We start from the raw sequence: 111,746 nt of genomic DNA on the forward strand, positions 1-111,746 counted from the left end.
ATCGGCCTCCAGTACGGCAAGCACATCGTCGCGGCCGGCGCGATCATCAAGATCCTGTTGCTGGTGGTGTTCGTGGTGACCGTGGCCGTCTACGCGGTCAAGAACGGCGTGCACGGGTACGCGGCCGGGGCGTTCTCGCCGACGCTCGGCGGGTTCCTCGCGGTGACCCCGGTGATCCTGTTCGCGGTCGTCGGCTTCGAGGCGCCGAACGGTGCGGCCGAGGAGATGCGCAACCCGCAGCGGGACGTCCCGCGGGCGATCACGTCCTCCGGCATCATCTCGATCCTGTGCTACCTCGTGCCGATCTTCGCCATCCTGGCCGTGCTCCCCGCGAACAAGGTCCAGGGCGCCAGCGGCCTGCTCGACGCGTTCAAGGAGGTCTTCTCGGTCTACGGCATCGCGACCGGCCCGGTGATGTTCGTCGCCGCGCTGCTGTTCGTGTTCGTGGTGCTGACGCAGGCGAGCGCGTGGATGATCGCCTCCGACCGGGTGCAGGCCGCCGCGGGCGCGGACGGCGCGTTCTTCCGCTTCTTCGGCGTCTTCTCGAAGCGCTTCGGCACCCCGGTGCGGATGAACCTGCTCTCCGGGATCGTGGCCACGGTCTTCTGCGTCGCGGCGACGCTGCTGCTCAAGGGCAGCACCGCCGCGGTGTTCACGGTGGTGCTGACGGTCGCGATCTCGACCCTGCTGCTGTCGTACCTGGTGATCTTCCCGTCGATCGTGCGGCTGCGCCGGAGATACCCGGACGTCGAGCGCCCGTTCCGGGTCCCGGGAGGCCGCGGCGGGCTGTGGACCGCGGTGGTGATCATCTACGCGTGGGTGCTGCTCGGCTCCTGGGTCGCGGTGTTCCCGGGCACGCTGGAGGGGCTGCTCGGCCTGAAATACGACTTCGTCGACACCTGGGGCGTCGACCGCCCGACGTTCGAGGGCTTCACGGTCGGGACGCTGATCGTGATCACGGTGCTGGCGCTGGCCGGCTATTTCTGGCAGCGCGCCCGCGACCGCCGCGTCGACCCCGGGCCCGAGGTGCTGCTGGAGCCCGTGCGCGACTGACCCCTCGCCCAAGCCCGCCGCCAACGGAGGAGATCCCGGCCCCCCAAGCCGGGATCTCCTCCGTTAACTGCCATCCCGGGACCGCAACCGGTGGATGTCCTCCGTTAGCGACGCCGCGGGTAACGGAGGAGAACGGATGCGGCAGAGCCCGTGAAAGCAGGTAACGGAGGAATCTGCGGCCGGGTGGGGCGGGAACTCCTCCGTTCACTGCCATCCCGGGAGCCCAACCGATGGATGTCCTCCGTTAGCGACGCCGCGGGTAACGGAGGAGAACGGGTGCGGCGGGTGCCGTGAACGCAGGTAACGGAGGAGTTCGCGGCCGGGTGCGGTGAGAACTCCTCCGTTGGCGACGAGGGCGGTTACGCGGGGACGGTGGCCGCCAGCAGGTCGACGGCGCGCTCGGCCACCATCATCACCGTGATGACCGGGTTCACCGACGTCAGCGTCGGGAACACCGACGCGTCCGCGATCCGCAGCCCGTCGATCCCGCGCACCCGCAGCTCCGGGTCGACCACAGCGAGCGAATCGTCCACCGCGCCTATCCGGCACGTGCCGCTCACGTGGTACACGGTCTGGTGGATGTCGCGCTGGACAGCCGATAGCTCCTCGTCCGTCTGGACGTCGGGCCCGGGGAAGACCTCCCGCACCAGGTGGCTGCGCATGGGCTCGGCCTCCGCGATCCGGCGTGCCAGCCGTACCCCGGCGACCAGCATCCGCTCGTCGTGCCCCGAGGGGTCCGTGAAGTAGCGGTAGTCGATCACCGGCGGCGCGTCCGGGTCGGCGGAGGCGATGGTGACGCGGCCGCGGCTGTGCGGCTTCGCGACGTTCGGCGCGATCGCGACGATGGCGGGTGGGAAGTCGACGCCGCGGCCACGCGGGTGGTCGACCACCGGCTCCACTGGGAAGTGCATCAGCACGTCCGCACGCGCCGGGTCGCCGTCCACACCGACCATCGCGCCCGCGTCCCATCCGGAGGCCGAGACCGCGGGCGGCGCCGACACGGCCTCCCACACGACCAGGCCCTCGACGTGGTCCTGGAGGTTCTCCCCCACTCCCGGCAGCTCGTGCACCAGCGGCACACCGGCCGCGGCGAGCACCGGCGCCGGGCCGATCCCGGACAGCAGCAGGAGCCGCGGGGTGTCGATCGCGCCGCAGGCGAGCACGATCTCGCGCCGCGCCCTTACCACCCGAAGCGCGCCCGACGCGTCGCGGTAGTGCACGGCGACGGCCCGGCCGCCCTCCAGCACGATCCGCGACGCCCGCGCACCCGTGATCACGTCCAGCGAATCCCGCTCGTCCATCACGTCGTGCAGGTAGTGGATCGAACTCGACCCGCGCACGTTCGTCGCCGGGTCGTAGCCCACCTCGAAGAAGCCGGCGCCGCGCGCCAGGGAGTCGGTGCGGCCGTCGTTCCAGCGCTCCTGCAGCGGGAGGCCAAGGGCCGAGACAGCGGAGGCGACCACGTCCGCGACGAACGGGTTCCGGTCCGCCGCACCGACCGGATGCACCGGGATGTCGAGCCGGTCGAAGTACGGCTGGAAGCTCGCGGCGTCCCAGCCGGCCGCACCCGACTCCACCCACTCGGCGAGGTCGGACGCCGGCGGTCGCCACGCGATCATCGTGTTCGCGGTCGAGCAGCCGCCGAGGATGCGCATCCGGGTCTGCCGGATGGACGAGTTGCCGCGCTCCTGCGGCACGCTGCGGTAGTCGAGGTCGTACTCGCTCCCGATCATCTCCTCCCACCTGCGCAGCTCGCGGGCGCGGCCCTCGTCGCGGTCGCTCGGCCCCCACTCCAGGAGGGCGACCGTCACGTCCGGGTTCTCGGAGAGACGCGCGGCGACGATGCCGCCCGCGGTGCCGCCGCCGACCACGACGTAGTCGTACTCGGCGGCGGGCTGTGCTGCTGGCTCGGGGGTCATTCTGCTCCTGCGACGGGGGTGGGGAGGGAGGTGGAGGCCGCCGGCGCGACAGCCTTGGACGGCGCCCACTTCATCAGCGCGTAGTACAGCGGGCAGATCACGGCGAGGCCCACGATCCACGAGATGTCGACGCCGCCGAGCGCGGTCGCGATCGGCCCGGTGTAGAAGGCGGTGTTGATGAACGGGAGCTGGATGAGGACGCCCAGCACGTAGCAGATCACGGCGTTGCGGTTGATCCGCCCGTAGATTCCGCCGTCCTGCCGGAACAGCGACGCGATGTCGTACTTGCCGTGCTTCACCGCGTAGTAGTCGACCAGGTTGACGGCCGTCCAGGGGATGAGCACGCACAGCAGCAGGATCATCAGGTTCGACAGGTTGACCAGGAAGTTGGCCGAGAAGGCGAAGCCGAGCACGAGCGCGACCAGGAACAGGATGACCGCGATGGCGCCGCGCGTGACGGCCCGCGGGATCCACTTCGGGAACAGCGTCTGCCCGATGGTGATGATCGCGAGGCTGCCGCAATAGAGGTTCATCCCGTTGCTCACGCTGATGCCGACGCCGAACACGAGCATCGCCAGCCCGGCGATCCCGGGGATGAGGGCGCTGAGGCCGGTCGCGACGTCGTCCTTCGGGAAGGCCGCGCCGACGATCGAGCCGAGCACCATCGGGATGACCGAACCGGCCACGCAGCCGGCGAACGTCGCCCAGAAGGCAGCGCGCACGCCGGTGTCCTTCGGCATGTAGCGCGTGTAGTCCGACACGTACGGCGCGTACGCGATCTGCCAGAGCGCGGCGACCGAGATCGTCCCCATGATGCCGGCGGCGGCGACCGAGCCGTAGTCGATGGCGCTCGCGGGCAGGGTCCCCGCGGCGAAGATGTAGACGAAGACGATCGCGATGGTCAGTCCGGCGACGACGCTCATCACCGTGCCGAAGACGTGGAGCAGGCGGTAGCCGAAGACCGCTCCGAAGACGCTGATCAGCCCGACGATCACCGTGGACCAGAACGCGCCGAGGTGGGTGAGCGAGTCGAGCGCCTGACCGCCCAGGATCACGTTCGACGCGAAGAACGCCACGTACATCCCGACCACGATGACCACGACCAGGAGGCTGCCGTACGACCCGAACTGCGCGCGGGTCTGCAGCATCTGCGGGACGCCCATCTGCGGTCCCTGCGCCGCGTGCAGCGCCATCACGACGCCGCCGATCAGGTTGCCGACCACGAGCGCCACGATCGCCGCCCAGATCGGGAGGCCGTACACCGCGGTCGCGAGCAGGCCCGTCGCGATCGACAGCATCATGATGTTGCCGCCGAACCAGATTGTGAACAGGTTGCGCGCCTTGCCGTGCCGCTCGTCCTCGGGGATGTAGTCGATGGTGCGGGTCTCGACGCCGAGGGCGTCGCTGCGGACCTCTGTGGTCATGGGTGTGCTCCTCGTGGTGGCCAGGGTGCTTGGCATAGAAGCCTCTGCCTTCCTGGCGCATCAATCAACTAAGGTTGCCTGAAGCACTGCATCACTTGGGGAGATACCACGCCGGAGGTAACAGTGCCGAAACCTGGTCGTAATGGAGGCCTCCCATGAGCAAGAAGCCGGACGTCACCCTCGCGCAGCTCCGCTACTTCATCGAGGCCGCCACGCACCTCTCGATGACCCGCGCCGCCGAGGAGCTGTTCGTCGCGCAGTCCGCCGTCTCGTCGGCCATCGCGCAACTCGAGCAGCAGGTCGGCGCGCAGCTCTTCATCCGGCAACGCTCCCGCGGGCTGACGCTCACTCCCGCCGGGCAGCAGTTCCTCGGCGACGCCCGGGCGCTCCTGCTCAACCTGGAGGAGGCGCTCGACACCGCACGCGGCATCGACAACCAGGTGCGCGGCACCATCCGGATCGGCTGCTTCGTCACGCTCGCACCGTTCATCCTCCCCGCGATCGTCAGCCGAGTGCGCGCCGAGCACCCGTACCTCGACATCGAGGTGGACGAGCTGGACACCGACGGCGCCAGGGCCGCCCTGCGCAGCGGCCGGGTGGAGCTGCTGATCGGCTACGACTTCGGCTTCGGCAACGACATCCGCACGGCGGTGCTGTCGGACGCTCCCCCGCACGTCATCCTGCCCGCCGACCATCCGCTCGCCGCGTCGCCGCAGGTGTTCCTGCGCGAGCTGTCGCGCGAGCCGATGATCCTGCTCGACCTGCCGCACAGCCGGGAGTACTTCCTCGGCATCCTCGCCGGCGCGGGTCTCCAGCCGGAGATCCGGCACCGGTCGCTCAACTACGAGACGGTGCGCGCCTTCGTGGCGCACGGGCACGGCTTCTCGATCCTCAACCAGCGGCCCAGGCACGACTTCAGCTACGACGGCGAGCGGGTGGCCGCACTGCCGATCGCAGACAGCGTCCCCGCCCTCCCCGTGGTGCTGGCGGCGATGCGGTCGGTGCGGGCGACGGCCCGGGCGCGCGCGGTGAGCGACATCGCGGCGCAGGTGGTCGCGGAGGCGCTCAATCCCGACCCGCTGCGCGCGTGAGATGACGGGGAGGTTTCGAGCGGATCACACATCTGAATGGATGATGAACTGCTCCGGTCGAAACTATTTGCGTGATCCAACACCCTCCCCGAGACTGGTCGGGAGCGCGAAAGGGACGCCGATGACGAGTCTGCACTTCACGAACGCCCGCCTGTACCTCGGCGACGGCGTCTGGCAGGACGGCGGCGTCCTCGTCCGCGACGGCCGGATCGCGGCGGTCGGGCCGGACGACGAGCTCACGGCGCTGCGGGAGGCCGGCACGGTCGTCCGCGACGCAGCAGGCGCCTCCCTCCTCCCCGGCTTCCACGACACGCACGTGCACCCGCCGATGGCCGGCAGCTCGCTGCTCGGCATCGACCTCATGCCCGTGCACGACGCCGACGCGTACCGGCGGATCATCGCCGCGTACGCCGCCGCGCACCCCGAGCTCGACACGATCGTCGGCGTCGGCTGGTACGGCGACGTCTTCCCCGGCGGCCTCCCCACCCGCGAGTTGCTCGACGGGGTGGAGGCCGACCGCCCCGTCATCCTCACCAGCCACGACGGCCACGGCGTCTGGGTCAACTCCCGCGCGCTGGAGGCCGCCGGGATCGCCCCCGACGCCGCAGACCCGCTGGGCGGACGGTTCGTGCGCGACGACCGCGGCGTGCTCACCGGCGTGCTGCTCGACACCGCCATGCAGGCGCTGGACCCGATCCTCCCCGAGCCCGGCCCGGGCGCCGTGGAGGAGGCCATCCTGGCCGCCCAGAGCCGCCTCCACTCGGTCGGCGTGACCACCTGGCACGACGCCGCCGTGGGCAAGAGCGAACTCGGGCCGGACTCGCTCGACGCCTACCTGAACCTGGCGCGGCAGGGCGCCCTCACCGCCCGCGTGGTGCTCTGCCAGTGGTGGGACCGCGACCGCGGCCTGGAGCAGCTCGCCGACCTGGAGGCCCGGCGGGAGCGCGTCGCGCAGGCCGGGCGGGTGGGTCCCGGCCGGATCGAGGCCGGCACCGTCAAGATCATGCAGGACGGCATGATCGAGAACCGCACCGCCGCCCTCCTCGACGACTACAGCGACGCACCGGGAGTCCGCGGCGACTCGTTCATCCCGGCCGAGGAGCTCGCGACGATCGTCGCGGCGCTGGACGCGCGCGGCTTCGACGTGCACCTGCACGCCGTGGGCGACCGCGCGGTGCGCGAGTGCCTGGACGCCGTGGCGCACGCGCGGACCGCCAACGGGCCGGCGGGAGGCTGCCACCAGCTTGCGCACCTCGACGTGGTCGACACCGCCGACGTCGACCGGTTCGCCGCGCTCGACGTGACTGTGAACGCGCAGCTGCTGTGGGCGCGCACGGACACCGAGATCGTGGAGCGCAAGCTCCCGATGATGGGCGACGACCGCGCGAGCCGGCACTTCCCCTTCGAGTCGCTGCGGCGGCACGGGGCCCGCATCGTCGGCGGCAGCGACTGGCCGGTGTCCGACCCGAATCCGCTGTGGGCGATGCACACCGGCACGACCCGGCTGGCGCCCTCCACGGACCCGCACGCCACCGGGCAGGCGCTCACGGAGCCGCTGCTCGCCTCGGAGGCGCTCCCGTTCGCGACCGTGCTGGACGCGTACACCGGCACCGCGGCGTGGGTCGGGCGGCTGGAGGACACCACCGGCCGGCTCTCCCCCGGCCTCGCGGCCGACCTCGTGCTCCTGGACCGCGACATCTCGGACGGCCGCGGGCTCGACGCGGCGAGCGTCGTGGAGACGTTCATCGGCGGCCGCAGCGTGTACCGCGCCTGACGCACACCCCGATCCAGGCCGACGAGACGTGACTAATCGCGGGAATCCGAGGCCGGATTCCCGCGATTACTCACGTCTCGGCGGGTCAGGCGAAGGCGTGGAGGCCTTCGGGGGCGATGGCGAAGCGGACCGGCTGGCCGGGGGTGAGGGCGTCGGCCGCCTGGGAGAGCATGGTGACCGGGATGCGGAGGTCGCCGGCGACGATCTCCGCCCGCGCGAAGGGCCCGAAGAAGTCGACCGCGCGCAGCACGCCCGCGGCCGACCCCGCGGTGTTCGCCGCGTCGTCGGCGAGGATGCGCACGCGCTCGGCCATGACCAGCACGTCGACGCGGTCGCCCTCGCGGAGGTCGTCCTGCGCGGTGGTCAGCGACAGCCCGCCGATCGCCACCCGCGCGGCCCGGCCGGAGCCGTGGACGATGCCGGTGCCGAGGGACTGGCCGCCGAGGAACTGCGCCACGAACCGGTTGCCCGGCGTCCGGTACAGCGACTCGGGGGTGTCGTTCTGCTGCACGACCCCGCGGTCGAGCATCATCACCTGGTCGCCGAGGTCCATCGCCTCCTCCTGGTCGTGGGTGACCATGATCGTGGTCAGGCCGGTCTCCCGGTGGATGCGCTTGAGCTCGCGCTGCATCTCGCCGCGGATCTTCTTGTCCAGGGCGGACAGCGGCTCGTCCAGCAGCAGCAGGTCCGGGGAGGTCACCAGGGCGCGCGCCAGGGCGACCCGCTGCTGCTGCCCGCCGGAGAGCTGGGAGGGTGAGCGTCCGCCGAAGTCGCCGAGGCCGACCAGGCCGAGCATCTCCTCCGCCTTCTTCTTCGCCGCCGACCGCGGGGTGCGGCGGGCGCGCAGCCCGTACATCACGTTCGCCAGCACAGACAGGTGCGGGAACAGCGCGTAGTTCTGGAAGACGAACCCGATGTTGCGCTTCTCCACCGACAGCCGGGTCACCTCCCGCGATCCGACCCGGATGGCGCCGCCGTCCGGTTCCTCCAGACCGGCGACGATGCGCAGCAGGGTGGACTTGCCGGACCCGGAGGAGCCCAGCATGCAGCAGAAGGCGCCATCGCCGACGCTCAGGTCCAGCGGTTCGAGGACGCGGGTGCCGTTGAAGGTCTTGGACACGCCGGTCACAGTGAGCTCGGCCATCAGTTTCCTTTGTTCGTAGAGGTCGTGAAGAGCTTGGCGGCGTTGCCGGACAGCCAGTTGAGGATGACCACCAGCAGCACCGTGGAGAGGATGATGATCGTCGCCAGCGCGTCCACATCCGGCGTCACGCCCAGGCGGACCATCGAGTAGATCTGCACCGGCAGCGTCGAAACCCCGATCGGGGCGAGGATGAGCTGGATCGCGAAGTTGTTGAACGTGATCACGAACGCCAGCAGGCCTCCCGCGATGATCGACGGCCCGATCAGCGGGATCGTGATCGTCAGGAACGTCCGCAGCGGACCGGCACCCAGCGAGTGCGCTGCCTCCGCGTAGTGCGGGTTCAGGTCGCGCAGCCGGCCGGAGACGATCAACACCACGAACGGCAGCGAGGTCACGATCGAGGCCAGGATCAGCCCCAGCGTGCTCGAGCCCAAGCCGAGCCAGCCGAACACCACCACGAAGCCGGCGGCCAGGATCAGCGCGGGCACCGTGAGCAGGGCGAGCAGGAGGCTGTTGATCGGAGCCGTGATGTAGATGCGGCTGCGCGCCATCCCCAGCGAGAGCAGCGTGCCGACGATCACGGCGAAGATCGTCGCCTGCGTCGCCAGGTTGAGGCTGGTGAGCAGCGCGTCCACCAGCGCCTGGTCGTGCGAGAGGTTCGCGTACCAGTCGAAGGTGAAGTGGAACGGGAACGTGCCGTACCGGGACTGGTTGAGACTGAGGGCGGTCATGGCCAGCAGCGGCAAGGCCAGGATGACCAGCACGACGTAGAGCCAGATCTTCATCAGCCGGGGCAGGACGGCGGTCTTCATCGGAGGACTCCTTCCGTGGTCAGCGCATCCTCGGCGATGAGGGTCTGCGCGGTGACGCTCTCCACGCGTGGCCGTCCCGCCTTCGAGACGCCCGACAGCGCGGAGCGCGACCACGACAGCAGCCCGGTCACGCCTCCGACGATCGCCAGCGACGTCACCAGCAGCACCAGCGACATCGCCACAGCGAACTGCTGGTGGACGCCCGCCGAGAGCTGCGCGGAGATGGTGTTGCCGAGCATCTGCCCGTTCGGTCCGCCCAGGATCGCGGGCTCGGCGAACGCGCCGACGGTCTGCACGAACGTGAGCGCGAAGTTCACGCCGATCATCGCCGAGCTGAGCGGCCAGATCACCCGGGTGAACACGAAGCCCTTCGACGCGCCCAGGGTCCGGGAGGCCTCCAGCACCGAGCCGCTGATCTGTTCCGAGGCCGAGTACATCACCAGGATGGCCGTGGGGATGGACTCCTGGATCAGCATCAGGATGTTCGCCGCCGGGGTGTACATGATCGACGCCTGCGGGCCGGCGAGCCCGATCGAGGACAGGAACGACATCACCGGGCCGCCCGCCTGGATGAGGCTGACGAAACCGTAGATCAGCAGCAGCTGCGACGTGATGTACGGGATGATGACGAACCCGAGGATCAGCGGCTTCGCCTTCGGGCTCGTGTAGCGGGCCAGCGCCCACGCCGCCGGCCAGGCCAGCGCGATGCTGACCACGGTCACGCAGAACGCGATCAGCAGCGTCCGGCCGAGCAGCGACATGTAGACGGCGCTGGAGAACATCTCCGTGAAGTTCTCGACCGTGAAGCCGCCGGAGCCGTTCGTGAAGCCGATGATCAGCAGCGCGACCAGCGGGAGCAGGGCGAACAGGACGAGCAGGAGGCCGCCGGGCGTGAGCAGGAAGCCCGTGCCCAGGGTCCCCCTGGCCCGCCGCCGGGGACGGCGGGCCAGGGACAGCGGGGCGGTGGTCATCAGGAGCCGGCTTTCACCTGCGTCCAGGCGTCGACCCACGACTGGAGCCGGTCCGCGGGCTGCGGGAGCTGCAGCGCGAGGCTCGAGATCTTGTCGGGGTTCGCCTGGAGGCGGTCCAGCGTGGCCGGTTCGAGCGAGGCGACGACCGACTTGTTCGCCGGGGCGGGCGAGGAGTCGGCGGGGGTGTTCGCCCACTTGGTGAGGAAGTCCTTGCCCGTCATGTAGTTGAGCCACTTGTAGGCGAGGTCGAGGTGCTGCGTCTTGGCCGCGATCGCCCAGTTGTCGATCCAGCCGACCGCGCCCTCCTTGGTGATCTCGTACTTGAAGTTCGACGTCCCTGGGGCGTTGCCGGCGATCAGGCCGCCGATGCCGTCGGAGTTGGCGATGCCCGCGACGATCGAGCCGCTGGCGATGCCCTTCGCAAGGTCGTCGGTGGACGAGTACAGCAGCTTGGCGTTGTCCTTCAGCTTCTGCAGCGCCGGCGTGACCTTCGCCATGTCCGGGTTCTGCGGGTCCTCACCGAGGTAGAGGGCGGTGATCGGGACGAGCACGGTCGCGTCGTCGATGAGCGCGATCTGACCCTTGTACTTCGGGTCCCACAGCACGCTGAGCGAGTCGGGCGTCGGCGTCACCTTGCTGCCGTCGAAGAACAGGCCGGTGCTCCCCCAGGTCCACGGAACGCCGTAGAGCTTGCCGTCCTTGCGGATCTCCTTGCGGCCCGAGAAGTCCGAGTAGAAGTCGTTGTAGTTCGTCAGCTTGGAGGTGTCCAGCTCGTGGAAGATCCCCTGGTCGATGCCCTGGCCGATGTACTGGATGTTCGGGAGCGCGACGTCGATGCCGCCGTTGGCCTTGTTCACCAGCTGGAGCTCGTTCGACTCGGAGTCGATGTACTGGAACTTGAGCGTGGCCCCGGTCTCCTTCTTGAAGTCCGTGGCGACCCAGGGCAGGTCGGCGCCGTAGCCCTTCCAGATGGCGACGGTCAGGGTGTTGCTGCCGCTGCCCGAGGCGCTCGGCGACAGCGAGCACGAGGTCAGGGCGACAGCGGCCGCGACGGCTGCTCCGACGGCGATGGTGGTCCGTCGTGCGATGGAGCGGCGCCGTTGCCCTTTGGTGCTGCGTGAGTCTTTCACGTCATTCTCTCCTTGTTGTTGTGGTGCGTCTGTCCACTCTTGGCGGTGGGGGTGGGTCAGAGGATGCCGGCGGTGGCGTCCTCCAGGAACGTGCGGGCCGCGATGAGCTGCCCGACCGGGTCGGAGGCGGCGTCGAGCTCAAGCAGGATGCCGCCCTCGTACCCGATAGCGGCGAGCGTGGCCGCGAAGGCGGGCCAGTCGACGACGCCCTGGCCGGCGGCGCGGAAGTACGGGCGGTGCCGCTCCCAGATGCCCCCGTCCACGAGCGCGTGCTCGCGGAAGGCGCCGGCGGCGTCCTTCCAGTGCGCGATGACGACCCGCTCGCGGTGGCGCGAGACGAGCTGGACCGGGTCTCCCCCGCCGAGCACGATGTGGCCGGTGTCCGGGCAGAACGCGACGAGGAACGGGTCGGTCAGCAGCAGGAACAGGTCGACGTCGCGCGGCGTCCAGAACACCGAGTGGCTCTCGGTGTGCAGGGCGAGGGTCACGCCGTGGCGCTTCGTGATCGCGCCGACCTCGTTGGCGATGTCGGCGATCGGCGCCGCGGTCGCGAGGTCGACCGGCGCGAGGCCGTCGCCCTCCGCGTTGTTGCGGCGCATCGGGAGCCCGGCGACCAGGAAGGAGGCGCCGATGCCGGCGAGGAAGGCCGCCTCGGTCTCCGCGGCGGCGAGGATGGCGGCGCGCGTGGCCGGGTCGGTCACGTCCTCCGCGTGCTCGATGTCGGCGAAGTAGGCGCTGACCACCGAGAGCCCGCGGCGCTCCAGCTCGGCGGCGAAGGCCTCCGCCGACCCGTAGGCGGCGATCGCGGTGAGGCGGTCGGCGGGCGGGAAGGTCATCTCGAACTCGGCGACGCCGGCCTCCTGCAGGGCGTCGAGGATGGTGTCCCAGACCCGGCGCGGCTCGGCGGCCGCGAGGGCCCCCAGCTCCTCACTTCCGTTGAGCCCCCAGAAGCCCGGGTCGAAGAAGGTGATCAGGTCGACGCCGAAGGCGCGGGTGGTGGTAGGTGCGGTGGCGGTCATGCGATCGCGGTCTCCTCGAGGGATGCCGAGCGCCAGGTCTCCGTGGAGAGGGCGGGGCGCTCGCAGGTGGTGGTCAGGGTGTGGACGCCGTCGGTGCCGTTCGCGATCGCGTCGAGCACCTCCAGCACGTGCAGGGCGAAGTCGGCGCTGGTGCGGTGCGGCTCGCCCGTCAGCGCGGCGGCGAGGTCGGCGACGCCGGGGCCGCGCAGTGGGAGCAGCTCCTCCGGGAGGCCGTCCGTGAAGCCCTCGATGACGGCGGGCAGCTCGCGCCACTCGTCCTCACCGTGCAGGCGCACACGCACCGCGTCGTCGTAGTCGTTGGGGTCGGGGACGCTGAGCGTGCCCTTCGAGCCGTACAGCTCGATGAACGGGAGGTTGTGGTCCCAGACGTCGAAGCTCGCCAGCACCGTGCCGACCGCGCCGGAGGCGAAGTCGAGCGTCGCCGAGGCGTGCGTCGGGATGGTGACGTCGATGGACTCCACTCGCCGGCCCGGGGTGGAGACCGGACGGACGGTGCTGCCGATCCGGGCGCTGGCGTACACGCTCGCGACCGGGCCGAGAAGGTTGACCAGTGCGGCGATGTAGTACGGGCCCATGTCGAGCGCGGGGCCGCCGCCGGGGATGAAGAGGAACGTGGGGTCCGGGTGCCAGAGCTCGGCCTTGCTGTGAGTGACGAACGCGCTCGCGCCGATCACCTCGCCGATCAGGCCGGCGTCCACCGCGGCACGCGCGGTCTGTCCCGCCGAGCCGAGGAAGGTGTCGGGCGCCGAGCCGAACAGCACGCCGCGCTCACGGGCCTCGGCTACCAGCGGCGCCGCCGTGGCGAAGGAGGCCGTGAGCGGCTTCTCCGTGAAGACGTGCTTCCCCGTCGCGAGGAGGGAGCGGGTCACGCTCTCGTGAGCCAGCGGCGGGGTGAGGTTGACGAGGATGTCCACGCCCTCCGCCGCGGCCAGCTCCTCCACGTTGGCGAACACCGGGACGCCGTAGCGCTCCCCGGCCGCGTGGGCGAGCTCCTGGCTCAGGTCGGTGCAGCCGACGATGTGGAGGCCGTCGAAGCGCTCCAGCCCGCGGAAGTACGCGCCCGAGATGTTGCCGCAGCCGACGATGCCGACTCCGATCCGGTCTTTCTGAACAGTCACGCTGGCCCTTCTTCGTCGAAGCTCTCGGCGAGGAAGCACGTTTGCTTTTCGCCGTTGAACGGGAACGTTAGCAATTATGCGCGGTAATAGCAAAACTATTTTTTCTCGCGTAAGATCAGGCACTGGCACGAAGGGGTAGACCACACATGGATCATTCGGAGATGCGGCAGCGCAACGCCGCCAGCACGCTCGGCATCCTGTACCGCACCGGTCCGGCGAAGATGACGGAGCTGCAGCAGGAGTCCGGGCTGTCGCGGCGGACGATCGAGCTGATCCTCGACGACCTCATGGACTCCGGCTGGGTCGTGGAGCTGGCCGCGGCCTCCCCCGACGCCCGGCCGGTCGGCCGTCCCGCGCGGTCCTTCGCGTTCCGCTACGACGCCGCGTGCGTGGTCGCCCTGCAGCTGGAGGCCGGCCAGATCCACGCGACCGTCGCCGACCTGGCGACCACGATCCTCGGCGACCTGCGGGTGCCGCTGCCGATCAAGACCTCCCGGGCCGAGCGCCTCAGCCTCCTGGACGACTGCGTCACCCGGCTGCTCGCCGAGGCGGCCGTCGACCGGTCGGCCGTCGTCGCGGTCACGGTCTCCACCCCCGGCATCGTGCGCGACGACGGGATGGTCGACCTCCCGATGACCATGCCCGAGTGGACCGGCTTCTCACTGCGCGACGCGGTGGGCGAGCTGTTCGACTGCCCGGTGCGCGTCGAGAACGACGCGAAGGTCGCCGCGCTCGGCGAGAAGTGGTCGCGCGACGGCGAGGTGCAGGACTTCGCCTACATCTTCTCGGACAGCGAGCGCATCGGCATCGGTCTCGTGCTGCGCAACGAGCTGTACCGCGGCCGCGACGGCGCCGCTGGTGAGGTGAGCTGGGCACGCGACCTCGGCCTGCACGACCTGGTCAGCCCGCTGCTGGTCGACCTGGACGACGAGCTCGCCCCGGGCCACGCGGCGACCTGGGACCTCGTGACCGCCGCCCGCGCCGGCGAGGCGCACGCGCTGGCGGAGGTCGACCGCCTCGCGAGCGCGCTCAGCACCGGCGTCACGCTGATCGCCTGGCTGCTCGCGCCGGAGGAGATCATCCTCGGCGGCTCGCTCGGCACGCTGGCGGACCTCCTGATCCCCGCCCTCGAACGCAAGCTGGCCACCAACGACCGCCCCATCGAGACGCGGCTGCGCGGCTCCCAGTACGGCGACGCCAGCGTCCTGACCGGCTGCCTCCGCATGTGCATCGAGTCCCTCGGCGACCAGCTGTTCACGCCGGCCGGCGTGGCCACCATCGGCCAAGCCCGAATACCCCTCCCCGCCCCCGAAGAAGCCGCCAGCTAACCCCGACGCACCTTCACGGTGCCAGGAGATTCGCGCCCGACACGCACCGAATCTCCTTCAGAACCCCGTTCGGAAGGAGATCCAGTCGTGTCCTCCTTCTCAGGAGGTCACGTACTCCAACCCGACCGCCGTCTCCAGCGTCGCGCTGGCCGCGTGCAGCGACACGCTCCACGTCTGATCCCCCACCACGCCGTCGACCGCGATGCCGCCCCAGCCCTGGAAGGCCTCCACCGACGCCCGGGTGTGCGGCCCGAAGATCCCATCGACGCCGCCCGGCGTGACGCCTCCCCACTGGTCGGCCCCGTTGGTGAGGACGGTCTGGAGGCTGGAGACGACCGCCCCGGTCGAGCCCTCGCTCAGCACCGGCATCGGCCCGCCGTCCGGGAGGGCGGCCCACGTGAGCGGCCCCACGATCCCGTCGGGCACGAGCCCCGCACCGCTCTGGAAGTCGATGATCGCGGCCTTCGTCGCAGGCCCGAAGATCCCGTCGACGACGACGCCGAGGTTCGGTGTGCGCCGCACCGCGCGCTGGGCCCGCCTGACCGCGTCGCCGGTGTCGCCCTCCTGCACCGTCGGCTGTCCTGGATTCGGCATGATGACTCCTCTCGTCCGAGCGCCGCCAGTGTGGCAGACCGCCCGGTCTACGGCAAGCCGCCGATCCTGGGCGTTCGTGGCCTCCCCGCGTGGCCGCGCGTGTCCCGCGAATGGGGGGCCTACCGTGGGCGCATGGCGATCAGAATCGAACTGCGGACGGCGGACTGCCCCGTCTGCGGAAAGCGCATGGACGGCACCGTGAAGATGCTCGGCAACCCGGGCCAGGTGGGCTTCCGCACGGCCCCGCAGGACGTGCACTGCGTGTCCGGCTGCGAGCGCGCGCTCGGCGACAACCGGGAGCGGATGCTGGGGGTGTTCCAGGAGTAGGGTCAGCCGCCGCCGCCCTGCGCCTCCAGGAACGCACCCAGCTGCCGGTAGTAGACGAGCAGCTGGATTCCGGCGACCGCGAACAGTACGAGGGAGACGACGCACAGGATGAGCGGGATCAGCAGCGTCGTCCCGATGGCGAACCCGAGGACCATGAGCGAGAGGCCTGCGTACAGCGGCGCGATCCCCAGGGTCGCGCGACGGAGCTGCCGGCCGGCGGCGACGATCGTGTCCGCGTGCTCCGGGTCGAGGGTCCGCTTGCCCCTGAGCTGCTTCATCACCGCCTTGCGCTCGCGCCGCGTCAGGGGGCTGGTCACGGCCCGCCAGCGAGTCACATAGTGGTGGGTCCGCACACCCCAGACGAAGCCCACGAGCGCCACCAGGAAACCGACCGCGGACAACGCCAGCCCCGCGACCGCCCGGACGCTCACGCCCTCACCGGACGCGTGATGGGCGGGGCGAGGGAGGGCGAAGGCGAGCACGATCCCGAGCAGCCACGACGCGACGAGGAGTCCGAGGATCCACGCCGGCACGCGGCGACGCCGGCGCCCGAGGCCGTCGTCCGCGACTCCCTGCGCGAGTTCGTCGGCCGCGTGCCAGCGGGCGGCGGCTGGGTCCTCCACTGTGGTCACAGCCGTGGCCCCGCGAGCGTCATGGCCGGGCGGCGCGGCCCGACCGGAAGTACTCGCTCGCCGGCGGGATGAACACCAGGATCGTGGCGACGACGCCGAGGACCAGGCGGAGTGCACCCACGCCGAAGAGGCCGAGAGCCCCGGTCAAGGACAGAGCGGTGACGATCAGCAGGACGATGCGCGCCCAGTTCGCACCGCGCCGCATGAACACGGCGAACAGCACGTACGCGACGATGTAGAGGACGCCGACGACCACACTCGTGGTGACCAGCACCCCGACCGCCGCGCTCGTGTCGCCGGCGGAGAGCTTCCCGCTCTGCTGCACCTGCGACACCGCGGCCCCGGCTGTTGCGATGGCGACGATCATCATCACGAGACTGACCGCCGCACAGGCGATGTAGAGCCAGAACGCGGTGTTGACCCGCGACGGCACCGCCGCAGCTCCTCCGCCAGCCCGTGCTGCTGCTCCCGCTGATGTGTTGGGCGTCTCCGCTTGTGGCGCGCGCTCGCTCATCCCTGATCTCCTTCGTTCGGGAAGTCAAACCGGTCGTCCGACCGGCGACGCACACGGTAGGCCTCACGTTGCGTTTGAGCAATGGTCACTTTTGCGACGGCGCACCGTTCTGCGGGATTCTTAGCCGCGTCTTAGACCCCGTAGGTGAAGATTCATCAGCGACGTCGGCGGCCGCCCTCCCCCAAGGCAGTTCGCCGCCGGCGCCGCTTTCCGACTCACTCCTTGCGCCGCATCCACTGCTCGCGCATGAACATCCGGCCCCACCACGCGCTGAGCCCGTTGCCCTCGAACTCCTCAGGATCGGCGTCGAGGACCTCGGTGCCCTGAGGCTTCGGCAGCGCGGCCGCGTCATCGCTGGTGAGGCTGGTCTGCACGGCGCCCGTCGTGATACGGCCGACGAGGTCCGCATCGACGAAGCGAAGCCCTGCGGACGTCTTCACCGCGATCCCGTCGAACAGGTCGATGGTGCTGTCCTGGAGGACATACTCGACCGTGCCGATCTCGGCGCCGTCGGCGGTGAGGACGCGGGTGCCCTTCGGGAGGGCGGTGTAGGCGATGGGGGTGTCGTCGTTGGTCACGGGGAGACTGTACGCCCGCACCCGCTTGTCGACTCCGAGTGCCGTCGCGCCGCGCCGACGGGTCGCCCGCTTCGGTCGACCCTCCGGTAGCGTGGGCGCCACTCCGAACGACACGAGTGGAAACCGAGGAGCGCCGACATGACCGACACGAACGAGCCCGGCGGACTCTCGGTCGTGGAGCGGACCGCGATCAAGGCCCGCGCCGCGGAGCTGAGGGCGGAGGCCAAGCGCGCGAAAGCCGCCGACAAGGCTGCGGCCGACGCGGCGGACGTACTGGCGAAGATCGCCGAGATGCCGGACGGTGACCGTGAACTCGCACAGCGGTTGCATGCGATCGTCGCAGAGGTCGCGCCGGGGCTCTCCCCCAAGCTGTACTACGGCCAGCCCGGGTACGCGCGGGGCGGGAAGGTTGTGGTGTTCTTCCGGAGCGGGCAGGTCGACAGGGTGCGCTACTCCACGCTCGGGGTGAGTTCGGAGGCGATCCTCGACGATGCGAGCGGGATGTGGGCGACGTCGTATGCGCTCAGCGAGCCGACGGAGGCGGCGTGGGAGCGGGTTGTGGAGGTTGTGCGGCGGGTTGGTGGGGACCATTAGCCATGCAAGCCATGAACTCCAGGCCGCAGTCTCCTAACCACTCGCTGCACCGCCACGCCCGCGCAGAGACCGACGTGCGCGAACACTTTCCCCTTCATGGCCTTGTAGCAAGCTGCTACAGTTGTTGTATGGGATCGATGCCTACCCGTGTTGACGGCGAATTGTTCCAAGCGGCACAGATGGCCGCTCGGACGCAGAGCCGCAGCGCGGCCCAACAGATCGACCACTGGGCACGCATCGGTCGCGAACTCGAGGCCTCTCCGAGGGTGACTAACCAGGCCGTTCAACTGGTGCTCTCCGGGCAGGGCTCCTATGACGCGCTCTCTGAAGAGTCACAGGCAGTCGTTCGAGCGGACTGGGAAGAGCGGATCGCCGCGAACCTGGCCGCGCTCGACCTTGCTGCGGAGTTGCGCGCGGAAGGTGATCCGTGGACTGAGGCGACCGCCGACGGCACGTCCGTTGTGCGCACCCCACGTCCCGACTCGGCATGAGCACGCCGCTCCTACACCTGCTTGCCGGTCCGAACGGTGCAGGCAAGACCACGTTCGTGGACCGCATCCTCATCCCAGCAACCCACCTGCCGTTCATCAATGCCGATCGCATCGCAGCCAGCCTGTGGCCCGGCGAAGAGGAAGCCCACGCATACCAAGCTTCTCAGATTGCCGCGCGTGAGAGGGCCGATTCAATGCGGGAGCTGCGCTCGTTCATTACCGAGACGGTGTTCAGCCACCCCAGCAAGGCGGATCTCGTCCAGCAGGCCGTCGACTATGGCTACTTGGTGACCCTGCACGTTCTCCTCGTTCCCGAGGACGTAGCCGTCGGCCGCGTCAGCTACCGCGTCAACCACGGCGGCCATACCGTGCCTGAGACGAAGATTCGGGAACGCTATCACCGCCTCTGTGCACTCATCGCCGAGTCGCGACACTGTGCAACCAGGGCGGTGTTCTACGACAACAGCGTCGCAATGCCGGCGTTCCGCACCGTTGCCGTCTTCGATCACGGCGCTCTTGTCGGCAAGGCGGACTGGCCGAGCTGGACCCCTGAAGAGATCCGTACCTAGAGAGGACGTCTCACAGGGGGCACCTATGAGCGCAAGGTTTGTCCACGCGTTCTCCACGCCCGTCGCCAGGCTGCGCCCCACCCGCTACCCCAAACGCCGTCTCACGCTGCGCGTTCGTCGGCGCCCGGGGCCCCTCGCGGGCGGGGACCCCATTAGTCAGTGCGAGTTCTGAAAAAGCCGGAGGGGCACTGGTCGCTTTGCGACCACGTGCCCCTCCGGCTTTTTCAGAACGTCGGGCTGACAGGATTTGAACCTGCGACCCCTTGACCCCCAGTCAAGTGCGCTACCAAGCTGCGCCACAGCCCGTTGCTGTCCCGCCCAGGCCGTGAGAGCGCCAAGCAGGACAACTCGTCTATCTTAGCGTGTCGGCGGGGCCGGTCGTGACCAACCCGAAAGCCACAGGCCCCGCCGACACAGCGCCGCGCGGCCTTCCTCCCGACGAGGGAGGCGCGACGCGACGCCCGGACCTCCCGCCCCGCAGCGGTGCGTCCAGGGGGGTCGGCGGCGGGATGCGCGCAGCGGCAGCATCCCGCCGTCGAGTCACTTCTGGGTGGTACCACCGCCCAGGATCGTGTCGATCTCGTCCTGGGTGAGCGGGGCCCAGGGGGACGAGTCGGGGTTCGCGCTGGCGGCCTCCGGGCTGTCGCCCTTCGTCCACCACTTCGCCTCGAACGGCACGCCGTCGAACAGGATCCGGGCGCCCTTGTCGTAGGCCGTCTCGCCGCTCCAGTTCGGGTAGGTGCCGGGCGGGAGGGTCGGCTGCGGGATCGGCGACTCGCCGGGCAGCACCGGTCCGACCAGGTCCCACGGGGTCTCCCACGCGTTCAGCACCGGGTTGTCCGGGATGTCGCCCTTAGTCCACCACTTCGCCTGGTACACGTTGTGGTGCCAGGTGACCTTCGTGCCCTTCAGGTACGAGTTGCTGCCGGACCAGATCGGGTACGGCGAGTGGGCCGGATCGTCGGTCGCGGCGGCGGAGGTCGGCTCGGCCGTGGTGACCGCGCCCTCCCCCAGCGCGATGCGGCCGTCGAAGCCCTTCGAGAGGAGGCCGGCGAAGGTCTGCTTGCCCTGGTTCACCCCGCTGCACGCGTCCGACACCACACTCGTGTCGACGTAGTTGGAGCCGCAGGTCTTGTCGCGGTTCGCCGACCACATCGACATCCGGCCGATGCCCGTGGAGACCGCCCACGCGTTCAGCGTCCGGGCGTCGGCGAGGCCGAAGACCTGGCCCTGGTCGTCGTTCTGGCCGATCATCGGGGTCGCGCCGATCTTCGACCACAGGCTCGGGTCGGACTGGTGCGTGCCGGCCCGGTCGTAGAGGACGCCGAGCTGGCGCTGGGCGGCGGTCAGCGCGGCCTCGGAGGTCGCGGCCATCGACTTCCCCGCCTCCTTCGCGGTGCCGAAGTCCATGGTCATCAGGTTGACGCCGGACAGGTCCACCTTGGCCTTCAGCATCGCGGACACCGCGTTGGTGCCGTCCACCGTCAGCCCGGTCGGCGACACCGGGAGGGTCAGCCAGACGGCGAGGCTCTTGCCGGCGGCGCGGCGCTCCTGCTGGAGGTCGTGGATGGCGGTGGCCCGGCGTCCGGCGGCCTCCGTGTTGACGAGGCCGTCGCCCTCCAGGTCGAGGTCGACGGTGCCCACCTTGTAGCGGTCGACGACCGACGCGTACGCCTCCTTCAGGGCCGTCGGGTCGGTGCAGCCGACCGCGAGCTCCTCGTTCCGCTGGCCGCCGAACGACACCGCGACGGTGCCGCCCTGCTGCTGCAGGCGGGCGATCCGGCGGTCCAGGTCGAGCGAGCCGCGCGCCTCCGCCATCGTGTATGCGCCGCCCCAGGAGGGCGTGCACGGGTTCGTCAGGTCGGACACGATGAACGAGAGCACGGCGTCCTTGGTGGAGGTCGCGCCCAGGTTCTCGAACGCGTACTTCGGGGTTGCTGTCACGTCCACGAAGGAGGCGAACCACGGCTTCACGTCCACCGACGCCCGCGCGCTCCACCACTGGAAGCCGACCACGCCGGCCGAGACCACGACCACCGCGACGAGGGCGGCGCCGATCACGCGCAGAGGCGAGAGGCGGCGGCCGGAGTCGGACTCGGGAGCCTGCAGCCGGTCGGTCGCGGAGGCCTCCGCGGCGGCCTTCCTTTCTTTGCGCGACATCAGGCGGCCTGCCGTTCGCCGTCAACCGACGGGGCGTCGAGCGGCGCGTCATCCCGCACCGCCGTGCGCTCCACGTGCGGCACGTCGCCGCCGGCATGGCCGTGGTAGAGCACCGACCGCCAGTCGATCGACTCGGGCGCGGGCGCGGTCGCCGGGGCGGAGCGCTTGCGCTTCTTCTCGACGTACAGCGGCTTGGTCAGGCCGAGCCAGATGTCCACGATCGTGTTGCCGATGCCGATGTAGGCGACGAGCGCCCAGATCGCCAGCGAGGCGTTGAAGGCGGCGAACGCGGCGTTGCCCCAGTTGTGCGCGTTCCAGTCCCGCCACAGCGTGAACAGCGAGAACGCGATGATCGCCAGCGGCGCGATGACGTACAGCAGCGGCGACGCGGTGCGGTTCTTCACCTTCGGGGTGCGGGCGAACGGGATCTTCTTGCCGGTCAGCGACTGCTGGATCGACTTGAGCACGCCCGCCAGGTTCACCGGCAGCAGGATCAGGTTGAAGCCGTAGATCCGGAAGATGTCCGTGGCCTTGTAGCCGGCGTAGCGGAGGTCGCTGGCCTGGCTGATGAAGTACGGCAGCGCGGCCAGCAGCACCATCGGGCTGAGCAGCCGGCCGTCGTACGGGTACGCCAGCAGGAACACCAGGCCGAAGCTCGCCCAGCAGATGGAGGCCATGTAGTTGACCCGCAGCAGCAGCTCGATGCGCGAGACGCTCTCGCCGCGGCGCTTGCGCTCCCTGACCTGTTTCCACAGCTTCGGTAGGATGAGGAGGCCGCCGTTCGCCCAGCGGCGGCGCTGCACGATCAGCGAGCCGAAGTCCGGCGGGGTGGCCGAGTAGCTGAGCCGCTCCGGGTAGTTCACGAGCGTCCACCCGTGGGTGCCGAGGTCGATGCTCGACTCGGTGTCCTCGATGACGGTGCGGTCCTGGATGTACCGGCGCACCTCGAAGCCGCCGACCCACTCGGTCTCGACGATGTCCTCCAGCGCGCGCTTGCGGATCACCGCGTTCGCGCCCACCCAGAACGTCGCGCCGTAGAAGCTCTTGCCCTGGTGGAGGATGTGCTGGATGTCGGTCGTCGCCCCGGCGAGGCGCTCGATGCGGGTGCCGGCGCCGCGGAACGACGAGTACGGGGTCTGCGTCACGGCGACGCGGGCGTTGTCCGGCTGCTGCAGGAAGTACGTCAGCCGCAGGCAGTACTCGCGCAGCAGGATGGAGTCGGCGTCCAGGGTGAGCAGGAAGTCGCTGTCCGGGATCTCGATGTCGCCGGGCCGGCGGGAGCCCGCGGGCACCGGGTTCAGGATCGGGCCGTCCGGCGTCTCCTCGACGCGGTACGTGCCGCCCATCAGGCCGATGTAGGCGTTGAGGTTCATCGCCTTGTTGGCCTCGTGGGAGAGGGACGCCCACTTCTTGCGCTCGAAGATCATCAGCTCGGCGTCGAAGGTCCACGCCAGGCGGCGGTAGAGCTGGGCCACGCGCTCGGTGGTGAGCGCGGCGCCCTCGCTCACGGCGGCCGTCACGGCCTCCGCCGTCAGCGCCAGCTCGTCGCCGAGCGCGCGGAGCACCTGGTCGGCGAAGAAGACGTCGACGTGGTCGTCGATCCCGTGCGCGTCGGCCTGGGCGTAAAGCCACTCGGCGGCCCAGCGGTAGTGACCGGCCAGTTCAAGGGCGGCCTCGTCGTCGGCGAAGGCGCGCTCGTCGCTCAGCTCGAAGCGCAGCAGCGCGTCAGAGAAGCGGAAGCGCGGCTCCGCGAGCTGGCCCGTGATGCTGTCGGCGAGGGCGCGGGTAGCGTGCAGCCGCTCGGCCACGGCCGGGTCGGTGGGGTTCGGGTTGTCGTCCACCAGCAGCACGACGCGCATGGAGGGGAACTCCTGCAGCGCGGCCGAGAGCAGCGTCATCCGCACGACCTCCGGCTCCTCCGCGTAGGAGGGCACGAGCACCGTGATGGAGGGCTGGTGCTGGGCGAAGTGCCGGTCGAGCTCGGCGCGGGGAACGCGCACGTGCTTCTGGAAGCGCTGCAGCGCACCCTGCCGGGCGACCAAATACATCAGCGCGGAGAAGGTGAGGAAGGTGACGACGACCGTGTAGCCGATCGCCTCCATCGTGAAGCGGAAGTCCTGCGTGCCCAGCACGAGGAACTGGCGGATGATCGTGGTGACGACGTAGATCGCCCAGAAGATGATCGTCGCCACGATGGCGACGCGACTCCAGGTGACTTTCCGGTCCGAGGGCTTCGGGTGGACCGTGGGCAGTGGTTCGGTGCGGCGCTCGGCGCCCCATTGCCGTTTTCGGGCGTGCGTGTATGAACTTGTAGAACTCATTTTCGGGTATGCGTCCTTGATAGGAGAGCCTGCGCCTTCGGGTAGCGCAGTCGGGTAGCTCTCTCAGTTGTCCACACTAGTGAGGACAGACCGGGGTACAAAGACCCCCAAGCGAGGCACGCGCCCGAAGGCTACCTCTTGCGCTTCTCGCGGACGCGCATGTTGAGGACGATGGGGCTGCCCTCGAAGCCGTAGACCTCGCGGAGGCGGCGGATGATGTAGCGGCGGTAGCCCGGGTCGAGGAAGCCGGTGGTGAACGCCACGAATGTCGGCGGGCGGCTGGTCGCCTGCGTGCCGAACAGGATGCGCGGCTGCTTCCCGCCGCGGACCGGGTGCGGGTGCGCAGCGGTGAGCTCGGCCAGGAAGGCGTTGAACTTGCCGGTCGGGATGCGGGTGTCCCACGACTCCAGCGCCAGCTCCAGGGCCGGCACCAGCTTCTCCAGGTGGCGGCCGGTGCGGGCGGAGATGTTCACGCGCGGCGCCCACGAGACGTGTGCGAGGTCCTGCTCGATCTCCCGCTCCAGGTAGCGGCGGCGGTCGTCGTCCAGCAGGTCCCACTTGTTGAAGGCCAGCACGAGCGCGCGGCCGGACTCCAGCACGAGGTCGATGATGCGGACGTCCTGCTCGCTGATCGGCTCGGACACGTCGAGCACGACGACGGCGACCTCCGCCTTCTCCAGCGCGGTGGAGGTGCGCAGCGACGCGTAGAAGTCGGCGCCCTGCTGCAGGTGCACGCGGCGCCGGATGCCGGCGGTGTCCACGAAGCGCCACACCTTGCCGCCCAGCTCGACCTGCTCGTCCACGGGGTCGCGGGTGGTGCCGGCGAGCTCGTTGACGACGACGCGCTCCTCCCCCGCCGCCTTGTTGAGCAGGGAGGACTTGCCGACGTTCGGGCGGCCGACGATCGCGACGCGGCGCGGGCCGCCGACCTCGCGCTTGGCGACCTTGGAGACCTCGGGCAGCGCCTTCAGGATCTCGTCCAGCAGGTCCGCGACGCCGCGGCCGTGCAGGGCCGAGACCGGCCACGGCTCGCCCAGGCCGAGCGACCACAGCTCGGTCGCATAGGGCTCCTGGCGGGCGTCGTCCACCTTGTTCGCGCCGAGGAACACCGGCTTCCTGGTCTTGCGGAGTAGCCGGACCACGTGCTCGTCCGTGGCGGTCGCGCCCACGGTCGCGTCCACGACGAAGAGCACGGCGTCGGCGAGGTCGATCGCGACCTCCGCCTGCGCGGCCACCGAGGCGTCGATGCCGCGGGCGTCGGGCTCCCAGCCGCCGGTGTCCACGATCGTGAACCGGCGGCCGTTCCACTCCGCCTGGTACGAGACGCGGTCGCGCGTCACGCCGGGGGTGTCCTCCACGACGGCCTCACGGCGGCCGAGGATGCGGTTGACGAGCGCCGACTTGCCGACGTTCGGGCGGCCGACGATGGCCAGCACCGGCAGCGCGGGCAGGTAGGTGATCGCGTCCGGGTCCTCGGTGACGGCGCCGAGGAGGTCGAGGTCGGTGTCGTCGAGCTCGTACTCCTCCAGCCCGGTGCGGAGGGCGGCGGCGCGCTGCACCGCGAGGGTCTCGTCCAGGCCGGCGAGGCGCTCGACGAGGTCGTCGGCGCCCGTGGGCTCGTTGTCGATGTCAGTCATGGGTCTCTTTCTGTACGACCGCGATGACCGCGTCGACGGTCTGGTCGAAGTCGAGGTCGGTGGAGTCGACGGTGGTCACACCGTCTGCGGCGTTCATGAAGTCCACCACGCGGGAGTCGGCTGCGTCGCGGCGGCGGAGGGCCTCGCCGACGTGAGAGGCGGAATGATCGGCCAGCTCAGCGGAACGCCTGGCAATTCTAACCTCTTCGTCGGCGGTCAGCAGGATCCGCACCTGGGCGTCCGGGCAGACGACCGTGGTGATGTCGCGTCCCTCCACCACGATGCCGCGCTTCTCGGCGCGGGAGATGAGCGAGCGGAACAGGGCGGTGAGGAAGTCCCGCACCTCCTGGACGCGCGCGATCGCGCTGACCGCGGCCGTGACCTCCGGCTCGCGGATGGCCTCCGTGACGTCGTGGTCGCCGACGAACACATGGTAGGTGTCGGGGTCCGTGCCGATGCGGTAGTCGAAGTCCGGGAGGGCGTCGATCACCGCCGCGGAGTCGGTGAGGTCGATCCGGCGCTGCACGACGAACCAGCTCAGCGCGCGGTACGCGGCTCCGGTGTCGAGGTACGACCAGCCGAGCTTGCGGGCGGTCGCCTTGGAGACGGACGACTTGCCGCTGCCGGCCGGGCCGTCGACGGCGACGACGATGGGGTTGGTGTCGGTCATCCGGCGATCCTCCAGCCGCGGTCGGTCAGGTCGGTCACGGTGCGCTGCCACACCTCGGGAAGCACGGCGATCTCCGCCAGGCCGAAGGCGGCGCCCGGCGAGTGCTCCAGGCGCAGGTCCTCCAGGTTCACGTCGAGCTCGCCCAGCTCGGCGAGGAGGCGCGCGAGCTCGCCTGGCCGGTCGTCCACCATGACGACCAGGCTGGAGAACCGCTTGTCCTGGCCGTGCTTGCCGGGCAGCCGGGAGACGCCGAGGTTGCCTCCGGCGATCTCCTCCGCGATGGTGCGGCGGGAGCCGGTGGCGTCCACGTCCTCCAGCGCCGCCAGCACGCGGTCGAGGTCGTCGCGGTAGTCGCGCAGGATCGACACGATCGCGGGCGCGTTGGCGCCGAGGATCTGCACCCATAGCTCCGGCTCGCTGCCGGCGATGCGCGTCACGTCGCGCACGCCCTGGCCGGCGAGGCCGAGCGCGGCGTCGGTGGAGGCCGCGAGCCGCTTCGCCATCAGCGAGGAGACGATCTGCGGCGTGTGCGAGACGAGCGCGACGGCGGCGTCGTGGTCGGCCGCCGCCATCTCTACCGGCGTCGCGCCGAGGTCGAGGATGAGCGCCTCCACGAGGTTGACCGAGGCGCGTGCGTTCTCGGGCCGGGCGGCGACCACCCACGGGCGGCCGATGAACAGGTCGGCGCGGGCGGCGCTGGGGCCGCCGCGCTCGCGCCCGGCGAGGGGATGCGACCCCACGTAGCGGGAGAGGTCGATGCCGGTCGCTGCCAGCTCGGCGAGCGGCTGGCCTTTCACGCTGGCGACGTCGGTGACGACCGCCCCGGGATGGGCGGCGAGCTCCTCGGCGACGACGCGCGAGACAAGGTCGGGCGGCACGGCCACCACGATCAGGGCGGGCTCCGCCGTCCCGTCGTCCGGGCGGCCCGCGCCGTAGTCGGCGGCGAGGCGCAGGTGGGCGGGAGAGGCGTCGGCGAGGAGGACGTCCACGCCGCGGGTGCGCAGGCCGAGGCCGACGGACGCGCCGAGCAGTCCCGCGCCGACCACGCGGACGGGTCCGGCGAGGCGGGAGGCGGAATCAGTCACGAACCAACCTTAGCCGGGCCGCCGACGCGTCCACGGCCGCAGGAGATTCGCGCTGACTCGCCCGAAGAACTCCTTCCGAACGCGCATGGGAAGGAGATTCGGGCGGTGTCTCCTGCCGAAGCTATTGCCGCGAAATCGTGAGTAGCGCGCCCAGCTCCTCCTTCGTCAGGTCGCGCATCGCGCCGACCTTCAGCGTGCCGAGGTGCAGCGGCCCGAACTGGCGGCGCACGAGCTCGATCACCGGGTGGCCGACCTCCGCCATCATCCGGCGGACGATACGGTTGCGGCCCGAGTGCAGGGTGATCTCCACGAGGCTGTCACCGCCGCCCGAGCGCGACTGCAGCAGGCGCGCCTTGTCGGCGGCGATCGGGCCGTCCTCCAGCTCGACGCCCTTGGTCAGGCGCGCGATCGTCTGGGGTGTGACCGTGCCGCGCACGCGCGCGATGTACGTCTTGGTCACGCCGAAACTGGGATGCGCGAGCACGTGCGCGAGCTCCCCGTCGTTGGTGAGGATGAGGAGACCGGAGGTCTCGGCGTCCAGCCGGCCGACGTTGAACAGCCGCTCCGGGTAGTCCGCCGTGAACCGCGACAGGTCGGGCCGGCCCTGCTCGTCGCGCATCGAGCTCACCACGCCGACCGGCTTGTTGAGCATCACGTAGCGCCGCGACGTGTCGAGCTGCACCGCCGTGCCGTCGACCGCGACGCGGTCCGTCGCCGGGTCGACGCGGCGACCCAGCTCGGTGACCACCTGGCCGTTCACGGTGACCCGGCCGGCGACGATCATGTCCTCCGACACCCGGCGGGAGGCCACTCCGGCTGCGGCCATGACCTTCTGCAGGCGCTCGCCCTGCGCGGCCTCAGCGGACATCGTCGAACCCTTCCGCGCCGTCGGCCAGCAGCGGCGAGATCTTCGGCAGTTCCTCGATGGAGTTGATGCCGAGCTGGGTGAGCAGCAGATCGGTGGTGCCGTAGTTGATCGCGCCGGTCTCGCTGTCGGTGAAGAGCTCAGTGATGAGCCCGCGGCCGGCGAGGGTACGCACCACCGAGTCCACGTTGACGGCGCGGATGGACGCGATGGCGCCGCGGCTGATGGGCTGCTTGTAGGCGATCACCGCGAGCGTCTCCAGCGCCGCCTGCGACAGCCGGGTGGGGTTCTGCTGGAGGACGTAGCCGGACACGACGGCGTCGAACTCCGGCCGCACGTACACGCGCCAGCCGCCGCCGACCTCCCGCAGCTCGAAACCGCGGCGCACGCCGGGTGTGCCGTCGGGTCCGGTCTCGCCGTCGAAGTCGGCCACCAGCGCGTCGACCGCCGCGCGCACGCGCTTGACGGGGGCGCCCACCGCAGTGGCGAGCGTCACCAGGCTCATCGGTTCGTCGGCGACCATGAGGATGGCCTCCAGCGCGCGCTCGATCTGCGCGTCCTCGACGCCGGCCGGCTCCGTCTCCAGCTCGGTTCCGTCAACCGTCATAGTCCGCTCCCAAGTTCGACAGGTTCTCCTCCGACCAGTGCTCCGCTGTCCAGCGCAGTGTCAGTTCGCCCAGCGGCTCGACCTGCTCGAACGCGATCGCCGCGTGCCGGTAGAGCTCCAGCACGGCCAGAAACCGCGCGATCACGACACCCTTCTGCTCCGCCCCGGCGACGAGCTGCCGGAACGACAGCGGTTCGCCCGCCCGCAGCATCCCGACCACCACGGCGGCCTGCTCGCGGATGCTGACCAGCGGCGCGTGCAGGTGGTCGAGGCCGACGACGGGGATCTCGCGCGGCGTCATCGCCAGCGTGGCGAGGGCCGCGAAGTCATCCGCGGTCAGTGTCCAGACCAGCTCGGGCGTGCGCTGGCGGTACTTGTCCTCCAGCCGCACCGTGCGCGCGTGCCGCGAGCTCTCGGCGTCGAGGTGGGCGGCGAACCACGTCGACGCCTCCTTGAACGCGCGGTACTGCAGCAGCCGCGCGAACAGGAGGTCGCGCGCCTCCAGCAGCGCGACGTCCTCCGCGTCGACCAGCTCGCCCTGCGGCAGCAGCCCGGCGATCTTGAGGTCCAGCAGCGTGGCCGCGACGAGCAGGAACTCGCTCGCCTCGTCCAGGCTCTCGTCCGCGTCGAGGCGGCGCAGATAGGCGATGAACTCGTCCGTGACGCGGCTCAGCGAGATCTCGGTGATGTCCAGCTCGTGCTTGGAGATCAGCGACAGCAGGAGGTCGAACGGCCCCTCGAACGCCCCCACAGCAACCCGAAACCCGCTCTCCGAGTCGCCGAGGGGCACGTTGTTGTCGCTTTCGGCGCCCGGAAGTGACAACGACGTGCCCTTCGGCGTCACTGCACTCGCGGAGTCCTCAGGCGACGGCGCCACGGAAGATCAGTTCCCTCGCGAGCTGGCGGTAGGCCTCCGCCGCCTGGTGCTCGGGCGCGAACTGCGTGATCGGCGTCGCCGCGACCGAGGCGTCCGGGAACTTCACCGTGCGCGAGATCACCGTCTCGAGCACGCGGTCGCCGAACGCGTCGACCACGCGCTCCAGCACCTCGCGCGAGTGCAGCGTGCGGGAGTCGTACATGGTCGCGAGGATGCCGTCGAGCTCGATCGCCGGGTTCAGCCGCTCGCGCACCTTGTCGATGGTCTCGATGAGCAGGGCGACGCCGCGCAGCGCGAAGTACTCGCACTCCAGCGGGATGAGCACGCCGTGGCTCGCGGTCAGCGCGTTGACGGTGAGGATGCCGAGCGACGGCTGGCAGTCGATCAGGATCACGTCGTAGTCGGCCGACACCTTGCGCAGCACGCCGGCGAGGATCTGCTCGCGCGCCACCTCGTTGACCAGGTGCACCTCGGCGGCCGAGAGGTCGATGTTCGCCGGGATGATGTCGAGCCCGGGCACGCCGGTGGTCTGGATGGCCTCCCGCACGTCCGCGTTGCGGTTCAGCAGCAGGTCGTAGATGGTCGTGACGTCGTGGGTCTGCGCGCCGAGGCCGGCGGAGAGCGCGCCCTGCGGGTCGAAGTCGATCGCGAGAACCCGGCGGCCGTACTCGGCCAGCGACGCGCCCAGGTTGATGGAGGTCGTGGTCTTGCCGACCCCGCCCTTCTGGTTGCACAGCGCCACGATCTTGGCGGGCCCGTGCTGGGAGAGTTCGGCGGGTGCGGGGAATGCGCGCAGCGGTCGCCCGGTGGGTCCGAGCGGCGCGGCGAGGGATGGGGTGTCCATGCCGGGAAGCTCCGTCCTGACCTCGTCGTTGCGCGTCACCTGGCTGATCCTCGTCCCTTTCGATCGACGGCCGTTCACGGCCTGTTCACGGGTTCCATCCTATCCGCGCCCACCCCTCTCCGCGGGCCGTGACCGCGGCGGGTCCGCAGGGCGTACGCTGTGCGGATGCCGACGATGCCAGCCGAGCTCTCCACCGAGCGCCTGCGCCTCCGGCTGCGCGACGGCCGCGACGCCGAGTGGAACCTGCGGCTGATCGCGGAGACCCCGGAACGCGAACCGCTGCCGCTCGACCAGGAGCGCGCGAGGCTCGACGCGCAGCGCCGGGCCGCGGACGACGCCGGCTTCGGTCTCTACGCCGTCGAGCTGGCCGGGTCGGGCGAGCCGATCGGCTACTGCGGGCTCATCGTCGGCCGCGCCAGCGCCGCCCAGCCCGAGCTCGCCTACGAGCTGCTGCGCGGCCACGTGGGCAGTGGGTACGCGACCGAGGCGGCGGCCGCGGTCGCCGACGCCGCGTTCGAGGCCGGCTTCCCCGCGCTGTGGGCGACGGTCCAGCGCTGGAACGCGCCGTCGTTCCGCGTCCTCGAAAAACTCGGGTTCGCTCCGCGACGGGTCACGGGTGAGGACGGCGCCGTGCTGGTCTGGATGCTCCGCCGCGCGCCGCGAGGGCGTCACCGCGCCCGCGGGTGAGCCGTCACGTACACATCCCGCAGCGCGTCCGCCGTCACGAGCGTGTAGATCTGCGTCGTCGCCACCGACGAGTGGCCGAGCAGCTCCTGCACCACGCGCACGTCCGCGCCGCCCGCCAGCAGGTGGGTGGCGAACGAGTGCCGGAGGGTGTGCGGCGAGACCTCGACGCCGAGCTGGGCGCGCTCGGCGGCGGCCCGGATGATCAGCCAGACGTTCTGCCGTGACAGCCGCGCGCCGCGCATCCCGAGGAACAGCGCCGGCGTCGCCCTCCCCCGCGCCGACAGCACCGGGCGCGCCCGCACCAGGTAGGCGGCGACCGCGGTCTGCGCGAAGCTGCCGAGCGGCACGATCCGCTGCTTGGCGCCCTTGCCGGTGAGGCGCACCACGTCGGTGTCGATCACGTCGTCCACGTTGAGGCCGACCGCCTCGCTGACCCGCGCGCCGGTCGCGTACATCAGCTCCAGCAGCGCCTTGTCGCGGAGGTGGTCCAGCTCGTCGCCGTCGGTCGCCGCGAGCAGGGCGGCGACCTGGTCGACGGTGATCGCCTTCGGGAGGGTGCTCGGCTGCTTGGGCGGACGGATGTCGCGGGCGGCGTCCACCTCCACGCGGCCCTCCTCCAGCAGAAACCGGTGGAAGCCGCGCACGGTCGACAGCATCCGGGCGAGGGAGGTCGCGGTCAGTGGCGACTCTGCTCGCGAGCCCAGGTGGGCCAGGTAGCTCGAGACGGTCACCGGCTGGACCTCGCGGACGTCGGCGACGCCCTCGCCCTCCAGCCAGACCGTGTAGACCGTGAGGTCGCGCCGGTACGCAGCGACGGTGTTCGCCGAGAGGCCGCGCTCGATGGCGACGTGCCTCAGGAAGGCGTCCGCGTCCGCCGCGACGGTCATCCCGCGGCGCTCTGCCCGGCGGTCTCGGCCTCGGCCGCGGCCAGCTTGGGGTGGCTCGGCCAGGGCGCGTCGGCGGCGCCGAGGCTCGCCCAGCCCTTCTCGCGGGCGACCCGCGCGGCGAGCACCGCGATGATCAGCACCGCGTTGTGGACGCGCCGCTCCAGGACCGCGTCGACCGCGTCCTCCAGCGGCACCCACGCCACCTCGATGTCGGCCTCCTCCGCCTCGCGCTCGAACGCCTCGGCGGTGGCCCGCACCCCGCGCGCCAGGTACACCCGGATGGCCTCGTCGTTGCCGCCGGGGCTCGTGAAGACGTCCGTCAGCACGTTCCAGCGCTCGGCCTGCAGGTCGGCCTCCTCCGCCAGCTCGCGCTGCGCCGCGATCAGCGGGTCCTCACCGAGGATGTCGAGGAGCCCGGCCGGGACCTCCCAGTCGCGGTACCGCACGGGATGCCGGTACTGCTTGATCAGCAACACACGGTCCTGGTCGTCCAGCGCGAGCACAGCGACGGCGCCCGTGTGGTCGACGTACTCGCGCGTGATCTCCTCGCCGTTGTAGCGGAAGGTGTCGCGCCGCACGTCCCAGATCTTCCCGTCGAAGGTGACCTCCGACGAGACGATCTCCGGACGGAACGGCTCGTCGCGGAACGCGCCGCCGTCCCCCATCAGGCGTCCGCGCCGACTTCGACCGCACCGACCCCTGCGCCGACCTCGTCTTCGCCGCCGACCTCGAACAGGAGGCTGGCCTTCTGCCGGTCGAGCGCGGCGCCGACGAGCCCGGCGAACAGCGGGTGGGCGTGGTTGGGGCGCGACCGCAGCTCCGGGTGGGCCTGGGTGCCGATGTAGAACGGGTGCACGTCGCGCGGCAGCTCCACGTACTCGACCAGGTGGCCGTCCGGCGAGGTGCCGGAGAACCAGAGGCCGGCGTCGGCGATCTGCTCGCGGTAGTTGTTGTTGACCTCGTAGCGGTGGCGGTGGCGCTCGCTGGCCTCCGGGGCGCCGTACAGGTCGGCCGCGAGGGAGCCCTCGGCGAGGAGCGCCGGGTACAGGCCGAGGCGCATGGTGCCGCCCAGGTCGCCGCCGGCGATGATCTCGACCTGCTCGGCCATCGTGGCGATCACCGGGAACTCGGTCTCCGGGTCGAACTCCGACGACGACGCGCCGGCGAGGCCCGCCTCGTGCCGCGCGTACTCGATGACCATGCACTGCAGGCCCAGGCACAGGCCGAGCGCCGGGATGCCGTTCTCGCGGGCGAACCGCAGCGCGCCCACCTTGCCCTCGATGCCGCGCACGCCGAAGCCGCCCGGCACGCAGATGGCGTCCACGTCGCCGAGCTGCGCGGCGGCGCCCTCCGGCGTCTGGCACTCGTCGGACGGGATCCACTTGAGCTTGACCTTGGTGCGGTGGGCGAAGCCGCCCGCGCGCAGCGCCTCGGTGACCGACAGGTAGGCGTCCGGGAGGTCGATGTACTTGCCGACCAGGCCGATCGTGACCTCGTGCTTGGGGTCGTGCACGGCCTCCAGGAGGCGCGCCCAGCCGTTCCAGTCGACCTCGTTGGCCTTGTCGAGGCCGAGCTGGTCGATGATGTAGGCGTCAAGGCCCTGCTCGTGCAGCATGGTCGGGATGTCGTAGATGCTCGGGACGTCGACGGCGTTGACCACGGCCTGCTCGTCCACGTCGCACATCAGCGCGATCTTGCGCTTGTTCGACTCGGACACCGGCCGGTCGCTGCGCAGCACGAGCGCGTCCGGCTGGATGCCGATGGAGCGCAGCGCGGCGACGGAGTGCTGGGTGGGCTTGGTCTTCTGCTCGCCGGAAGCGTTCATGAACGGCACGAGCGAGACGTGCACGAAGAAGCAGTTCTTGCGGCCGAGCTCGTGGCGCACCTGGCGGGCGGACTCGATGAACGGCTGCGACTCGATGTCGCCGACGGTCCCGCCGATCTCGGTGATGATGACGTCCGGCGCGGGCTCGCCGTCCGGTCCGGGCTGGGCCTGGAGGCGCATCCGGCGCTTGATCTCGTCGGTGATGTGCGGGATGACCTGGACGGTGTCGCCCAGGTACTCGCCGCGGCGCTCCTTGGCGATCACGTTCGAGTAGATCTGGCCGGTGGTGACGTTCGCCGACTGGGAGAGGTTGATGTCGAGGAAGCGCTCGTAGTGGCCGATGTCGAGGTCGGTCTCCGCCCCGTCGTCCGTGACGAAGACCTCGCCGTGCTGGAACGGGTTCATCGTCCCCGGGTCCACGTTGAGGTAGGGGTCGAGCTTCTGCATGACGACGCGGAGTCCGCGCGCTGTCAGGAGGTTTCCGAGGGAGGCGGCCGTGAGGCCCTTCCCCAACGAAGAAACGACACCACCGGTCACGAAGATGTGCTTGGTAGTGCCGTTTTTGCTGTTGGTCTGAGCCGCGTCTGAATAATCCACCACGGGCTCTCAGCTTATCACCTACGGCGGGGAGTCCCGCGCGTGTCGCGGCTCAGCGTGCGGACGCGGCCATGTCCACGAGCTCGCGCGCGTGCGTGAGCCCGCTCTCGGAGTCGGGCAGACCGGACAGCAGCCGCGCCATCTCGGCGATCCGCTCGTCCCCGTCGAGCCGGCGGACGCTGGAGGCCGTAACCGCCCCGTCGTTGCCCTTGACGACCGTGAGGTGGTTGTTCGCGAACGCCGCCACCTGAGCGAGGTGGGTCACGACGATCACCTGCGCGCTCTGGGCGAGCCGTGCGAGCCTGCGGCCGATCTCGATGGCGGAGGCGCCGCCGACGCCGGCGTCCACCTCGTCGAAGATGAAGGTCGGCACCGGGTCGGTCGCCGCGATGACGACCTCGATGGCGAGCATGACGCGCGAGAGCTCGCCGCCGGACGCGCCCTTGCCGAGCGGCCGCGGCTCGGCGCCGGGGTGCGGGCGCAGCAGGATCGCGACCTGGTCGCGGCCGCTGGCGGTGTAGCTCTGCGGGTCGGCCTCGTCGCGCTGGGTGACCTCCACGACCACCCGGGCGTCCGGCATGGCGAGGGCGGCGAGCTCGTCGGAGACCGCGACGGCGAGGCGCTCGGCGGCGACCCTGCGCCGCTCGCTCAGGTCGGCGGCGAGCTCCACCACGAGCGCCCGGTCGGCCGCCACCTCGTCCGTGAGCTCCTGGATGCGGTCGGCGTCGCCGTCGAGCTCCAGCAGGCGCAGGCTCCCGGTCTCCAGGGTGCTTATCACGTCGTCCAGGGTCGGACCGTACTTGCGGACGAGCGTGGACAGCTCCGCCCGGCGCTCCTGGACGGCCTCCAGCTCGCGGGAGCCGTCGGTGTCGAGCGTGGCGAGGTAGGTGGAGAGCTGGGCGGCGATGTCGGAGGCCAGGTAGCTGAGGTTGGCGACGGCCTCCACCGTCGGGGCGAGCTCGGGGTCGTGCGGCGCGACCCGCTCGACCTGGCGGCGCGCGGCCTCCAGGAGGCCGACCACGTCGGGCTCCTCGGACTCCTCGGCCGAGAGCAGCTCGCGGGCGCCGGAGGCGGCGAGCCGCAGGTCTTCGAGGTTGGTCAGCCGCTCGGCGCGCTCGCCGAGCTCGTCGTCCTCGCCCGGCTGCGGCGCCACGGCCTCGATCTCGGCCATCGCGATCCGGAGGTCGTCGGCCTCCCGCGCGCGCCGGTCCCGGTCGGAGAGGAGCTCGTCCAGCTCGGTCGCGTTGTCGCGCCAGCGGTGGAACACCTGCACGTACCCCTCGAGCGCGCTCGCGAGGTCCGGCCCGGCGAACCGGTCGAGCGCCTCGCGCTGGGCCACGGCCGACCGCAGCCGGAGCTGGTCGGACTGGCCGTGCACGACGACGAGCTGCTCCCCGAGCTCTGTCAGCACACTCACCGGCGCGCTCCGGCCGCCGACCACCGCGCGCGACCGGCCCTCGGCGGACACCGAGCGGCTCAGCACGAGCTCCGCCGCGCCGTCGCCGAGCGGGTCGACGTCGCCGCCGGCGTCGCGGACGCGCTCCACGACCTCCCCCGGCTCCTCGACACGCCAGCGGCCCTCGACCCAGGCCTGGGCGCTGCCGAGCCGGACCGCGCCGGTGTCGGCGCGCTCGCCCAGCAGGAGGCCGAGCGCCGAGACGACCATCGTCTTGCCCGCGCCGGTCTCGCCGGTGATCGCGGTGAACCCGGGACCGAGCGGCAGCGCGGCCTCGGCGATGACGCCGAGGTCGCGGATGGAGATCTCGTCGATGCCGCCGCGCGGTGCGGTCTTCTGCGTGCGTCCCGCAGCGGCGCGGGTGGTTGAGCGCTCAGTCACGTCCGGCCGGCCCCCGCCATCCCGTCACCGGGAGATCGAACTTGTGCACGAGCCGGTCGGTGAACGGCCCAGGGTGCAGGCGCGCGAGCCGCACCGGGATGGGCGAACGCCGCACGACGACGCGCGAGCCGCGCGGCAGGTCGAACGCACGGCGGCCGTCGCACCAGAGGATGCCCTCCCCGCCCGCGCGGTCGAGCAGCTCGATGGCGAGCGACGAGTCGGCGTCGACCACGAGCGGCCGCGAGAACAGGGCGTGCGCGCTGAGCGGCACGAGCAGGAGGGCGGCGACACCGGGCCAGACCACCGGTCCGCCGGCGGAGAAGGAGTAGGCGGTGGACCCGGTGGGCGTCGACATCACGACGCCGTCGCAGCCGAAACTCGACATCGGCCGCCCGTCGACCTCGATGACGACCTCCAGCATCCGCTCCCGGCTGGCCTTCTCGACGGTCGCCTCGTTGAGCGCCCAGCTCTCGTAGACGACCTCCTTGCCGACCTTCACGCGGGCGGAGAGCGTCATGCGCTCCTCCACCTCGTAGTCCTTCGCGAGCCCGCGCGCGACGGCGATCTCCAGGTCGTCGCGCTCGCTCTCGGCGAGGAAGCCCACGTGCCCGAGGTTGACGCCGAGCAGCGGCGCCGTGCAGCCCCGGACCAGTTCGGCCGCGCGGAGGATGGTGCCGTCGCCGCCGAGCACGATCACCAGCTCCAGGTCGCTCGCCTGCACCTCGTCGCCGAGCACGGCGACCGCGTCGAGATCCGGCTCCGCGGCGAGCAGATCGCGCCGCTCGTCCTCGCTGAGCACGGGAACGACACCCGCGCTGATGAGCTGCCTGCACACCTGCACGCCGGCGTCGAGGGAGTCCTGACGGCCGGTGTGCGCGACGACGAGAATGTATCGCTGCGCGTCACCCGATGCCGCCACGAAAGCCTCCCTCTGCGTCCGCCCGGTTTCGGGCCGTCCCACCATTCTGTCTGTTTTCGGGCGGGGATGTGCTGGGGATGCCGGAGATTGTGGAGAACGTTCATTCAGGACGCGGGTGTGGAGGAGCGCCGAGAAAGGGCGCGCCGGTACACGCCGTCATAATCCGCGGCCATCCGGGCCACGGAGAAGTCTCGACGTCCCCCTGACTCGCTCGCGTCTGTCCGGTCACGAGGCTCACTCAGCCGCGACAGGAGCAGTCCGGCCAGTGCCACGTCGTCCTCACTGGGGAAGAGGTCCCCCAGGAGGCCATGCTGCAGAGCTTCGGGAATGCCCTCCGAGTCGCTTCCGATCACGGGGATTCCGGCGTGCAGGGCTTCCAAGATCGCCAAGCCCAGCGCTTCCCGGCGCGATGCCTGGACGAAGACATCGGCGGCGAGCAGGTACCCCGTGGGGTCAGGATGGAATCCTTCGAGGTGGACGCGACCGAACCACTGCTCCGACCGGAAGGGACGCAGCAGCTCCTCCTCATCGACGTTCCCGACGAAATAGAGGTGCGCGTCCGGCAACTCCGCCGCCACCTTCGCGAACGCCCGCAACAGGACATCGGTCCCCTTGATGCGCTTCAGGGAGCCGACGGCGACGACGGATCGCCCTTGGAGCTTCGGTGTGACGACCGGGCCGGAACGCCGCGGTGTGCCGACGACGCCGCTGTAGACCACGGTGGTCTTGCCGCGGCAGAGCGCGCTTTCCGCCATCGACCGCTCCACGGCGCCACTGACGCACACCACGACATCGCAGACGCCGAGCAGCCGCGATTCGCGCTGATGCCCGGAGTGAACGGTGCCGACCGTCAGAGCACCGCGAGTCCTCAGCGTGGACACCAGCAACGCCGGAGTCATCGTGTGCGAGTGGATGACCTCCGGCCGGAACTCCTCGATGAGCCTTCGCAGCCTCCTGCGTGCGCGCCAGAGCCCGCGCGGCCCCCGATCGGTGAAGTCGACGCGCGCGGTCCGCACCCCTCGCTCGCGGAGAAGCGGTTCGTAATCACCGCCCGTGGACGCGACGACGACATCGTCGCCGGCGGCCGCTTGGGCGGTCGAGAGGTCCACGACGACATTGACGACGCCGTCGGCGAGATTGCTCATCTTGTTGGTGAGATGAATGACGCGCATGATTCCCTTCGCGATTTCGTGCGACTCCCGTCGGCTAGAGCGAGACCTGCTTGGACGCGAGCGTGGAGCGCGACGCCTCGCGCATCCTCAAGGTCCTCAGGCCGCGGAAGACCGCCACTGCTTGGAAGGACGCCACAGCGAGTTCCGCAGCGAGCTGACCGGCCAGAGCACCGGTGCCCCCGCCGAGAACCGCGCCACCGTAGATGAGAGGGACGCCGACCACGGCGCCCACGATCGCCGAACGTGCGACCGCCGCGATCCGGTTCAACGTCACGAGCATGATCCCGCCCATCGCCATGCTGAGCGTGATGATCCAGAGCGACACGCCCGAGATGATGGCGGCGGCGGGTGGAATCGTGACGGTGCCCGAGAAGAGCAGGTCTGCCGCGAAGGGCGCGAGCACAGCGAACACGATGCCGCCGAGTGCGCCGACGACGGCCGCCGCGACGACCGCGGTGCGCGCACGCGCGACCCGCAACGCCGGTTCCACGGCGCGCCCCACCCAGCCTTTGAAGAGAGTGTGCACGGCCTTCAGGACCTGCTGGGCCATCTGCTGCAGCCGATCCACCGATCCGTAGAGGACGGTCGCGTGCGGCGATCCCAGAGTCGCGACCGTGACGCCCAACGAGATGTAGACGCTGGAGAAGATCCCGGTCGTCAGCGCGTGGAGCTGGCACCGGATGACGATCAGGCAACGACGGGGACTCACGGCGAGGAAATCACGAGCACGAACACCGAGGACGAGACAGCCCAATGCTGGACCCACCAGCGACGCGCCCAGAAGCGCTATCGGGTAGAGCAGGAGTGGCGCACCGAGGTGAAGGCCCACGGCCGCCAGGGAGATGATTACCGCCCGAGGAATCGCCTCCGCCATCAGGAAAGTGCGGGGCCGCATCATCCCCAGGTAGATCCAGCCCGCCGAGAGAGTCCCCAGCGAGGTCGCGACGGCGACGAGCGCCGCCACCTCGGCGTGCTCGCGGGCGAGAAGGAACGCCACGATTCCGGCGATCGTCGTGAAAGGAACCGCCGCCATCAGTTTTGTCACCAGTGAGAGCGCCAAGGAGCGTGCGCGGTTGCGCGGCGACTGGCGTGCGACCCGCTGCGTACCCGAGAGGCTCCAGCCGAGCTCGACCACCACGCCCGCGGTGGCGCCCAGTGATTGACCGATCGCGACTGCGGCGAAAGCACCCTCGCCGTAGGCCGCGGTGATCGCCGGGATCGCGAGCAGCGGCGAGACCGCGTTGAGCAATGGGATGGCCAAGTAGCCGACCAGGAGGAACACCAGCACGCGCCCTCTGCGGAGCACGGCGTGGAGACGGTGCGCGCTGGCAGGCATGGGGCCTTTCGCTCGGGAGAGGGGCGTACGGAGGGGTGCCCTCGCTCGATGAGCTGAAGGCTTCAGGCTCCACACTTTACACGCGGTATTCTTATGGCATGCTTCCAGCAGTCACTGTGATCAGCGCCCTCTACAACGCCGAGACGGAAGTTCCGGAGCTCGCGACGAAGCTCGAGGCCCTCGACCACCCGCGCCTTCAGATCGTCCTCATCGACGACGCCTCGACCGACGCGACGTGGGCGGCGATCGAGGAGTTCGCGGCGCGCGACAGCCGAGTCGTGGCGCTGCGGAACCCGGCGAACCTCGGGGTGGGTGGGGCACGGAACCGTGCGCTGAAGGCGGCCACATCCGAATACATCTGGTTCGTCGATCACGATGACGACTGGTTCCCCGACGCAGCCACTCTCCTCGCGCGCGCAGCCGGCTCCTCCGGCGCAGACATCGTCTCGGCGCGCGCCGAGTATCGGCACCGTCCTGACCTTCCCGGACGAATCATCGACGGGGTCGACGAGCGACGCACCCTGACGCGGGACGAGTACCTACGGATGATGCTCGCCGGGAACGTGCACGGGTTCCTCTGGTCGAAGCTCATCCGACGGGCGGCTCTGGGCGATGCTCCGTTCCCGTCGCTCACCTCGCAGTCGGACTTCGTCGGGCTGCTGCGCGCGCTCTCGTCGGCCACGACCGTCGTCGTCATCCCGGACGTCGTCTACCGCTACCTGCGACGCCAGGGATCGCTGACCCGCGTGCGCACACCTCGGCTGAGCAATCTCGAAGCGGCGCGGGACGCGATGCACGAGGCGATCGCAGCCACGAAGGCACCGGTCGAGAAGAGCCTCGTCGACTATTTCGACGCCTGGTTCTATGCCGGCGCCGCCGCGTTCACACCGATCCGATGGAATGCGCCGCACGAGGTGCGTCGAGACGGCATCCGGCGCGCCCGCGCAGCGAGCGCGCAGCTGTCGATCGGATCGCTCCTGCGTCGGAGCCGCGGGACGGCTGCGACGATCGCCCTCGTCCGATACGCCCCCGGCCTGTATCGCCTCGGTCTTCCCTTCGCACTCCGAGTGAAGGACCGACTTCGCGATGCGCGTGCGACCGACCGCGGAAGCGTGCACCATGTCGCCTATGTGGGCATCCACGATCCGGACTATCCCCGCAACCTGCGCATCCGCTCCGCGCTGAACAGCGGCGGGTTACGCGTCGTCCCGGCCGCCAAATCGAGCTCGCGCGGCGCACGCGGCGTGGTCGCCGATCTCGCTGCGGTCTGGCGTGCCTCACGCGGCGCCCGCGCGATCGTCGTCTCCGAGTTCGGGCTCAAGCTGGCTCCCGCCGCCTGGGCCGTCTCCCGATTGCGTCGTGTACCGCTGATCGTCGACGGCTTCGTCGGGCTCGCGGAGACCCACATCGACGACTGGGGCACAGCGAAGCGGCACTCGCCACGAGGCATCGCCTTTCGGTCGGTGGACGCCCTCGCAGCCACTCTGGCCGACGCCTATCTGGTCGACACCGACCTCCGCGCTGATGCCATCGTCCGCCGCTACCGCCGCCGCTCAGCGGCGAACACCTTCTCGATCCCGGTCGGCGCCCCGGCATGGGCTGCTTCCACACCGCTTCCGGTGGCCGACGAGACACTGCGGGTGCTCTACTACGGCAACTACATCCCCTTGCACGGTCTCCCGCTCGTCGTGAGAGCCATCGACGAGGCCCGGCGACACCGGCCATTGAGCTTCACTCTGATCGGAGGCGGCCAGGGCAGGGCAGGGATCGAACGCGCCGTCTCGGAGGCCGGCCTCGGGGCGATCACCACCTTCGAGGATCCCGTACCCGAGGCCGAGCTCCGCGACCGGATCGCCGCCCACGACGTTGTGCTCGGTGTGTTCGGATCGTCAGGCAAAGCGCGAAGCGTTCTGGCGAACAAGCTGTGGCAGGGCCTGGCCTGCGGTCGCGTCGTGATCACCCAGAGCAGTCCAGCACTCAGCGAATTGCGCCCCATTGTGGGCGACCAACTCGTCGGGACAGTGCCGGGAGACGCCGGATCACTGGCGGACGCGCTCACTGCGGTGGATCCTTCGCGCCGATTCGAGGATCGCGCCGCGCTGCTGGAGGAGTACGTCGACCGGCGCTGCACCCGGCTGGTCGACTGGGTCGTTCACGCCAGTTCCTGAGCCGCCGAGAGCCACTCCGTGGGGTTCGTGCCGCGCTCGGAGAGATGGACGAGGAACTCACGGTTCCCGCGCGAGCCGGCGATCGGCGAGGGGATCAGACCCGCGGTGCCGAGACCGACGTCGTGGCCGGCCCAGAGCACGCCGGTCACCGCGTCGGCGCGTCGGTCCGTTTCGCGGACGATACCCTCACGCACGCCAGAACGGCCGACCTCGAACTGTGGTTTGACCAGGAGAACGAAATCCGCGTCAGGCGTGGCGATCCCGCGAAGTGCCGGGATCACCTGCGGAAGCGAGATGAACGAGAGGTCGGCCACCACGAGTCCGGGCCGCACCGGTTCGCCGACGAGCTCGGTCAGCCGTTCCGGCGTCAGGAAGCGTACGTTCACGCCCTCGAACGAGCGGAGCCGAGCGTTACCCGCGACCTCGGCCGCCATCTGTCCGTGCCCGACATCCACCGCGATCACGAATCGCGCGCCGCGCTCAAGCAGCACCTGGCTGAAGCCGCCGGTCGAAGCGCCCGCGTCGAGCGCGGCGCGTCCCTCGACCGGGACGCCGAACGCATCCAGGGCCGCGATGAGCTTGTGCGCGCCCCGGCTCACGTAATGGTCCGCGCCGGCGACGGCGAGCTCCTGATCGTCGCCCACCTTGGCGGAGGCCCGCACGACGGGCTCGCCGTCGACGGTCACCAGGCCGCCCGCGATCAGCGTGGCGGCGTGCGTCCGCGACCGGGCCAGCCCGCGCGCGGCGAGCGCGACGTCCAGCCGCTCAGCCATGCCGCGGTGCGTCGGCGCCTTCGAGCCGGGCGGACAGCTCCGCGTGCAGGGCGAGGTACGACTCGGCTCGCGTGTGCAGCGGCTGCTCCTCGATCACCTCCAGGGGCGTCAGGAGCCCGTCCGCCGTCGCCTCGGCGCCGTCCGGCGCGCCGCTGTCGGCCGATCCCGTCTCGGTCTGCATGTCCGTCACCCTACCGCCGCTCCCGCACTACTCGACGAACACGCCGCTGAGCGTCTTCTTCCCCCGCCGCAGCACGACCATCCCGCCCGGCAGCAGGTGGTCCCCCACCGCCGACTCCGCGTCCTCCACCTTCGTGTTGTTCACGTACACCCCGCCCTGCGCGACCGCGCGCCTGGCCTCGCCGAGGCTCTTGGTGAGCTCGGTGTCGACCAGGGCCTGGGCGATCGTGGTGGAGGAGGCCGTCGTCGTGTTGGGGAGCTCGCGGAGGGCCGACTCCAGCGTGCCGCGGTCCTGGCCGGCCAGGTCGCCCTGGCCGAAGAGGGCCTCGGACGCCGCGATCACGGCCTCCGTCGCCTCCGCGCCGTGGATGAGCGCCGTCACCTCGTAGGCCAGGGTGCGCTGGGCCTCGCGGCGGAAGGGCTCCTCGGCGACAGCGCGCTCCAGGCGCTCGATCTCGGCGCGGTGCAGGAAGGTGAAGACCTTGAGGCGGTCGATCACGTCGGCGTCGTCGGCGTTGAGCCAGAACTGGTAGATCGCGTAGGGGCTCGTGAAGCTCGCGTCCAGCCAGATCGCGTTGCCCTCGCTCTTGCCGAACTTCGTGCCGTCGCTGTTCGTGATCAGCGGGGTGCCGATGGCGTGGCCGTGGACGCCCTCCACCTTGCGGATCAGGTCGGTGCCGCTGGTCAGGTTGCCCCACTGGTCGCTGCCGCCGGTCTGAAGCACGCAGCCGTACTGACGGTAGAGCTCCAGGAAGTCCATGCCCTGCAGGATCTGGTAGCTGAACTCCGTGTACGAGATGCCCTCGTCGGAGTTGAGGCGGGCGGCGACGGCGTCCTTCTTGAGCATCGTGCCGACACGGAAGTGCTTGCCGATCTCGCGCAGGAAGTCGATCGCCGAGAGCGGGGCCGTCCAGTCCAGGTTGTTGACCAGGCGGACGGCGTTCTCGCCCTCCGACGACAGGAAGCGCGTGACCTGCTGCTGGAGGTAGCCGACCCACTCGGAAACGGTCTCCTTGGTGTTCAGCGTGCGCTCGGCGGTGGGCCGCGGGTCGCCGATGAGGCCCGTCGAGCCGCCGACGAGACCGAGCGGCCGGTGGCCGGCGAGCTGGAGGCGGCGCATGGTCAGGAGCTGCACGAGGTTGCCGAGGTGGAGGCTCGGCGCGGTCGGGTCGAAGCCGCAGTAGTACGTGATCGGGTCACCGGCCAGGAGCTCCTTGAGCGCGGCCTCGTCGGTGGAGACGTGGACGAGTCCGCGCCACTTCAGCTCGTCCCAGACGTCGTCGAACGTGGGGTCGTTGGTCTGCGCTGCGAGCCTCTGCTCTGCGCTGCTCCGGTCTGCTGCTGCGGCGGTTTCTGGCACTCCCACAGAGTAGCAGCGGCGGCCCTCTCAGCCCGTCCGGCGATCAGGTCTGCAGGCCTGATGAGGGTTGAATCAGGTTTCAGGACCTGATAGAGTGCGGATCAGGTCCACAGTCCTGATATTTGCGCCCCGCCTCACCCGTTCCGAAGCGCAGCCCGAGGAGGTCCCCGTGTTCGTCGTCACCGCCGACCAGGTCGGCAGCCGCAGCCGGCCCGACATCGTCGCGCCGGCGCTCACCGCGCTGAACGAGCGCCACGCCGAACGGCTCGCGCTCCCCGCCGACCGGAACGCCGGCGACGAGCTCCAGGCGCTCACCGCCGACGCCGCCACCGCCCTCGATATCATCCTGACGCTCGCGCGCGGCGACGCCTGGAGCGTCGGCCTCGGCATCGGCGACGTGCGCTCGCCCCTCCCCGGCGCCACGCGCGAGGCCAGCGGCGACGCGTTCGTGGCCGCCCGGACCGCGGTCACCCGAGCCAAGCGCACGCCGCTGCGCTTCGCCGCGGACGGAGTCGCCGCGCCGGAGGCCGCCGCCGACGTCGAGGCGCTCGTCGGCCTCCTCCTGACGCTGCGGGCGGGCCGCAGCGAGGCCGGCTGGGAGCTCTACGACCTCGTCGCCGCCGGGCTGACCCAGGCGGAGGCCGGCGCGCGGCTCGGCATCACCCCGCAGTCGGCGAACGACCGCGCCCGCGCCGCCGGCCTGCGCGCCGACCTCGCGGCCCAGCCGGCCCTGGTTAGGCTGTTGGGGACCGCCGACGCAGCCCAGCAGTCGGCCGAACGACCGGAGGATGGATGACGTCCCTGCCCGTGCCGCAGCTCCTCGCCACCGTCCTGCCGGTCATCCTGTGGGCGCTCGCGCTGATCAGCGCCATCGCCGCGGTGTGCTGCATGATCGCCACGCTCCGCACGCCGCGCCGGCCGCTGGTCTACACCGCCGTCGGCCTGCTCGGGCTCGCGTTCCTCCTGGCCGCGCTCCCCCAGCACGGCGCTCCCCTGGTCTTCCGGGTGCTCATCGGCCTCGTCGCGCTCGCGCTCAGCGTCGTCGGCGGCGGACCGGCGGCGCAGCTCGCCCTGGCGCTCGCGACGCGGAGCACGTCGGTGCCCGGCCTCCACGGCGGCATCGTCGTGCACGACCGCGTCAGCGGGCTGGAGGAGACGCGCGAGGTGCTGCGCGGAGGGACGACGATCGGCTACCTGGAGCGCTTCGCGACGACCGGCTCGATCATGGCGGGCTTCCCCGAGGCGCTCGGCGTGATCATCGCGATCAAGGGCGTCGGCCGCTTCACCGAGCTGGAGGCCCCGGAGGCGCGCGAGCGGTTCATCATCGGCACCCTCGTCAGCCTGATCTGGGCCTGCGTCTGCGCCGGCCTCTTCCGCTTCGCCGTCGCCTGACCCCTCTCCCGCTCTCGCCGAGGGGCACGTAAACGCCCCTAAATCCGCGTTTTAAGGGCGTTTACGTGCCCCTCGGCGGTGGAGCGGTGGCTCAGGCGTGGGATTTGGGGTGGCGCTTGTACGGGGAGACCGTGGGGTCGCCGGGCAGCCAGTAGCGCCAGGGGAACGTGACGCTGCCCCCGGCGCCGGAGACGCCCGTGCGCGGACCGGTCTCGTAGGCCGGCTGCTCGCTCGGCAACTGGAGGTCGAACGGCGGCGCGAGCACATCGGACCCGTTCTCGGACAGCAGGATGCCCGCCGCCACGACGAACCGCGCCGGGCCGCGCGCCAGGTCGCGCGCCGGGACGCTCCGACCGGTCGGACCGCCGCGCCGGTGCGCCGCGAGGTCGGCGCCCTCCACGACCTCCCCCGCCCGCAGCAGCACCGCCGAGGACACCCCTTCGGGCGAGCACACCACGTTCGCGCACACGTGCATCCCGTACGTGAAGTACGTGTACACGTGCCCGGGCGGCCCGTACATCACCGCGTTGCGCTTGGTGCGGCCGCGGAAGGAGTGCGAACCGGGGTCGACGCCGTCGCCGACGTAGGCCTCCACCTCGGTGATGCGGATCGCGACGACGCCCTCCTCCGTCTCGTGGCGGAGCACCGCGCCGAGCAGCATCGGGGCGACCTCCAGCGCCGACGCGGAGAACACGTCGCGTCCGGGCCGGTGGAGCGTCACGTCCGCCGGCTCAGAAGATCCGGCCGCCGGCGACGTCCGTCACGATGAGGCCGATCACGATCACCGCGACGGCCACGACGACGATCAGCGGGATGAGCCACCCCGGCCGCTTCGCCATCAGCCGAGGTCCCGTCGTGTCGCGACCAGCGCGCGGGTCAGTGCCCTGACGCGCTCGGTGAGGGCGGCGAGCTGGTCGGCCACCCGGTCGGGAGCGGTCCCGCCGGCCCCGGTGCGGCTCGCGACCGAGCCGTCGACGGTCAGCACCGAGCGCACCTCGGCCGTCAGCAGCGGCGAGACGGCCGCGAGCTGCTCGTCGGTCAGGTCGCTCAGCTCCAGGCCGTTGTCCTCCGCGAACTTCACCAGGCTGCCGGTGATCTCGTGGGCGTTCCGGAACGGCACGTGCTGCTTGACCAGCCACTCGGCGACGTCCGTCGCGAGCGAGAAGCCCTGCGGCGCGAGCTCCGCCATCCGGTCGGTGTGGAAGCGGAGCGTCGCGACCATCCCGGCGAACGCGGGCAGGACGACCTCCAGCGTCTGCACCGAGTCGAAGACCGGCTCCTTGTCCTCCTGGAGGTCGCGGTTGTACGCCAGCGGGAGGCCCTTGAGGGTGGTGAGCAGGCCGGTCAGGTTGCCGATGAGGCGCCCGGCCTTGCCGCGGGCGAGCTCGGCGATGTCCGGGTTCTTCTTCTGCGGCATGATCGAGGAGCCGGTGGAGTAGGAGTCATCCAGGGTCACGAAGCCGAACTCGCGCGTGTTCCAGAGGATGATCTCCTCGGCGAAGCGCGACACGTCGACACCGATCTGCGCCGCGACGAAGGCGAACTCGGCCACCACGTCGCGCGCGGCGGTGCCGTCGATCGAGTTCTCCGAGCTGGCGGCGAAGCCGAGCTCCCTGGCGACCAGCAGCGGGTCGAGCCCGAGCGTGGAGCCGGCGAGCGCGCCGGAGCCGTACGGCGAGACGTTCGCGCGCCGGTCCCAGTCGGCCAGCCGCTCCAGGTCGCGCACCAGCGGCCAGCAGTGCGCGAGCAGGTGGTGGGCGAGCAGGACGGGCTGCGCGTGCTGGAGATGGGTGCGGCCGGGCATGATCGCGGTGGGATGCGCGTCCGCCTGGGCGGCGATCGCGTCGATGAGCGCGATCAGGCGCTCGGCGATGATGCCCGCGTGGTCGCGCAGGTAGAGCCGGACGAGCGTCGCGATCTGGTCGTTGCGGCTCCGGCCGGCGCGCAGCTTGCCGCCGAGCTCGGCGCCCGCCCGCTCGATCAGGCCGCGCTCCAGGGCGCCGTGCACGTCCTCGTCGCTCTCGGCGGCGGCGAACGATCCGGAGACCACGTCGGCCTCCAGGACGTCGAGGGCGCCGAGCATCCCGGCGAGCTCGACGTCGTCCAGGTAGCCCGCCGCCGCGAGCGCGCGGGCGTGGGCGCGGGAGCCCGCGATGTCGTAGGAGGCGAGCGCCCAGTCGAAGTGGGTGGACTTGCTCAGCGCGGCCAGCTCGGGCGAGGGTCCGCCCGCGAAGCGCGCGCCCCAGAGCTTGCCCTCGTCGGTCTTGCCGACGCCGTCTGCTGTGTCCGCGGTCATGCCGCCCCCTCCTCGTTCTTCGCCAGCAGCCAGGCCAGCAGTGCCTTCTGGGCGTGGAGGCGGTTCTCGGCCTCGTCCCAGACCGCCGACTGCGGCCCGTCGATCACGTCGGCCGTCACCTCCAGGCCGCGGTAGGCGGGCAGGCAGTGCAGGAACACCGCGTCGTCCGCAGCGAGCCCCATCAGCTCGGCGTTCACCGTGTAGTCGCCGAAGACGGCGACGCGCTCGGCCTTCTCGTCCTCCTTGCCCATCGACACCCACGTGTCGGTGATGACGACGTCGGCGCCGGCCGCGGCCTCCCGCGCGTCGGTGAGGACGGCGACCGACCCGCCGGTGCGCTCGGCGATGGCGGCCGCGTCGGCCACCACGGCGGCGTCCGGCGCGTAGGCCGCGGGAGCCGCGACGCGGACGTGCATGCCGGCGGTCGCGCCGCCGAGCAGGTACGAGTGGGACATGTTGCTGGCGCCGTCGCCGAAGAACGCGAGGGTCAGCCCTGCAGTGCGGCCCTTGTGCTCACGGACCGTCTGCAGGTCGGCGAGGATCTGGCACGGGTGGAACTCGTCCGACAGCGCGTTGACGACGGGGACGGTCGTGCCCTCCGCCAGCTCCTCCAGCCCGGCCTGCGCGAACGTGCGCCAGACGATCGCGGCGACCATCCGCTCCAGCACGCGCGCGGTGTCGGCCAGCGACTCCTTGCTCCCGAGCTGGCTCTCGCCGCTCTGGATGATCAGCGGGCTGCCGCCGAGGTCCGCGATGCCGGCGGCGAACGAGACGCGCGTGCGGGTCGAGGTCTTGTCGAAGATGACGGCGACGGTCTGCGGGCCGGCGAGCGGCTTCGCGGAGAAGCGGTCGGCCTTCAGGCGCTCGGCCAGGTCGAGCACCTCGGCCTGCTCGGCCGGGCTCAGGTCGTCGTCGCGGAGGAAATGACGTGTCATCGGGAGTCCTTGCTGTGCGTCAGGAGGTCGGAAGGTCAGGAGGCGTGCACGTCGGCGAGAGCGCGGCCGAACTTCTCGCGGAACTCCGCGAGCTCGGCGTCGCCCACGATCAGCGGCGGCGCGAGGCGGATGCTCGACTCGTTCGGCGCGTTGATGATGAGGCCGTTGGCGAGCGCCGCGTCGGAGAGCCGGTGGCCCTCGCCGTCGGTCAGGCCGACGCCGATCAGGAGGCCGGCGCCGCGCACGTCGCCGATCAGCGGCGAGTCGTACGAGCGCAGGATGGCGCGCAGCTCCTCCCCGCGCCGGGCGGCGTTGCCGACCAGGTCGACGCGCTCGATCTCGGCGATCACCGCGTTGCCGGCCGCGGTCGCGAGCGGGTTGCCGCCGAAGGTGGAGCCGTGCTGGCCCTGGCTGAACAGCTCGGACGCCCGGCCGAAGGTGATGAGGGCGCCGATCGGCACTCCCCCGGCGATGCCCTTCGCGACCGTGATCGCGTCCGGGAGGATGTCGGCGTGCTGGTAGGCGAACCAGCGACCGGTCCGGCCGATCCCGGTCTGGATCTCGTCGATGATCAGCAGCGCGCCGTGCTGCTCGGTGAGCTCGCGGGCGCGCTGGAGGAAGCCCTCCGGGAGGTCGAGCACGCCGGCCTCCCCCTTGATCGGCTCCACGAACAGCGCGGCCACGCGGTCGTCGATCGCGGCCTCCAGCGCGTGGATGGTCGAGTCGATGTGCTCGACGCCGCCGGGCAGCGGCTCGAACGCCTCGCGCATCGGCGGCTTGCCGGTGAGCGCGAGCGAGCCCATGGTGCGGCCGTGGAAGGCGTTGTGGAGGGCGAGCACGCGCGTGCGCCTGCCGTGCGGCCCCTTGTTGAGCCGCGCCAGCTTGAAGGCGGCCTCGTTGGCCTCCGCGCCCGAGTTGCCGAAAAGGATGCGGCCGTGCTCGCCCGCTCCGGTGATCGCGCGCAGGCGCTCGGCGAGCTCCAGCTGCGGCGGCGTGGAGAAGTAGTTGGAGACGTGCGCGAGCGTCGCCACCTGGCTGCTCACGGCCTCCACCAGCGCCGGATGCGCGTGGCCCAGCGAGTTGACCGCGATGCCGGCGAGGAAGTCGAGGTACTCGTTGCCGTCGACGTCCCAGACCCGGCAGCCCTCGCCGCGGGCCAGCATGAGCTTGGGCGTCGCGAGCGTGCGCATCATGGCGTCGCCGAAGCGGGGCTTCCACCGCCCCCGGGTGTTCGCGTCCGTGCTGTGTGCGAGCTGCGCGGTCATGCCGGCACCACCTCCGTTCCTATTCCGGACTGCGTGAACACTTCGAGCAGGATCGAGTGCGCCACGCGTCCGTCGATGATCGCGGCCTTGGGGACGCCGCCGTCGACCGCGTCCAGGCAGGCCGACATCTTGGGGATCATGCCCGACTCCAGCGACGGGAGCAGCTCGCGCAGCTCCGGCGCGGCGATCTTGGACAGCAACGAGTCGCGGTTCGGCCAGTCGCTGTAGAGCCCGGCGACGTCGGTGAGGATGACCAGCTTGGCCGCGCCGAGGGCGACGGCGAGCGCGGCCGCCGCGGCGTCGGCGTTGACGTTCAGCGCCTGACCCGGGTCGTCGATGTCGGGCGCGATCGAGGAGACCACCGGGATGCGGCCGGCGTCGAGCTGGGCGAGCACGCCCTCCGGGTTCACGCCGATGACGTCGCCGACCAGGCCGAGGTCCACCTCGTCGCCCTCGATCACGGCTCCGCGCTTGCGGCCCTGGAAGAGCCCGGCGTCCTCCCCGGAGAGGCCGGCGGCGAGCGGTCCGTGCTTGTTGATGTTGCTCACGATGTCGCGGTTGATCTGGCCGGTCAGCACCATCCGCACGACGTCCATCGCCTCCGGCGTCGTCACGCGGTAGCCGCCGCGGAACTCGCTCTCGATGCCGAGCCGGTCGAGCATCGCCGAGATCTGCGGTCCGCCGCCGTGCACGACCACCGGGCGCAGGCCCGCGTAGCGCAGGTAGACGATGTCCTCGGCGAACGTGCGCTGGAGGTCCTCGTTCACCATCGCGTTGCCGCCGAACTTGATCACGATGATGCGGTCGTGGAAGGTCTTCAGCCAGGGCAGCGACTCGATGAGGGTCGCGGCCTTGTCCGCGGCCGCGGCGCGCTCGGCGGCCTCCGCGGTGTCGTTGTCGTCGGTGTCTGTCGTCATCTCAGCTGGAGTAGGCACTGTTCTCGTGGACGTAGTCGTGGGTCAGGTCGTTGGTGAGGATGGCCGCCGTCTCGTCGCCCGCGTGGAGGTCGATGAGCACGTGCACGGCGCGCGGCGTCAGGTCGACGAGGTCGCGCGGCTGGTCCGGCTCCCCCGCCGTGCACACCTGCACGCCGTTGATCGCGACGTCGATCCCGTACGGGTCGAACTCGGCGTCGGTGGTGCCGACCGCGGCGAGCACCCGGCCCCAGTTGGGGTCGTTGCCGAAGATGGCCGCCTTGAACAGGTTGGACCGCGACACCGCGCGGCCGACCGTCACGGCGTCGTCCTCGGTGCGGGCGTTCACGACCTCGATCGTCACGTCGTGGGAGGCCCCCTCGGCGTCCTCCTGGAGCTGCTTCGCCAGGCTGCGGCACACCTCCGTGAGCGCGAGCGTGAACTCGGCCGGGTCGGGCGCGACGCCGCTCGCGCCGGAACCCAGCAGCGCCACGGTGTCGTTGGTCGACATGCAGCCGTCCGAGTCGAGGCGGTCGAAGGTGACCCGGGTCGCGGCGCGGAGGGCGGTGTCGAGCTGCGTGGAGTCGAGCACCGCGTCCGTGGTGATGACGACGAGCATGGTCGCGAGGCCCGGCGCCAGCATCCCGGCGCCCTTGGCCATCCCGCCGACCGACCAGCCGCCCGGGGAGACCCGCTCGGCCTGCTTCGGCCGGGTGTCGGTGGTCATGATCGCCTCGGCGGCGCCCAGCCCGGAGTCTCCTGCGAGCGCTGTCGCCGCCTGGGCGACGCCCGCAGTGAGCTTGTCCACGTTGAGCTGGTCGCCGATCAGGCCGGTGGAGCAGACCAGCACGTCGCCCGCGGAGACGCCGAGCGCGGCGCCCACGGCCTCCGCCGTCGCGTGCGTGGTCTGGAAACCCTGTGAGCCGGTGTAGCAGTTGGCGCCGCCGGAGTTGAGGACGATGGCCGAGACCACGCCGTCGGCGATGACCTGCTCGCTCCAGAGGACCGGGTTCGCCTTGCAGCGGTTGGTGGTGAAGACCGCGGCGGCCGCCGTGAGCGGTCCGCGGTTCTGGACCAGCGCGAGGTCGCGCTTGCCGCTCGACTTGAGGCCGGCGACGACCCCGGCGGCCGAGAAGCCCTTGGCAGTGGTGACGCTCATGGCGCGACTCCGTTCACACTCAGGCCGGCGGTCTCGGGGAGCCCGAGAGCGAGGTTCGCGGACTGGATCGCCGCGCCGGCCGTTCCCTTGTACAGATTGTCGATGGCGAGCACGGTGACGACCCGACCCGCCGCCTCATCGAGGGCGACCCCGATCAGCACGGTGTTCGAGCCCAGGACGTCCGCGGTGCGCGGCACGGTCCCGGCGGGGAGGACGTGCACGAAGGGCTCGTCCGCGTAGGCGGCCTCCCACACGTGCTGCACGTCGGCAGCGGTCACCCCCGGCTTCACCCGAGCGGTGGAGGTCGCCAGGATACCCCGCGACATCGGCACGAGCACCGGGGTGAACGAGAGGGTCGGGCTGGTCGCGCCCGCCTTGCGGAGGTTCTGCTGGATCTCCGGGATGTGCCGGTGCGTGCCGCCGACCGCGTACGGGTTGGCCGAGCCCAGGATCTCGCTGGCCAGGTACGTCGTCTTGAGCGACTTCCCGGCGCCGGACGGCCCGACGGCGAGGACGCTGACGAGGTCCTCCTCCTCGATCACGCCGGCGTGGATGCCGGGCGCGAGGGCGAGCGAGACGGCGCTCGCGTTGCAGCCGGGGGCTGCGATACGGGTCGCGCCGGCGAGGTGCGCGCGCTGCTTGGCGCCGTCCGCGCCGACGATGAGCTCGGGGACGCCGTACGCCCAGGAGCCGTAGTACTCGCCGCCGTAGAACGCCGCCCAGTCGGCCGGGTCGTCCAGCCGGTGGTCGGCGCCCGCGTCCACCACGAGGGTGTCGTCCGGGAGGTCGGCGGCCACCTCCCCGGAGCGGCCGTGCGGCAGCGCGAGGAACACGACGTCGTGACCGGCGAGGTTCTCCGTGGTGTTCTCGGTGAGGGTGAGGTGGGCGAGGGAGCGCAGGTGCGGCTGGTGCGCGGCGAGCGGGTGACCGGCGTTGTTGTGCGCGGTCACGGTGCGGATCTCGAAGTCGGGATGGTCGGCGAGGATGCGCAGCAACTCGCCACCCGCGTACCCGGAGGCACCGGCGACGGCAACCGAGAAAGTCATGCTTGTTCCTTGATGAGGTGGACGACAGGGGGCCGAGGATCCGGCGACGCCCCTGTCCGACCGCGAAGGGTCGCCCGAGCGCCGCCTAGATTCGGCGGTCGCGCAGGCGTCGGCGCATCGAGGGGGCACCGACAGTAAGCATGCTGCAACCCTACCGCCCTGGCCCCATCGGTCGCCAAATCGCCGCCGTCACACGGCGACCATTCGTGCCAAATGGCGCGAAAGCCGCCGTCGTAACCACCATTTGCGCCAAATGTGCGAGGCGCTACTCCCTGATGTGGGCCCCGAAGAGCTCGTCGGCGCGGGCGGCGCCGGCGAGCTTCGCCTCGCTGGCCTCGGCGGCGGTGAGGGTGCGGTCGTCGGCGCGGAAGCGCAGTGCGAACGTCAGGCTCTTGTGGGCGGCCGGGAGGCCGGCGCCGCGGTAGTCGTCCACCAGCCGGATGTCCTCCAGGAGCGCGCCCGCGCCCTCCCGGACAGCGGTCAGCAGCTCGCCCGCCGACACCTCGTCGCGCACGACGAGCGACAGGTCCTGCGTCGCAGCGGGGAACCCGGCGATCACGCCCGCGACGATGTCCGCCGGAGCCACGGCGATGAGCGCATCCAGGTCGAGCTCGTAGACGGCGACGACGCGCGGGAGGTCGAGGTCCTCCGCGAGCGCGGGCAGCAGCTCTCCGGCGTAGCCGACGACGACGCGGGAGCCGTCCGCGGCATGCGCGACGAGCTGGGCCGTGCGCCCGGGGTGCAGGGCCTGGTGACGGCTCTGCACCGGCTCGACGCGGACGCCCACCGCGGTCGCGGCCTGCTGGACGGCGGTGAGCGCGTCGGCGAGACCGGCGGCGACCGGCGTCTGGCCCGGCTGCTTCTCGACGGGGTTGCCGACGATCAGGCCGGCCAGGTGGCGCGGCTGGGCGGGGATGCCGGCGTTCAGGCCGGCCAGCACGTCGTCTCCCGGGAGGGCCGCGCCGAGCGGCAGCTCCTCGCTGCCGAGCACGCCTCCGCCGGGCAGGAACACGGTGCCGAGCTCGTAGACGCGCAGGTCGACCAGGCCGCGCGCGAGGTTGCGCTTGGCCACGTCGATCAGGCCGGGCAGGAGCGACGTGCGCAGGTACGGGGCGGTCCCGTCGAGCGCGTTCGCCAGGCGGACCGCGGGGACCGGGCCGGCCTCGGGCGAGCCGAACAGGTCGTTCTGCGCCTCCGAGACGAACGGGAACGCGAGCACCTCGGTCGCGCCGTTGTCGGCGAGCATCTGGGCGACGGCGCGCCGCAGCTTCTGGGCGCGCGACAGGCCGCGGCCGGGAGGCGCGACGGGCAGCACGGAAGGGATGCGGTCGAACCCGACGATGCGGGCGACCTCCTCGGCCAGGTCGGACTTGTCGCGCAGGTCGGGGCGCCAGCTCGGCGGCACGACCAGCAGGCCATCTGCGTCGCCGGACACGGTGCCGCCGATCTCCGCGAGCGCGCCGCGCACCTCGTCGTCGGTGAACTCCACGCCGATCAGGTTCGGGATGTAGTCGTTCGGCAGGCGGATCGCCTCGGCCTCCCCCGCCGTGTCGAGCAGCGAGCCGAGCTCGTCCGCGTGGCCGCCGGCGAGCTGCTCCAGGAGCTGCACGACGCGCGCCGCAGCGGCGACCGCGACGCGCGGGTCGACGCCGCGCTCGAAGCGCTTGGACGCCTCGCTCGGCAGCTTGTGCCGGCGCGCGGTGCGCGCGATCGACACCGGGTCGAAGTTGGCGGCCTCCACCAGCACGTTGCTCGTGCCCGCGCCGATCTCGGTGGACGCGCCGCCCATCACACCGGCCAGGCCGATCGCGCCGGACTCGTCGGTGATCAGGAGGTCCTCAGGGTCGAGCACGCGGGTCTGGTCGTCCAGGGTCACGAGCGTCTCGCCCGGGTGGGCACGGCGCACGACGATGCCGCCGGTGAGCTTGTCCAGGTCGTAGCCGTGGATGGGCTGGCCGAGCTCCAGCATCACGTAGTTGGTGATGTCCACGATGAGCGAGATGGAGCGGATGCCGGCGAGCTTGAGCCGGGCCACCATCCACGGCGGCGTCGGGCGGCTGCCGTCCACGTCGCGGACCACGCGCGTCACGAACACCGTCGCGCCGACGCGCCCGCGGATGGGCGCGCGGTCGTCGATCGTCACGCTGAACCCGTGCGCGTGCGCGCCGGTCGAGTGCACGCGCACCGCGTCGGCCGGGTCGCGGAAGGCCGCGCCGGTCGCGTGCGAGTACTCGCGGGCAATGCCGCGGATCGAGAACGCGTAGCCGCGGTCGGGGGTGACGTTGACCTCCACGGCGGTGTCGTCCAGGCCGAGCAGCGAGATGGCGTCCGTGCCGACCTCCGGGTCGAGGCCCAGGGTCGACAGGCGGAGGATGCCCTCGTGGTCGTCGCCGAGGCCGAGCTCGCGCGCGGAGGCGATCATGCCGTCCGAGACGTGGCCGTAGGTCTTGCGCGCGGCGATCGGGAACGGTCCGGGCAGGGTCGAGCCAGGAAGGGTCACCACGACCTTGTCGCCGACGAAGAAGTTGCGGGCGCCGCAGACGATCCCGTGCACGGCCTCGCCGCCGTCGGCCGCCTTCTGGCCATCCGGCGCGACCCGGACCTGGCACCAGCGGATGGTCTTGCCGTTGCTCTGCGGCTCCTCCACGAAGTCCAGCACCTGGCCGACGACCACGGGGCCGCTGATCTCGAAGGTGTGGACGTCCTCCTCCTCCAGCCCGACGGACACGAGGGCGGCGTGGACCTCCTCGGCCGTGGTGCCCGGCTCGAGGTCGACGTACTCGCCGAGCCAACTCAGGGGGACGCGCATCAGACCACCATTCCGAACTGCTGGGAGAACCGGACATCGCCCTCGGCCATGTCACGCATGTCTTTGACGTCGTTGCGGAACATCAGCGCCCGCTCGACGCCCATCCCGAACGCGAAGCCGGAGTAGACCTCCGGGTCGATGCCCGCCGAACGGAGCACGTTCGGGTTCACCATGCCGCAGCCGCCCCACTCGATCCAGCGGGCGCCGCCCTTGAAGGTCGGGTGCCAGAGGTCGAGCTCGGCGCTCGGCTCGGTGAACGGGAAGTAGTTGGGCCGCAGCCGCACACGCGCGCCCTCGCCGAACAGCGTCTTGGCGAAGTGGTCGAGCGTGCCGCGCAGGTGCCCCATCGTCAGGCCCTTGTCGACGGCGATGCCCTCGGTCTGGGTGAAAACCGGCAGGTGCGTCGCGTCGAACTCGTCGGTGCGGAACACCCGGCCCGGCGCGATGCGGTAGACCGGCAGCTCGTTGCCGAGGAGGGCGCGCAGCTGCACCGGGGAGGTGTGCGTGCGCAGCACGAGGTGCGCGCTGGTGGGCTCGACGAAGAAGGTGTCCTGCATCGCGCGCGCCGGGTGGTCGGCGTCGAAGTTGAGCGCGTCGAAGTTGTACCACTCGCTCTCCAGCTCCGGGCCCTCCGCGACCTCCCAGCCCATGCCGACGAAGATGTCGGCGATGCGCTCCTGGAGGAGGCTCAGCGGGTGCCGGGCGCCGGGCGTCCAGCGGGTCGGGAGGGCGGTGACGTCCACGGCCTCGGCGGCGAGCCGGGCGGCGTCCTCCTCGGCCGCGATCACGGCCTCCTTCGCGGCGAACGCCTGGCTCACGCGGGCGCGGGCGCCGCCGACCAGCTTGCCGGCCGCGGCCTTCTGGTCGCCCGGGAGCGAGCGGATGGCGGCGTTCAGCCGGGCGAGCGGGGAGCCCTCGGCGGTGTGGTCGTGGCGGACGGCCTTCAGCGCGTCCGAGGTGCCGGCGGCGTCGATCGCGCTGAGCGCTGCGGCGACGGCCGCGTCGACGGACTCCTCGGTGATTTCTGTGGTTTCGGACACGGTTCCCCAGTCTAGTCGGCGGAGATGAGGCGTTACTCCGCCGAGTAGACCAGGTACGCGGCCTCCCACAGCCGGTCGGGAGCCGGGACGGTCAGCCCGGCGAGCACGAGTGTCAGCTGGTCGATCAGCTGGTGCCAGCCCGCCGCGAAGTCGGGCGCCGAGCGCAGCCGCCCGGCGCCGAAGATGTCCTTCACTCCGTCTTGCTCCAGCGACAGCAGCGTGCCGTCGGCCGTCTCCGCCAGGCGAATGCTCACCGCGGCGTCGCCCCAGCTGAAGCGCAGGTGAGCGCGCTCCTGGAGGTCGAGCACCTCCAGCTCCTGGATGGCGCCCTCGATGTTCTCGTCGCCGAGCCGCATCACGTCGCCGACGCGCAGCCGGCGCTCGCGGACCGGGTCGTCCGGCCACTCCACGACCGGCCACAGCCAGCGGCCCACGCGGTCGGGCAACGTCAGGGCGTCCCACACCTCGTCCACGGGCGCGTCGAGGAGCCGCTGCAACCAGACGGCGGACCGGTCGCCCTCGCGGGTCATCGTCGCCCGCACGAGCGCCGCCTCCTCGCTGCGGTACTCGTCCAGCGCGGCGTCGAACGCGGCCGGGTCGGCGGCCTCGCCGAGGTAGCCGTCGTGCTCCTGCGGCGACGCTTCCGCGCCGAGCTCGCGGGCCAGGTGGGTGAGGACGTCCTGCCAGCCCGCCCCGTACACGGAGGCGGTGACCGCCTGCACGCGCCGGTGGGTCAGGGTGAGGAGGACGCGGCCCTCCCCCGCGGGCCGGATGACGGCCTCCAGCTCGGTCGGCGCCTCCACCTGGCCGGCGCCGCTGAAGCGCCAGGTGATGAGGAGGCGCCGCTCCGGATCGCAGGCGAGCACGCGGCCGTCGACCACGGCGTCCGCGTCTGGGCCGCCCATCGCGAGCCGGAAGCCGTCGGCGGTCTCCTCGTAGCGCCCGATCCAGCGGGCCAGCCGCTCGGGCTCGGTGAGCGCCGCCCAGAGTTCGGCGGCGGTTGCGGGGTACTCGCGTTCGACCGTCACCGAGCGGCGCGGGCCGTCGAGGGCGAGCTCTCCCCAGAGTGTCATGAGGCGGCCTTTCCTGTGCGGTGGTGAGTGTGGCTGGTTCTGCGTCCGCGTACGAGCTCGGTGCCGAGCGCGTCCAGGCGCTGCTCCCAGAACGCAGCGAGCCCCTCGAACCACGCCGCGGCCGCCTCCAGCCCGGTCGGCTCCAGTGCGTAGACGCGCCGCTGGCCGTCCACCCGGGAGGCCACCACGCCCGACTCCCGCAGCACCCGCAGGTGCCGGGAGGCCGCCGGCTGCGTGATCCCGAACTCCTCGGCGGCGAGCGTCGCGAGCTCGCCGGCCGTGCGCTCACCGCGCGCGAGCAGCTCCACGAAGCGCCGCCGCACGGGGTCGCCCACCGCCTCCAGACCGTCCATGCGGATAATCTATCAAGTCTGCGTTATATAACGCAAGGCTTATTAATCACTCGGAGCGCTGCGCGAAGGCCGATTCGTACAGGCAGACCGACGCCGCCGTCGCGAGGTTCATCGACTCGGCGCGGCCGTAGATCGGCACCGTCACCGCGCGGTCCACCAGCCCCAGCAGGTCGTCGGCGAGCCCGTGGGCCTCGTTGCCGAACACCCACGCGGTCGGCCGCGCGAGCTGGCCCTCCTGGCGGGCGGCGAGGAGGTCCTCCCCCTTGATGTCCGCGGCGAGGACCTGGAGTCCGGCGCTGTGCGCGCGCCCGACGACGTCCGCAAGGTCGGCGCCGACCGCGACGGGGACGTGGAACAGCGACCCGGTCGTGGAGCGGACCACCTTGGGGTTGTAGAGGTCGACGGTGCGGCCGGTCAGCACGATGGCGTCGGCGCCCGCGGAGTCGGCGGCGCGGATGATCGTGCCCGCGTTGCCGGGGTCGCGCACCTCCTCCAGGATCGCCACGAGCCGCGGCTCGTCGGCGAAGATGTCGCGGACGGAGGTCGGGAACTGGCGGCAGACGGCGACGAAGCCCTGCGGCGTGACCGTGTCGGCCATCGTGTCGAGCACGTGCTCGGTGACGAACTCGACATCGACGCCGGCCTCCACGGCTGTCTGTGCGATGTCCTGGTAACGCTCCAGGGCGGTCGGCGTCGCGTACAGCTCGACCACCAGCTCGGGACGGTAGGTGAGCGCCTCCGAGACGGCCTGGGGGCCCTCGAGGAGGAACAGCCCGGTCTCGGCGCGGGCGGGACGCTTCGCCAGCTTCGCAACGGCGCGGACGCGCGGGGAGCGCGGGTTGTCAAGCATGCGCACAGCCTATCGGCGTGGAACGCCGAACGGCCCGGTCGACGCGAGGTCGGCCGGGCCGTTCGTACGGGGGTGCGCTGCTTACGCGGCGGCCTTCGGGGCCGAGGTGTCGGCCGGGAGGGCCTTCTTCGCGGTCTCGACGAGCGCGGCGAAGGTCGCGGGCTCGTTCACGGCCAGCTCGGCGAGGATGCGACGGTCGACCTCGACGCCCGCCAGGCCCAGGCCCTGGATGAGGCGGTTGTAGGTGAGGCCGTTTGCGCGGCTCGCAGCGTTGATCCGCTGGATCCAGAGGCGGCGGAAGTCGCCCTTCTTCTGGCGGCGGTCACGGTACGCGTAGACGAGCGAGTGGGTGACCTGCTCCTTCGCCTTGCGGTAGAGGCGCGACCGCTGACCGCGGTAGCCCTCGGCGCGCTCGAGGATGACCCGACGCTTCTTGTGGGCGTTGACAGCCCTCTTCACTCTTGCCATTAGTCGATTTTCCTTACGTGCGTGTCGGGGAGGAGCTCTACTTGCCGATCATCCGGCGGATGACCTTGGCATCCACCTCGGGGACGACCTGGTCCTGGTTCAGCCGGCGGGTGCGGCGGCTGGACTTGAGCTCCAGGTTGTGGCGCATACCGGCCTGCTGCTTCATGACCTTGCCGGTGCCGGTGATCTTGAAGCGCTTCTTGGCGCCGGAGTGGGACTTCTGCTTGGGCATTACTTCTCCTCGTTCGTCGCCTGGGCGGGCGAACTCTCTTCGGACTGAGCAGCGTCGGCTGTCTCAGCAACCGCGTCCTGGTCGCGCCCCTGGGCGCGCGCCTTGGAAGCGGCACGTTGTGCGTTGGCCTCGGCCTTGGCCTCGGACTTGTTCTTGAGCGGGCTGATGATCATCACCATGTTGCGGCCGTCGATGGTCGGGTTGGACTCGACCTGGCCGAACTCGGCGACGTCCTCGGCGAAGCGCTGCAGGAGGCGGACGCCCTGCTCGGGACGCGACTGCTCGCGGCCGCGGAACAGGATCATGGCCTTGACCTTGTCGCCGGCCTTCAGGAAGCCCTCGGCGCGCTTGCGCTTGGTCTCGTAGTCGTGCTTGTCGATCTTGAGGCGGAACCGCACCTCTTTGAGGATGGTGTTCGCCTGGTTGCGCCGGGCCTCCTTGGCCTTCTGCGCAGCCTCGTACTTGAACTTGCCGTAGTCCATGATCTTCGCGACCGGCGGCTTGGAATTGGGCGCGACCTCGACCAGGTCGAGATCCGCCTCCTGCGCGAGTCGGATGGCGACCTCGATCTTGACGACGCCGACCTGCTCTCCGCTGGGGCCGACGAGTCGAACTTCGGGGACGCGGATACGGTCATTCGTACGGGGTTCGCTGATGTCAGTCTCCTCTGATGAGCGATGCTTCGAGTGCTCGGGCCGTCTTTCGACGGTTCGGAGAAAGTGAGGATTCCACGCACCAGCGCAGCCCCGCCCGATTCTCCCGAAGGATCGTCTCGCGGGGCTGGTGCAGCACCCTGGCTACCTCCGTGCTGACGCACGTCGGCGGAGTGCAACGACCCGGTAACCTGTAAAGCGGTCAAGCGCGGGTGGGAGGAATCTCCACTTTCGTCCCGAGGCAGATGCCCCGGAGCCCGAACGATTCTAACAGAGGAATGCAGTGAGCGACACATCCCCCATCCAAGACGGTCACACGCACGAGGACGAGGCCATTGCCGGCGCCACGCGCGACATCGCCGAGGTGCCCGCGGTCGAGGTCATCACCACCACCGCCGTGCACCTGATGAGCGCCGCCGCGGTGAAGGTCGGGCTGGCGGACGACCCAGAGCACCAGACAGACCTGGACGAGGCCCGCAAGCTGATCGACGCCCTCGCCGGGCTGGTGACGGCGAGCGCCGCGCACCTCGGCGACCAGCACGCGCGCAGCCTGCGCGACGGCCTCCGCTCGCTGCAGCTCGCGTTCCGTGAGGCGTCGCCGTTCCCGGACGAGATCGGCAAGGGGCCGGGCGAGAAGTACACCGGCCCGGTGAACTGAGCCCGATGGACACCTCCGCCGTGCACGCGCTGGCCCTCGGCCTCCCGGAGGTCGAGGAGTACGAGCACGGCGGCCTCCCGGCGTTCCGCGTGCGGGGTGCGCGCTTCGCCACGATGCTCGACCCGGAGACCCTGACGGTCAACCTGATGCTCGGCGAGGCCGGCATCCGGGAGGCCGCGGCGGCGTGGCCGGAGCATTGCTCGGAGCAGTGGTACGCGGGCCGGCTGTCGTCGGCGCACGTCGACTTCAGCGACATCGAGCCGGGGCTGCTGCGCGAGCTGGTCACCGACGCCTGGCGCAACCGGGCGCCGGCGGCGCTGCGGCGGCTGCTGGACTGAGCCGCCGGGCGTCGCCAACGGAGGAGATCCACCTCCCGAAGGCCGCCGATGTCGGCTAACGGAGGACATCCCAGCCCCGGAGCCCCGGATCTCCTCCGTTACCGACGCGCGCGCGTGTTGCGAACGGAGGAGATGCGGGGCTGAGGCGGGCCGGAGTCCTCCGGTGGCCGACATGGTGCGGCGTGGCGGGCCGGGAGTCCTCCGGTGGCTGCGGGTCAGGCTGCGGTGTCGGCGGCGCTGCGGGCGCGGTGGCCAGTGTGGCCGAGGGAGGCGACCGCGATCGTGATCGCGGCCGAGACCAGGACTCCCAGCGACACGTGCACGAGCAGCGCGAGCGCGCCGGCCGCCGCGCCTGCGGTGATCAGCAGCACGGCGAGCGCGCGGCGCACCCAGAACGAGCCGTTCCCGCCGGCGAGGCGGCTGTCGGCGGCGAGGCCGGTCAGCGTGGAGGTCACGACCACGGTGGTGACGTCGGCGACCTTGACGCGGCGGGCGAGCGCGGCCTGCATCCCCATCGCGAAGCCCAGCGCCGAGGTGGCGATGGTCCCCACCAGCTCCGGGTCGAGGTGCAGGGCGAACGCCAGCAGCACGGCGATCGCGGTCAGCAGGCCGGCGATCACCCAGAGCGTCGCTGTCACGCGGCCCGACCAGCCGTCGTCGCGGCGGACGAGCCTGCTGCCGACCACGGCGCCAGCGAGGAACGCCCCGAGCGCGAGCAGCGGGCGGAGGATCGGGAGGTTCGTGGTCCCGGTCAGCGCCATCCCGAGCAGCACGACGTTGCCGGTCATGTTGCCGGTGAAGACCCGGTCGAGGCCGAGGTAGCCAGTGGCGTCGACGACGCCGGTCGAGAACGTGAGGGCGAGCATGAGGGCCAGGTGCAGCCGATCGGCGTCGGCGCGGCCCAGGCGGTGAGTGACGGACACGGAGGTCCACCCTATTCGAGACGGTCCGCGCCCGGTGCCGGACGGCAGCGGTGCAGGATGGAGTCCATGACGTTCACGCCTCCCCCCGCCGTCACCTCCCGCCCGACCCTGACCGGCACGTTCGGCATGACCGCCTCCACGCACTGGCTGGCGACGGCGAGCGCGCAGGCCGTCCTGGAGCGCGGCGGCAACGCGTTCGACGCCGCGGTCGCCGGCGCGTTCGTGCTGCACGTGGTGGAGCCGCACCTCAACGGGCCGGGCGGGGACCTGGTGGCGCTGTTCGCCACGGCGGAGGACCCGACCCCCGTCGTGCTCGCCGGGCAGGGTCCGGCGCCGGCGGGCGCGACGCGCGAGCACTACCTGGCCGAGGGACTGGAGCTCGTCCCCGGCGCCGGCGCCCTCGCCGCGGCGGTGCCCGGCGCGGTCGACGCCTGGCTGCTGCTGCTGAAGGACCACGGCACCTGGGAGCTGGCCGACGTCCTCGCGTTCGCGATCGGCTACGCCGAGGACGGGCATCCCGTGCTGGAGCGGGTGTGCACGACGATCCGGACCGTCTCCGGGCTGTTCGCCGAGCACTGGCCGAGCTCGGCCGAGCTGTGGATGCCGGGCGGGCGCGTCCCGGAGGCCGGCGAGCTGATCCGCAACCCGGCGTACGCGCGCGTCCTGCGCGGGCTGATCGCGGCGGGCGACACCGGGTCCAGCCGCGAGGAGCGGGTGGAGGCCGCCCGCACCGAGTGGGCGACCGGCCTGGTCGCGCGGGAGGCGTCCGCGTTCGCGCGCATCCCGCACCGGCACTCCCCCGGCACCGACCACGCGGGCGTGATCGCGGAGTCCGACTTCGCCGCGTTCCGCGCCGGGTACGAGCCGGCGACGACGCTGGAGTTCCGCGGGCACACGATCGCGAAGACCGGCGCCTGGGGCCAGGGCCCCGCACTGCTGGAGACGCTGGCCATCCTGGACGGCTTCGAGGACGAGCGCCTCGATCCGTCAACGGAGCTGGGCGCGCACACGATCCTGGAGGCGCAGAAGCTCGCGTACGCCGACCGCGACGCCTACTTCGGCGACGCGCGTGTGCCAGTGGCGGAGCTGCTGGCGCCGGGCTACATCGCCGCGCGTCGCGCCCTGATCGGCGATCGTGCCTCCGCCGAGTTCCGCCCCGGACGTGTGGCCGGCGCCGAGCCGTTCCTCCCGCCGCTGCGCACCGCGTACGAGCCGCCGCTCGCGGAGGCCATCGCCGGCGTCGGCGAGCCGACCGTCGCGCGCGACGGGACCACCCGCGGCGACACCTGCCACATCGACGTCGTGGACCGCTGGGGCAACGTCGTCTCGGCGACACCGTCCGGCGGCTGGCTGCAGTCGTCGCCGACCATCCCGGCGCTCGGCTTCTGCCTCGGCACCCGCCTGCAGATGACCTGGCTGGAGGAGGGCTCGGCCTCGACCCTCCAGCCAGGGAAGCGACCGCGGACGACGCTCACGCCCACGCTCGTGCTGCGCGACGGGGTGCCGGTGACCGCGCTCGGCTCGCCCGGCGGCGACCAGCAGGACCAGTGGCAGCTGCTCTACCTGCTGCGCACGCTGGTCGGCGGCTACACGCCCCAGCAGGCGATCGACGCGCCCGCGCTGCACACCACGTCGCTGGCGGAGTCGTTCTGGCCGCGCACCTGGGTCCCGGCCGGCGCCGTCGTGGAGTCGCGGCTCGGCGAGGAGGTCATCGCCGGGCTGGAGGCGCGCGGGCACGTCGTGACGCGCGCCGGCGCGTGGACGCTCGGGCGGCTGTCGTCGGTGGGGAGGGAGCCGGCGACGGGCGTGCTGAGCGCGGCGGCGAATCCGCGCGGGATGCAGGGGTACGCGGCGGGGCGGTAAGCAGCCCTACGCGCTCGCCACCGCCTGCCGCACCGCGTCCAGCGTGCGCCCGACCTCCACCCGGTCCGTAAGCCAGTTGCTGACCGAGAACCGCAGCACAGCCCTCCCGTGCCACTCGGACGGCGACGCCAGCGCGACCCCGCCCAGCCGCAGCGCTTCCCCCACCCTCCGCGTGCGCTCGTCGTCGCCGAACGTGGCGCAGACCTGCGTGTAGACGACGTCGTTGAGCACGCGCGCCCCGGGGACGGTCGCGAGGCCCTCCGCGATCGTCGTGGCCGCGTCGGCGAGGCCCTGGACGAGGTCGGCGACGCCCTCCCGGCCGAGCTGGGCCAGCGTCGCGTACACCGGCACCCCGCGCGCGCGGCGGCTGAGCTCCGGGACCCGGTCCTCGGGATCGGATGCGCCGGACATCGCCGCGAGGTAGGCCGCGTGCTGCGCCATCGAGGCGTGCAGCACCTCCGGGTGCGCGACGATCGCGACGCCGCTGTCGTACGGGACGTTGAGCGTCTTGTGCGCGTCGGTCGCCCAGGAGTCGGCGGCCGCCATCCCGTCGGTGAGGTGCCGGAGGCCGGGCGCCGCCGCGGCCCACAGCCCGAACGCGCCGTCCACGTGCACCCATGCGCCCGCCTCGTGCGCGACCTCGATCGCGTCCGCCAGCGGGTCGAACGCGCCGGAGTGGACGTTGCCGGCCTGGAGGCAGACGACCGCGGGGCCGTCCCCCTCGGCGAGCGCCTCCCGGAGCGCGTCCACGCGGATGCGGCCCTGGTCGTCGGCGGCGACGGGGCGTCCGGCGCCGAGTCCGGCGAGCATCGCGGCGCTGTCGACCGAGCCGTGGCGCTCGGCTCCGACCAACAGGCGCACCCGCGGGCCTCCGGCCAGGCCGTCCGCCCGCGCGTCCCAGCCGGCGCGCCGCAGCGTCTCGTCGCGGCCGCAGATCAGGCCGACGAGGTTCGCAACGGTCGCGCCGGTGACGTAGCCGACCTCCGCTTCGGCGGGCAGGCCGAGGAGGTCGAGCATCCACTCGGCGGCGAGCTCCTCGGCCGCGATCACGCCGGGGGTGACGGCGCGGAGGGCGGTGTTCTGGTCCCAGGCGGCGACCAGCCAGTCGGCGCCGAGGGCGACGGGCTGCGCGCCGCCGATGACCCAGCCGTGGAAGCGCGGCGAGTGCATCCGCATCAGTCCCGGCTCGACGGCGGCCGCGAGCTGGCGCAGCACCTCCGTGGCCGCCGGGCCGCGCTCGGGCAGCCGCCGGCCCAGCGCATCCTTCACCGCCTCGACGTCGGCGGCCGGCGGGATGGCCCCGTCGCGCACGCCGTCCAGCCATCGCCCCGCGAGCACGGCGGCCTCGCCGAGCACCGGGCGGAACGCATCGTCCACACGGGCAGGGTAGCCCTCCCGAACCGGCGTCGACAACGGAGGAGAACGGGTGCGACGCGCCGCTGCGGAGCAGTCAGCGGAGGAGATCGGGGCTGCGGTGGGGCCGATCTCCTCCGTTGGCCGCGTGTGGGGCGGGCGTCACCAGAGGGGTGGGTGGCGGGTCTCCCAGTGGAGGCGGCGTTCGAGCTGGGCGGCGAGGGAGAGGAGGGTGCGCTCCCCGCCGGGGCGGCCGATGAGCTGCACGCCCATCGGGAGGCCGTCCTCCGTCTGCGCGACGGGCAGGACGATCGCGGGGAGGCCCGTGACGTTGAGCATCGAGGTGAACGGGGTGTAGAGCACCTGCTGCTCGAAGTTGCGTTCGCCATCCTCCTGGTCGTACCAGCCGACCGGGCGCGGTGTGAGCGCGAGCGCCGGCGTCAGCACCGCGTCGAACGACGCGAGCTGCCGGATGAACGAGCGCTCGTACGCGGTCAGCGCAGTCAGCGCCTCGCTCAGCTCGCGGGCGAGGATGCTCCGGCCGCGCTGCACGAGCCACGCCGTCAGCGGCTCCAGCAGAGCGAGCGCCTCCCCTTCGGCGGGGATGCGCGCGGCGCCCGCCTGCCAGATCGTCCGGAACGCCGGCGCGTAGGTCGGGTCGGGCTGGAGCGCGGTCTCCTCGACGCCGTGACCCATCGCCGCGAACGCCTCGATCGCCCCGCCGAGCGCCGACCTGGCCTCCGGCGAGACCACGATGTCGTAGGCGTCGTCCCACGCGGAGGTCGTCATCACGCCGAGCTGGAACCGCCCCTCCCCGCGGATCGCCGTGCCGAGGAAGGGTCCGTCGTCGTCGTAGGGCGCGCGCAGCGTGTAGTGGTGGTCGATCCGGCCGCCGACCTTGGCGATCATCCCGTCGAGCAGCAGCGCCGCGTCCGCCGTGGTGCGCGCCAGCGGGCCGGCCACGACCAGGCCGGCCAAGGACTCGATGCCGCTGCCGGCCGGCACCAGCCCGCGCGACGGCTTGAGCCCGACCAGCCCGCAGGCGGCGGCCGGGATGCGCACCGACCCTCCGCCGTCGGAGCCGGGCGCGAACGGCAGCATCCCGCTCGCCACCGCGACGGCCGCCCCTCCGCTCGACCCGCCGGCGCCGAGGTCGGGATTCCACGGGTTGCGGGCGGGCGGCGCCGCGAGCGACTCCGTGTAGGCCGGGAGGCCGAACTCGGGCGCGTTGGTCTTGCCGAGGCTCACGGCGCCCGCCGCGTCCAGGGTCTCCACGATCTCGTCGGAGGTGTCGGGGACGAAGCCCGCCATCACCCGCGAGCCGAAGCCCGCGGGTACGCCCGCGCGCAGCCAGAGGTCCTTGTCCCCCGACGGCAGGCCCCACAGGGGCGCCGTCTTCGGCACGCGCTTGGAGACCTCGTCGGCCCGCTCCAGCGCGCGCTCACGGGTGACCGTCACGAACGCGCCGAGCTGCGGGTTCAGCCGCTCGATGCGGTCGAGGTAGTGGGAGGCCAGCTCCCGCGGCGACACCCGTCCCGCCTGCAGTTCCTGCCACAACGCCAGCGCCGTCATCTCATGGAGTTCCACGGGTCCACGCTATGCCCTCGACAAAATGCATGCATTTTGCGACGCCGTGCAGCGGACGAGCGCCGGACATGGACGTGGCCGGGAGCCCCGCTCCCGGCCACGATTTGTGCCATCGGCCTCACTCGGCCGACCCGCCACGCGGGCCGTCCGACGATGTCGTCGACGTCAGCCTAGGTCGGCGCCGAACCCGGCGACCCGATCCGCAGCAGACTCATAGCCGACTCAGGACAGGTTCGCGATGACCTCCCGCGCGAGCTGTTCGAGCACGGCGGGCGACGCGCCGGAGAGCTGCAGCCAACTGTTCTTCACCTTCACGTCCAGGTACGGGACGGGGTCGCCCGGCCCGCCCGGCATGGCGAGCCGGAACGTCGCGAAGGAGGCGTCGTCGCCGAGCCCGGGGACGGCCTGCACATCGCTCGTGCCCGGCACGGGCGTGCGCTTCATGTCGTCGTAGTAGCTCGCACCCCCGGGTAGCACGGAGATGGCGACGCCGGCCTTGCCGCTCTCGTCGCTGAAGTCCGACCAGTAGGCGCCGCTGAGCTGGGCGGAGGCGAGCCGGGTGGTCGTGTACTCGCCGCCCTCAGACTTCGGCGAGGTCACCGAGGAGACACCGAGAACGGCGGCGATGCGTTCCAGCGGGAGGAAGCCATCCGACGAGGTGACGCCGCGCAGGCTCCCGCCCGCCGGCTGCCACAGCGGCGCGGGCGCGCCCAGGCGGCCGACGACCGCGGTCGCATCGTCGAAGACCTTGCGGACGGCGTCCTGGTCGAGCGTGGTGCGATCGGGGAGCATCACGGAGCCGATCACCTGGTAGTCGCCCACGATGGCGCCGAACGCGCAACTCGTAGGGGTCGAGCCGGCATAGAGCGGGCAGCCGAAGTAGTGGTCGCCGTCGACGGTCACCCCCGCGATGTTCGCGAAGACGCCGAAGTGGTCGTTCGCACCGAGAGTCGGCAGCACTCCGACGAACACGTCAGGGGCGAGCCAGGTCGAACCGGCCGCAAGCTCCCCGCGGTACTCGCAGGCGAGCGCCCCTGCTCGCAGGTCCGCGTACAGCACCGGGTTACGGGTGTCGGGCGCCCACTCCCGAAGTTGCACTCCTGCGCCGGCCGCTGCTTTCGCCGACGCGGCCGGAAGCAGGGCGTCGCACGTCGTCGCCACCCGAAGGCTGGGCACCGACGCGACGGTCGCCGTCGGCGTGGGCGTGCTGGATGGGGCGGGCGGGGTCGGCCCGGCCGGGCTGGGCGCGGCGCACGAGGTGAGCAGCGTGACCGCCAGCAGTGCCGCCCCTGATGCACGAAGCGCAGTGGAGGCGCGCAGAACCACCTTCATCGAATCCCCCGACTCGTCCATCGGCGCACCGTCTGGCCGGGCGCCCGTGTGATCGAATCCTAGGGCCGTACGAGACACCGCATCGCCGCGTATGCCCGAATCGTTATACGCCGTCCTCGCCGAGCTCCTGGAACACCGTCACCTGGAGATCGGCGGGCGTGGCGAGGCGCGAGTTCAGCGAGTTCCACGGCGTCACGGTCGGCGGCGCGATCAGCTCGGCGCCGCCCTCCACCAGCCGCGCCGTGACGGTGCGCCCGTCGTCGACCTCGAAGGCCAACCGGATGCGCGGCGCCACCGGGCGGCCGACCTCCACGTCGTCGATCATCGCCTTCTGCGCGGGGTTCGCCAGCTCCAGCGTCGCCCGTCCCGCGTCGAGGATGGCGACCTGCGCGCCGCCGTCGCCGGAGTAGCTCGCCTCCTCGGGGAGCCCGAGGACGTCGCGGAAGAACGCCAGCGCCTCGTCGTAGTCCTCGGCCTCCACCACGATGCGGAGCTGCCGCACCGGTGCCGCGTCCGCCATCAGCCGACGAACGCCGCGAGTGCGTCGTCGATGGTGCGAGCGGGCGACACCCACGGGAAGATCGCGCCCGGCCCGTCCGGGAGGTAGCCGCCGTCCGCGGTGCGCGTGACGGTGCCGAGCGGCCTCCCGCGGCCGGGCTCTGCGTCCTCGTCCTCGTAGGAGTGGTCGTAGACGGTGAACGTCTCGCCGTCCTCGTAGACGGACAGGTCTTCCAGCAGCGGCATCTCAGAACCTCCTGGTGAACGGCATCGGCTTGCGCATCCGGATGAGCAGCAGCAACGGCACCAGCACGTACGGCCCGTTGTACAGCAGGAAGACGACCGGGTTCGGCGTGCGCTCCCCCACCGGCCCGAAGAACTCCACGCCGAAGATCGGGATGGCGGTGAGGCTGATGATCATGGTCGCGTAGATCACGCAGAAGAGCTGGATCCAGTTGAAGCCTTTGACCAGGCACACGATCAGCAGGATGTAGAACGGCAGGTACACGAACGCGCTCGTGCCCGTGATGAACCGCAACCACAGCGCCTCGTGCTGGTACAGCGGGTCGTACTGGGACGAGTAGGTGTAGTTCCACTGCGCGAGGATGTTGGTCGTCGTCGCCGTCTGCGGGATCCCGAGCGTCGGGATGGCGTCGCTGATGACGCAGGTCAGACTGAACAGCGAGAACATCACGACGAAGAAGATGTCGAACGGGCGTCTGCGCAGCGGGAGGTTCGCGGGCGTCGCCGGGGCGGCGGAGGCGACCTCGCCGGGGTGCGGGGTGGCGGTGGTCACGAACGACACCCTAGTGGCGAGAGACGCCTACTTGAGCGATTTCTGCATCAGCACCGTCCCCAGCCAGCGCTCGAACTTGTACCCGACGCGCCCCATCCGCCCGATCTCCGTGAAGCCGAAGTTCTCGTGCATCTTGATCGAGGCCTCCGCGCCCTTGTCGGCGATGACCGCGATCATCTCCTTCAGGCCCGCAGCCTTCGAGCGGTCGATCAGCTCCTGCATCAGGATGGGGCCGAGGCCCTTGCCGGTGGAGGCCGCGCCCAGGTAGATCGAGTTCTCGACCGTGAAGCGGTAGGCGCGCTTCTGCTTCCACGGCGAGACGAGCGCGTAGCCGAGGATCTGTCCGCTCGGCGACTCGGCGACGATGAACGGCATCCCGAGCTTCTTCAGATACGCGTACTTGCTCTTCCACTCCTTCAGCGTCATGGCGTCCTCGTCGAACGTCACGGTGCTGTTGGCGACGTAGTGGTTGTAGATCTCGCGCACGTCGGGCATGTCCTCGGGGCGGGCCTCGCGGATCGCGTAGTCGAACGGCGCCTCCGTCGGCTCCGGCTTGCGCAGGTGTCGTGGCAGCACGCGGCGCGTCTCGTATTCCTCTTCCAGCACCGTTCCAGGGTACGTCGTCGCGCGTTTCGCCGGGGTTACGGTTCCAGCGACCAGTCCACCGGCTTCTCCCCCGCCTTCTCCAGGAGCGCGTTCGCCCGCGAGAACGGCCGGGAGCCGAAGAAGCCGCGGGAGGCGGAGAGCGGGCTGGGATGCGGCGACTCGATCACCGGGTTGCCGCCGAGCATCGGCTTCAGCGTGGACGCGTCCCTGCCCCACAGGATGCTGACGAACGGCCGGCCGCGCGCGACGAGGGCGCGGATCGCGTGCTCGGTGACGGCCTCCCATCCCTTGCCGCGGTGGGAGGCCGGCTCCCCCGGGCGCACCGTGAGCACCCTGTTGAGCAGCATCACGCCGTTCCCCGCCCACGCGCTCAGGTCGCCGTGCGGCGGCGGCACGACGCCGAGGTCGTCGCGCAGCTCGCGGTAGATGTTCTGGAGGCTGCGCGGGATCGGCCTGACGTGCCGCTCCACCGCGAAGGACAGGCCGATCGGGTGGCCCGGTGTCGGGTAGGGGTCCTGGCCGACGATCAGCACGCGTACGTCGGCGTAGGGCGCCCGGAACGCCCGCAGCACGTTCTCGCCGGCGGGCAGGTAGGGCCTCCCCGCCGCGACCTCGGCGCGCAGGAAGTCGCCCATCCCCGCGATGCGGTCGGCGACCGGGGCGAGCGCCTGCGCCCAGCCGGGGTCCATCGAGCCGTCGGCGGCGAGCTCTGGCAGTGCCTTGGCCACGATGCTCAGTGCGTGGAGGCCGTCACCGGCGGCAGCGCGGACCACGGGAAGGTGATCCACCGGTCCGTGCGGCGCCAGACGAAGTCGGGGTCCAGCACCGTGCGCGGCTTCGAGTACAGGCACACCGTGCGTACGTCGGCGCCCGACGCCGCGATCAGGTCGACGACCAGCGCGAGGGTGCGACCGGAGTCGGAGACGTCGTCCACGAGCAGCACGCGCTTGGACTCCAGGGCCGACGAGTCGAGCATCGGCGGCAGGACGACGGGCTCGGGCAGCCGGGTGTCGACGCCGGTGTAGAACTCGACGTTGAGGGCGCCGCAGGCCTTGATGCCGAGGGCGTACGAGATGGCGCCGGCGAGCAGGAGGCCGCCGCGCGCGATGGCCACGACCAGGTCGGGCTCGAAGCCGGACTCGACCACCTCGCCGGCCAGGTGACGGGCGGCGTCGCCGAACTCGAGCCAGCCCAGGACCTCCCGCTCCGTCTCTTCGAGGACGTCTGCACCTGAATCGTCGAGTTCGCTGGCCACGCCTCTACCGTACAAGGGCACGGCGGGTGTTAGCATCCGCGCATGACTTCGGAGAAGACGGTCGCCCAGCGTCGGGCGACCACCGCGATCGGCGCGACCGCCGCGCTGATCGGCTGGCTCGCACTGGTCGAGCTCACCAGCGGCATCCTGCAGGGCTACTACGTGCCGCTGATCTCCGACATCGTCAAGCATCTGGGCATCCACGACGCCGACTACAACTGGTTCGAGGCCGCCCAGCTCCTGCTCTCCGCGCTCGTCGTGCCGGTGCTCGCCAAGCTCGGCGACATGTTCGGGCACAAGCGGATCCTGCTGGTCGCGACCGTGCTCACCGCGCTGTCGAGCTGGGCGCTGGCGTTCTCGCACGACTTCACGACCTACCTCATCGCCTTCGCGCTGCAGGGCTTCTACGTGGTCTGGCTGCCGCTGGAGATCGCGCTCATCTTCGACCGCGGCCGGCGCACGAACACCGCCGCGTCGCGCACCCGGCGGGCGGCCGGCCTGCTCGTGGTGGCGCTGGAGCTCGGCGCCATCGTCGGCGCGATCGGCGCCGGGCTGCTGTTCGACGCGTTCGGCCAGGACGTGACGACCACGCTGATGGTCCCCGCCGTCGCGGTCACGCTCGTGTTCTTCGCCATCCTGTTCGGCGTCCCCGAGTCGGAGCCGGTGCGCGGCCGGACGCTGGACGGGGTCGGCTTCGTGCTGCTCACGCTCGCGCTGCTGCTCATCACCTCCGGGCTGACCTTCCTGCGGATCAACGGCGTCGGCACCTGGTGGGTCTGGGCGCTGATCGTCCTCGGCGTGCTCGCGTTCATCCCGTTCGGGCGCTGGGAGCTCAAGCAGAAGGACCCGGCCATCGACCTGCGCGTGCTGCGGCAGCCCACCATGTGGCCGGTGCAGCTCACCGCCGGCCTGATCGGGATCAGCCTCCTCGGCGCGCAGGCCCCGCTCAGCACGTACGCCGGCACCGACCCGGTCAACGGCTACGGCCTCGGACTCAGCGCCGGCCAGCGCAGCATCCTGATCGGCGCGTACCTCATCTCGATGATCGTCGGCGCTGTGCTCTTCCCTGTGGTGTCGTCGTGGCTGAGCCCGCGCGTGACGCTGATCGGCGCCTCCTTCCTGGTGGCCGTCGGCTACCTGCTGTTCCTGCCGTTCCACCTGGAGACCTGGCAGGTGTTCACCAACATGGCCATCGCGGGCATCGGCTCCGGGGCGCTGGTCGGCGCGCTCCCCGCCGCCGCGGCCGCCGCCGCCCCGCGCGGCCAGACCGGCGTCGCCACCGCGATGACGAACACGACCAAGACGCTCGGCGGCTCGTTCGCGTCCGCCGTCTTCGGCGTCGTGCTGCTCACGGGAGCGGCGACCGTCACGGCGACGGCCGCGAGCCTGTTCGGCTACATGCTGGTCTGGACGATCTGCGGCCTCGGCGCGCTGGTGGCGGCCGTGCTGCTGTTCTTCGTGCCGCGCCTGGCGTTTGCGGATACGGAGGCGGCGACCATCGCCGCGGAGGCAACGATCGGGTAGGTTCGCGAACGAGGGGGATCATGGACACTCAACTACCGCCGCAGGTCGGCGAGGCACTCACCGTGTTCCTGCTCGAACAGCGCCGCCTGGCGCCGGCCCTGGTCAGCCGCGCGGTCGTGACCGGCTCCGCGGCGACCGGCGACTGGTTCGACGGCATGAGCGACATCGACGTGGTGTTCGTCGTCACGCGCGACCCGGTCGACGACCTCCCGGTGCTGGCACCTCTGCACGCGGCGTCGTCGCCGCACATCGACGGCGTCTACCTCACCGAGTCGGAGATCGCCCGCGGCCCCGACCAGGTGGAGACGGCGCCGCAGGTGGTGGAGGGCGTGCTCGTCAGCGCCCTCGCCGGCGGCCAGCTGAACTGGGCGACCTGGCTGGAGCTGGAGGACGGCGTGCAGGGCGTCGTGGACGGCGGCGACGTGATCTGGACGCCGACCGCCGACCGCCACCCGGACACGGCCTCACGGGTGGGGGCCCGCTCGCGCAGCGACCTCATCGACTTCTGGGGGCCGGTCGGCGACAGCGCCGAGGCCGAGCTCGCCGACCGCGAACCGGGCGACCCGGTGCGGTCGGAGACCGTCCGCTGGCTCGCCCTCGGCCCGATCCGGCTGGTGGAGACCATGGAGTCCGGGCGCATCGTGTCGAAGACCGACGCCGCCCGCAGCGCCGCCGCGCGCTGGCCCGAGCACGCGGACCTGCTGGACCGCGCCATCCGCGACCGCGCCGGCGACCGGCAGGCCTTCGTCACCGCCGACGCGCGGGAGGCCATCGCCCTCCTGCGCCAGTGCGTCACCCTCGCCCGCGCCTGAGCACACGACCGAGGGGCACGTCGTTGTCGCTTTTTCGGGCGGAAAGCGACAACGACGTGCCCCTCGGCGGTGGGGGTTCCCGGGGTTAGACGCGGGCGGCGTCGGCCACGGCGCGGGCGGCGGCGAGGCCGGCCGACAGGTCGGCCTTCAGGTCGTCGATGTTCTCCAGGCCGACCGAGAGGCGCACGAGGCCCGGGGTCACGCCCGCGGTGAGCTGCTGCTCCGGGGTGAGCTGGGAGTGCGTGGTCGAGGCCGGGTGGATGACCAGGCTGCGCACGTCGCCGATGTTGGCGAGGTGGCTGAACAGCTTCAGGCTGTCGACGAGGGCCGCGCCCGCGTCCACGCCGCCTTTGAGCTCGAACGACAGCACCGCGCCCACGCCCTTCGGGGCGTACTTGTTGGCCGCGGCGTACCACGGGCTGGTCGGGAGGCCGGAGTAGTTGACCGAGGCGACGTCGGGGTGGGCCTCCAGGAACTCCGCGATCTCCTGCGCGTTCTGGGTGTGCCGCTCGACGCGCAGCGAGAGCGTCTCGATGCCCTGGATGAGCTGCCACGCGCTCGCGGGCGCGATCGCCGAGCCGAGGTCGCGGAGGAGCTGGACGCGGGCCTTGATGATGTAGGCCAGGCCGTCGCCGACCGCTGCCGTGTAGACGGCGCCGTGGTACGACGGGTCCGGCTGGGTCAGGCCGGGGAACTTCTCGGCGTTCTTCGACCACTCGAAGCTGCCGCCGTCCACGACCACGCCGCCGATGACCGTGCCGTGGCCGCCGAGGAACTTGGTGGCCGAGTGCACGATGATGTCGGCACCGTGCTCGAACGGGCGGATCAGGTACGGGGTCGCGATCGTGTTGTCCACGATCAGCGGGACGCCGGACTCGTGCGCCACCTCGGCGACGAGCTCGATGTCGAGGATGTTGATCTTCGGGTTGCCGATGGTCTCCGCGAAGAACAGCTTGGTGTTCGGGCGGACAGCGCGGCGCCACTCCTCGGCGTCGTCCTGGTTCTCCACGAACGTCGTCTCGATGCCGAGCTTGGCGAGCGTGTACTTGAACAGGTTGTAGGTGCCGCCGTAGATCGAGGAGGACGACACGATGTGGTCGCCGGCCTGCGCGATGTTCAGCACCGCGAAGGTCTCCGCCGCCTGGCCCGACGCGACGAGGAGGGCGCCGGTGCCCCCTTCGAGCGCGGCGACGCGCTCCTCGACGACCGCCTGGGTCGGGTTCTGGATGCGGGTGTAGATGTTTCCGAACTCCGCGAGCGCGAACAGGTTCTTGGCGTGCTGCGCGTTGTTGAAGACGTAGGAGGTCGTCTGGTAGATCGGGGTCGCGCGCGCGTTGGTCACGGGGTCCGGCGCGGCGCCGCTGTGGATCTGCTTGGTCTCGAACTGCCAGTCGGCGGCGTCGGTCATGGCTTGAGCTCCTTGTTCGGGTGAGGTCCTGCGGGTGGATGGCACCGTTCGGTGGTCGCTCACACGCTAGACTCGCGGCCGCGCGCGGGCAACGTGCCCGAAACATGCCGTAACCCGTGAGAATAGGCAGCATGAGCAGCAGACGTGTGGTCGTGACGGGAGCGAGTTCGGGGATCGGTGCGGCGACGGTCCGCCTGTTCCGTGAGCGGGGCTGGGAGGTCGTCGGCGTCGCCCGCCGGCAGGAGCGCCTGGACGAGCTCGCGGCGGAGACCGGCGCGGAGGTGTTCGCCGCCGACCTGACCCGCCAGGAGGACGTGGACGCGCTGCGCGCCCACCTCGCCGCGACCGGCCCCATCCACGCCCTGGTCAACAACGCGGGCGGCGCCAAGGGGCTCGACTCGGTGGAGGCCTCCAGCGTCGACGACTGGGTCTGGATGTACGAGATCAACGTCATCGGCACCAAGCGCGTGATCAGCGCACTCCTCCCGCTGCTGCGCGACGGCGCGCGGGAGACCGGGCACGCCGACATCCTCAACCTGACCTCCATCGCGGGCCTCAACGCCTACGTGGGCGGCGGCGGGTACAACGCGGCGAAGTTCGCCGAGCACGCCCTCACCGAGGTGCTGCGACTGGAGCTGAACGGCGAGCCCATCCGCGTGGTGGAGGTCGCCCCGGGCATGGTCGCGACCGAGGAGTTCTCGCTGGTCCGCTTCGACGGCGACCAGGCTCGCCGCGACGCCGTCTACGAGGACGTGCCGGAGCCGCTCACCGCGGAGGACGTCGCCGAGACGATCGTGCACGCGCTCGAACTGCCGCGGCACGTGGACCTCGACCTGATCGTGGTGAAGCCGGTGGCGCAGGCGGCGTCGTACCGCTTCGCCAAGGGCGAGCTGAAGGTCAAGGACTGACGGGACGATCATGGCGGACGACGCGAAACGTAGGCGCTGGGAGGCAGCCACGGTGTGGCCGGGCGTCGTGGCGAGCGTCGTCTTCCTGGTCGCGTACTCGTGGACGGTCCTCGACCCTCACATGGGTCGGCTGCTCTACGGGACGCTCATCTCGCTGCTCGCCCTGATCTGGGTGGGGTTCCTGGTGGACTACGTGGTGCGCTTCCGCCTCGCGGAGGACAAGCGCCGGTTCGTCCAGCACAATGTCGTGGATCTGCTGTCGGTGCTGATCCCGGTCGCCCGCCCGTTCCGGCTGATCAGCGACCTGTTCCGCATCCCGAGCCTGCGCGGCGGCAGCGGCAGCCACCTCCGCCGGCGCATCATCATCATCGCGGGCACCTTCGTGCTGATGTTCATCTACGTCATCTCGCTCGCCGTCTACCAGGTCGAGCGATACGCCCCCGGGTCCAACATCCGCTCCTTCGGCGACTCGATCTGGTGGGCCTGCGTGACGATGGCGACGGTCGGCTACGGCGACTACTACCCGGTCACGGTGACCGGGCGGATGCTCGCGGTCGTGCTCATGATCGGCGGCATCGCGATCGTCGGCACCGCGAGCGCCACGATCGTCAGCTACCTGAACGAGCAGACGCAGCAGGCACGGGAGCGCCGGGCGCGGGAGCACGAGCGGGCGGAGGGGCCGAGGCCCGTGGAGGACCCCGACCCGCATCGCCGCGACGACGCCTGACGTCGGCTCAGCGCTCGATGGAGGCCGGCTCGTCTCCCGAGCCCGCCCCTGCCAGCGCTGCGCCGGTCAGCGATCCCAGCACAGCGCCGAGGTCGATCCCGGTCAGGTCCTTCACGACCTTCGGCACCTCGCTCGTCACCTGGCCGATGGTCTTGGTCACCGCGGAGGCGCCCTCGGTGCTGATCACGGTCAGCGAGTCGATGTTGCCCAGCGGCTCGGCCACGGCGCGGGTGATCTCCGGGAGCCGCTCGATGATCTCGGAGGCCAGGCCGGCCTCGCCGAACTTGCGCAGAGCCTCCGCCTTCGCGTCGGTCGCGCGGGCCTCCGCCATGCCCTCCGCCTCGATCGCGGCGGCGCGGGCCTCGCCGTCGGCGCGGACGCCGGCCGCGAGGGCGATCTGCCGGTCGCGCTCGGCCTCTCCGGCGAGCCGCACGCTCTCCGCCGCGGCCTGCGCGTCCTGTACGGCCGCGACCTTGTTGGCCTCGGCGATGGTGCGCCGCTTGAAGGCGTCCGCCTCAGTCGCAGCGTTGGCGGCGTCGCGCTCGGCCTGGGCGCGCTGGACGGTGGCGTAGGCGTCCGCCTCCGCCGGCTTGCGGACCTCGATGTCGAGCCGCTCCTGTTCGACCTTCGCCTTCTCGGCGAGCGCGTCGCGCTCCTGGGCGGCGACGATCCGGTCCTGCTCGGCCGTCGCGAGCTGGCCCGCGGCGTCCGCCTCGGCGTTCGCGCGGTCGGTCTCCGCCTTGATGGTCGCCTGCTTGAGGCTGAGCGCCTTCTGCCGCTCCGCGATCTGCTCGGCCGCCTCGATCCGGGCGAACTCGCTGGCCTGGGCGGTCTCGACCTCCTTGATCTCGGCGTTCTGCTTCGCGAGCGCGGCCTCCGCACGTCCGAGGTCGGCGAGATAGTTGGTCCCCGGCGTGGAGATGTCGGAGATGTTGAGCAGGTCGACCTGCAGGCCCTGCTCGGAGAGGTCCACCTTCGTCGCCTCGACGACCGCCTCGGACAGCGCGTTGCGGTTCGAGATGATCTCCGTCACCGGCATGTTGCCGATGATCGACCGCAGCGAGCCCTCCAGCGACTGCTGGATGATCTCGGTCAGCGAGCTCTGCTGCGAGAGGAACCGCTGCGCTGCGCGCCGGACGCCCTCCGGCGTGCCGGACACCTTGAAGTTCACGCTGGCCTGGATGGCCAGCTTGATGAAATTGGCGTCAACGCCCTCCACCACGATCCCGATCTGGCGCTGCTCCAGCGAGATCGAGAAGCCTTGCTGCAGGATCGGCCAGATGAACACGCGGCCGCCGATCACGACGCGCTGGCCGCCGTCCGGCTCGCCGGCGCCGACGCGACGCCCGGCGCCGCGGCCGACGATGACGAGCGCCTCGTTGGGCGCCACGCGCCGGATGCGCCCGGCGATGAACAGGAAGACGGCGAGCACGGCGACGAGGATCGCTCCGCCCGCGATGATCCCGATGAGGGAGGAGTCCACGGTCAGTCCTTTCGGTGGAGGGAGGGGTCGAGGGGTTCGACGCGGACGCGCGGCCCGTTCGCCGCGACGACGCGGATCGGGGAGCCGCTCGGGATGTCGACGTCGCTGGTGGCGAGCCGCGCCTCGACCTCGTACGGGCCGTCCAGGCTCACCTCGCCGCCGGCCCTGGTGACCGTCGTGCGTGCGACACCGGTCATCCCGGCCGGGTCGCTCGGGGCGCCGTCCTCGCTGCGCACGAAGCGGCGGACGAGGAGCTGCACGCCGGCGAGCGTCACGACGCCGGCGACCGCGGCGATCAGGTAGGCGACGCCGGCCGGCCAGCCGTTGGCGAGCGCGAGCACCCCCGAGGCGCCGAACAGGGTGAGGCCGGCGCCGAGGCCGGTGCCGGACAGCGCGCCGTCGAGGAGGTCGAGGAACTCGCCGAAGAGCATCGAGACGAGCAGGACGACGAGCCCGGCGACGCCGATGGCGATGAAGACGAGCACGGACTCCCCCTTGTCTGCCGCGTTACATTCCGCATCTGACATCGTGCCAGAGATTCTGGGACGCCTTCGCGGCGTAACACAGCACCGCGCACTCCCGCGCTCGGCGAGAATGGGGCGCATGGAGTGGCAGACCTCGGCGGACACGGCACCCTCGAGCTTCATCACGGAGGCTCAGGCGCGGTCGCTGCTCGGCAAGCCCGCGGCGAGCGGCGCGTGGAAGGAGTCCGACCCGGCCGGATCGCGGTCGTTCGCCGGGATCGGCGCGTTCGCGTTCGAGAGCGGCGAGAGCCTCCCGTTCGTGCGCGTCGCGTACGAGACGTGGGGCGAGCTGTCCGAGGCGCGCGACAACGCCGTGCTCGTGCTGCACGCCCTGACCGGGGACAGCCACGCGGTCGGCGCCGCCGGTCCCGGCCATTCGACGCCGGGTTGGTGGCAGGGCATCATCGGTCCGGGCAAGGCGATCGACACCGACCGCTGGTTCGTCGTCGTCCCGAACATGCTCGGCGGCTGCCAGGGCACCACCGGCCCCGCCTCGATCGCGCCGGACGGTGCGGAGTGGGGGCCGCGCTTCCCGTTCACGACCATCCGCGACCAGGTGAACGCGCAGGCCGCGTTCGTCGACGTCATCGGCGTCGACCGCTGGGCCGCGGTCGTCGGCGGGTCGATGGGCGGCATGCAGGCGCTGGAGTGGGCCGTGACGTTCCCGGAGCGCGTCGAGCGGCTGGCGGTCATCGCCGCACCCCCGTTCTCCACCGCCGACCAGATCGCGCTCAACTCGGTGCAGATCGAGGCGGTGCGCACCGACCCGCTGTTCCACGGCGGCTACTACTACGACGAGAAGGACGGCGAGGGCCCGCACCGCGGCCTCGCGCTCGCCCGCCGGATGGCGCTGCTCAACTACCGCAGCCCGTCCGAGCTGAACGAGCGGTTCGAGCGCGCCTGGCAGAGCGGGATCAGCCCGCTCGGCGGCGGCGGCCGGTTCGCGGTGGAGTCCTACCTCGACTTCCACGGCAACAAATTCACCCGGCGTTTCGACGCCAACAGCTATCTGACGCTGGTCGAGGCGATGAATTCGCACGACGTCGGCCGCGGTCGCGGCGGACTCGCGGCCGCGCTCTCACGCGTGACGGCGCGCACCCTGGTGGTCGGGATCGACAGCGACCGGCTCTTCCCGCTGGAGGGACAGGAGCTTATCGCCTCCCACCTCCCGGAGACGATCGACGGTAGGCTGCCGGTGGTGATCCGCTCCGACTTCGGTCACGACGGATTCCTCATCGAAGATGACGCCGTCAGCGAGCAGCTCAGGAGGCTGTTCGCGGCGTAGAGGGGAACGGAGGGGCATGTCGCGCATCCAGAAGGAGCGTGATCGGCTGCTCGCCACCACCGCCCGCACCGTCGGCCTCACCGCCACGGCGACGACCCTGCTCACCCTGAGCGTGCCCGGCACGATCCCGCTCCCCCTCTACTTCGCGTCGCTCGTCCTGCTGGCCTGCATGGCCGTCGCCCAGTTCCAGCTCGTCGCGCTCAGCCGCCTCACGACCTGGATGAGCGTGACCGTGGTCGCGGGGCTCGGGCTCATCCTCCTGCACCTGCTCCCCCACGCCCAGCTCGGCCCGTCGGCCGTCACCACGATCGGCGTCGTCGGCGCGGTCGGCATCGCCAGCGTCTCGGTGGTCGGGCCGACCTCCCGCAGCCGCACGCTGCTGGCCGCGGTGGCCGGCGCCGCGACCATCGGCGCCACGGTGACTACGCTGCTGGCCACCGGGTCGCGGCTCGTCGAGGTCCTGATCTTCATCGCGGCCGGCTGGGTCGCCCTGACCGCGACCGGCATCTGGCTGTCGCGGGCGGTGCCGCGGAGCCTGAAGCGCATCTCCACCATGAGCCGCGCGTACCGGGTGGAGCGCCAGGCCAGCGAGACGGAGGCGCGCCGCCGCCAGGGCGCGCGCCTGCTGCACGACACGGTGCTCGCCACACTCACCCTGCTGGCCCACTCGGGCGTCGGGGTGGGCGTCAGCGCGCTGCGCGAGCAGGCCGCGGAGGACGCCGCCCTGCTCCGCCAGCTCCGGCTCGGCTTCACCCCCGACCCGTCGCGGTCGGGCGACTACCGACTGAAGCCCGTGGAGGAGTCCACTCTCGGCAACACTCTGGAGTCGGTCAAGCAGCGCTTCCGCCGGATGGGGCTGGAGGTCAACTGGCACGGCGCCGGCCAGGTGCTGCTGCCCAGCGACGTGCTCGACTCGTTCCTGCTGGCGCTCGGCGAGTGCCTGGAGAACGTCCGCAGGCACTCCGGGGTGCTCGAGGCGCACGTGACCATCACCGACGACGAGACCACCGTGCGCGCGATGGTCACCGACGCGGGCAAGGGCTTCGACGTCGCGAGCATCGAGGAGGGCAGGCTCGGCTTCACCGAGTCGATCGTCGCCCGGCTGCGCGACGTCGGCGGCAACGCCCGCCTGTTCTCGTCGCCGGGCAGCGGGACCACCGTGGTGCTGGAGGTGCCGAAGTGACCAGGAACGATCGCACCATCCCGATCTCCCGCGGGCTCCTGGGCGGCCGCGTGCCCGGCGCGCCGAAGCCCGGTACGTCCGGCACGGCCAAGCTGGGGGCGGCCTCGCTCCCGCGCGGGCGGCAGGAGCGCGACGCCCTCGGGCGGGCGCGGCTCGACCTCGGCTTCAACGTCGCCTCCCTCGCTCTGATCGCCTTCCTGTTCGCGATCATGGTCATCACGGCGCCGTACTATCCGGACCTGCCGTTCAGCATCGCCGCGTGGGGCGTGCTGATCATCACCCTGGTCACGGCCCTCGTCCTCCGGTTCCGGCTGCCCGACGTGCTGCCGGACTGGCTGTTCGGCGTCGCGCTGGTGCTGTGGGCGGCGGTCGTGGTGCTCGACGTCCTCGGCACGGTGTCCCCGACGGACTGGCTCCCGCTCACCGCGGCGGCCTCGGTCGGGCCTGCGCTGCTGCTGTGCGTGCCGGTGCGGCCGGCGCGCGACATCCTCGTCGCGACGGCGGTGCTCGGGGTGGTGCTCGCCGTCGTGCTGCTGCTGCGGTCGTTCGGCGACATCCAGATGCTCGGCCCCGGCATCGCGACCGTCGCGATCGCCGTGGCCCCTCCGCTCGTCGGGGTCGAGATCGTCCGCTCGCTCAGCACCCTGGTGCAGCTGGAGCTGGACCTCGTGCAGGCGCAGAGCACGGTGTCCTCCCCCGGCTACGCGGTCGGGATGATGGCCTCGGAGGAGCTCGCCCGGCTCGACCTCGCGGCCGAGCGGCTGCTCGACGGCGTCGCGACCGGCCGCACCGACCTCCCGCTCGACGAGGCGACGGCGGACCAGGCGGCATCGATCGCCACCGAGCTGCGCCTGCACCTGATCCAGGGCCGCAAGGAGACCTGGCTGTACCACGCGGTCACGGAGTCCGCGCTTCTCGGCCCGACGGTCACCCTCAGCGACCCGGACGGCCTCGCCGCAGGACTCACCCGGGACCAGCGCGACGGCCTCCTCACCGCCGTCTGGCTGATCATCAGCGACCCGGTGCGCTCCGGCGCCGGCCAGACCCGCAGCCTCGCCCTCGACATCGAGCGCGCCGCCGGGCCGCAGGTCGCCGCCGGGTCGGCCGTGGCCACCGGTGCCACAATGAGCATCGTGATCACGACCACCGGTGTGCCGCGAAACGGGGTAGACCCTGCGGCGTGGCAAGCTATCCGTAAGGTGGGGCGTCACGCCGAGTCGTTCAGCGACTCGGCGTTGCGGATCGAGATCACCACCGTGAGCGACACGACGGCCGAGCTGACCTGACCCAGCCGGCCAACCAGGAAGACCGGTCACACCGGAAGAAAGGGCTGCTCATGAGCGAGACTCCCCCCATCAGGATCGCCATCGTGGACGACCACAAGATGCTCCTCGGCGCACTCACCGAGTGGATCCGCGGCGCGGCGGACGACATCAGCATGGTGGCTGCCGTCGCGAGCTGGCCGGAGCTGCTGACGCACCCGGAGTTCCCGGTGGACGTCGTGCTGCTCGACCTCGACCTCAAGGACAACATCCCGATCTCGCTGAAGCTGTCGACGCTGAAGACGACGGGCGTGCGCACCGTGCTGATGAGCACATACTCCGAGCCGGCCGTCGTGCGCGAGGCGCTGGCCGCCGGCGCCCTCGGCTACCTCGTCAAGAGCGAGGACGCGGAGATGATCGTGGAGGCCATCCGCGCCGCGAGCAAGGGCGAGTCCTTCATCTCCGCCGAGCTCGACCTCGCGCTCAACGCCGGCGAGCTGGGCGGCGCGCCCAAGCTGAGCGCGCAGGAGCGCCGCGTGATGGCGCTGTACGGCGCGGGCGAGCCGGTCAAGGCCGTGGCCTTCCAGCTCGGCATCTCGGACGAGACGGCGAAGAGCTACCTCAAGCGCATCCGCGAGAAGTACCGCGTGGCCGGGTACGACGTCGGCACGAAGGTCGCCCTCCGCAAGCGTGCCATCCAGGACGGCATCCTCCTCCAGAACGACTGACGCGCGGCCCGCGCAAACCACCTGACAGGACACGCCGTCTCGCGCCGCGCGCAGGCGGCGTGTTCTGTCAGTACGTTCAGCCGTAACGTGATTGAAACGTCACACTCGAAACGATTCGATAGACTGTCACGGTGAACCCGGTTATCGACGGGCCGACGACGTTGTCGCCGGCCCGTACTCGTCTTGCGCTCCTCGCACTCGCCCTCGGCGGCTTCGGCATCGGCTCGACCGAATTCGTCGCGATGGGCCTGCTGCCGAACATCGCCCACGACCTCCTGCCCCAGCTCTACGCGGCCTCCCCGACGGCCGCGAACGCGCAGGCCGGCTGGATCATCTCGGCCTACGCGCTCGGCGTCGTCGTCGGGGCGCCGACCATCGCCGCGGTCGCCGCGCGCTGGCCCCGAAAGAAGCTGCTGCTCTGGCTGCTCGTCGCCTTCACGGTCGGCACCATCGCGTCGGCGCTCGCCCCGACCTTCCCGCTGGTGCTGGTCGCCCGGTTCCTCTCCGCGCTGCCGCACGGCGCGTACTTCGGCATCGCCTCCCTCGTCGCCGCGTCGCTGATGGGGCCGGGCAAGCGCGGCCAGGGCGTCGCGTTCGTGCTCTCCGGGCTGACCATCGCGAACGTCATCGGCGTCCCGTTCATCACCTGGATCGGACAGCAGCACGGCTGGCGCGTCGCCTACATCGTGGTCGCGGCGATCTTCGCCCTCACCTTCGCCGCCGTCGCCCTGCTCGTGCCGTGGCAGGCGGGCGACCCGCGGGCCACGCTGCGCAACGAGCTGCGGGCCTTCACCCGCCTCCAGGTCTGGCTGGCACTGCTCATCGGCGCGATCGGCTTCGGCGGCTTCTTCGCGGTCTACACGTACGTGGCGCCGATGGTCACGACGGTGACCGGGCTGCCGGCGTCGGCGGTCCCGCTCGTGCTGATCCTGATCGGCGTCGGGATGACCGTCGGCAACCTCCTCGGCGGACGGATGGCCGACCGCAGCGTCGAACGCGGGATGCTGGCGTTCTTCGGGATCATGCTCGCCGGGCTGGCGGCGCTGTTCCTCACCGCGTGGAGCCTGGCCGGCCTGCTGATCTCGGTCTTCGTCGTCGCTTTGGCCGCCTCCGCGCTGTCGCCGATGATCCAGACCCGTCTGATGGACGTCGCCCACGACAGCCAGTCGATCGCGGCGGCGCTCAACCACTCGGCGCTCAACATCGCGAACGCCTCCGGCGCCTTCCTCGGCGGCCTGACCATCGCGGCCGGCTTCGGCTACCTGTCGCCGATCGTCGTCGGCGCGATCCTCGCGGTCGCGGGCATCGTGCTCGCGCTGGTGTCGTTCGGGATCGACCACTCGCGGGAACGTCGCGGCGTCGACACCGGCGTCGTCCACGCCCAGCGCCCCGACCCCGTCCCCATCGACTGATCTGCTCCGTCGAGGGGCACGTAAACGCCCCTAAAACCGCGTTTTAGGGGCGTTTACGTGCCCCTCGGCGGTTCGGTGGCGAAGAACTCGGCGACGTCGACGTCCTCATCGGGCGGCTGGGGGCCGCGGATGCCCGAACGGACGGCGCCGACGATCGCTACGACCACGGCGCCGGTGAGGGTGCCCGCGATGAGCACGAGGACCGGCAGGTAGATCGGCCAGCCGTAGGCCAGCACGAACCAGACGATCGAGAGGACGACCGGGTCCATCACGCGCCCTGCGAGCCGGTCTCGTCCCGCCGCAGCGCCGCCTCCAGCCGCTCGACCTTGCCGTCGAGCTCGCCGCGGTAGCCGGGGCGGATGTCGGCCTTCAGCACCAGCGAGACGCGCGTGCCGTAGGCGCCCACGGCCTCCGTCGCGCGGCGGATCACGTCGAACACCTCGTCCCACTCGCCTTCGAGCTCGGTGAACATCGAGTTGGTGCGATTCGGGAGGCCCGACTCGCGGACGATCCGGACCGCGGCCGCGACCGCGTCGTGCACAGAGGCGTCCGGCGCCTCTCCCCCGCTCGGAGCAACCGAGAATGCGACCAGCATGAGCCCCTCCTTACTGTCGTGCACCGGGATGGTACGTCCGGCGCCCGGACCAGTCTAGAAGGGAGCGCAGCCGCCGGGACGGCTACGGCGCCTCGCTCACCGGAACCGGGTGCGCGTCCGGCGCCGAGCGGAACGGCCACGCGTGCGCCGGCAGCAGATCGCCCGCCGCCTCATCCCTGTGCCGCTTGCGCCAGAGCGCGCCGATGGTCCAGCCGAGGACGGCGAAGTACATCAGGTTGCGCGCGGTGAGCACCGCGACCATCGCCGGCAGCGGAACGAGCAGGCCGTCGTACAGGTACGGATAGATCACCTGGGTGAGCGCCGCCGTGGTCAGCACCAGGATCGCCGGCGTCTTGAAGCCGCGGCCCTGGTACACCAGCCCGATCACGACCGGGGCGGCGAGCCAGACGATGTACTGCGGCGAGCCCACCTTGTTGAAGGCGATGAAGGCCGTCACGAGCGCCAGCGACAGCTCGGGGAGGATGCGCGTGTACGGCGTCCCGCGCCGGAGCGAGCGGATGCCGATCAGCGCGACGACCAGCACGGTCAGCGCGAGCAGCGGGTTCATCAGGGAGCCGGCCTCCACCGTCCCCTGGCCCGTCACCTGGAAGGTGAGCAGGTCCCTGTCGTAGTAGACGACGGCGTCGGGGACGTGGAACGCGGCCTGCCACATCCAGAAGGTCGCGACGGGCGCCTCGATCTGGATGCCGCGGTCGGTCTGCGTCGTGATGAAGCTGAGCACATGCATGCCGCCGCCGAAGATGAGCGGCACGGCCACGATGACGGCGCTGGTCACGGCTCCCGTCACCACGATCCGCCACCGCGTCTTCATGGCGATCACGGCGGCGACGATGATGGCGGCCGGCCACACCTTGATCCACGTGGCGATGGTCAGCACCACGACGGCGGCGCGCTCGTGGAAGGTCAGCCAGAGCAGCCCGACGATCGCGAGCGAGCCGGAGACCGCGTCGAGGCGGCCGACCGCGATCGGGCCGAGCAGCAGCAGGAAGCCCAGCCACCACCAGGCGGCGACGAGGCGGCGCGGCTCACGCCCGACGATGAGGACGGCGAACGCGGCGGCGTTCAGCAGCATGACCATCGTCAGCCAGCCGCCGAGATAATTGTCGTCGCCGAACAGCAGCGGCAGCATGATCGGCACGATCGCGCCGAACGGGTACACCCAGTCGGCGTTGAGACCGACGATCTCGGTGCCCTGCGCGGCGAGCTGCGCCCACGGCTTGTAGACCCAGAAGACGTCGCCGAGGCCCGTGTGCTGCAGCAGCCCGAGGCCGCCGATGATGAGGTGGACGACGAGGAAGCCGATCCACAGGCTCAGCGGGCTGGCCGCGACCCGGCGCGGAGTCGACGCGTCCGAACCCCCGTGCGGCGCAGGAACCGGTGGCGGAGCGGCGTCCATCCCCGCGGCGTCTATCCCCATAGCGCCTCATCTTATGGGAACGGTATCGGTGGAGCCGCCCACGGAGGTCCGCCAGTGTGCGAGGTCGCTCAGCTTCGCGCGAGCAGCGCCCGCAGCACCGCCGGCACGGCCTCCGCGACGTCGAGCGCGGTCACGGGTCCGCCCTGCGAGGCGGCCTCGCCCGCGCGGCCGTGCACCCAGGCGGCGGTGGCCGCGAGCGCCGCGAGCGCCTCGTGCCCCCGCTCCCGGACGGCGTCGGCGTGCGTCGCGACGAGGGCGCCGAGGATGCCGCCGAGCACGTCGCCGCTGCCTGCCGTCGCGAGCCACGGCGGCCCGGCGGTCACGGCGACACGCGAGCCGTCGGGGGTGGCGACGTGGGTGGTGTGGCCTTTCAGCAGCACGGTCGTGCCGAGGGCGGAGGCCGCACGCTCGGCCCAGCCTCCCGGGTCCCGGCTGATCTCGTCGGGCTCCGGCGTCGGAGCGCCGTCGTCGGCCGCCGCGGCGAGCGCCTTCGACAGCTCGCGGTAGTGCGGGGTGATCACGACCGGCCCGCGCGCCCGCATCACCAGGTCGAGCGCGCCGGCGTCGATCACCAGCGGGGTCCCGTCGTCGAGCGCCTCACGGAGGCGGCGGAGGTCGTCGTCGTCGCGGTCGTCGGCGTCCATCCCGGAGCCGAGGAGCCAGGCCTGCACGCGTCCGGGGGCCGAGACGACCTCGGGCCGACGGCGGAGCACCTCGTGGGCGGCGTGCTCAGCGCCGAGGTACCGGATCATCCCCACGCCGGTGCGGGCGGCGGCCTCGGCCCCGAGCACGGCGGCGCCGGGATAGCGCGCGGAGCCGGTGACCATCCCCAGCACTCCGCGCGTGTACTTGTCGTCGGACTCGGTGGGCACGGCGATCCAGCCGCGGGCGAGCTCCCCGCTCCAGGCCGTCCCCACCGCCAGCTCGGACGGGACCGTCATCTCCTCCATCGAACCTCCTCCGCCCACGATAGGTTGAACAGGTGAGCATCTCCATCCCCGGAACGGTGGTCGTCTTCGACTACGGCGAGGTCATCTCGGTCACTCCGAGCGAGGCGGACCGCACCGCGCTCGTCGGGATCGCCGGTGGCGACGCCGAGCAGTTCTGGCCGGCGTACTGGCGGCACCGCAACGCGCTCGACCAGGGCACGCTGTCGATCCAGCAGTACTGGCGCGGCATCGAGCGGGAGCTCGGCGAGAGCTGGGAGGACGCGACGATCCACCGGCTGTGGCTCGCGGACTTCCGGAGCTGGCTGACCATCGACCACGACACGCTCCAGGTGCTGCTCGACCTCAAGGCCGGCGGCACCCGCCTGGCGCTGCTGTCGAACGCGGGCCGCGACTTCGGCTCCTACTTCCGGCACGGCACGCTCGGCGACCTGTTCGAGCAGGTGTTCGTCAGCGGCGAGCTGGGCACGGTGAAGCCGAGCGCCGAGATCTTCGAGCACGTCATGGCGGAGCTCGGCGTGACGCCCGCGCACACCGTGTTCATCGACAACAAGCCCGAGAACGTGGAGGGCGCCCGCGCGCTCGGGATCGCCGGGCACGTCTACACGTCGGCGGACGACCTCCGGGCATATCTCCAGACTCTCGCGGCTTAGTAACGAGTATGACTTCGCTCTTCGATCCGCTGACCCTGCGCGGCGTGACGGTCCGCAACCGCATCTGGACCTCCCCGATGTGCCAGTACTCGGTGCTCGACCACTCGGGCGTGCCGCAGACCTGGCAGCTCGTCCACCTGGGCTCGCTCGCGACGGGAGGCAGCGGCATCGTCTTCACGGAGGCGACGGCCGTCAGCGCGGAGGGCCGCATCTCGCCGCGCGACACCGGCATCTGGTCCGCCGAGCAGGCGGAGGCCTGGCGGCCGATCGTGGAGTTCGTCGCGTCGCAGGGCGCTGTACCCGCCATCCAGCTCGCGCACGCGGGCCGCAAGGCGTCGAGCTGGCCGGCCTGGGGCTTCGAGGACCGGCACGGCTCCGTCCCGGCCGAGGAGGGCGGCTGGAGCGCCGTCGCCCCCTCCCCGATCGCGTTCGGCGACCTGGCCGTGCCGCAGGAGCTCGACCTCGCCGGCATCGACACGATCGTCGCCGACTTCCGCGCAGCGGCCAGGCGGGCCGTCGACGTGGGCTTCCGCATCCTGGAGCTGCACGCCGCGCACGGTTACCTCCTGCACGAGTTCCTCTCCCCCCTCGCCAACCACCGCACCGACGAGTACGGCGGCTCGCTGGAGAACCGCGCGCGGCTGCTGCTGCGCGTCGTCGCCGCGGTGCGCGAGGAGATCGGCGACGACCTCCCGCTGTTCGTGCGGTTCTCCGGCAGCGACTGGACGCCGGGCGGCTGGGACGAGCAGCAGACCGCGACCGTCGCCGGCTGGTCACAGGAGGCCGGCGCCGACTTCTTCGACATCTCCTCCGGCGGCATCCAGACCGGCGTGCGCATCCCGCTCCAGCCCGGCTATCAGGTGCCGTTCGCCGAGCACGTCCGCAGCTCGGCCGAGGTGGACGTCAGCGCGGTCGGCCTCATCACGACGCCGCAGCAGGCGGCCGACATCGTGGAGGGCGGGAGCGCCGACGCGGTCATGCTGGCGCGCGAACTCCTGCGCGACCCGCACTTCCCGCTGCGGGCCGCCCACGAGCTCGGCGTCAGGATCGACTACTGGCCGCCGCAGTACCTGCGGGCGGTCTGGCGCGACTGAACGCGCTGCGAGATCCGAGCTACATCGGCGTGTTGGGCTGGGTCAGGCAGAGGTAGTTGCCCTCGCTGTCCTGGAACCAGGCCGACTTGCCCTCCTCGTCCGTCGCGACCCCGTTCTCCGTCTTGAGGCCGGGGAAGTCGTAGTCCGCGAACACGACTCCCCTGCCGCGCAGGTGCTCCATCTCGGCGGCGATGTCGTCCACCAGCCAGCACATGGCTGTGTTCTGCGCGGTGCCGGCGTTGGAGGTCTCGTAGACGAAGATCCAGGAGTCCCCGCCCGTGCGGTAGCGGACCCCCTGCTCGCTGGTGTCCTCCGGTTCGAGTTCGAGCTTGTCGCGGAACCACGCCGTGGCGCGCGCCAGGTCCGAAGCGGGAAGGACGGTGTACGTCTTGCTCGACGATAACATGAGAATTCCTCCTCTTCTTTCCGCGCGCATGCTACTCGCCGGTGGAGGCTTTGGCCCCCCTGAACAGAACGGTCTACAGCCGCCGCGTCGCGTCCTGCACTTCGCCGACCAGCTCCTCGATGATGTCCTCCAGGAACACCACGCCGGCGGTCGTACCCTCGCCGTCGACCGCGCGGGCCAGGTGGCTGCCGGTGCGGCGCATGCTCTCCAGCGCGTCCTCCAGGTCGGAGTCGATGAACACCGTGACCAGCCGGCGGATCCGCTTGACGGGCACCGGGAGGTCGAAGCCGGTCTCCTCCAGGTCGAGCACGTCCTTCAGGTGCAGGTAGCCGGTCGGCTCCCCGTCGGCGTCCGGCACGACGTAGCGCGAGAAGCCGTACTTGGCGACGGCCTTCTCCACGTCCGCGGGCGTCGGCTGAGGCGGCAGCGAGACCAGCGTCTCCGGCTTGACCATCGCGTCGCGCACCTTCTTCTCGGTGAACTCGAACGCGGCGGTCAGCGCGCCGATCCGGTCGGTCAGCAGGCCCTCGCGCGTCGACTGGCTCACGATCGTGGCGACCTCGTCGAGCGTGAAGGTGCTGGCCGCCTCATCCTTCGGCTCCACCCGGAACAGCCGGAGCACGGCGTTCGCGCTCGCGTTGAGCGCGACGATGATCGGGCGCACCGCGCGTCCGATGCCGACCAACGGGGGCGCGAGCAGCAGCGCGGCCCGGTCGGGCATCGAGAACGAGATGTTCTTCGGCACCATCTCGCCGAAGACCACATGCAGGAACGACACCAGCACCAGCGCGATGACGAACGCGACCGTGCCGATCACGTCCTCCGACCAGCCCGTCGCGTGCAGCGGAGCCTCCAGCAGGTGGTGGATGGCCGGCTCGGAGACGTTCAGGATCAGCAGCGAGCACACGGTGATGCCGAGCTGCGTGGTCGCGAGCATGAGGGTCGCGTGCTCCATCGCGTACAGCGCGGTCTTGGCGCTGCGCTTGCCGCGCTCCGCCAGTGGCTCGATCTGCGAGCGGCGAGCGGAGATGACCGCGAACTCGGCGCCGACGAAGAACGCGTTCACGAGGAGGAGCACCACCAGCCAGGCGATGCCGGCCCAGTCGCTCATGCGGCACCTCCCGTCGGCGGCTCGTCCGGATCGGGCGTGTAGCGGATCCGGTCGACCCTCCGCCCGTCCAGCCGCTCGACCCGCAGCGTGCCACCGTCGATCAGGACCTCGTCGCCGACCTTCGGGAGGCGGCCGAGCTCGTTCATCACGTAGCCGGCGACCGTCTCGTACGGGCCCTCCTCCGGAACGGTCACGCCCGCCTGCTCCCGCAGCTCGTCCGGGCGCAGGATGCCGGGGAAGGTGATGGAGTCGCGGCCGCGGACCACGCCGGCCCGCGTCCGGTCGTGCTCGTCGGCGACCTCGCCGACGATCTCCTCGACCAGGTCCTCCAGCGTCGCGATGCCGGAGGTGCCGCCGTACTCGTCCACGACGACCGCCATCTGGTAGCCGCGGCCGCGGAGCTCGCCGAGCAGGGTGTCGAGCGTCATCGTCTCCGGCACGCGCAGCGCCTCGGTCTGGAGTGCTGAGACGGGCACGCGCGCGCGGCGCTGGCGCGGGACGGCGACGGCCTGCTTGACGTGCACGAAGCCGACGACGTCGTCCACGTCCTCGTCCATGACGGGGAAGCGCGAGTAGCCGGTGCTGCGGGCGAGCCCGATCACGGTCTGCGCCGGGTCGGTGCGCTTGACGGCCTCCACCCGGGGCCGCGGCGTCATCACGTCGGACGCGGTGCGCGACGAGAACGCGAGCGTGCGGCTCAGCAGCGTGGCGGTGTCGGCCTCCAGCACGCCGGCGCTCGCCGACCGCCGCACGAGGGAGGACAGCTCGTCCGCGGTGCGCGCCGCCGACAGCTCCTCCTTCGGCTCGATGCCGAGCAGCCGCAGGAAGCCGTTGGCCGTGCCGTTGAGCACGAAGACGAACGGACGGAACACCATCGTGAACACGGTCTGGAACGGGATCACCAGCTTGGCCGTCGCGATCGGCAGCGCGAGCGCGAAGTTCTTGGGCACCAGCTCGCCGAGGATCATCGACAGCAGCGTCGCCACGGTGATCGCGACCACCGACGCGATCACCACGACCGCGCCGTCCGGGAGGCCGAGGGCGGTGAGCGGGTCGCGCAGCAGCGAGCTGATCGCAGGCTCCATCGTGTAACCGGTCAGCAGCGTCGTCAGCGTGATGCCGAGCTGGGCGCTGGAGAGGTGCGTGGAGGTGATCTTGAGGGCGGCGATCGTCATCGTCAGCCGCGACTCGCCGCGCTCGCGCCGCGCTTCGAGGTCGGCGCGGTCGAGGTTCACCAGGGCGAACTCGCTGGCGACGAAGAGGCCGGTGCCGACGGTCAGGAGGAGGCCGACTCCCAGCAGGAGCCACTCAGAGAGCACGGCGACCACCCCGCCCGGGCGGACTCATCGGTTGGAATGGGCTGGCAGAAGGAGGGTCGTCCATTTCCCGAGAAGTATAGCGGCGCGGACCGCCGAAATGCCGGGGGCCGGACCGTCGGCGCGATTCCCAGCGGACGCATCGGATCGCCATAGCGCGTCCGGAGCGGGCGGCGGCATCCTCACGGCAGAAGTCCACCGAGAGGAACGTCCCATGAGCACCACAGCCCCGAACCCCGGCCAGCCCTGGCAGCCGGACCCGCAGTACGGACAGCCGGCGCCGCAGTACGCGCCGCCCGCTCCGCACTACGCGCCGCAGGGCTCCGCGCCGCAGGGCTCCGCGCCGCAGTCGCACGGCAGCGTCCTCCACCGCTGGCCCAGCTGGGCGCAGAACACGGCCCTCGCGGTCGGCGCCGTCGCCGTGCTGGTGATCGTCTTCTTCGCCGGCTACTTCACCGCCCACGCCGTCGACGGCGGAGCGCGCGCCGGCTTCGGCACGAACCAGAACTTCACCCCGCGCCAGTTCGGCGGCAACGGCGGCTTCGGCGGCCAGTCCGGCAACGGCTTCGGCGGCCAGTCGGGTTCCGGAACCGGTTCGGGCACCGGTTCCGGCAACGGCCCCTGACCAACCGCCGAGTACGCGATAAGTCAGCCGAAAACCGCCGAGTACGCAGACAATTCGCGTACTCGGCGGTTGCTCACCAGCTGACGGGGAGGGCCTTGCCCTCCTCGTAGCCGGCAGCGGACTGGATGCCGACCAGGGCGCGGTCGTGGAACTCGGCCAGCGTGCGGGCGCCGGCGTAGGTGAAGGAGCTGCGCAGGCCGGTCGTGATCATGTCGAGGAGGTCCTCCACCGACGGCCGCAGCGGGTCGAGGTAGATGCGCGAGCTGGAGATGCCCTCGGCGAACAGCGTCTTGCGGGCCCGGTCGAACGCGTCGAGCCGCTCGAACCGGCCGGTGACCGCCTTGGTGGAGGCCATCCCCCAGCTCTCCTTGTAGAGCGCGCCGCGCTCGTCGCTCACGATCGCGCCCGGCGCCTCGATGGTGCCGGCGAACCAGGAGCCGATCATCACGGACGCACCGCCCGCCGCGAGCGCCAGCGCGACATCCCGCGGGTACCGCACGCCGCCGTCCGCCCAGACGTGCGCCCCGAGCTCGCGGGCGGTCGCGCTCGTCTCCAGCACGGCAGAGAACTGCGGCCGGCCGACAGCGGTCATCATGCGCGTGGTGCACATCGCGCCGGGACCGACGCCGACCTTGAGGATGTCCGCGCCCGCCGCGACCAGGTCGCGCACCGCCTGCTCCGTCACGACGTTGCCCGCGACGATCGGCAGGCCGAGCCCGAGCTTCTTGACGGTGTGGATGGCGCGGCGCATGCCGTCCTGGTCGCCGTGCGCGGTGTCGATCACCAGCACGTCGACGCCCGCCGCGGCGAGCGCCTTGGCCTTCGACGCGACGTCGCCGTTGATGCCGACGGCCGCGGCCACGCGCAGGCGGCCGTGGGCGTCGAGCGCCGGCGTGTAGATGGTGGAGCGCAGCGCGCTCGTGCGGCTCAGCGTGCCGACCACCCGGCCGTGCGAGAGCACCGGCGCGAAGGCGAGTCCGGCCGCGTCCATCACGTCGAACGCGGCCCGGCCGTCCGGCAGGTCGTCCGCGTCCAGCGAGGTGAGCGCTCCGTGCAGGAGGTCGCCGATCCGCGCGTCCGCCAGCGCAGACCCGAGCTGGACGGCCGCGAGGCAGCCGAGGTACTTCCCGGCGTCGTCGCTCACGACCACGCCGTGCCCCTCGACGGCCGGGACGCGCCGCAGCACGTCGGCCACGGTCTCCTCCGGCCGCGCCTCGTACGGGGTGTCGAACGCCACCGGCTGCGCCTTGACCCAGCGGATCGCCTCGTCCAGGTCCTGCAGGTGCATGTCCTGCGGGAGCACGCCGAGACCGCCGCGGCGGGCGAGCGTGGCGGCCAGCCGCTTGCCTGTCACCGAGTTCATGTTCGCGGACACGATCGGGATGGTCGCGCCCGTCCCGTCCTGCGGCGCGAGCGACACGTCGAGACGGCTCGTCACGTTGGATCGCGAGGGGACCAGGAAGACGTCCGAGTAGGTGAGGTCGTGCCGCGGTGTCGTCGCATAGAACTGCATGAGAATAACGGTATCCTCCCGGGCCGAACGCCCGCACCCGGTCGCGGATGGGATTAGGCTTGAACCTCGGATGGAACGGGTGGTCCAAGGCTGCCCGATCGTAACGAGATCAACGGAGAGAGTGGGCGATCGGCTGTGTCGAGCCAATTGACCGGAGTAGGAACCGACGACGGATCGTCGGGCGAGTTCGGAGCCAACGAGTGGCTCGTCGAGGAGCTGTACGAACAGTTCCTCCGGGACAGGAACTCGGTCGACAAGTCCTGGTGGCCGATCCTGGAGAACTACAAGCCGAGCGTGAAGGAGGGCCAGGCCTCGACTCCGAGCGAGACGCCCGCCCCGACCCCGGCCGAACCGGGCGTCCCCACCCCCAGCGAGCCGACCGTCCCGACGCCGACCGAGCCGACGGTCCCGACCCCTCCCGCGCAGCCCGCGACTCCGGCCCCGGCGCCCGGCGCCCCTGAGCAGCCCTCCGGTCCGTCCCAGTCGTCCGAGCCCAGCCCGGTGACGACCCCCATCCCGATCATCGGCGCCCAGCCGGTGGCGCGCACCACCTCGATCGCGCCGAAGCCGCAGCCGGTCCCGGCCGACGCGCCGGTCACCTCCCCCAACGCCACCGTCGAGGCGGCCGAGGAGGACAAGGTCACCCCGCTGCGCGGCATGGCGAAGTCGCTGGCCACCAACATGGACGCGTCGCTCACCGTCCCGACCGCGACCAGCGTGCGGACCATCCCCGCCAAGCTGATGATCGACAACCGCATCGTCATCAACAACCACCTCAAGCGCGCCCGTGGCGGCAAGGTGTCGTTCACCCACCTGATCGGCTGGGCGCTCATCCAGGCGCTCAAGGACTTCCCGAGCCAGAACGTCTACTACGAGGAGGTCGACGGCAAGCCCTCCGTCGTCGCCCCCGCGCACATCAACCTCGGCATCGCGATCGACCTCCCGAAGCCCGACGGCACCCGCGCCCTGCTCGTGCCGAGCATCAAGCGTGCGGACACGATGGCCTTCGGCGAGTACCTCGCCGCGTACGAGGATCTCGTCTCCAAGGCCCGCAACAACAAGCTGACCGCAGGCGACTTCGCCGGCACCACGATCTCGCTGACCAACCCGGGCGGCATCGGCACGGTCCACTCCGTCCCGCGCCTGATGAAGGGCCAGGGCGCCATCATCGGCGCCGGCGCGCTCGAATACCCGGCCGAGTTCCAGGGCTCCAGCGAGAAGACGCTGGCCGGGCTCGCGATCGGCAAGACCATCACTCTGACCAGCACCTACGACCACCGAGTCATCCAGGGCGCGGGCTCGGGCGAGTTCCTGAAGATCGTGCACGAGCTGCTGATCGGCAAGCGCAGCTTCTACGAGGACATCTTCGCCGAGCTGCGCATCCCCTACATCCCGATCCACTGGAACCCGGACATCTCGGTCGACCTGGCCAGCGCCGTCGACAAGACCGCCCGCGTCCAGGAGCTGATCAACTCCTACCGGGTGCGCGGCCACCTCATGGCCGACATCGACCCGCTGGAGTACGTCCAGCGCAGCCACCCGGACCTCGAGATCGAGAACCACGGCCTCACCTTCTGGGACCTCGACCGCGAGTTCGTCACCGGCGCGTTCGGCGGCGACAAGCGCAAGATGAAGCTGCGCGACATCCTCGGCGTGCTGCGCGACTCCTACTGCCGCACGGTCGGCGTCGAGTACATGCATATCCAGGACCCGGCCCAGCGCAAGTGGTTCCAGGACAAGCTGGAGCGCCCGTACGAGAAGCCGACCCACGACGAGCAGCTGCGCATCATGGGCAAGCTCAACGAGGCCGAGGCGTTCGAGACCTTCCTGCAGACCAAGTACGTCGGCCAGAAGCGGTTCAGCCTGGAGGGCGGCGAGTCCACCATCGCGCTGCTCGACACCATCCTGCAGGGCGCCGCCGAGGCCGGGATGGACGAGGCGGCGATCGGCATGGCCCACCGCGGCCGGCTCAACGTGCTCACCAACATCGCGGGCAAGACCTACGGTCAGATCTTCCGCGAGTTCGAGGGCACCCAGGACCCGCGCACCGTGCAGGGCTCCGGCGACGTCAAGTACCACCTCGGCACCGAGGGCACCTTCAAGGGCGCCGACGACGCCGAGATCCCGGTCTACCTCGCCGCGAACCCGTCACACCTGGAGGCCGTCGACGGCGTCCTGGAGGGCATCGTCCGCGCCAAGCAGGACCGCCGCCCCGCCGGCACCTTCCTCACCCTGCCGATCCTCGTCCACGGCGACGCGGCGATGGCCGGCCAGGGCATCGTGGTCGAGCAGATGCAGATGTCGCAGCTGCGGGCGTACCGCACGGGCGGCACCATCCACGTCAACATCAACAACCAGGTCGGCTTCACCACGCCTCCCGGCGAGGGCCGCACGTCGGTCTACTCGACGGACGTGTCGAAGACCATCCAGGCGCCGATCTTCCACGTGAACGGCGACGACCCGGAGGCCGTGGTGCGCGTCGCGCAGCTGGCGTTCGAGTACCGCCAGGAGTTCAAGCGCGACGTGGTTATCGACCTCATCGTGTACCGCCGCCGCGGCCACAACGAGGGCGACGACCCCTCGATGACGCAGCCGCTGATGTACAACCTCATCGAGGCCAAGCGCTCGGTCCGCCGCCTCTACACCGAGGCCCTCGTCGGCCGCGGCGACATCACCGAGGAGGAGTACCAGGCGGCGCACGCCGACTTCCAGGACCGCCTGGAGCGCGCCTTCATGGAGACGCACGCCGCGCAGACCAACTCGGTGCCGATCATCACGCAGGGCGAGGCCACGGCCGACCTGGAGCACCCGATCGCGCAGCAGGACGAGAACGACAACGTCGGCGAGCCGGACACCACGGCCGTCAGCGAGCAGGTCATCTCGCTCATCGGCGACGCGTTCAACAACCCGCCCGCGGGCTTCACCGTGCACCCGAAGCTGCAGCAGCTCCTCAACAAGCGCAGCGACATGAGCCGCAACGGCGGCATCGACTGGGGCTTCGGCGAGCTGCTGGCGCTCGGCAGCGTGCTGCTGGAGGGCACCCCGGTGCGCCTCGTCGGCCAGGACTCGCGCCGCGGCACGTTCGTCCAGCGCCACGCCGTCCTCCACGACCGCATGAACGGCCAGGAGTGGCTGCCGCTGGCGAACCTCAGCGACAACCAGGCGAAGTTCTGGATCTACGACTCGCTGCTGAGCGAGTACGCGGCGATGGGCTTCGAGTACGGCTACTCGGTCGAGCGGGCCGACGCGCTCGTGCTCTGGGAGGCCCAGTTCGGCGACTTCGCCAACGGCGCCCAGATCATCATCGACGAGTTCATCACCTCGGCCGAGCAGAAGTGGGGCCAGCGCTCGTCGCTCGTGCTCCTCCTCCCGCACGGCTACGAGGGGCAGGGGCCGGACCACTCCAGCGCCCGCATCGAGCGCTACCTGCAGCTGTGCGCCGAGAACAACATGACCGTCGCGCGCCCGTCGACCCCGGCGTCGTACTTCCACCTGCTGCGCCGCCAGGCCTACGCCAGGCCGCGCCGTCCGCTCGTGGTGTTCACGCCGAAGGCGATGCTGCGCCTGCGCGGCGCGTCCAGCGATGTCGCCGACTTCACGAACGGCAAGTTCGAGCCGGTCATCGACGACGCGCGGATCACCGACAAGGCGGCGGTCAAGCGCGTGCTGTTCATGGCGGGCAAGCTCTACCACGACCTCGCGAACGAGCTGGAGAAGAACCCGAACCCGGAGATCGCGCTGGTGCGCGTGGAGCAGTTCTACCCGCTCCCCGGCCAGGAGCTGAAGGCCGTGGCCGACTCCTACCCGAACGCCGAGCTGGTGTGGACGCAGGACGAGCCGGAGAACCAGGGCGCCTGGCCGTTCATCATCCTGGAGACCTCCAAGCTGGGCCCGCGCCCGATCGGCGTCATCTCGCGCCCCGCGTCGGCGTCGCCCGCCGCGGGCTCCGCGAAGCGCCACGCGCAGGAGCAGTCGCTGCTGATCCAGCGCGCGCTGACGCTCTAGCCTCGCGTCGACAACGGAGGAGCCGCGGCCCGTTTCGGGCCGCGGCTCCTCCGTTTCCTGCTTTTTCCGGTCGCGCCGGCCTTGATCTCCTCCGTCAGCCGCGCAGCTCCGCGACCAGTGCTTCCACGCGCTGCTTGATCTCATCCCGGATCGGCCGCACCTCTTCGATCGGCCGCCCCGCCGGATCGGTCAGGTCCCAGTCCTCGTACCGCTTGCCCGGGAAGATCGGGCAGGTGTCGCCGCAGCCCATCGTGATGACGACGTCCGACTCCTTCACCGCGTCGGTGGTGAGGATCGCCGGAGTGTTCCCGGCGATGTCGATGCCCTCCTCGGCCATCGCCTGCACCGCGATCGGGTTGAGGCGGTCCGCGGGCTCGGAGCCGGCGGAGAGCACCCGCACGCGGTCTCCGCCGAGGGCGCTCAGGTAGCCCGCGGCCATCTGCGAGCGGCCGGCGTTGTGGACGCAGACGAAGAGGACGGTGGGGGTGGTGTCGGTCATCCGGTTCTCCAGGTTCGGGGGTGGTGGGCCGCCGCGCGGGCGACGGCCCGGTGGTGTCAGCAGCAGTCCGGCGGGCAGGAGCCGTCCGGCAGCGGCTGGCATTCGGTCGTGTCGCAGCAACCCATGTTCATTCTCCCTTCTCCATCGACGGTTGTCGATGAACCAAGGATGAACAACTACATTGACGTTTGTCAATGTATCGAGGAAGATCGGACTATGGCGATCACCGAGCTCCTCCCCCTGCGCGACCTCCAAGCGTGCTGCGCGCCGATCACGAAAGAGGTGATCAGCGAGGAGAACGCCGTCTCGGTCGCCCGGGCGATGAAGGCGCTGGCCGATCCGGCGCGGCTCCGGCTGCTCTCGATGGTCGCGGCTCACGAGGACGGCGAGGCCTGCGTGTGCGACCTGACCGAACCGCTCGACCTCTCCCAGCCCACGGTGTCCCACCACCTCAAGATCCTGGCGGATGCCGGCTACCTCAGCCGCAGCAAGCGCGGCACCTGGGCGTACTACCGGATCGTCCCCGGCTCGCTCGACATCGTCTCGTCGTTCCTAACCTCGGTCTGACGCCCCATCATCCGTCGCCGCGCAGCCGCGCGTGGAAGCCGCGGATCGCGTCCGCAGCGGCCTCCGGGTGCTCGAACCCGGCGAAATGTCCTCCCGCCGGCGCCGGCACGAACTCGCGCAGCCCGGGCGCGGCCCGCTCCGCCAGTGTGCGCGGGAAGCCGGCGAACCCCGGCTCACGCCCGAGGTAGACCCCCACCGGCGCCGCGATCGGCGGCCGGGGCGGGTTCTGCCCGTAGTCGTAGTACTGCTGGAAGGACGTCCCGATGCTCTCCGTCGTCCAGTACAGCGTCGCGATCGTGTAGAGGATGCCGGAGTCGACCACGCGCTGCCAGGCGCCGTCCTCCCGGTCGTCGATCCAGTCGTGCCACTTGTCGGCGATCCAGGCCAGCAGCCCGGCCGGGGAGTCGTTCAGCGCCGCCGCGATGGTGTCGGGACGCGTGAGCATGATCTCGCTGTAGCCGCCGTCCAGCCGGTCGTACTCGTCCAGCGCGGCGAGGTAGCGGGCCTCGTCATCGTCCACCGGGTCGCCCTCCGGGAACGGGCCGCTCAGCAGCTGGATGCCGACCAGGCTGTCCGGGTGGTCGACGCCGAGCCAGGTGGAGGCTCCCCCGCCGATGTCGCCGCCGAACGTCGCGTAGCGCTCGAAGCCGAGCGCCTCGGTCATCAGCCCGTGCAGCGCGTCGGCGATCGCGCGCCGGGTCAGCGGCGGCTCCAGCGCCTCGGAGAACACGAACCCGGGCAGCGACGGGACGATCACGTCGAACGACTCCGAGAGCAGGCTCGCGAGCGGGAGGTACTCGGCGAACGCGCTCGGCCAGCCGTGCAGGAGCAGAAGCGGGGTGTGCGGCCCCGGCCCTGTGCCGCGCACGCGCGCGAAGTGCAGGCGGTGACCGGCGACGGTGGCGACGTGCTGCTCCACCGCGTTCAGCCGCTCCTCCTCGGCGCGCCAGTCGAACGCCAGCCAGCCGTCGACCAGCGCACGCAGCTCCTCCCCGCCGGGGCCGCCCTCCCAGCTGGACCGGGGCGAGCGCAGGTAGCGGGTGCGGGCGAGGCGGCCCCTCAGGTCTGCGAGGACGTCGTCGGGCACCTGGATACGGAAGTCGTCGATGGCCATGCGGCCACCGTAGCGGGAGCGCCCGACTGCCGGCCCGCTACTCCCGCGCGAGCATCGCGGCCGCCTGCCGTTCCAGGTCGAGGTACGGGTCGCCGCTGACATCCACGACCACGCGGTGCAGCGTGCCGCCCGTGAACCGGAACGGCCGCTCGCCCGGGTAGTCGTCGGTCACCGGCTCGCCGCCGTCGTACCCGACGCAGAGGCCCTCCCCACTCAGCGAGAAGTAGCCGGGCTGCGTCTTGATGCGGCCCTCGCCCACCTTGCGGTCGCCGTAGTACAGGCTCAGGCTGCCGGTCGCCAGGCCGGGCGCCTCCTCGCCGTCCTTCTCGAACGCGGCCGACAGGATGAGGTTCTCGCCGGTAGGGACGTCCTCGGTCGCGTCGATGCGCTGCTCCAGGCTGCCGACGAAGTTGTAGACGTAGTGCAGCCTCCCGTCCTTGAGGTAGAGGGTGTGGCCGCCGAACCGCGCGCCGTGGGCGAAGAGCACCCCCTGGGCTCCCGGAGCCGGCAGGTCCACGAGCGCACCGATCGCGTACGACCGGTTGCGGATGTTGACGGCCTGCGCCTCCGGGATCTCCGCCCCGCCCACCCGGTAGACGTAGCGGTCGCGCGGGCTCGTCAGCGTCGGGCGCGGTGTCAGCAGGATCTCGATCGCCGAGCGGTCGTCCAGCGGGAATCCCTGGTTGGCTCCGGCCTCCGCGAACCACAGGTTGACCAGCTCCCGCACCTTGTCCGGGTGCTCGGCGGCCAGGTCGTGGAGCTCCGAGCGGTCGACGTCGGTGTGGTACAACTCCCAGGTGTCGTCGTTGAACCGGCTCCAGCCGCTGAGCACCGGGTGGTTCGACACCGCCTTCCAGCCGTCGTGCCAGATCGAGCGGGAGCCGAGCATCGCGTAGAACTGGGTCCGCCGCGTCGTGGGCTCGTCGGCGTCCGCGACGGCCGAACGCATGCTCACCCCGTCCATCCGGGACTGCACGTGGCCGCCGATCTGCTCGGGGACCTCCACCTCCAGCAGGTCGAGGATGGTCGGCACGATGTCGACCGCGTGGTGGTACTGGTGCCGCAGCTCGCCGCCGTGGCCGAGTCTCTTCGGCCAGGAGATGATGCAGGGGTCGGCCGTCCCGCCGTTGTAGTCGTAGCGCTTCCACATCTTGAACGGGGTGTTGAAGGCCATCGCCCAGCCGTTCGGGTAGTGGTTGTAGGTCTTCGGTCCGCCGAGCTCGTCCAGCATGGCGAGGTTCTCCTCCAGGCTGTCCGGGATGCCGTTGAAGAACTTGTTCTCGTTGACCGAGCCCTCCGGGCCGCCCTCGCCGCTCGCGCCGTTGTCGGAGACCAGCACGATCAGGGTGTCGTCGAGGATGTCCGACGCCTCCAGGTAGTCGAGCAGCCGGCCGATCTGGTCGTCGGCGTGGGCGAGGAAGCCGGCGTAAACCTCCGCCATGCGCGCGTAGAGCCGCTTCTCGTCGTCGCCGAGCGAGTCCCACGGCTTGGTCACGTCCAGCGCCGGGAACGGCTGCCCGTCGGGACCGCTGCGGGTCTCCGGCGTGCCGATCGGGTTGATCGGCGGCAGCTCGGTGCCCTCCGGTACCAGCCCGAGCGCGATCTGCCGCTGCAGGATCTCCTCCCGGATCGCCTCGTAGCCGCCGTCGAAGCGCCCGGCGAACTTCTCGATCCACTCCTTCGGCGCGTGGTGGGGCGCGTGCGCGGCGCCGGGCGCGTAGTAGAGGAAGAACGGCTTGTCCGGCGCGAGCGCCTTCGCGTCGCCGATGAACTGGATGGCCTTGTCCGTGAGGTCGACGGTGAGGTGGTAGCCCTCCTCCGGCGAGGCCGGCTGGTGGACGGGGTGGTTGTCGTAGACGAGGTCCGGGTACCACTGGTTCACCTCGGCGCCGAGGAAGCCGTAGAACCGCTCGAAGCCGCGCCCGGTCGGCCAGTTGCGCCGGGTGGAGGCGAGGTTCATCTCGTCCGACGGGCACAGGTGCCACTTGCCGACGATGTAGGTGTTCCAGCCCTGCTCCCCGAGGATCTGCGAGATCATCCCGTTCTCCTGCGGGATGGTGCCGCTCGCGTTCGGGAAGCCGGTGGCGGCCTCCGTGATGCACGCCATCGAGTTGCGGGTGTGGTTGCGCCCGGTCAGCAGGGCGGAGCGCGTCGGCGAGCACAGCGCGGTCGTGTGCCACTGTGTGAACCGCACGCCGGAGTCGGCGAGACGGTCGATGTTGGGCGTGTCGATCGGGCCGCCGTAGCAGCTCATCGCCGAGAACCCGACGTCGTCCAGCACGATGAGGACGACGTTGGGCGAGCCGTCCGGTGCTTTCGGCGCCTCGAACGGCGCCCAGTCGGGCTCCGAGTCGCGGATGTCCAGGTCGATCCGGCCTCGGAACGGTGCAGGCATGATGTCCCCTCTCGGCTCCGGCCGGCCGACACCGAGCGGCGCCGGCGACCCCGGACGGCCGCACCCTAACCCGGTCCTTCCGGCGGCGGCAACCCCGATTGCACCGGCCGATCCCGGCGCAGTAGCATCCGGCCGAAGCAGCGAACGAGCAGACCCCGGGAGCCGACATGACCGGAACGACCGCAGCGGCCTCGCAGGCCACCATCCGCCGCATCATCGCACCGCTGGCGCTGGCGCAGTTCATCTGCAGCTTCGCCGGCTCGAACATGAACGTGATGATCAACGACATGTCGCGCGATCTGGGCACGACGGTCCAGGGCATCCAGATCAGCATCACGCTGTTCCTGCTCACGATGGCGGCCCTGATGATCCCGATGGGCAAGCTGACCGACAACATCGGCCGCAAGCGGAGCTTCGTCATCGGGCTGATCGTCTACGGGGTCGGCGCGCTCGTCACGGCGTTCGCGCCGGGCCTGTGGGCCGTGATCCTGGGCAACTCGCTGCTGGAGGGCATCGGCACGGCCATGCTCATCCCGCCGGTCTACATCCTCACCACGATCTGCCTGCCGGACATCCCGACCCGCGCGGTCGCGTTCGGCATCATCAGCGGGATGGGCGGGGTCGGCGCCGCGGCGGGCCCGCTCATCGGCGGACTGATCACGACCGGGATCAGCTGGCGGGCGGCGTTCGTCTTCCAGGCGCTCGTGATCGTGGTGATCCTGCTGCTGAGCCGGTCGCTCACCGACCCGCTGCCCGCCGACCCGTCGCGGCCGTTCGACACCGTGGGGGCGATCCTGTCGGCGCTGGGCCTGTTCGTGCTGGTGATGGGGATCCTCGCCGCCGACACGAGCGTGCCGCTGATGATCGTGCTCGTGCTCGCCGGGGTCGCGATCCTGGTGGGGTTCTTCCTCTGGGTGCGCCGGCGCGAGCGGACCGGGAAGGCGCCGCTGCTGTCCACGAGCCTGTTCCGGGTGCGGGTGTCGAACCTCGCGCTGATCACCCAGAACCTGCAGTGGGTCATCCTGATGGGGACCTCGTTCACGGTGTCGGCGTACCTCCAGGTGGTGCGCGGCTACAACGCCATCCAGACCGGCGTGATCTTCACCGCGGCGACGGTCGGGCTGCTCCTGACCTCCCTGCTCGCCGGGAGGCTGGCGCGCCGGTTCTCGCAGCGCGGGCTGATCGTCACCGGCTTCGTGCTCTGCGTGCCGGGGGTGGTCCTGCTCATCTGGCTCGCGGCGGGGACCACGGGAGGCTGGCCGTTCGTGCCCGGGCTGTTCCTGATCGGCGCCGGCCTCGGCCTCATGCTGACGCCATCGGTGAACGTGGTGCAGTCGGCGTTCCCCGAGCGGGTCCAGGGCGAGATCTCCGGGCTCTCGCGCAGCGTCTCCAACCTCGGCTCGACCTTCGGCACCGCGATCGCCGGCACCATCCTGGTGGCGAACCTGCAGCGCGGAGGCGAGGCGTACGGCATCGCGATGGCGGTGGTCGCCGTGCTCGGGGCGACAGGGCTGATCGCGGCGCTGCTGCTGCCGCGCACGGCCGCGGAGCCTGCCACCGCCTGAACGGCATTGTCGCGGCGACGAGCGTCGTTGTACCGTGTGGCCGACCGGGGAGGCTGCCATGAGCGACGAACGACAGACCGCGTGGATCGGCTGGGGCTGGTTCGCCGCCATCGTGATCCTGATCAGCGGCGCGATCGAGATCCTGTTCGGGATCCTCGCGATCCTCCTGCCCGCGAGCCAGTACTTCACGACCAGCGAGGGCACGACGGTCTACTACGTCTCGCTGTGGGGGTGGTGGCACCTCCTGATCGGCATGGTGCTCGTCGCCGCGGGAATCGCACTGGCGAACGGTCGCACCTGGGCGCGGGTCTTCGCGGTGATCGTGGTCGCCGTCAACGCCGTGAGCCAGTTGCTGTCGCTTCCGGCGCAGCCGTGGTGGTCGATCATCGTGTTCGCGCTCGACCTCGTCGTCATCTACGCGATCACCGTGCACGGTCGCGAGCTGCGCGCGTACGGGCGTAGGTTGACGCCATGACCGTCGTGACCACGCACCGCCTGGGTGAGCCCTGCTGGGTGGACTACGCCGCCACCGACCTCCCGCGCGCCCAGGAGTTCTACACGTCGCTGTTCGGCTGGACCGCGGAGACCGGCGGCGGCGAGTACGGCGGCTACGTGACCTTCCGCCGCGACGGGCACCTCGTCGCCGGGATGGGCGAGGCGATGGAGGGCCAACGGCCGAACGCGTGGCTGACCTATCTGCTCGTCGAGGACGCCTCGGCCGGCGAGCGGGCCTCCGCGAATGCCGGGGCGCAGGTGCTCTCCCCCACGATGGCGGTCGGCGACCAGGGCAGGCTCGCCGTCGTGGCCGACCCCGGCGGAGCGGTCGTCGGGCTCTGGGAGCCGGAGCAGCACCGCGGCTTCGAGCTCGTGGCCGAGGTGGGCGGGCTGTCCTGGCACGAGCTGTACGCGCGCAGTTACGCCGAGCAAGTCGAGTTCTACAAGCGCGTGTTCGGCTGGAGGACGACCGTTCTCGGCGACACCGCGGACTTCCGCTACGAGACCTTCGGCGACCCCGACTCACCGAGCGGCGGGGTGTTCGACGCGGACGGGATGCTGCCGCCGGATGTCCCGTCGCACTGGGTCGTGTACTTCGGCGTCCAGGACGCGGCGGCGGCCGTCGCCCGCGTGGTCGAGCTCGGCGGCACGGCTATCCGCGACCCCTGGGACAGCGAGTTCGGGCGGTTCGCGCAGGTCACCGACCCGCTGGGCGGGCTGTTCTTCCTGCACGAGGTGCCGAGGTCGATCGCCTGAGCTCAGCCCCTGAGCGCCCTCAGTGCACCGACGCCTGGAACGACCGGATGCGCAGCAGCACCTCGGTCCGCAGCGTCTCCGGCGCCGTCTCCTTGCACGCGCGCTGCACCACCTCGGTGAGCACGACGTTCAGGTGCGCCTCGCTGGAGCAGCCGTCGCAGTTCGCGAGGTGCTCGCGCACGTCTGCAGCATCCTCGTTGCAGAGCTCGTTGCGCAGGTACTCCTCGAGTTCGGCTTTCGCCTTGTCACAGCCGCAGTCGGTCATTTCGTTCTCCTGGTGGTCTGCACGGCCGGGCTCTGGACCGCTGAGAGCCCGCGTTCGTGCGCGTAGTCGGTCAGAAGCTCCCGGAGCATCCGGCGGCCGCGGTGGAGGCGGCTCATGACGGTGCCGATCGGGGTCTTCATGATGTCGGCGATCTCCTGGTAGGAGAATCCCTCGACATCGGCGAGATAGACGGCCAGCCGGAAGTCCTCCGGGATGGCCTGCAGCGCGTCCTTGACGGCACTGTCGGGCAGGTGGTCGATCGCCTCCGCCTCGGCCGAGCGGCTGGAGGATGCGGTGGTCGACTCCGCGCCTCCGAGCTGCCAGTCCTCGAGCTCGTCGATCGTCCCCTGATACGGCTCGCGCTGCTTCTTGCGATAGGTGTTGATGAACGTGTTGGTGAGGATGCGGTACAGCCACGCCTTCAGGTTCGTGCCCTGCTGGAACTGCGCGAAGGCGGCATACGCCTTGACGTACGTCTCCTGGACCAGGTCTTGGGCGTCCGCCGGGTTGCGCGTCATGCGCAGGGCGGCCGCGTAGAGCTGGTCCATGAAGGGAAGCGCCTGCTCTTCGAACAGTGCGCCCTTGTCCTCGGTTTCGGTGCTCATCAGGGGCCAGTCTAGTTGCGACGACCGCCGAGCGACCCGGCGGGAGGGCCGGACCCTCGACGGCGCCAGCGCACGGGTGCGCGGGGCGTCGAGGACAGCGCTGGCTGCGGGCACGGGCCGGTCCTTCCTTCGGGCTCGATCACGGATACCCTTGACAACAATGCTCATCTCGAAATATTCCGCCCCCGACTTCGATCCGTACGGCGACAACCGCGCCGAGGAGCCGAACACGCTGTGGCCTGCGCCCGTCGCAGGCGGCCCCGTCACGGCCTCCGTCTCGCTGCCCGGCTCCAAGTCGCTGACCGCCCGCGAGCTGGTGCTCTCCGCCCTCGCCGACGGCCCCTCGCTGCTGCGCGCGCCGCTGCACTCCCGCGACACCGCGAACATGGTGGAGGCGCTGCGCGCGCTCGGCGTCTCCATCGTCGAGCAGCCGGGCGAGAGCGAGTTCGGCAGCGACTTCCTGATCACGCCGGCGGAGGAGCTGCTCGGCAGCACCACCATCGAGTGCGGCCAGGCGGGAACGGTCATGCGCTTCGTGCCGCCGCTCGCCGGCCTCGCGCTCGGGCCGACCATGTTCGACGCCGACGACTCGGCGCGCGGCCGGCCGATGGGCGCGATCATCGCGGCGCTGCGCGCGCTCGGCGTCGACGTGAACGACGACGGCCGCGGCGCCCTCCCGTTCACCGTCCACGGCACCGGGACGGTCCAGGGCGGCGCCATCGGGATCGACGCGTCCAGCTCCAGCCAGTTCGTCAGCGCGCTGCTGCTGTCGGGGAGCCGGTTCGAGGAGGGTCTCGACCTGACGCACTCCGGCGAGCGCCTCCCGAGCCTCCCGCACATCGAGATGACCATCGCGGCCCTCGCCGCGCGCGACGTGCCGGTGGAGTCGCCGGAGGTCGGGCGCTGGATCGTCCGGCCCGGCGCCATCGGCGCGCGTGACGTCGACATCGAGCCCGACCTGTCCAACGCGGCCCCGTTCCTGGCGGCCGCTGTCGTCACCGGCGGCTCCGTCACCATCACCGGCTGGCCCGAGTCGACCACCCAGGTGGGCGCCGACCTCGCCGACCTGCTGCCGCTGTTCGGCGCGACCGTGACGAAGGACGGCGACCGCCTCACCGTGACCGGCCCGGAGCGCATCCGGCCGGTCTCGATCGACCTCTCCACCGGCGGCGAGCTGGTCCCGGCGATCGCGGCCATCGCGGCGTTCGCCGACGGCCCGAGCGAGATCACCGGCATCGGCCACATCCGCCACCACGAGACCGACCGGCTCGCTGCCCTCGCGGCCGAGCTCAACGGCCTCGGCGGCGCCGTGACCGAGCTGGAGGACGGACTCCGCATCGAGCCGCGCCCGCTGACCGGCGGCGTCTGGCGCAGCTACGAGGACCACCGGATGGCGACCACCGGCGCGATCGTCGGCCTGGTCGTCCCCGGCGTGGAGATCGAGAACATCGCGACGACCGCCAAGACCCTGCCGCAGTTCCCGCAGCTCTGGACCCGGATGCTGGCCGAAGGCGCGGCGGCGTAGATGTCGTGGTGGTCGGATGACGACGACGAGGACGACGAGTACGACCTCTACGACGAGTCGGCCATCCGCTCCCGGCCGAACCCCAAGGGGAACCGTCCGCGCACCAAGACCCGGCCGGAGCACGCCGACGCGGAGATCGCGCGCGTCCTCGGCGTGGACCGCGGCCGTTACACCGTGCTGCTGAACGAGGACACCGCCGACGAGCGCCAGGTCACCGCGGCACGCGCGAGCGAGCTGAGGCGCAAGCCGATCGTGACCGGCGACCGCGTGGCCGTCGTCGGCGACACCACCGGCGAGGAGGGCACGCTCGCCCGCATCGTGCGCATCGAGCCGCGCTCCACCCTGCTGCGCCGCAGCGCGGACGACACCGACGAGGTCGAGCGCGTCATCGTCGCCAACGCCGACCAGATGCTCATCGTGGTGGCCGCGGCGAACCCCGAGCCGCGCACCCGGCTGGTCGACCGTTACCTGGTCGCCGCGTACGACGCGGGGATCGAGCCGATGCTGTGCGTCACCAAGATCGACCTCGCCGACCCCGCGCCGTTCCTGGAGAACTTCGCCGGGCTCGACCTCCCGGTGTTCACGAGCCGGGAGGACCACATCCCGGTGGACGAGATCAAGGCGGCGCTCGTCGGTCACGACACCGTGGTGGTCGGCCACTCCGGCGTCGGCAAGTCCACCCTGGTGAACGCGATGGTGCCGGGCGCCAAGCGCGCGACCGGCCATGTCAACGAGGTGACCGGGCGCGGACGGCACACGTCGTCCTCGACGGTGTCGCTGCGGGTGGAGAACGCGGACGGCCACGGCTGGGTCATCGACACCCCCGGCGTGCGGTCGTTCGGGCTCGGCCACGTGGACACCGCGAGCATCCTGAAGGCGTTCACCGACCTGGCCGCGATCGCCGAGGACTGCCCGCGCGGCTGCACGCACCTCCCGGACGCGCCGGACTGCGCGATCATCGAGGCCGTCGAGGAGGGCCGGCTCGGCGAGACCGGCCGCGCCCGCCTCGACTCGCTGCAGCGGCTCCTCGCCACCTTCGCCCCCGCCCACCAGGCGCCGAAGGGCACGTAAACGCCCTCAAAACGACGTTTTAGGGGCGTTTACGTGCCCCTCGGCGGGAGGCGGCAGAATGGGGAGCATGACTGACGTTCGACTCGAAGCGGGACAGCCCGCACCCGCGTTCACCCTCCAGGACCAGGACGGCAAGCCCGTCTCGCTCGCCGACTTCTCGGGCGACAACGTGATCGTCTACTTCTACCCGGCCGCGATGACGCCGGGCTGCACCACCGAGGCCTGCGACTTCCGCGACAACCTCAACTCCCTCGCCTCCAGCGGCTACAAGGTCATCGGCATCTCGAAGGACGCCCCGGCCAAGAACAAGGAGTTCCAGGAGCAGGAGCGCCTGAACTTCCCGCTGCTGTCGGACGAGGACCTCGCGGTCCACAACGCGTACGGCGCCTACGGCGAGAAGAAGCTCTACGGCAAGACGGTCACCGGCGTCATCCGCTCCACCTTCGTGCTGGACCCGGACGGTACGGTGCGGCTGCCGCTCTACAACGTGAAGGCCACCGGCCACGTCGCCTCGCTGCGGAAGAAGCTCGGCCTGGACTGACAATAGGTGTTTGCAATCTGCGATCTGGCATTCTAATGTCGAGGGAAGGCCTTTCCGGCCGACCTCGTACGAAGGAGTGCACAGCATGAGCGCAACCGCCGAGCGGACCATCGCCCACCCCACGACCCCGGCGACGGCGCCGGCCCGCGCCGAGGTCGCCGATCCCGGCCCGCTCGGCCTCGCCGCGTTCGCGCTGACGACGATGCTGCTGAGCCTCGCCAACGCGGGCCTGGTCGGCGAGGCAGGAGCGACGGCCGTCGCGATGGCGCTGTTCTACGGCGGCCTGACGCAGTTCGCGGCGGGACTGTGGGAGTTCGCGCGCGGCAACACGTTCGGAGCCACCGCGTTCACGTCGTACGGCGCCTTCTGGCTGTCGTTCTGGTGGCTGCGCACCGCCCCGGGCCTGGCGGAGGACGCCGGCTCCATCGGCGTCGGCTTCTTCCTGTTGGCGTGGACGATCTTCACGGCGCTGATGACGGTCGCCGCGGCGAAGACCAACGGGGCGACCCTCACGGTGTTCGTGCTGCTGACCCTGACGTTCGTGGCACTGACGATCGGGGACCTGGCGGGAGCGGTGGGAGCGACGCAGACCGGCGGCTGGCTGGGACTGGCGACGGCCGCGGTCGCGCTCTACACCTCGTGGGCGGGCGTCACGAACGCGACGTGGAAGCGGGACGTGCTGCCGGTGTGGCCGCGGGCCTAGTCGCCGGGAGGCGCGGTCGAGCGGGGCTCAGGAGGGCACCGCTGCTCAGACCGGCAGCCGCGGCACCGACGCGATGAGGCGCTGTGTGTACGCATCCCGCGGCGCGCCGAGCACCTCCCTCGTCGCGCCCTGCTCCACCACCCGGCCGGAGCGCAGCACGACGGTCTGCTCGCAGAGCGTCGCGACCACGCTGAGGTCGTGCGACACCATCACCACGGTCATCCCCTCCTGAGCCGCGAGCTCGCCCAGCAGCTCGATGATCTGGATGCGCGTGGTCACGTCGAGCGCGCTGACCGGCTCGTCGGCGAGGAGGACGCGCGGGCGCGAGACGATCGCGCGGGCGATGGCGATGCGCTGCCGCTGGCCGCCGGAGAACTCGTGCGGGTAGCGGCCCGCCGCGTCCTCCGGCAGGGCGACCGCGCGCAGGGCCTCCGCGACGCGCGACCGGGCGTCGGCGCCGGAGGCGATCCGGAGCGACGCGAGCGGTTCGGCGACGATCCTGCCGACGCTCTGGCGCGGGTCGAGGGACGAGTACGGGTCCTGGAACACCGTCTGCACGCTGCGGCGGAACTCCCGCATCAGCGCCCGGTCGCCGCGGTCCAGCGGCCTCCCGTCGAACAGCACGCTCCCGGAGGTCGGACTCGCGAGCCCGAGGAGCAGCGAGAGCAGGGTGGTCTTGCCCGCGCCGGACTCCCCCACCAGGCCGACGCTGCGGCCGGGCTCGACGGCGAAGGACACGCCTTCCAGCGCCGGGGCGGTCGACCGGCGGTAGCGGAAGCCCGCGTCGCGGAGTTCGAGGACGGCGGTCATCGCACCTCCAGGGCGGCGTCCAGCTCGCGCGCGCTGCGGACGAGCTCGGCCGTGTACGGGTCGGCGGGGGCGGTGAGGATGCGCTCGATCGTGCTCTCCTCGACCACGCGCCCGGCACGCAGCACCAGCGCGCGCTCCGTCATCCGCGAGACGACCGCGAGGTCGTGGCTGACGAACAGCAGCGCCATCCCGCGCTCGGTCACGAGGGAGTCGATGAGCGCGAGGATGTCGGCCTGCACGGTCACGTCGAGCGCGGTCGTCGGCTCGTCGGC

General features: G+C 71.2%; 110 protein-coding genes and 1 tRNA gene (2 of these 111 running past the window's edge). 36 read left to right on the forward strand and 75 right to left on the reverse strand.

Features of this window, described 5'->3' with window-relative positions; genetic code table 11:
- Positions 1-1,053 carry the 3' portion of an APC family permease gene (locus ABCS02_RS15685; protein ID WP_345836601.1) on the forward strand. 456 nt of this gene lie to the left of the window's left edge, so only the last 1,053 of its 1,509 coding nucleotides appear in the window; its start codon lies off the left edge, out of view; its stop codon occupies positions 1,051-1,053.
- A gap of 359 nt (positions 1,054-1,412) precedes the next feature.
- On the opposite strand, the gene ABCS02_RS15690 is transcribed toward ABCS02_RS15685, so the two are convergent.
- Both ABCS02_RS15690 and ABCS02_RS15695 read right to left on the reverse strand, forming a co-directional pair.
- On the reverse strand, positions 1,413-2,972 hold the full coding sequence (locus ABCS02_RS15690) for a GMC oxidoreductase (RefSeq protein ID WP_345836602.1): 1,560 nt from the start codon (positions 2,970-2,972) through the stop codon (positions 1,413-1,415).
- Complete coding sequence (locus ABCS02_RS15695; protein WP_345836603.1) at positions 2,969-4,396, reverse strand: cytosine permease; 1,428 nt, start codon at positions 4,394-4,396, stop codon at positions 2,969-2,971. Before ABCS02_RS15695 ends, ABCS02_RS15690 begins: the two co-directional genes overlap by 4 nt.
- Positions 4,397-4,551: 155 nt before the next feature.
- On the opposite strand from ABCS02_RS15695, the gene ABCS02_RS15700 reads away from it, so the two are divergent.
- Entirely contained in the window at positions 4,552-5,487 is a 936-nt protein-coding gene (locus ABCS02_RS15700) for a LysR family transcriptional regulator (RefSeq protein ID WP_345836604.1), read from the forward strand.
- Positions 5,488-5,608: 121 nt separating this feature from the next.
- Positions 5,609-7,261 (forward strand): amidohydrolase, encoded by a 1,653-nt coding sequence (locus tag ABCS02_RS15705; RefSeq protein ID WP_345836605.1) that lies wholly within the window; start codon positions 5,609-5,611, stop codon positions 7,259-7,261.
- An 85-nt stretch (positions 7,262-7,346) separates the two neighbouring features.
- Here the strand turns inward: ABCS02_RS15705 and ABCS02_RS15710 are convergent, their stop codons facing one another.
- Genes ABCS02_RS15710 through ABCS02_RS15735 form a run of 6 tightly spaced genes read right to left on the reverse strand, consistent with a single transcriptional unit; the run spans position 7,347 to position 13,476 of the window.
- Positions 7,347-8,405, reverse strand: coding sequence for an ABC transporter ATP-binding protein (locus ABCS02_RS15710; protein ID WP_345836606.1), 1,059 nt, complete (start codon positions 8,403-8,405; stop codon positions 7,347-7,349).
- The gene (locus ABCS02_RS15715; RefSeq protein ID WP_345836607.1) at positions 8,405-9,217 is read right to left on the reverse strand and encodes an ABC transporter permease; all 813 of its coding nucleotides are present in this window, start codon (positions 9,215-9,217) and stop codon (positions 8,405-8,407) included. The genes ABCS02_RS15710 and ABCS02_RS15715 overlap by 1 nt, the downstream gene beginning before the upstream one ends.
- Positions 9,214-10,188, reverse strand: coding sequence for an ABC transporter permease (locus ABCS02_RS15720; protein WP_345836608.1), 975 nt, complete (start codon positions 10,186-10,188; stop codon positions 9,214-9,216). Before ABCS02_RS15720 ends, ABCS02_RS15715 begins: the two co-directional genes overlap by 4 nt.
- Positions 10,188-11,318, reverse strand: coding sequence for an extracellular solute-binding protein (locus ABCS02_RS15725; RefSeq protein WP_345836609.1), 1,131 nt, complete (start codon positions 11,316-11,318; stop codon positions 10,188-10,190). The genes ABCS02_RS15720 and ABCS02_RS15725 overlap by 1 nt, the downstream gene beginning before the upstream one ends.
- 56 nt (positions 11,319-11,374) lie before the next feature.
- Positions 11,375-12,337 carry a sugar phosphate isomerase/epimerase gene (locus tag ABCS02_RS15730; protein WP_345836610.1) on the reverse strand — a complete coding sequence of 321 codons (963 nt, stop codon included), beginning with the start codon at positions 12,335-12,337 and terminating at the stop codon, positions 11,375-11,377.
- Positions 12,334-13,476 (reverse strand): Gfo/Idh/MocA family oxidoreductase, encoded by a 1,143-nt coding sequence (locus ABCS02_RS15735; RefSeq protein WP_345836611.1) that lies wholly within the window; start codon positions 13,474-13,476, stop codon positions 12,334-12,336. Before ABCS02_RS15735 ends, ABCS02_RS15730 begins: the two co-directional genes overlap by 4 nt.
- A gap of 146 nt (positions 13,477-13,622) precedes the next feature.
- On the opposite strand from ABCS02_RS15735, the gene ABCS02_RS15740 reads away from it, so the two are divergent.
- Positions 13,623-14,804 carry an ROK family protein gene (locus ABCS02_RS15740; protein WP_345836612.1) on the forward strand — a complete coding sequence of 394 codons (1,182 nt, stop codon included), beginning with the start codon at positions 13,623-13,625 and terminating at the stop codon, positions 14,802-14,804.
- A gap of 99 nt (positions 14,805-14,903) precedes the next feature.
- On the opposite strand, the gene ABCS02_RS15745 is transcribed toward ABCS02_RS15740, so the two are convergent.
- Positions 14,904-15,398, reverse strand: coding sequence for a peptidoglycan-binding protein (locus ABCS02_RS15745; RefSeq protein WP_345836613.1), 495 nt, complete (start codon positions 15,396-15,398; stop codon positions 14,904-14,906).
- A gap of 132 nt (positions 15,399-15,530) precedes the next feature.
- On the opposite strand from ABCS02_RS15745, the gene ABCS02_RS15750 reads away from it, so the two are divergent.
- Positions 15,531-15,725: a hypothetical protein gene (locus ABCS02_RS15750; RefSeq protein WP_345836614.1), complete on the forward strand. Its 195-nt coding sequence runs from the start codon at positions 15,531-15,533 to the stop codon at positions 15,723-15,725.
- Positions 15,726-15,727: 2 nt separating this feature from the next.
- Here the strand turns inward: ABCS02_RS15750 and ABCS02_RS15755 are convergent, their stop codons facing one another.
- The 3 genes from ABCS02_RS15755 to ABCS02_RS15765 all read right to left on the reverse strand — a co-directional run bounded on the left by ABCS02_RS15755 (position 15,728) and on the right by ABCS02_RS15765 (position 17,449).
- Entirely contained in the window at positions 15,728-16,357 is a 630-nt protein-coding gene (locus ABCS02_RS15755) for a hypothetical protein (RefSeq protein ID WP_345836615.1), read from the reverse strand.
- Between the two features lie 19 nt (positions 16,358-16,376).
- Positions 16,377-16,790, reverse strand: coding sequence for a hypothetical protein (locus ABCS02_RS15760; RefSeq protein ID WP_345836616.1), 414 nt, complete (start codon positions 16,788-16,790; stop codon positions 16,377-16,379).
- A 296-nt stretch (positions 16,791-17,086) separates the two neighbouring features.
- Positions 17,087-17,449 carry a hypothetical protein gene (locus ABCS02_RS15765; RefSeq protein ID WP_345836617.1) on the reverse strand — a complete coding sequence of 121 codons (363 nt, stop codon included), beginning with the start codon at positions 17,447-17,449 and terminating at the stop codon, positions 17,087-17,089.
- A 138-nt stretch (positions 17,450-17,587) separates the two neighbouring features.
- On the opposite strand from ABCS02_RS15765, the gene ABCS02_RS15770 reads away from it, so the two are divergent.
- The 3 genes from ABCS02_RS15770 to ABCS02_RS15780 all read left to right on the forward strand — a co-directional run bounded on the left by ABCS02_RS15770 (position 17,588) and on the right by ABCS02_RS15780 (position 19,103).
- Positions 17,588-18,043 carry a DUF1801 domain-containing protein gene (locus tag ABCS02_RS15770; protein ID WP_345836618.1) on the forward strand — a complete coding sequence of 152 codons (456 nt, stop codon included), beginning with the start codon at positions 17,588-17,590 and terminating at the stop codon, positions 18,041-18,043.
- Between the two features lie 128 nt (positions 18,044-18,171).
- Complete coding sequence (locus ABCS02_RS15775; RefSeq protein ID WP_345836619.1) at positions 18,172-18,534, forward strand: hypothetical protein; 363 nt, start codon at positions 18,172-18,174, stop codon at positions 18,532-18,534.
- Positions 18,531-19,103: an AAA family ATPase gene (locus ABCS02_RS15780; RefSeq protein ID WP_345836620.1), complete on the forward strand. Its 573-nt coding sequence runs from the start codon at positions 18,531-18,533 to the stop codon at positions 19,101-19,103. Before ABCS02_RS15775 ends, ABCS02_RS15780 begins: the two co-directional genes overlap by 4 nt.
- 232 nt (positions 19,104-19,335) lie before the next feature.
- On the opposite strand, the gene ABCS02_RS15785 is transcribed toward ABCS02_RS15780, so the two are convergent.
- The 10 genes from ABCS02_RS15785 to ABCS02_RS15830 all read right to left on the reverse strand — a co-directional run bounded on the left by ABCS02_RS15785 (position 19,336) and on the right by ABCS02_RS15830 (position 30,208).
- Positions 19,336-19,409, reverse strand: a tRNA-Pro gene (locus ABCS02_RS15785).
- 234 nt (positions 19,410-19,643) lie between these two features.
- The gene (locus ABCS02_RS15790) at positions 19,644-21,263 is read right to left on the reverse strand and encodes a chitinase (RefSeq protein ID WP_345836621.1); all 1,620 of its coding nucleotides are present in this window, start codon (positions 21,261-21,263) and stop codon (positions 19,644-19,646) included.
- Positions 21,263-23,584 carry a glycosyltransferase family 2 protein gene (locus ABCS02_RS15795; protein ID WP_345836622.1) on the reverse strand — a complete coding sequence of 774 codons (2,322 nt, stop codon included), beginning with the start codon at positions 23,582-23,584 and terminating at the stop codon, positions 21,263-21,265. Before ABCS02_RS15795 ends, ABCS02_RS15790 begins: the two co-directional genes overlap by 1 nt.
- Before the next feature lie 131 nt (positions 23,585-23,715).
- On the reverse strand, positions 23,716-25,221 hold the full coding sequence (gene der, locus ABCS02_RS15800; protein ID WP_345836623.1) for a ribosome biogenesis GTPase Der: 1,506 nt from the start codon (positions 25,219-25,221) through the stop codon (positions 23,716-23,718).
- Positions 25,214-25,891, reverse strand: a complete 678-nt coding sequence (cmk, locus tag ABCS02_RS15805; protein WP_345836624.1) for a (d)CMP kinase — start codon at positions 25,889-25,891, stop codon at positions 25,214-25,216. Before cmk ends, der begins: the two co-directional genes overlap by 8 nt.
- Positions 25,888-26,976: a prephenate dehydrogenase gene (locus ABCS02_RS15810; protein ID WP_345836625.1), complete on the reverse strand. Its 1,089-nt coding sequence runs from the start codon at positions 26,974-26,976 to the stop codon at positions 25,888-25,890. Before ABCS02_RS15810 ends, cmk begins: the two co-directional genes overlap by 4 nt.
- A 121-nt stretch (positions 26,977-27,097) precedes the next feature.
- Positions 27,098-27,844 carry a pseudouridine synthase gene (locus tag ABCS02_RS15815; RefSeq protein WP_345836626.1) on the reverse strand — a complete coding sequence of 249 codons (747 nt, stop codon included), beginning with the start codon at positions 27,842-27,844 and terminating at the stop codon, positions 27,098-27,100.
- Complete coding sequence (locus tag ABCS02_RS15820; protein WP_345836627.1) at positions 27,834-28,448, reverse strand: SMC-Scp complex subunit ScpB; 615 nt, start codon at positions 28,446-28,448, stop codon at positions 27,834-27,836. Before ABCS02_RS15820 ends, ABCS02_RS15815 begins: the two co-directional genes overlap by 11 nt.
- Positions 28,438-29,271: a ScpA family protein gene (locus ABCS02_RS15825; protein WP_345836628.1), complete on the reverse strand. Its 834-nt coding sequence runs from the start codon at positions 29,269-29,271 to the stop codon at positions 28,438-28,440. Before ABCS02_RS15825 ends, ABCS02_RS15820 begins: the two co-directional genes overlap by 11 nt.
- 37 nt (positions 29,272-29,308) lie before the next feature.
- A complete protein-coding gene (locus ABCS02_RS15830) occupies positions 29,309-30,208 on the reverse strand; it encodes a ParA family protein (RefSeq protein WP_345836629.1) in 900 nt (299 codons plus the stop codon).
- Positions 30,209-30,334: 126 nt separating this feature from the next.
- Here ABCS02_RS15830 and ABCS02_RS15835 point away from each other — a divergent pair, with 126 nt between their 5' ends.
- The gene (locus ABCS02_RS15835) at positions 30,335-30,856 is read left to right on the forward strand and encodes a GNAT family N-acetyltransferase (RefSeq protein ID WP_345836630.1); all 522 of its coding nucleotides are present in this window, start codon (positions 30,335-30,337) and stop codon (positions 30,854-30,856) included.
- Here the strand turns inward: ABCS02_RS15835 and xerD are convergent.
- The 7 genes from xerD to ABCS02_RS15870 form a co-directional block, all read right to left on the reverse strand.
- Positions 30,838-31,743 (reverse strand): site-specific tyrosine recombinase XerD, encoded by a 906-nt coding sequence (gene xerD, locus ABCS02_RS15840; RefSeq protein WP_345836631.1) that lies wholly within the window; start codon positions 31,741-31,743, stop codon positions 30,838-30,840. The two genes, ABCS02_RS15835 and xerD, sit on opposite strands and share 19 nt — an antisense overlap.
- Entirely contained in the window at positions 31,740-32,408 is a 669-nt protein-coding gene (locus ABCS02_RS15845; protein ID WP_345836632.1) for an NUDIX hydrolase, read from the reverse strand. Before ABCS02_RS15845 ends, xerD begins: the two co-directional genes overlap by 4 nt.
- Positions 32,408-34,165 carry a CTP synthase gene (locus tag ABCS02_RS15850; RefSeq protein ID WP_345837324.1) on the reverse strand — a complete coding sequence of 586 codons (1,758 nt, stop codon included), beginning with the start codon at positions 34,163-34,165 and terminating at the stop codon, positions 32,408-32,410. Before ABCS02_RS15850 ends, ABCS02_RS15845 begins: the two co-directional genes overlap by 1 nt.
- A 52-nt stretch (positions 34,166-34,217) precedes the next feature.
- On the reverse strand, positions 34,218-35,936 hold the full coding sequence (gene recN, locus ABCS02_RS15855; protein WP_345837325.1) for a DNA repair protein RecN: 1,719 nt from the start codon (positions 35,934-35,936) through the stop codon (positions 34,218-34,220).
- Positions 35,937-35,994: 58 nt separating this feature from the next.
- Positions 35,995-36,921, reverse strand: a complete 927-nt coding sequence (locus ABCS02_RS15860; protein WP_345836633.1) for an NAD kinase — start codon at positions 36,919-36,921, stop codon at positions 35,995-35,997.
- Between the two features lie 104 nt (positions 36,922-37,025).
- The gene (locus ABCS02_RS15865; protein WP_345836634.1) at positions 37,026-38,093 is read right to left on the reverse strand and encodes a glycosyltransferase family 4 protein; all 1,068 of its coding nucleotides are present in this window, start codon (positions 38,091-38,093) and stop codon (positions 37,026-37,028) included.
- A 34-nt stretch (positions 38,094-38,127) separates the two neighbouring features.
- A complete protein-coding gene (locus tag ABCS02_RS15870; RefSeq protein WP_345836635.1) occupies positions 38,128-39,429 on the reverse strand; it encodes a hypothetical protein in 1,302 nt (433 codons plus the stop codon).
- Between the two features lie 98 nt (positions 39,430-39,527).
- On the opposite strand from ABCS02_RS15870, the gene ABCS02_RS15875 reads away from it, so the two are divergent.
- On the forward strand, positions 39,528-41,597 hold the full coding sequence (locus ABCS02_RS15875; RefSeq protein ID WP_345836636.1) for a glycosyltransferase: 2,070 nt from the start codon (positions 39,528-39,530) through the stop codon (positions 41,595-41,597).
- Here the strand turns inward: ABCS02_RS15875 and ABCS02_RS15880 are convergent.
- The 3 genes from ABCS02_RS15880 to tyrS are packed head-to-tail and all read right to left on the reverse strand — an operon-like array spanning position 41,582 to position 43,910.
- A complete protein-coding gene (locus ABCS02_RS15880; protein ID WP_345836637.1) occupies positions 41,582-42,370 on the reverse strand; it encodes a TlyA family RNA methyltransferase in 789 nt (262 codons plus the stop codon). The genes ABCS02_RS15875 and ABCS02_RS15880 overlap by 16 nt on opposite strands.
- Entirely contained in the window at positions 42,363-42,551 is a 189-nt protein-coding gene (locus ABCS02_RS15885) for a hypothetical protein (RefSeq protein ID WP_345836638.1), read from the reverse strand. The genes ABCS02_RS15880 and ABCS02_RS15885 overlap by 8 nt, the downstream gene beginning before the upstream one ends.
- Before the next feature lie 27 nt (positions 42,552-42,578).
- Positions 42,579-43,910 (reverse strand): tyrosine--tRNA ligase, encoded by a 1,332-nt coding sequence (gene tyrS, locus ABCS02_RS15890; protein ID WP_345836639.1) that lies wholly within the window; start codon positions 43,908-43,910, stop codon positions 42,579-42,581.
- A 169-nt stretch (positions 43,911-44,079) separates the two neighbouring features.
- On the opposite strand from tyrS, the gene ABCS02_RS15895 reads away from it, so the two are divergent.
- On the forward strand, positions 44,080-44,706 hold the full coding sequence (locus tag ABCS02_RS15895) for a DNA-binding protein (protein ID WP_345836640.1): 627 nt from the start codon (positions 44,080-44,082) through the stop codon (positions 44,704-44,706).
- Positions 44,703-45,302, forward strand: coding sequence for a hypothetical protein (locus ABCS02_RS15900; protein WP_345836641.1), 600 nt, complete (start codon positions 44,703-44,705; stop codon positions 45,300-45,302). The genes ABCS02_RS15895 and ABCS02_RS15900 overlap by 4 nt, the downstream gene beginning before the upstream one ends.
- A 91-nt stretch (positions 45,303-45,393) precedes the next feature.
- On the opposite strand, the gene ABCS02_RS15905 is transcribed toward ABCS02_RS15900, so the two are convergent.
- The 15 genes from ABCS02_RS15905 to infC all read right to left on the reverse strand — a co-directional run bounded on the left by ABCS02_RS15905 (position 45,394) and on the right by infC (position 60,398).
- Complete coding sequence (locus tag ABCS02_RS15905) at positions 45,394-46,023, reverse strand: DNA-3-methyladenine glycosylase (RefSeq protein WP_345836642.1); 630 nt, start codon at positions 46,021-46,023, stop codon at positions 45,394-45,396.
- 117 nt (positions 46,024-46,140) lie between these two features.
- The gene (gene argH, locus ABCS02_RS15910; RefSeq protein WP_345836643.1) at positions 46,141-47,598 is read right to left on the reverse strand and encodes an argininosuccinate lyase; all 1,458 of its coding nucleotides are present in this window, start codon (positions 47,596-47,598) and stop codon (positions 46,141-46,143) included.
- Positions 47,595-48,533, reverse strand: a complete 939-nt coding sequence (gene argF / locus ABCS02_RS15915) for an ornithine carbamoyltransferase (RefSeq protein WP_345836644.1) — start codon at positions 48,531-48,533, stop codon at positions 47,595-47,597. The genes argH and argF overlap by 4 nt, the downstream gene beginning before the upstream one ends.
- Positions 48,534-48,568: 35 nt before the next feature.
- Complete coding sequence (locus ABCS02_RS15920) at positions 48,569-49,798, reverse strand: acetylornithine transaminase (RefSeq protein ID WP_345836645.1); 1,230 nt, start codon at positions 49,796-49,798, stop codon at positions 48,569-48,571.
- Positions 49,795-50,715: an acetylglutamate kinase gene (gene argB, locus ABCS02_RS15925; protein ID WP_345836646.1), complete on the reverse strand. Its 921-nt coding sequence runs from the start codon at positions 50,713-50,715 to the stop codon at positions 49,795-49,797. The genes ABCS02_RS15920 and argB overlap by 4 nt, the downstream gene beginning before the upstream one ends.
- A 1-nt stretch (position 50,716) precedes the next feature.
- A complete protein-coding gene (gene argJ, locus ABCS02_RS15930; RefSeq protein ID WP_345836647.1) occupies positions 50,717-51,871 on the reverse strand; it encodes a bifunctional glutamate N-acetyltransferase/amino-acid acetyltransferase ArgJ in 1,155 nt (384 codons plus the stop codon).
- The gene (argC, locus tag ABCS02_RS15935) at positions 51,868-52,917 is read right to left on the reverse strand and encodes an N-acetyl-gamma-glutamyl-phosphate reductase (protein WP_345836648.1); all 1,050 of its coding nucleotides are present in this window, start codon (positions 52,915-52,917) and stop codon (positions 51,868-51,870) included. Before argC ends, argJ begins: the two co-directional genes overlap by 4 nt.
- Positions 52,918-53,182: 265 nt before the next feature.
- A complete protein-coding gene (pheT, locus tag ABCS02_RS15940; RefSeq protein WP_345836649.1) occupies positions 53,183-55,726 on the reverse strand; it encodes a phenylalanine--tRNA ligase subunit beta in 2,544 nt (847 codons plus the stop codon).
- Positions 55,726-56,766, reverse strand: a complete 1,041-nt coding sequence (pheS, locus tag ABCS02_RS15945; RefSeq protein WP_345836650.1) for a phenylalanine--tRNA ligase subunit alpha — start codon at positions 56,764-56,766, stop codon at positions 55,726-55,728. Before pheS ends, pheT begins: the two co-directional genes overlap by 1 nt.
- Positions 56,767-56,798: 32 nt before the next feature.
- The gene (locus ABCS02_RS15950; protein WP_345836651.1) at positions 56,799-57,839 is read right to left on the reverse strand and encodes an SRPBCC domain-containing protein; all 1,041 of its coding nucleotides are present in this window, start codon (positions 57,837-57,839) and stop codon (positions 56,799-56,801) included.
- Positions 57,836-58,192 carry a metalloregulator ArsR/SmtB family transcription factor gene (locus tag ABCS02_RS15955; RefSeq protein ID WP_345836652.1) on the reverse strand — a complete coding sequence of 119 codons (357 nt, stop codon included), beginning with the start codon at positions 58,190-58,192 and terminating at the stop codon, positions 57,836-57,838. Before ABCS02_RS15955 ends, ABCS02_RS15950 begins: the two co-directional genes overlap by 4 nt.
- 46 nt (positions 58,193-58,238) lie before the next feature.
- Positions 58,239-59,042 (reverse strand): RNA methyltransferase, encoded by an 804-nt coding sequence (locus ABCS02_RS15960; protein ID WP_345836653.1) that lies wholly within the window; start codon positions 59,040-59,042, stop codon positions 58,239-58,241.
- A gap of 81 nt (positions 59,043-59,123) precedes the next feature.
- Positions 59,124-59,510: a 50S ribosomal protein L20 gene (gene rplT / locus ABCS02_RS15965; protein WP_345836654.1), complete on the reverse strand. Its 387-nt coding sequence runs from the start codon at positions 59,508-59,510 to the stop codon at positions 59,124-59,126.
- Positions 59,511-59,547: 37 nt separating this feature from the next.
- Entirely contained in the window at positions 59,548-59,742 is a 195-nt protein-coding gene (gene rpmI / locus ABCS02_RS15970) for a 50S ribosomal protein L35 (protein WP_241704900.1), read from the reverse strand.
- Complete coding sequence (gene infC, locus ABCS02_RS15975; RefSeq protein WP_208038327.1) at positions 59,742-60,398, reverse strand: translation initiation factor IF-3; 657 nt, start codon at positions 60,396-60,398, stop codon at positions 59,742-59,744. Before infC ends, rpmI begins: the two co-directional genes overlap by 1 nt.
- A 280-nt stretch (positions 60,399-60,678) precedes the next feature.
- On the opposite strand from infC, the gene ABCS02_RS15980 reads away from it, so the two are divergent.
- Entirely contained in the window at positions 60,679-61,053 is a 375-nt protein-coding gene (locus ABCS02_RS15980; protein ID WP_345836655.1) for a DUF1844 domain-containing protein, read from the forward strand.
- Between the two features lie 5 nt (positions 61,054-61,058).
- On the forward strand, positions 61,059-61,391 hold the full coding sequence (locus ABCS02_RS15985) for an MmcQ/YjbR family DNA-binding protein (RefSeq protein ID WP_345836656.1): 333 nt from the start codon (positions 61,059-61,061) through the stop codon (positions 61,389-61,391).
- 215 nt (positions 61,392-61,606) lie between these two features.
- Here the strand turns inward: ABCS02_RS15985 and ABCS02_RS15990 are convergent, their stop codons facing one another.
- Positions 61,607-62,314 carry a YoaK family protein gene (locus ABCS02_RS15990; RefSeq protein ID WP_345836657.1) on the reverse strand — a complete coding sequence of 236 codons (708 nt, stop codon included), beginning with the start codon at positions 62,312-62,314 and terminating at the stop codon, positions 61,607-61,609.
- A gap of 66 nt (positions 62,315-62,380) precedes the next feature.
- Between ABCS02_RS15990 and ABCS02_RS15995 the strand changes: the two genes are divergently transcribed.
- Positions 62,381-64,177, forward strand: coding sequence for a gamma-glutamyltransferase (locus tag ABCS02_RS15995; protein ID WP_345836658.1), 1,797 nt, complete (start codon positions 62,381-62,383; stop codon positions 64,175-64,177).
- Between the two features lie 6 nt (positions 64,178-64,183).
- On the opposite strand, the gene ABCS02_RS16000 is transcribed toward ABCS02_RS15995, so the two are convergent.
- The 9 genes from ABCS02_RS16000 to ABCS02_RS16040 form a co-directional block, all read right to left on the reverse strand.
- Complete coding sequence (locus ABCS02_RS16000) at positions 64,184-65,554, reverse strand: aminotransferase class V-fold PLP-dependent enzyme (protein WP_345836659.1); 1,371 nt, start codon at positions 65,552-65,554, stop codon at positions 64,184-64,186.
- A gap of 138 nt (positions 65,555-65,692) precedes the next feature.
- Entirely contained in the window at positions 65,693-67,102 is a 1,410-nt protein-coding gene (locus ABCS02_RS16005) for an amidase (protein ID WP_345837326.1), read from the reverse strand.
- A gap of 237 nt (positions 67,103-67,339) precedes the next feature.
- On the reverse strand, positions 67,340-68,449 hold the full coding sequence (locus ABCS02_RS16010; RefSeq protein ID WP_345836660.1) for a hypothetical protein: 1,110 nt from the start codon (positions 68,447-68,449) through the stop codon (positions 67,340-67,342).
- A gap of 103 nt (positions 68,450-68,552) precedes the next feature.
- Positions 68,553-68,969, reverse strand: coding sequence for a VOC family protein (locus ABCS02_RS16015; RefSeq protein WP_345836661.1), 417 nt, complete (start codon positions 68,967-68,969; stop codon positions 68,553-68,555).
- A complete protein-coding gene (locus tag ABCS02_RS16020) occupies positions 68,969-69,193 on the reverse strand; it encodes a hypothetical protein (RefSeq protein ID WP_345836662.1) in 225 nt (74 codons plus the stop codon). Before ABCS02_RS16020 ends, ABCS02_RS16015 begins: the two co-directional genes overlap by 1 nt.
- Position 69,194: 1 nt before the next feature.
- Entirely contained in the window at positions 69,195-69,743 is a 549-nt protein-coding gene (locus ABCS02_RS16025) for a DUF2781 domain-containing protein (protein WP_345836663.1), read from the reverse strand.
- Between the two features lie 27 nt (positions 69,744-69,770).
- Positions 69,771-70,349 carry an N-acetyltransferase family protein gene (locus ABCS02_RS16030; protein WP_345836664.1) on the reverse strand — a complete coding sequence of 193 codons (579 nt, stop codon included), beginning with the start codon at positions 70,347-70,349 and terminating at the stop codon, positions 69,771-69,773.
- A gap of 35 nt (positions 70,350-70,384) precedes the next feature.
- The gene (locus tag ABCS02_RS16035) at positions 70,385-71,077 is read right to left on the reverse strand and encodes a uracil-DNA glycosylase (protein ID WP_345837327.1); all 693 of its coding nucleotides are present in this window, start codon (positions 71,075-71,077) and stop codon (positions 70,385-70,387) included.
- 5 nt (positions 71,078-71,082) lie between these two features.
- Positions 71,083-71,604, reverse strand: coding sequence for a phosphoribosyltransferase (locus ABCS02_RS16040; RefSeq protein WP_345836665.1), 522 nt, complete (start codon positions 71,602-71,604; stop codon positions 71,083-71,085).
- 42 nt (positions 71,605-71,646) lie between these two features.
- Between ABCS02_RS16040 and ABCS02_RS16045 the strand changes: the two genes are divergently transcribed.
- Together ABCS02_RS16045 and ABCS02_RS16050 are read left to right on the forward strand one after the other, a co-directional pair.
- Positions 71,647-73,128: an MFS transporter gene (locus ABCS02_RS16045; protein WP_345836666.1), complete on the forward strand. Its 1,482-nt coding sequence runs from the start codon at positions 71,647-71,649 to the stop codon at positions 73,126-73,128.
- Between the two features lie 20 nt (positions 73,129-73,148).
- A complete protein-coding gene (locus ABCS02_RS16050) occupies positions 73,149-73,940 on the forward strand; it encodes a nucleotidyltransferase domain-containing protein (protein WP_345836667.1) in 792 nt (263 codons plus the stop codon).
- Positions 73,941-74,025: 85 nt separating this feature from the next.
- On the opposite strand, the gene ABCS02_RS16055 is transcribed toward ABCS02_RS16050, so the two are convergent.
- Complete coding sequence (locus ABCS02_RS16055) at positions 74,026-75,348, reverse strand: bifunctional o-acetylhomoserine/o-acetylserine sulfhydrylase (protein WP_345836668.1); 1,323 nt, start codon at positions 75,346-75,348, stop codon at positions 74,026-74,028.
- 131 nt (positions 75,349-75,479) lie between these two features.
- On the opposite strand from ABCS02_RS16055, the gene ABCS02_RS16060 reads away from it, so the two are divergent.
- Both ABCS02_RS16060 and ABCS02_RS16065 read left to right on the forward strand, forming a co-directional pair.
- The gene (locus ABCS02_RS16060; RefSeq protein ID WP_345836669.1) at positions 75,480-76,256 is read left to right on the forward strand and encodes an SDR family oxidoreductase; all 777 of its coding nucleotides are present in this window, start codon (positions 75,480-75,482) and stop codon (positions 76,254-76,256) included.
- 10 nt (positions 76,257-76,266) lie between these two features.
- Entirely contained in the window at positions 76,267-76,983 is a 717-nt protein-coding gene (locus ABCS02_RS16065; protein ID WP_345836670.1) for an ion channel, read from the forward strand.
- A 7-nt stretch (positions 76,984-76,990) separates the two neighbouring features.
- Here the strand turns inward: ABCS02_RS16065 and ABCS02_RS16070 are convergent, their stop codons facing one another.
- Entirely contained in the window at positions 76,991-78,472 is a 1,482-nt protein-coding gene (locus ABCS02_RS16070; RefSeq protein ID WP_345837328.1) for an SPFH domain-containing protein, read from the reverse strand.
- Positions 78,469-78,951, reverse strand: a complete 483-nt coding sequence (locus ABCS02_RS16075; protein ID WP_345836671.1) for an NfeD family protein — start codon at positions 78,949-78,951, stop codon at positions 78,469-78,471. Before ABCS02_RS16075 ends, ABCS02_RS16070 begins: the two co-directional genes overlap by 4 nt.
- 118 nt (positions 78,952-79,069) lie before the next feature.
- Between ABCS02_RS16075 and ABCS02_RS16080 the strand changes: the two genes are divergently transcribed.
- The 5 genes from ABCS02_RS16080 (at position 79,070) to ABCS02_RS16100 (ending at position 84,860) form a co-directional block, all read left to right on the forward strand.
- Positions 79,070-80,275 carry a homoserine O-acetyltransferase gene (locus ABCS02_RS16080; RefSeq protein WP_345836672.1) on the forward strand — a complete coding sequence of 402 codons (1,206 nt, stop codon included), beginning with the start codon at positions 79,070-79,072 and terminating at the stop codon, positions 80,273-80,275.
- Between the two features lie 16 nt (positions 80,276-80,291).
- Positions 80,292-81,458, forward strand: a complete 1,167-nt coding sequence (locus ABCS02_RS16085) for an ATP-binding protein (protein ID WP_345836673.1) — start codon at positions 80,292-80,294, stop codon at positions 81,456-81,458.
- Positions 81,455-82,744: a hypothetical protein gene (locus ABCS02_RS16090; RefSeq protein WP_345836674.1), complete on the forward strand. Its 1,290-nt coding sequence runs from the start codon at positions 81,455-81,457 to the stop codon at positions 82,742-82,744. Before ABCS02_RS16085 ends, ABCS02_RS16090 begins: the two co-directional genes overlap by 4 nt.
- Before the next feature lie 50 nt (positions 82,745-82,794).
- Positions 82,795-83,448 carry a response regulator transcription factor gene (locus tag ABCS02_RS16095; RefSeq protein ID WP_345836675.1) on the forward strand — a complete coding sequence of 218 codons (654 nt, stop codon included), beginning with the start codon at positions 82,795-82,797 and terminating at the stop codon, positions 83,446-83,448.
- 131 nt (positions 83,449-83,579) lie between these two features.
- Positions 83,580-84,860: an MFS transporter gene (locus tag ABCS02_RS16100; RefSeq protein WP_345836676.1), complete on the forward strand. Its 1,281-nt coding sequence runs from the start codon at positions 83,580-83,582 to the stop codon at positions 84,858-84,860.
- A 53-nt stretch (positions 84,861-84,913) separates the two neighbouring features.
- Here ABCS02_RS16100 and ABCS02_RS16105 read toward each other — a convergent pair whose 3' ends face one another.
- The 4 genes from ABCS02_RS16105 to ABCS02_RS16120 all read right to left on the reverse strand — a co-directional run bounded on the left by ABCS02_RS16105 (position 84,914) and on the right by ABCS02_RS16120 (position 87,834).
- Complete coding sequence (locus ABCS02_RS16105; RefSeq protein ID WP_345836677.1) at positions 84,914-85,129, reverse strand: hypothetical protein; 216 nt, start codon at positions 85,127-85,129, stop codon at positions 84,914-84,916.
- The gene (locus ABCS02_RS16110; RefSeq protein ID WP_345836678.1) at positions 85,129-85,455 is read right to left on the reverse strand and encodes a thiamine-binding protein; all 327 of its coding nucleotides are present in this window, start codon (positions 85,453-85,455) and stop codon (positions 85,129-85,131) included. Before ABCS02_RS16110 ends, ABCS02_RS16105 begins: the two co-directional genes overlap by 1 nt.
- An 82-nt stretch (positions 85,456-85,537) precedes the next feature.
- Entirely contained in the window at positions 85,538-86,893 is a 1,356-nt protein-coding gene (locus ABCS02_RS16115) for a glycosyltransferase 87 family protein (protein WP_345836679.1), read from the reverse strand.
- Positions 86,894-86,961: 68 nt separating this feature from the next.
- Entirely contained in the window at positions 86,962-87,834 is an 873-nt protein-coding gene (locus ABCS02_RS16120) for an ADP/ATP-dependent (S)-NAD(P)H-hydrate dehydratase (protein ID WP_345837329.1), read from the reverse strand.
- Between the two features lie 41 nt (positions 87,835-87,875).
- Here ABCS02_RS16120 and ABCS02_RS16125 point away from each other — a divergent pair, with 41 nt between their 5' ends.
- Together ABCS02_RS16125 and ABCS02_RS16130 are read left to right on the forward strand one after the other, a co-directional pair.
- Positions 87,876-88,493: an HAD family phosphatase gene (locus ABCS02_RS16125; RefSeq protein ID WP_345836680.1), complete on the forward strand. Its 618-nt coding sequence runs from the start codon at positions 87,876-87,878 to the stop codon at positions 88,491-88,493.
- Positions 88,494-88,501: 8 nt separating this feature from the next.
- Positions 88,502-89,587 (forward strand): NADH:flavin oxidoreductase/NADH oxidase, encoded by a 1,086-nt coding sequence (locus ABCS02_RS16130; protein WP_345836681.1) that lies wholly within the window; start codon positions 88,502-88,504, stop codon positions 89,585-89,587.
- 19 nt (positions 89,588-89,606) lie between these two features.
- Here ABCS02_RS16130 and ABCS02_RS16135 read toward each other — a convergent pair whose 3' ends face one another.
- The 3 genes from ABCS02_RS16135 to ABCS02_RS16145 all read right to left on the reverse strand — a co-directional run bounded on the left by ABCS02_RS16135 (position 89,607) and on the right by ABCS02_RS16145 (position 92,432).
- Positions 89,607-89,993: a VOC family protein gene (locus ABCS02_RS16135; RefSeq protein WP_345836682.1), complete on the reverse strand. Its 387-nt coding sequence runs from the start codon at positions 89,991-89,993 to the stop codon at positions 89,607-89,609.
- A gap of 73 nt (positions 89,994-90,066) precedes the next feature.
- Positions 90,067-91,104 (reverse strand): hemolysin family protein, encoded by a 1,038-nt coding sequence (locus ABCS02_RS16140; RefSeq protein WP_345836683.1) that lies wholly within the window; start codon positions 91,102-91,104, stop codon positions 90,067-90,069.
- On the reverse strand, positions 91,101-92,432 hold the full coding sequence (locus ABCS02_RS16145; protein ID WP_345836684.1) for a hemolysin family protein: 1,332 nt from the start codon (positions 92,430-92,432) through the stop codon (positions 91,101-91,103). The genes ABCS02_RS16140 and ABCS02_RS16145 overlap by 4 nt, the downstream gene beginning before the upstream one ends.
- 202 nt (positions 92,433-92,634) lie before the next feature.
- Here ABCS02_RS16145 and ABCS02_RS16150 point away from each other — a divergent pair, with 202 nt between their 5' ends.
- Complete coding sequence (locus ABCS02_RS16150) at positions 92,635-93,045, forward strand: hypothetical protein (protein WP_345836685.1); 411 nt, start codon at positions 92,635-92,637, stop codon at positions 93,043-93,045.
- A gap of 73 nt (positions 93,046-93,118) precedes the next feature.
- Here the strand turns inward: ABCS02_RS16150 and ABCS02_RS16155 are convergent, their stop codons facing one another.
- Entirely contained in the window at positions 93,119-94,558 is a 1,440-nt protein-coding gene (locus ABCS02_RS16155) for a GuaB1 family IMP dehydrogenase-related protein (protein ID WP_345836686.1), read from the reverse strand.
- 135 nt (positions 94,559-94,693) lie between these two features.
- On the opposite strand from ABCS02_RS16155, the gene ABCS02_RS16160 reads away from it, so the two are divergent.
- On the forward strand, positions 94,694-98,563 hold the full coding sequence (locus ABCS02_RS16160; protein WP_345836687.1) for a multifunctional oxoglutarate decarboxylase/oxoglutarate dehydrogenase thiamine pyrophosphate-binding subunit/dihydrolipoyllysine-residue succinyltransferase subunit: 3,870 nt from the start codon (positions 94,694-94,696) through the stop codon (positions 98,561-98,563).
- 94 nt (positions 98,564-98,657) lie between these two features.
- On the opposite strand, the gene ABCS02_RS16165 is transcribed toward ABCS02_RS16160, so the two are convergent.
- Positions 98,658-99,062 carry an arsenate reductase ArsC gene (locus ABCS02_RS16165; protein ID WP_345836688.1) on the reverse strand — a complete coding sequence of 135 codons (405 nt, stop codon included), beginning with the start codon at positions 99,060-99,062 and terminating at the stop codon, positions 98,658-98,660.
- Between the two features lie 216 nt (positions 99,063-99,278).
- Here ABCS02_RS16165 and ABCS02_RS16170 point away from each other — a divergent pair, with 216 nt between their 5' ends.
- Positions 99,279-99,629 (forward strand): metalloregulator ArsR/SmtB family transcription factor, encoded by a 351-nt coding sequence (locus tag ABCS02_RS16170; RefSeq protein ID WP_345836689.1) that lies wholly within the window; start codon positions 99,279-99,281, stop codon positions 99,627-99,629.
- A gap of 7 nt (positions 99,630-99,636) precedes the next feature.
- Here ABCS02_RS16170 and ABCS02_RS16175 read toward each other — a convergent pair whose 3' ends face one another.
- Positions 99,637-100,743 carry an epoxide hydrolase family protein gene (locus ABCS02_RS16175; RefSeq protein WP_345836690.1) on the reverse strand — a complete coding sequence of 369 codons (1,107 nt, stop codon included), beginning with the start codon at positions 100,741-100,743 and terminating at the stop codon, positions 99,637-99,639.
- Between the two features lie 37 nt (positions 100,744-100,780).
- Positions 100,781-103,138, reverse strand: coding sequence for an arylsulfatase (locus ABCS02_RS16180; RefSeq protein ID WP_345836691.1), 2,358 nt, complete (start codon positions 103,136-103,138; stop codon positions 100,781-100,783).
- 167 nt (positions 103,139-103,305) lie between these two features.
- Here ABCS02_RS16180 and ABCS02_RS16185 point away from each other — a divergent pair, with 167 nt between their 5' ends.
- From ABCS02_RS16185 to ABCS02_RS16195, 3 genes are read left to right on the forward strand one after another with little or no spacing between them, the layout of a single operon-like run.
- On the forward strand, positions 103,306-104,703 hold the full coding sequence (locus tag ABCS02_RS16185; protein ID WP_345836692.1) for an MFS transporter: 1,398 nt from the start codon (positions 103,306-103,308) through the stop codon (positions 104,701-104,703).
- A 58-nt stretch (positions 104,704-104,761) separates the two neighbouring features.
- A complete protein-coding gene (locus ABCS02_RS16190) occupies positions 104,762-105,178 on the forward strand; it encodes a hypothetical protein (protein WP_345836693.1) in 417 nt (138 codons plus the stop codon).
- Complete coding sequence (locus ABCS02_RS16195; protein ID WP_345836694.1) at positions 105,175-105,954, forward strand: VOC family protein; 780 nt, start codon at positions 105,175-105,177, stop codon at positions 105,952-105,954. The genes ABCS02_RS16190 and ABCS02_RS16195 overlap by 4 nt, the downstream gene beginning before the upstream one ends.
- 19 nt (positions 105,955-105,973) lie before the next feature.
- On the opposite strand, the gene ABCS02_RS16200 is transcribed toward ABCS02_RS16195, so the two are convergent.
- Complete coding sequence (locus ABCS02_RS16200; protein WP_345836695.1) at positions 105,974-106,219, reverse strand: zf-HC2 domain-containing protein; 246 nt, start codon at positions 106,217-106,219, stop codon at positions 105,974-105,976.
- On the reverse strand, positions 106,216-106,824 hold the full coding sequence (locus ABCS02_RS16205; RefSeq protein WP_345836696.1) for a sigma-70 family RNA polymerase sigma factor: 609 nt from the start codon (positions 106,822-106,824) through the stop codon (positions 106,216-106,218). Before ABCS02_RS16205 ends, ABCS02_RS16200 begins: the two co-directional genes overlap by 4 nt.
- A 160-nt stretch (positions 106,825-106,984) precedes the next feature.
- Between ABCS02_RS16205 and aroA the strand changes: the two genes are divergently transcribed.
- From aroA to ABCS02_RS16225, 4 genes are all read left to right on the forward strand, one after another.
- A complete protein-coding gene (aroA, locus tag ABCS02_RS16210) occupies positions 106,985-108,349 on the forward strand; it encodes a 3-phosphoshikimate 1-carboxyvinyltransferase (protein ID WP_345836697.1) in 1,365 nt (454 codons plus the stop codon).
- On the forward strand, positions 108,350-109,420 hold the full coding sequence (rsgA, locus tag ABCS02_RS16215; RefSeq protein WP_345836698.1) for a ribosome small subunit-dependent GTPase A: 1,071 nt from the start codon (positions 108,350-108,352) through the stop codon (positions 109,418-109,420).
- A 67-nt stretch (positions 109,421-109,487) separates the two neighbouring features.
- On the forward strand, positions 109,488-109,961 hold the full coding sequence (gene bcp, locus ABCS02_RS16220; RefSeq protein ID WP_345836699.1) for a thioredoxin-dependent thiol peroxidase: 474 nt from the start codon (positions 109,488-109,490) through the stop codon (positions 109,959-109,961).
- 85 nt (positions 109,962-110,046) lie between these two features.
- Positions 110,047-110,664, forward strand: coding sequence for an acetate uptake transporter (locus tag ABCS02_RS16225; protein WP_345836700.1), 618 nt, complete (start codon positions 110,047-110,049; stop codon positions 110,662-110,664).
- A gap of 45 nt (positions 110,665-110,709) precedes the next feature.
- On the opposite strand, the gene ABCS02_RS16230 is transcribed toward ABCS02_RS16225, so the two are convergent.
- Both ABCS02_RS16230 and ABCS02_RS16235 read right to left on the reverse strand, forming a co-directional pair.
- Positions 110,710-111,474, reverse strand: a complete 765-nt coding sequence (locus tag ABCS02_RS16230; protein ID WP_345836701.1) for an ATP-binding cassette domain-containing protein — start codon at positions 111,472-111,474, stop codon at positions 110,710-110,712.
- Positions 111,471-111,746: the 3' portion of an ABC transporter ATP-binding protein gene (locus ABCS02_RS16235; protein ID WP_345836702.1), read on the reverse strand. Its footprint extends 513 nt past the window's final position; only the last 276 of its 789 coding nucleotides appear in the window; its start codon lies off the right edge, out of view; it ends in the stop codon at positions 111,471-111,473. Before ABCS02_RS16235 ends, ABCS02_RS16230 begins: the two co-directional genes overlap by 4 nt.

The organism is Microbacterium sp. X-17 (assembly GCF_039615055.1).

Excerpts from the sequence above, each read along its gene's own strand:
- ABCS02_RS15690 (WP_345836602.1), bottom strand. The coding sequence starts at position 2,972 with ATGACCCCCGAGCCAGCAGCACAGCCCGCCGCCGAGTACGACTACGTC.
- ABCS02_RS15695 (WP_345836603.1), bottom strand. The coding sequence starts at position 4,396 with ATGACCACAGAGGTCCGCAGCGACGCCCTCGGCGTCGAGACCCGCACC.
- ABCS02_RS15700 (WP_345836604.1), top strand. The coding sequence starts at position 4,552 with ATGAGCAAGAAGCCGGACGTCACCCTCGCGCAGCTCCGCTACTTCATC.
- ABCS02_RS15705 (WP_345836605.1), top strand. The coding sequence starts at position 5,609 with ATGACGAGTCTGCACTTCACGAACGCCCGCCTGTACCTCGGCGACGGC.
- ABCS02_RS15710 (WP_345836606.1), bottom strand. The coding sequence starts at position 8,405 with ATGGCCGAGCTCACTGTGACCGGCGTGTCCAAGACCTTCAACGGCACC.
- ABCS02_RS15715 (WP_345836607.1), bottom strand. The coding sequence starts at position 9,217 with ATGAAGACCGCCGTCCTGCCCCGGCTGATGAAGATCTGGCTCTACGTC.
- ABCS02_RS15720 (WP_345836608.1), bottom strand. The coding sequence starts at position 10,188 with ATGACCACCGCCCCGCTGTCCCTGGCCCGCCGTCCCCGGCGGCGGGCC.
- ABCS02_RS15730 (WP_345836610.1), bottom strand. The coding sequence starts at position 12,337 with ATGACCGCCACCGCACCTACCACCACCCGCGCCTTCGGCGTCGACCTG.
- ABCS02_RS15740 (WP_345836612.1), top strand. The coding sequence starts at position 13,623 with ATGGATCATTCGGAGATGCGGCAGCGCAACGCCGCCAGCACGCTCGGC.
- ABCS02_RS15745 (WP_345836613.1), bottom strand. The coding sequence starts at position 15,398 with ATGCCGAATCCAGGACAGCCGACGGTGCAGGAGGGCGACACCGGCGAC.
- ABCS02_RS15750 (WP_345836614.1), top strand. The coding sequence starts at position 15,531 with ATGGCGATCAGAATCGAACTGCGGACGGCGGACTGCCCCGTCTGCGGA.
- ABCS02_RS15770 (WP_345836618.1), top strand. The coding sequence starts at position 17,588 with ATGACCGACACGAACGAGCCCGGCGGACTCTCGGTCGTGGAGCGGACC.
- ABCS02_RS15775 (WP_345836619.1), top strand. The coding sequence starts at position 18,172 with ATGGGATCGATGCCTACCCGTGTTGACGGCGAATTGTTCCAAGCGGCA.
- ABCS02_RS15780 (WP_345836620.1), top strand. The coding sequence starts at position 18,531 with ATGAGCACGCCGCTCCTACACCTGCTTGCCGGTCCGAACGGTGCAGGC.
- ABCS02_RS15790 (WP_345836621.1), bottom strand. The coding sequence starts at position 21,263 with ATGTCGCGCAAAGAAAGGAAGGCCGCCGCGGAGGCCTCCGCGACCGAC.
- ABCS02_RS15795 (WP_345836622.1), bottom strand. The coding sequence starts at position 23,584 with ATGAGTTCTACAAGTTCATACACGCACGCCCGAAAACGGCAATGGGGC.
- der (WP_345836623.1), bottom strand. The coding sequence starts at position 25,221 with ATGACTGACATCGACAACGAGCCCACGGGCGCCGACGACCTCGTCGAG.
- cmk (WP_345836624.1), bottom strand. The coding sequence starts at position 25,891 with ATGACCGACACCAACCCCATCGTCGTCGCCGTCGACGGCCCGGCCGGC.
- ABCS02_RS15815 (WP_345836626.1), bottom strand. The coding sequence starts at position 27,844 with ATGTCCGCTGAGGCCGCGCAGGGCGAGCGCCTGCAGAAGGTCATGGCC.
- ABCS02_RS15820 (WP_345836627.1), bottom strand. The coding sequence starts at position 28,448 with ATGACGGTTGACGGAACCGAGCTGGAGACGGAGCCGGCCGGCGTCGAG.
- ABCS02_RS15835 (WP_345836630.1), top strand. The coding sequence starts at position 30,335 with ATGCCGACGATGCCAGCCGAGCTCTCCACCGAGCGCCTGCGCCTCCGG.
- xerD (WP_345836631.1), bottom strand. The coding sequence starts at position 31,743 with ATGACCGTCGCGGCGGACGCGGACGCCTTCCTGAGGCACGTCGCCATC.
- ABCS02_RS15845 (WP_345836632.1), bottom strand. The coding sequence starts at position 32,408 with ATGGGGGACGGCGGCGCGTTCCGCGACGAGCCGTTCCGTCCGGAGATC.
- ABCS02_RS15865 (WP_345836634.1), bottom strand. The coding sequence starts at position 38,093 with ATGCGCGTCATTCATCTCACCAACAAGATGAGCAATCTCGCCGACGGC.
- ABCS02_RS15870 (WP_345836635.1), bottom strand. The coding sequence starts at position 39,429 with ATGCCTGCCAGCGCGCACCGTCTCCACGCCGTGCTCCGCAGAGGGCGC.
- ABCS02_RS15875 (WP_345836636.1), top strand. The coding sequence starts at position 39,528 with ATGCTTCCAGCAGTCACTGTGATCAGCGCCCTCTACAACGCCGAGACG.
- ABCS02_RS15880 (WP_345836637.1), bottom strand. The coding sequence starts at position 42,370 with ATGGCTGAGCGGCTGGACGTCGCGCTCGCCGCGCGCGGGCTGGCCCGG.
- ABCS02_RS15885 (WP_345836638.1), bottom strand. The coding sequence starts at position 42,551 with ATGCAGACCGAGACGGGATCGGCCGACAGCGGCGCGCCGGACGGCGCC.
- ABCS02_RS15900 (WP_345836641.1), top strand. The coding sequence starts at position 44,703 with ATGACGTCCCTGCCCGTGCCGCAGCTCCTCGCCACCGTCCTGCCGGTC.
- argH (WP_345836643.1), bottom strand. The coding sequence starts at position 47,598 with ATGACCGCGGACACAGCAGACGGCGTCGGCAAGACCGACGAGGGCAAG.
- argF (WP_345836644.1), bottom strand. The coding sequence starts at position 48,533 with ATGACACGTCATTTCCTCCGCGACGACGACCTGAGCCCGGCCGAGCAG.
- ABCS02_RS15920 (WP_345836645.1), bottom strand. The coding sequence starts at position 49,798 with ATGACCGCGCAGCTCGCACACAGCACGGACGCGAACACCCGGGGGCGG.
- argB (WP_345836646.1), bottom strand. The coding sequence starts at position 50,715 with ATGACGACAGACACCGACGACAACGACACCGCGGAGGCCGCCGAGCGC.
- argJ (WP_345836647.1), bottom strand. The coding sequence starts at position 51,871 with ATGAGCGTCACCACTGCCAAGGGCTTCTCGGCCGCCGGGGTCGTCGCC.
- argC (WP_345836648.1), bottom strand. The coding sequence starts at position 52,917 with ATGACTTTCTCGGTTGCCGTCGCCGGTGCCTCCGGGTACGCGGGTGGC.
- pheT (WP_345836649.1), bottom strand. The coding sequence starts at position 55,726 with ATGCGCGTCCCCCTGAGTTGGCTCGGCGAGTACGTCGACCTCGAGCCG.
- ABCS02_RS15950 (WP_345836651.1), bottom strand. The coding sequence starts at position 57,839 with ATGACACTCTGGGGAGAGCTCGCCCTCGACGGCCCGCGCCGCTCGGTG.
- ABCS02_RS15955 (WP_345836652.1), bottom strand. The coding sequence starts at position 58,192 with ATGGACGGTCTGGAGGCGGTGGGCGACCCCGTGCGGCGGCGCTTCGTG.
- ABCS02_RS15960 (WP_345836653.1), bottom strand. The coding sequence starts at position 59,042 with ATGCTTGACAACCCGCGCTCCCCGCGCGTCCGCGCCGTTGCGAAGCTG.
- rplT (WP_345836654.1), bottom strand. The coding sequence starts at position 59,510 with ATGGCAAGAGTGAAGAGGGCTGTCAACGCCCACAAGAAGCGTCGGGTC.
- rpmI (WP_241704900.1), bottom strand. The coding sequence starts at position 59,742 with ATGCCCAAGCAGAAGTCCCACTCCGGCGCCAAGAAGCGCTTCAAGATC.
- ABCS02_RS15985 (WP_345836656.1), top strand. The coding sequence starts at position 61,059 with ATGGACACCTCCGCCGTGCACGCGCTGGCCCTCGGCCTCCCGGAGGTC.
- ABCS02_RS15995 (WP_345836658.1), top strand. The coding sequence starts at position 62,381 with ATGACGTTCACGCCTCCCCCCGCCGTCACCTCCCGCCCGACCCTGACC.
- ABCS02_RS16005 (WP_345837326.1), bottom strand. The coding sequence starts at position 67,102 with ATGACGGCGCTGGCGTTGTGGCAGGAACTGCAGGCGGGACGGGTGTCG.
- ABCS02_RS16010 (WP_345836660.1), bottom strand. The coding sequence starts at position 68,449 with ATGAAGGTGGTTCTGCGCGCCTCCACTGCGCTTCGTGCATCAGGGGCG.
- ABCS02_RS16015 (WP_345836661.1), bottom strand. The coding sequence starts at position 68,969 with ATGGCGGACGCGGCACCGGTGCGGCAGCTCCGCATCGTGGTGGAGGCC.
- ABCS02_RS16020 (WP_345836662.1), bottom strand. The coding sequence starts at position 69,193 with ATGCCGCTGCTGGAAGACCTGTCCGTCTACGAGGACGGCGAGACGTTC.
- ABCS02_RS16045 (WP_345836666.1), top strand. The coding sequence starts at position 71,647 with ATGACTTCGGAGAAGACGGTCGCCCAGCGTCGGGCGACCACCGCGATC.
- ABCS02_RS16050 (WP_345836667.1), top strand. The coding sequence starts at position 73,149 with ATGGACACTCAACTACCGCCGCAGGTCGGCGAGGCACTCACCGTGTTC.
- ABCS02_RS16055 (WP_345836668.1), bottom strand. The coding sequence starts at position 75,348 with ATGACCGACGCCGCCGACTGGCAGTTCGAGACCAAGCAGATCCACAGC.
- ABCS02_RS16060 (WP_345836669.1), top strand. The coding sequence starts at position 75,480 with ATGAGCAGCAGACGTGTGGTCGTGACGGGAGCGAGTTCGGGGATCGGT.
- ABCS02_RS16065 (WP_345836670.1), top strand. The coding sequence starts at position 76,267 with ATGGCGGACGACGCGAAACGTAGGCGCTGGGAGGCAGCCACGGTGTGG.
- ABCS02_RS16080 (WP_345836672.1), top strand. The coding sequence starts at position 79,070 with ATGGAGTGGCAGACCTCGGCGGACACGGCACCCTCGAGCTTCATCACG.
- ABCS02_RS16085 (WP_345836673.1), top strand. The coding sequence starts at position 80,292 with ATGTCGCGCATCCAGAAGGAGCGTGATCGGCTGCTCGCCACCACCGCC.
- ABCS02_RS16095 (WP_345836675.1), top strand. The coding sequence starts at position 82,795 with ATGAGCGAGACTCCCCCCATCAGGATCGCCATCGTGGACGACCACAAG.
- ABCS02_RS16105 (WP_345836677.1), bottom strand. The coding sequence starts at position 85,129 with ATGGACCCGGTCGTCCTCTCGATCGTCTGGTTCGTGCTGGCCTACGGC.
- ABCS02_RS16110 (WP_345836678.1), bottom strand. The coding sequence starts at position 85,455 with ATGCTGGTCGCATTCTCGGTTGCTCCGAGCGGGGGAGAGGCGCCGGAC.
- ABCS02_RS16115 (WP_345836679.1), bottom strand. The coding sequence starts at position 86,893 with ATGGGGATAGACGCCGCGGGGATGGACGCCGCTCCGCCACCGGTTCCT.
- ABCS02_RS16120 (WP_345837329.1), bottom strand. The coding sequence starts at position 87,834 with ATGACGGTCCCGTCCGAGCTGGCGGTGGGGACGGCCTGGAGCGGGGAG.
- ABCS02_RS16130 (WP_345836681.1), top strand. The coding sequence starts at position 88,502 with ATGACTTCGCTCTTCGATCCGCTGACCCTGCGCGGCGTGACGGTCCGC.
- ABCS02_RS16135 (WP_345836682.1), bottom strand. The coding sequence starts at position 89,993 with ATGTTATCGTCGAGCAAGACGTACACCGTCCTTCCCGCTTCGGACCTG.
- ABCS02_RS16140 (WP_345836683.1), bottom strand. The coding sequence starts at position 91,104 with ATGAGCGACTGGGCCGGCATCGCCTGGCTGGTGGTGCTCCTCCTCGTG.
- ABCS02_RS16150 (WP_345836685.1), top strand. The coding sequence starts at position 92,635 with ATGAGCACCACAGCCCCGAACCCCGGCCAGCCCTGGCAGCCGGACCCG.
- ABCS02_RS16155 (WP_345836686.1), bottom strand. The coding sequence starts at position 94,558 with ATGCAGTTCTATGCGACGACACCGCGGCACGACCTCACCTACTCGGAC.
- ABCS02_RS16165 (WP_345836688.1), bottom strand. The coding sequence starts at position 99,062 with ATGACCGACACCACCCCCACCGTCCTCTTCGTCTGCGTCCACAACGCC.
- ABCS02_RS16170 (WP_345836689.1), top strand. The coding sequence starts at position 99,279 with ATGGCGATCACCGAGCTCCTCCCCCTGCGCGACCTCCAAGCGTGCTGC.
- ABCS02_RS16175 (WP_345836690.1), bottom strand. The coding sequence starts at position 100,743 with ATGGCCATCGACGACTTCCGTATCCAGGTGCCCGACGACGTCCTCGCA.
- ABCS02_RS16180 (WP_345836691.1), bottom strand. The coding sequence starts at position 103,138 with ATGCCTGCACCGTTCCGAGGCCGGATCGACCTGGACATCCGCGACTCG.
- ABCS02_RS16185 (WP_345836692.1), top strand. The coding sequence starts at position 103,306 with ATGACCGGAACGACCGCAGCGGCCTCGCAGGCCACCATCCGCCGCATC.
- ABCS02_RS16190 (WP_345836693.1), top strand. The coding sequence starts at position 104,762 with ATGAGCGACGAACGACAGACCGCGTGGATCGGCTGGGGCTGGTTCGCC.
- ABCS02_RS16195 (WP_345836694.1), top strand. The coding sequence starts at position 105,175 with ATGACCGTCGTGACCACGCACCGCCTGGGTGAGCCCTGCTGGGTGGAC.
- ABCS02_RS16200 (WP_345836695.1), bottom strand. The coding sequence starts at position 106,219 with ATGACCGACTGCGGCTGTGACAAGGCGAAAGCCGAACTCGAGGAGTAC.
- ABCS02_RS16205 (WP_345836696.1), bottom strand. The coding sequence starts at position 106,824 with ATGAGCACCGAAACCGAGGACAAGGGCGCACTGTTCGAAGAGCAGGCG.
- aroA (WP_345836697.1), top strand. The coding sequence starts at position 106,985 with ATGCTCATCTCGAAATATTCCGCCCCCGACTTCGATCCGTACGGCGAC.
- rsgA (WP_345836698.1), top strand. The coding sequence starts at position 108,350 with ATGTCGTGGTGGTCGGATGACGACGACGAGGACGACGAGTACGACCTC.
- bcp (WP_345836699.1), top strand. The coding sequence starts at position 109,488 with ATGACTGACGTTCGACTCGAAGCGGGACAGCCCGCACCCGCGTTCACC.
- ABCS02_RS16225 (WP_345836700.1), top strand. The coding sequence starts at position 110,047 with ATGAGCGCAACCGCCGAGCGGACCATCGCCCACCCCACGACCCCGGCG.
- ABCS02_RS16230 (WP_345836701.1), bottom strand. The coding sequence starts at position 111,474 with ATGACCGCCGTCCTCGAACTCCGCGACGCGGGCTTCCGCTACCGCCGG.